Below are 115,343 nucleotides of genomic sequence, written 5' to 3' on the forward strand. Positions count from 1 at the left end.
GAGAAAACGGGCGCTGATCTCCCAGGCCTCCTCCGACGCCGCTGCCTTGGCCACGGTGGTCAGACACTGGGGATCCTCGGACGCGGACAGGGCCTCCAGGAGTTCGGGGTGAGTCGGCCATCCCTCCCATGAGCGCGGACTGGCCGGACCTTGGAGGGGGATCAGCCGTTCCAGGACCGGCTCGTGCACCTCGGCGGACACACAGCGTCGAGCGATCTCACCCAGGACCATCTCCTGCAGGGGAGGGGGGTCATCCGTCAGCAGCCCGTCCAGAGGATCCCGGTCTCCGACTTTCGCCGCCTCGATCGCCTGGTCGATCCGTTGGTCCCAACCGGCCTCCCACGAGGACTGTTCCGCTTCGGCCGATTCGGCCTCCTCCGGGCCGAACTGTTCCAGGCACAGCCTGATCCCGGCTCGGTCGCGGAGCGGCCGGAGCAGTTCGACCATGGCCTGTAGTCCGTCGGCTCCGACGACCTGGTCGAGGATCCGCACCAGGGCTTGTCTTCTCTCCTTCGAGGCCGGGTGGAAACGGAGGAGGATCTCCCGGACGACCCGCTCAGGGCCTTCGGTCTGGTGGAGCAGGGCGAAGGCGGACCGGGTGAGTGCAGGGTGGTCGGCGGTGTCGACCAGTTCCAGCAGAGCGTCGGGGCGGCCGGACAGGGCCGCGTCGGTGGCCAGCCGCTCGGCGGTTGCGAAGTCGCCGCCGCGCGTGCGCAGCCGTGCCCAGTTCTCAAGCGCCCCTTTGGGCTCCGGAAGGGTGGGCGCGAGGATGTGGTTTCGAAGGATTGCGTCCGCGTGCCGTAGGAGCAGGCGTTCCTCGGCCGCTTGCCGGAAACGGTCGAGAAAGAGGACGTTATTTCCTGAGGGCCCGCCCAGCGCCTCCCAGAACGAGGCGGGCGGGCACAGGGGTCGACGTTGCTCGCGCCCGTACTCCTCCAGGTAGTCGGGGAGCAGGTACCGTCTCTGAACCCCGTCCGTTCGGGGGATCAGCGGCCCGGGGGTTCCCGGTCCCCTCCGGGTCAAGTTCTCGGCCACGGCGGTGAACCAGTTGTCGGAGAGCCGTGAACGTTCGGTCGGGGAGAGGTACCCGGGGGCGGCGGCCTGGATGAATTTCGCGGTGAGGGGGTATCCGTAGTAGTCGACCAATCGGGAGGCGTCCATGACGACCTCCAGGACCGCGCGTTCGGCGGGGGTCCCGTGCCGGTAGCGGCGGACGAGATCCAAAGCGCCGGACAGTGCCTGGGTGACCTGCCCCCGGTCGCCTTCCTGCAGGGCCCAGAGCAGGCGCGGGTCGGTACGGGTCAGATGCTCGTTGGCCCTGAGCTCGGTCGGGGTGAAGAAGTCCGTGACGGTGATGTCCCGTGCCCGGTCCAGGAGGAGGCGGCCCTGCCTGCCGGTTGAGGTCCCGTCGAGCAGCTCCCGCCAGTACTCCGGCCACAGTGAACCCAGGACCAGGAAGGGGCCGCGCGAGGCGTCGGAGAGCAGCCCCTGGAGCGCGTCCAGCAGCTCGGGTTCGCGCAGGTACAGCTGGGCCTCGTTGAGCCACACCACGGTATGGGGCGCGACCCTTTTCGCTCGCAGAGCCTCCGCCAGGGCCTCGGGGCGGGTGGGTGACAGCGGGTGCCACAGCCGCCAGTGCGGGGGCAGCTCCGCGTGGACCGCCTCCCAACAGGCGCGGGTCTTGCCCACCGACGAACCGCCCACGAGCAGCACCAGACCGCTGTTGTTTCGGGCATCGCGCACGGCCGCACGCAGCGGGTCGTCGACGTCGGGGCGGTACAGGTAGGGCGGCAGCGGCGGCAGGTCGTCGCCGCCGGTGGGGTCGGCGACCTCGTGCACCTCGAAGGTGTGGGCCTGCGCGGGGGTGAGATCGCCCAGGCGCTCGCCCAGCGGGGACGTGTCCGGGGGAAGCGGGTGGTGATGGTGGTGTTCCACCTTGCCGATGAGGTCACCCTGGACCCGGGCACCGCTCAGGTCGACGTGGTCCCCGCCGTACTCACGGACCACCCGTGTCTCACCGTCCTCACGTCGATGCCCCGAGGGCCACAACCCTTGTCGCTCGGCCACTCTAGGTGTTGCGGCGACATGACCAACGAGCGCGCCCCCTGTTGGGTGACGGACACGGCGGTCCTGCACGGGCTCCAGATCCAGCGCATCTCCAACTGCCGCCGGAGCGTGGAGACCCACGGGAGGGCCCCACGCTCCGTCTTCCACATCTGCGGATCGTGGTTGGTGGACCGGATCGCTGGTTACCGGTGGTGGGACGGACACCCGGATCAGCTGCTGTACACGCGGGCGACGGTCCGTATCGACCAAGAACCCGAGCTGGACAGCTGGAGGAACACGGGTGCGGATCGCGGCTGAGACCCCAGCGCGGCGGGAGGCGCAGCTTCGGTGCACGGGGGCCATTGACACCCGCGCGCAGGATCACGGTGATCGGCGCACCCCTGAGAAGCACAGTGCCCGGGTCGGTGCGACAACCACTTGGCCCCAAGGCGCCTATGTCTCTTCTGGTAGCAAGACCACCAAGGAGATCCCGCTGGGGAGAGGAACGGTCAGAGCGTGGCGAGGAAGTCCAGCAGGGCGGCGTTGACCTCCTTGGGGCGCTCCTGCTGGGTCCAGTGGCCGCAGCCGGGCAGGGTGATGTCGGCGTGCAGCTTCGGAGCGATCAGCGGCAGCATCTCGCGCAGCTCCGGCACGCCCTCCAGGATGGTGACCATGTCCCTGTCGCCTGCCATGTACAGGGCCGGGACCTCGATGCGCAGGCCGTGGAAGGCCGACATCAGGCCCTGGTTGCGGTCGATGTTGCGATACCAGTTGAGCGGTCCGGTGAAGGCGTCCGGGGCCGAGTAGTCCTCGGCGAACACGGCGACGTCCTCGGCGGTCAGCCAGTCCGGCAGCTCCGCCGGTTCGGGCATGCCGTCCAGCAGCGCCTCGCCCTCGCCGACGATCCAGGGGCGGGGCGCGTCCTCGTCCGGGTTGTCGCCGGAGGCGCCGACCAGCAGTCGGCGCACGGTCGCGGCCGGGTCCGCCGCGAGTTCGGCGTCGGCCCTGCCGGGCTCCTGGAAGTAGACCTGGTAGTAGCCCTCCCCGTAGGTGCGCCGGGACGACCCGATCGAGGGCATCCCGGTGGGCGGGAGCGGCGGCACGCTCAGCCCCGCCACGGCGCGCACCAGGTCCGGGCGGAGCAGCGCCGTGGTCCAGGCGACCGGGGCGCCCCAGTCGTGCCCGACCAGCACCGCGTCCTCGGCGCCCAGCGCGCCGATCAGCGCGGTGACGTCCCCGACCAGATGCGGCAGGGTGTACTCCTCGACGCCGGCCGCCCGGTCGCTGCGGGCGTAACCGCGCTGGTCGGGGGCGACCACCCGGTACCCGGCGTCGGCCAGGGCGGTGAACTGGTGCCGCCAGGAGTACCAGCTCTCGGGGAAGCCGTGCAGAAGCAGGACCAGCGGGCCCTCGCCCTGTTCGGCGACGTGCAGACGAAGGCCGTTCACCTCGACGTGGTGGTGCTTGACGTTCAACTCGACTCCTCTCGCCGCCCCGCCGGGCGCCCCGCAGGGGCCGGGCCGAGGGGACGGCCCAGGTGGGTTGGACCGGCGGAGCCAGCGTAGGGGAGCGGGCCCGGCGCGAACAGGGCCCGTGGGCCCGTGGGGCCGGCGCCCGCGGTGGAGAGTCCACCCGGCCAGGGCAGATACATCCGGTTTGACCTGCCAAGGGACACGCGGGCCGAAGGCTGGGCCGGAGCTCCCGCCGGTGTGACACTGAGACCTTCGGGGGTGGGACATGCAGGAGCCGGGAGTGGCGGAAGTGACACCGCTCAGCAGGAGTGAGCTGCTGTTCCAGGAGCTCGTCAGGTCCGTACACGAGAGCGGGCCGATCGAGGTCCTGGAGGCCGCCGGCCGCTACGGCACGGCGATCGGCCTCAGCAAGATCACCGTGCACCTGGTCGACCTGCAACAGCGCCTGCTCGTCCCGCTCACCGGCGGGCCCATCCTCGACGTCGACTCCAGTGTCGCGGGGGAGGCCTACCGCTCCGACACCCTGCGGCTGGCCGAGGGCGGCGCCGACGAGCTCAGCCTCTGGCTGCCGCTCAAGGACGGTGCCGACCGGGTGGGGGTCCTGCACATCCGCACGCCCCGGATCGACGAACCCATACTCCGCCGCTGCCACACACTCGCCTCGCTGCTGGCCCTGGTCGTCACGTCCAAACGCGCCTACAGCGACACCTACGTCCGCCGTACCCGCAGCCGCGACGTGCAGCTCCGCACCGAGATGCTGCGCGCCTTCCTCCCGCCCCGAACCCTGGGGGCCAGGCGCGGGGTCTCCACCGCGGTCCTCGAACCCGCCTACGAACTGGGCGGCGACGCCTTCGACCACTCCATCACCCGCGACACCCTGCACGCCGTCATCCTCGACGCGATGGGGCACGACCTCGCCTCCGGGCTGACCGCGTCGGTGGCCATGGCCGGTGCGCGCAGCGCCCGCCGCAACGGCGCCGACCTGGCCGAACTCACCGACAACGTGGAACACGCCCTGGTCACCTGGCTGCCGGAACGCTTCTGCACGGCGGTCTTCGCCACCCTGGACCTGTCCACCGGGGTGTTCTCCTGGGTCAACTGCGCCCACCCCGCGCCCCTGCTGATCCGCGACAGGCAGCTGGTAGAGGGGGCGATGGACCGCACGCCCGAACTCCCGCTCGGTCTGGACGGGGTCTGCACCGGCGTCTCCCCGCGCACCGTCCACGAGTTCGCCCTCGAACCCGGCGACCAGGTCCTGCTCTACACCGACGGCGTCACCGAGGCGCACGACAGCGACGGGCAGATCTTCGGCCTGGAACGCTTCACCGACTTCGTCATCCGGGCCGCCTCCGCCGACGAACCCGCCCCCGAGACCCTGCGGCGCCTGATCCACGCCATCCACGACCACCAGCGCGGCAGCTTCACCGACGACGCCACCATCATGCTGCTGGAGTGGACCCCCGACCGCGGCGTCCCGCGCCCGCGGGCCGACTGACCGGCCGAATCAGCCGACCGGCTGCCCCCGAACCGGCCGACCGGCCGTCCCGTTCCCCGAAAGGTCACCACAGGCCGAGCACCCGGCTCGGGCCGCCGGAGGCGTCCAGACCGGGCAGCACCCCCACCGTGATCACCGCTCCGCTCGGCGGCAGCTGCTCCAGCCCGGTCAGGGCCTCCAGCCCCCACCGGTCGGCGCGCCCCACCACCTCGTGGGCGGGGAACTCGGTGGAGTTCCCGGGGTCGGTGCTCAGCGTGTCCACGCCCGTTCCGGCGATGCCGCGCCGGGAGACCAGGAACTCGCAGGCCTCGGGGGAGAACCCGGGGAAGTGCCACGAACCGTCCTCGGCCGTGCCCCGGACCCGCTCGTCGCCCTCCGCCCAGCGGGCGCTCCACCCCGAACACATCAGGACCGCCGCCCCTGCCGGGATGCGGCCGTGCGCGCGCTCGAAGGCGCGGACGTCGTCCACGGTCACCATGGTGTCGGGGTCCTGTGCGGCCCGGGCGCGGATGTCGATCACGGCGGCCGGGGCGACGAGTTCGCCCGGGTCGATGTCGGGCACCAGCCGACCGCCGCCGATCACGTGCCCGGGGGCGTCCAGGTGGGTCCCGGTGTGCTCGGACATGCTCCACCGCTGCACGTAGAACCCGAACTCCCCCTCGGGCGCGGGCGGCGCGAGCGTCTCCCGGACGGGCTTGTCCTCGTCCCAGGACGGCATGCCGGGGGAGAGGGTGTGGCTGAGGTCGGCCACCCTGCGGAACCCCCTCGGCCAGGGGCGGTGGGCGGCCGGCGGGGTCGGCGGCCCGGCGGGCGCGGAGCCCTCGGCTCGGGCCCTGACGGTCTCACCGGTTCCGTGCAAGCACATGGCGTCCCCTTCGTCTGGTCTCTCCTGTGGTCCTATGCCTGGCGGGCCGGGCACGTCAACTCCCGCCCCGGCCCCGGCACGCGGCCCTGCCCCGGGCCGCACACGGCGCGCAGGAGGGGACCGAAGCGGATCCGCCACGCGTTTCCCCTGCCGTCACGGGCCCGGGAACGATTGAATGGTGAGCCGACCACGAGCGGAGAAGGAACCCATGCCCGAACCCAGCGCCGACTGGTGGAAGTCCAGCGTCGTCTACCAGGTCTATCCGAGCAGCTTCAACGACAGCGACGGCGACGGCGTCGGCGACCTGCCCGGCGTCATCGAGAAACTGGACTACCTGAAACTGCTCGGTGTGGACGTGGTGTGGCTGTCACCCGTCTACCCCTCGCCGTGGCACGACAACGGCTACGACATCAGCGACTACACCGGCATCGACCCCCGGTTCGGGACCCTGGAGGACTGGGGCCGGCTCCGGGACGGGCTGCACGAGCGCGGTATGCGCCTGGTGATGGACCTGGTCGTCAACCACACCAGTGACCGGCACCCCTGGTTCACCGCCTCCCGGGCGGGCGACGACGACAAACGCGACTTCTACTTCTGGCGTCCGGGCCGGGACGGGGGTCCGCCCAACAACTGGGGCTCGGTCTTCTCCGGTCCCGCCTGGACCTACGACGAGGAGCGCGGCGAGTACTACCTGCACCTGTTCAGCCCCTCCCAGCCGGACCTGAACTGGGAGAACCCGCGGGTGCGCGCGGCCGTGCACGAGGTGGCCCTGTGGTGGCTGGCCCGGGGAGCGGACGGGTTCCGGCTGGACGTCATCAACTTCGTGTCCAAGAACCCCGACCTCCCGGACGGGCCGGTGGCCGGCGACCACGGCGTCTTCGCCGAACACGCCGTCAACGGGCCGCGCCTGCACGAGTTCCTGCACGAGATGCACGAGCGGGCCTTCGCCGGGCGCGACGTGCTCACCGTGGGGGAGATGCCCGGGGTGGGCGTGGAGCAGGCGCGCATCCACACCAACCCGGTCAACCGGGAACTGAACATGGTGTTCCAGTTCGAGCACGTGGACCTGGACCACGGCCCCGGCGGCAAGTTCGACCCCCGCCCGCTGGACCTGGTCCGGTTGAAGGCCTCGCTCAACCGCTGGCAGGTGGGCCTGAACGACCGGGGCTGGAACAGCCTGTACTGGAACAACCACGACCAGCCGCGCGCGGTCTCCCGGTTCGGCGACGACGGCCGGTACCGGGTGGAGTCCGCGACCGCGCTTGCCACCACGCTGCACATGATGCAGGGCACCCCGTACGTCTACCAGGGCGAGGAACTGGGCATGACCAACGCCCACCTGGACGACATCGCCGACTACCGGGACCTGGAGACCCTCAACTACCACCGCACCATGGTGGAGACCGGCAAGGTCGACGCCGACGCCGCCATGGCCGGCATCGCCCGGATGAGCCGGGACAACGCGCGCACCCCGATGCAGTGGGACGCCGGTGAGAACGCCGGGTTCACCACCGGGACGCCGTGGATCGGGGTGAACCCCAACCACACCGGGATCAACGCCGAGGCCGCGATCGCCGACCAGGGGTCGGTCTTCCACCACTACCGGCGCCTGATCGAGCTGCGCAAGGAGCACCCGGTCGTCTCGCACGGCAGCTTCACCCCGCTGCTGGAGGAGGATCCCCTGGTCTACGCCTACACCCGTACGTTCAACGGACAGGTGCTGCTGGTGCTGGCCAACTGGAGCGACCGGACGGCGCGGGTGGACCTGCCCGGGGACGTGGCGGGACCCGAACCCGAACTGCTGCTCGGCAACTACCCCGCGCCCGAACACGCCCTGGCCCCGCTGCGCCCCTGGGAGGCCCGTATCCATCTGGCCCGCTGACCGCGCCGCCCCTCGCGGAACGGGGCCGTGAGTACTGTGTTGGCAGCCGAGCGAGCGGAATTGGGGCTTTCATGAGGATCGTCATCGTCGGAGCCGGTACGGGCGGACTCGCCCTGGCCCGAGGGCTCATCCGGCAGGGGCACGCGGTCGAGGTCCACGAGCGGGCGGCCGACCTCCGTTCCGACGGTGCCGGGCTCGGCCTCCACCCGAACGGCACCGCCGCCCTGAGCGCCCTGGGCGTGGACGCCGGGGAGATCGGACGGCGCCTCGACGGTGTGCGCAACCGCGACCCCTCGGGGCGGGTGCGCCATACGCTCGACACGGACGCGGCCCGCGACCACTACGGCTCCGGGAGCCGGACCGTGCCCAGGAGCGCGCTCCTGGAGCTGCTCGCCGAGGGGCTGCCCGAGGGCACGGTGCGCTTCGGCCGGGCCTGCACCCGGGTACGGGTGAACCCCGACGGCACCGTGAGCGCGCTCTTCGGTGACGGCAGCAGCGCCACGGGTGACGTGGTGGTCGGTGCCGACGGGGCCCGCTCGGCGGCCCGGCGCGACCTGTGGGACCGGGACCCCGCCCGCCCCACCGGGTGGGCGAGCTGGCAGGCGCTCGCCCCGGTGCCCGTGGGCCTGGCGGCGGGCACCGACGCGGCCCTGGTCCAGGGGAGGCAGGGCACGTGCGGGTTGGCCCCGGCCGGGGACGGGCTCGTGTGGTGCTGGTTCGACGTGCGCTGGCGTCCGGGCACCCCCCGCCCCGAGTCCCCGGCGGCCGTGCTGCGCAGGCTGTTCGGCGACTGGACGGACCCGGACGTGCGCACGGTGCTGGAACACGTCCGGGACGAGGACCTCGTGCTGACCGAACACGTCCGCCACCGGGTGCCCAGGGTCTGGGGCAGGGGCGGTGCGACCCTGCTGGGCGACGCCGCGCACGCCTTCCCGGCCTCCGCCGCGCAGGGGGCCGACCAGGCGTTGGAGGACGCGTGGGCGCTGAGCCTGGCGCTCGCGGAGGAGGGGGCCGCCGCCGACCCCGCCGCCGCGCTGCGCCGGTACGAATCGGTCCGCAGGGGGCCCGTCTCCCTGGCGTTACTGGCCTCGGGGGCGGAGGCGGTCCTGCGCCTGTCCGCGCCCCGCGTCCTGGGCCGGGAGCGGGCCGGTGCCATGGCCGCCCGCCGGTACGTCGGCTATCTGGGCGGGGTGAGCAATGTGCTCACCGACCGCCGTCCCTGAACCGCGACGCCGAACCGCGACGCAGGACGGGCGCCCCTCCCACCGGGACGGGCGCCCGTCCTGCGTGCGGGACCGGGCGAGTCGGCGCTCGGGCTTCATATTTTTTGAAATCCCCTCAGGTGAGGTTAGACTAACCTATGTTCCTATTGGGGATTTGCCCAGATATGCCTGGATTTTGTGCTGCCCGTACCCGGGCGCCCCCCTGCAAACGGCCCGCCGAAGACGACGCGGCCGCTCCCCGTGACCAAGAAAGCAGTGAGCATGAACCCCACCCTGCGCCGTGTCGGCGGTATCGGACTCACCGCGGCCCTGGCCCTCGGCCTGGCCGCCTGCGGCAACGGCGACGAGAGCGCCGAGAGCACGGACGGGGGCGCGGCCTCCGCCGGGGACGCCTTCCCCGTCAGCATCGAGAGCGCCCTGGGCACCGCCGAGATCCCCGACCGGCCCGAGCGCGTGGTCACCCTCGGCCAGGGCTCCGCCGAGACCGCCATCGCCCTGGGCACCGTGCCGGTCGGTATCGAGAGCTACGAGTGGGGCAGCGACGACACCGGCTACCTGCCCTGGATCCACGAGGCCGTCACCGAGTCCGGCGAGGAGCTCCCCGAACAGTTCGCCGGCGCCGACGACATCGACTTCGAGGCGATCATCGAGCTCGCCCCCGACGTCATCCTCGCCCCCTGGTCCGGTGTCACACAGGAGCAGTACGACATCCTCAGCGACATCGCCCCCACGGTCGCCTACCCCGACCTGCCCTGGAGCACCGACTGGGACCAGCAGATCGAGATCATCGGCGAGGCGCTCGGCCAGCCCGAGGAGGCCGGGGAACTGGTCACCGAGATCGAGGAGCGCTTCGAGCAGGCCGCCGCCGACCACCCCGACTTCGCCGACCTCACCTTCTCCTACATCTACACCGACGGCCCCGGAACCCTCGGTGTCTTCATGCCCGACGAGCAGCGCGTGGCCATGGTCCGCAGACTGGGCCTGGAGGTGGACCCGGTCGTGGAGACCCTCCCCGAGGCCGAGGGCACCGACTCCGCCGTCATCGGCCTGGAGAACGCCGACAAGCTCGCCGACAGCGACCTCGTCTTCACCTTCTACAGCGACCCCGAGACCCGCGCCGAGATCGAGGGCCAGGACCTGTACGCGGCCATTCCCGCGATCGAGCGGGGCGCCGTGGTCACCAGTGACGACACCTCCTTCGTCACGGCCTCCTCGCTGATCAACCCGCTCACCGTCCCCTGGGTCATCGACCGCTACGTGCCCCTCATCGAAGAGGCCGCCGACCAGCTCGACGACTGACCCACCCCAGGTGAACGTGAAGACGACGACCCCGAAGGCCGGGCCCGCCCGCGCCGTGCTCGTGCTGGGCGCGGGCGCGGCGGCCCTGGCCGGTGCGGTCCTGCTCAGCCTGGTCGCGGGCAGCAAGCCCACGGCCCCCGCCGAGGTGTGGCGGGCCCTGGCCGGCGGCGCCGACCCCTACACCGTCACCGTGGTGCAGAGCCGGATCCCCAGGACCCTCGTCGGGGTGGTCGCCGGGGCCGCCCTCGCGGTGGCCGGGACCCTCATGCAGGGCATCACCCGCAACCCGCTGGCCGACCCCGGGCTGCTCGGCGTGAACGCCGGGGCGGCCGCCGCGGTGGCCACCGCCACCGCCGTGCTCGGCCCCACCTCGGTCGCCGGAACGGTCTGGTGGGCGCTGCCCGGCGCACTCCTGGCGGGACTGGCCGCCCACACCGTGGGCACCAGGGGCGGCGACGGCGGCATGGTGCGCCTGCTCCTGGCCGGGGCGGTGGTCTCGGCCGTCCTGACCGCCTACGTGCAGGCCGTCGCGCTGAGCATGCCCGAGGTCTTCGACAGCTACCGCTACTGGGTGGTGGGCTCCCTCGCCGGACGCGGCACCGACGTGGTGACGGCGGTCCTGCCGGTCCTCGTCCCCGGCCTGCTCATCGCCCTGGCCGTCATGGGCGGCCTCAACGCGCTGGCCCTGGGTGACGAGGCGGCCGTGGCCACCGGCGCCAACGTCACCGTCACCCGTGCCGGCGGGCTGCTCGCCGGGGTCCTGCTGGCCGCCGGGGCCACCGCGGCGGCCGGCCCCATCGCCTTCGTCGGCCTGGCCGTCCCGCACGTGGTGCGTGCCCTGGTGGGGGCGGACTTCCGGCTCCAGGTGCCCTTCGCGCTCCTGGCCGGCCCCACGCTGCTGTTGGCGGCCGACGTCCTCGGCCGCACCGTCGTGCGGCCGATGGAGCTGATGGTCGGCGTGGTCACCGCCTTCGTGGGCGCCCCGGTACTGCTGTACGTACTGCGTAGGACGAAGGGGGCCGCATGAGCCGGACGACCCCGAGGCACCCGTTTCCCGAAGCGGAACCCCCGGATACGGAATCCCCGGACACGAACCCCCCGGGCAGCGGGCCCCTCCCGGCCTCGGACGTCCGCCCCACCGGGCGCGTGCTGCGGATCGGGCGCGTCCTCGCCCTGCCGGTGCACCCGCGCTCGGTCGCGGCGGCACTGCTGGTGCTGGCGGGCCTGGCCGCGGCCGCCGCCGCCACGCTGAGCCTGGGGCGCCTCGGCGTCCCCCTCGCCCAGCTGCCCGCGGTGCTCGGCGGACAGGGCGAGGCCACCCACCTCTTCGTGCTCGAACGCCTGCGCGGCCCCCGGCTGGTCGTGGCGGCGGGCACCGGGGTCGCCCTGGGCCTGGCGGGCGCCCTCTTCCAGTCGGTCACCCGCAACCCCCTGGGCAGCCCCGACGTGATCGGACTCGCCCCGGGCGCCGGGGCGGGGGCCGCCGTGGCCGCCCTGATGCTGCCGGGCGCGGTCCCGGTGCCCGTGGGCGCACTGGCCGGTGCGGTCCTGGCCATCGTCACCGTGTACCTGGTGACCGGCACCGGGCTGCGCGACCCCGGTCGGCTGATCGTCGCCGGGATCGGCGTGGCCGCCATGGCATCGGCCTTCACCCACTTCGTGGTCTCGGTGATGGCCCGTGACCAGGCCAGCGTCCTGTCCGCCTACGTCAACGGCAGCCTGGGCGCGCGCTCCTGGGACCACGCCGCGACGATCTGGCTGGCGGTGGCCCTGACACTGCCGTTCGTGCTGGCCCTGGCCAAGCCGATTACCGTCAACGAGATGGGCGACGAGCTCGCCGACTCCCTGGGCGCCCGCGCCACCGCCACACGCACCGGGGCGGTCGCCCTCTCCGTGGTGCTCTCGGCCGCCGCGGTGAGCGTCGCCGGGCCGATCGCGTTCCTCTCGCTGACCGCACCGCAGATCGCCCGTCGGCTGAGCGCCGCGCCGGGGCCCAACCTGGTCCTGTCCGGGATGGTGGGCGCCCTGCTGCTGGTCTGCGCCGACCTGGCCGTCCAGCACTCGCCCGTCGGGGACGGACTGCCGGTCGGCCTCTTCACCATGGCCCTGGGCGGCGTGTACCTGGGCTACCTGTTGATCCGTGAATGGCGAAAGGGAACTCTTTGAGCGGCGAGGACGCGCGTCAGGAAACCGCACCGGTGCTGTCCGCCCAGGGGCTCACGCTCGGCTACGGGGGCGACCCGGTCGTGCGCGAGTTGGACCTGGGTATCGAGGAGGGCGAGTTCACCGTCATCGTGGGCCCCAACGGCTGCGGAAAGTCCACCCTGCTCAAGGCGTTGGGGCGGGTCAACAGGCCCGAATCCGGCCGGGTGCTCCTGCACGGCCGCGACATGCGCTCCCAACGGCCCAAGGCGGTCGCCCGCCGACTGGCGCTGCTGCCGCAGAGCCCCCTCGCGCCGGAGGGCATCACCGTCCGGGCCCTTGCCGCACGCGGCCGGTTCCCCCACCACACGCTGCTGCGCCAGTGGACCCCGCGGGACGAGACCGCCATCGCCCGCGCCCTGGAGCTCACCGGGCTGTCCGAGCTGGCCGGGGCCCCGGTGGGCTCGCTCTCCGGCGGTCAGCGCCAACGCGCCTGGGTGGCGATGGTCCTGGCCCAGGACAGCCAGACCCTGTTGTTGGACGAACCCACCACCTACCTGGACATCGCCCACCAGTACGACCTGCTGGAGCTGTTCGCCGACCTGCATCGGCGCGGCCGCACGGTCGTCGCGGTCCTGCACGACCTGGCCCAGGCGGCCCGCTTCGCCACCCGCCTGGTGATGATGGACGGGGGAGCGGTGGTCGCCGACGGCGCACCCGCGGACGTCGTGACGGCCGAGCGGGTGGAGGCGGTGTTCGGGCTCGCCTGCGACGTGGTCCCCGACCCCCGGACCGGCACCCCGCTGGTCATCCCGCACGAGCGCGCCCTGCGGGGTGAACGCGCCAGCCGGTGAGTCCTGCGGCCCCGCCCCCGCGGGCGGGGTCAGCGGGGAGCGGGCCCCGGTTCCTCGCGCTCGGGCCGGGCCGTCTTGTACTCCTCCCAGCGCTCCAGGAGGACGTCGTGGTAGCCGTCCAGCCAGGTCATGTAGTCGTACATGTTGCGCAGCCGGGTGCGGGAGGACGCGCCCAGACCGGGGAGGCGCTCCAGGGCGCTGGCGGCGAGATCGCGCTGCTGGCGCAGGTAGGAGCGCTCGTTGCGGAGGAAGCCGCCCCACACGTCCTCGTCCATGCTGATCAGCCGGGAGCGCTGGCCGGGCACCTCGACCAGGGTCACGAAGCCCAGCTCGCGCAGGCGGCGCACCGACTGCGACACCGAGCCCCGGCTGACCCCGGCCCCTTCGGCGACCTCCTCGGCGCTGACCGCGTCCCGGTCGGCCACCAGGAGGTAGCCCACGATGCGCCCCTCGGTCCTGGGACGGCCCTGGGAGTTCCAGTACTCGGAGAAGCGTCCGACGAACTCGTCCCTGAACCGGTCCGCCTCGTCCCCGGGCCCGCGGGCCGGATCCGCCTCCGACGGTCGTTCCTGTCGTGCCCCCTGCGCCATGGGGGCCACGATATCGCCCCGCCCGGGCGCTCCGGTGTCAGTCACGGCGCTGGGTCCCCGGACGGCGCTGGGACTCCAGCAGGCGGGACAGCGCCGACCACACGTCCTCCAGGTCCTGTCCGTTTTCCGACTCGGCCAGCCACAGGGCCGCCTCGTTCATGGCACCGGACAGCAGGCGGGCCAGGGGGGCGACCGGTTGGGGGCGCAGGATCCCCGACTCGGCCAGCTCGGTGAGCGACTCCTCCAGGTGGCGGGCGGAGGAGGACTCGTCGAGTGCGCGCCACTGGTTCCACCCCAGCACGGCGGGGCCGTCCACCAGCATGATCCGGCGTACGTCGGGTGCGGTGCTGGCGGTGAGGAAGGCCCGGCACCCGGCGGTCAGCTGCTCCCACGGGTCGGTCCGGGCCTCGGCGGCCCCGGCCACGGCGGCGCCCACCTCCTGTTGGACCTGTTCCAGGACGGCGCGGAACAGCGCGGGCTTGCCGTCGAAGTGGTGGTAGAGCGCGCCCTTGGTGACCGCCGAGGCGGCCACGATCTCGGCCAGGCCCACCCCGCCGTACCCGTGTTCGGTGAACAGGCGGCGGCTCTGAGCGAGCAGTGTCCGTCTGGTCCGGGCGCGCTGTTCGGCCCGGGCCCCGGTGTCCTTGGGCAACGGTCCTCCTCTTGACATACCGATGGTACGTCAATAGTGTAACTCGACATACTGTTGGTATGTGAAAGGAGATCCATGAGGCTCAAGAGCTTCTACCCCGTCCTGTGCACACCCCGGCTCCAGGAGAGCCACGCCTTCTACAGGGAGTGGTTCGGCTTCGAGGACGCCTTCGTGGCGGACTGGTACGTCAGCCTGCGCCACCCCGGGTCGCCCGGCTACGAGCTCGGCCTGCTGGAGGCGGGGCACCCGACCCTGCCCGAGGGCCACCGGGACGCGGCCCGGGGCGTGCTGCTCAACTTCGAGGTCGCCGACGCGGACGCCGAGTGGGAGCGGCTCGTGGTCCGGGGCGGCCTCGAACCCGTGCTGTCCCTGCGCAGCGAGGACTTCGGCCAGCGGCACTTCATCGTGACCGACCCCGCCGGGATCCTGGTGGACGTCATCACCCCGATCGAGCCCTCCGGCGAGTACGCGGAGCAGTACCTCGACTGACCGCCTCCGGTCCCCGTTCCCGAGGGCCCGTGCCCGCACGCCGGGTACCACCCGGTCGGTATGCTGGCTCGGTCGGTGGCCGAATCACCACCGAGGGAACGGGGGCACGACGTGAGGCGGGACATGGTACGAGGACAGCGGACGGCCGAAACCGGAGCCGAGCGCGGGACCGTGCCCGAACGCCTGCTGGGGGCCGCCACGCGGCTCTTCGCCGAGAAGGGGTTCGAGAGCACGTCGGTACAGGAGGTCGTGGCCGCCGCGGGCGTCACCAAGGGCGCCATGTACCACTACTTCGGTTCCAAGGACGACCTGCTCCACGAGATCTACGCCCGGGTCCTGCGGATGCAGACCGACCACCTCGTCGAGATCTCCTCCCGCGAGGCGCCCGTCGCCGAACGCGTCCACGCGGCCGCCGCCGACGTCATCGTCACCAGCATCGCCAACCTCGACGACACCAAGATCTTCTTCCGGTCCATGCACCAGCTCGCCCCGGAGAAACAGCGCAGCGTCCGCGCCGAGCGCCGCAAGTACCACGAGCTCTTCCGGGCCATGATCGGGCAGGGCCAGAACGAGGGCGTCTTCCGCGACGACGTGCCCGCCGAACTGGTCGTGGACTACTTCTTCGGCTCGGTGCACCACCTGGGCACCTGGTACCGGAGCCAGGGAGAGCTCTCCGGCACCGACGTGGGCCGCCACTTCGCCGACCTGCTCCTGGCGGGCCTGCGCCCCGGGGCCTGACCTCCGGATCCGGCCCCGGGGGAACGGCCCGACCCCCGGCGCAGCCGAAGGGCCGGGGGCGCCGACCACCCCCGGCCCTTCGGAACGCGCCGTTCCCGGCCGTCGACGGCCGCTACGCGTACTTGCGCAGCTCCGCACGGGCCAGCGAGCGCAGATGCACCTCGTCGGGCCCGTCCGCCAGCCGCAGCGAACGGATCCCCGCCTGCCAGGCGGCCAGCGGCAGGTCCTGGCTGACCCCGGCGGCGCCGTGCGCCTGGACGCACTTGTCCAGAATCCACTCCACCGTGCGCGGGGTGGCGATCTTGATCGCCTGGATCTCGCTGTGCGCACCCTTGTTGCCCACGGTGTCCATCAGGTAGGCGGTCTTGAGCACCAGCAGGCGCAGCTGCTCGATCGCGACCCGGGCCTCGGCGATCCACTCACGGACCACCCCCTGCTCGGCCAGGGGCCGCCCGAAGGCCACCCGGTCCAGCACACGCCTGCAGGTCAGCTCCAGGGCCCGCTCTGCGACGCCGATGGAACGCATGCAGTGGTGGATGCGGCCCGGGCCCAGACGGGCCTGCGCGATCGCGAACCCCTCACCCTCACCGCCGATCAGGTTCTGCGCGGGGACGCGCACGTCGTCGAAGAACACCTCGGCGTGGCCGCCGTGGTCGCTGTCGTCGAAACCGAACACGCTCATGCCGCGACCGATCCGCAGACCCGGGGTGTCGCGCGGTACCAGCACCATGCTCTGCTGCCGGTGCCGCTCGGCCTCGGGGTCGGTCTTGCCCATCACGATCAGGATCTCGCAGGCCGGGTTGAGCGCCCCGCTGATGAACCACTTGCTCCCGTTGACCACGTACTCGTCACCGTCCCGGACGATGCGGGTGGTGATGTTGGTGGCGTCGGAGGAGGCGACGTCGGGCTCGGTCATGGCGAAGGCGGAACGGATCCTGCCGTCCAGGAGCGGTTCCAGCCACTGCTTCTTCTGCTCGGGGGTGCCGAACATGGTCAGCACCTCCATGTTCCCGGTGTCGGGGGCGGCGCAGTTCAGGGCCATGGGGGCCAGGCGGGAGCTGCGCCCGGTGATCTCGGCCAGCGGCGCGTACCGGAGGTTGGGGAGTCCGCCGTGCTCGGGGTGCCCGGCCAGGAACAGGTTCCAGAGCCCCTGCTTGCGGGCCTCGGCCTTGAGGTCCTCGACGACCGGGGGGATCGCCCAGGGGTCCGTGCGCTCCTCCAGTTGGGCCTCGAACACGGGTTCCGCGGGGTAGACGTGTTCGTCCATGAAGGTCAGGAGCCGCTGGCGCAGTTCCTCGGTCTCGGCGTCGTAGGCGAAGTCCATCTAGTCCTCCTTGAGCATGGTGTGGGCGCGCTCCACCAGAGGGGCGACGACGTCGCCGATCCCGTCGAAGCCCGCTCCCACGGTGAGTCCCCGGCTGTGCCGGTAGTGGATGCCCTCGGCGATCACCGCGAGCTTGAAGCAACCGAAGGCCACGTACCAGCCGAGCCGGGACACGTCCCGACCGGTCGCGGCCGCGTACATCTGGACCAGTTCGGGGGAGTGGGGGAAACCCTCGGCCGAGGTGGCGGGCAGACCGCCGCCGGTGACCGGCTGCTCCCGGTAGACGAGCATCAGGCCCAGGTCGACGAGGGGGTCGCCGAGCGTGGCCATCTCCCAGTCCAGTACCGCGGTGAGCCGTCCGTCCCCGTCGACCAGCACGTTGTCGAGCCGGTAGTCGCCGTGCACGATCGCGGGCGCGGACTGTTCGGGCAGCGAGGCGGCGAGCCGGTCGCGCAGCTCGTCGATCCCGGGGATGTCCCGGCTGCGGGAGGCCTCCAGCTGCTTGCTCCAGCGCCGCACCTGGCGCTCCAGGAAGCCGGCCGGGCGGCCGAAGTCACCCAGACCCACCTCCTCGGGGTCCACCGCGTGCAGGTCGCCCAGCGTGGTGACCAGCCCGTCGGCGACCCTGCGCACGCCCTCGGCCCCGAGCGGGGCGATCTCGTCGCGGGTGCGGAAGGGGGTGCCCCGCACGTGCTCCATGACGTAGAACGGCGCCCCCAGCACCTCGGTGTCCTCGCACAGCAGGTGGGTGCGCGGCACCGGGACGGCGGTCTCGTGCAGGGCGGTCATGACCCGGTACTCGCGGGGCATGTCGTGCGCGGTGGCCAGTACGTGCCCCAACGGCGGTCGGCGCACCACCCAGGAGCTGGTGCCGTCGGTGACCACGTAGGTCAGGTTGGACTTGCCGCCCGCGATCACCTCCCCGCTGAGCGGACCCGAGACCAGCCCGGGGGCTTCGCCGTCCAGATGGGAGCGGAGCCGGTCCAGGTCCAGGCCGGGAAGTTCGTCGCTCATGCCTGCTCCTCGTCGCTGAACACCTTGGCCTGGAGCCGGCGCATCCCGGCCAGCCAGGCGTCGGTGTCGGTGGCCCTGGCCGCGTAGTAGTCGGCGGCCTGGGGGTGGGGCAGGATGAGGAAGCGCCCGTCGGCCAGCCCCGCCATCACGGCGTCGGCTACCTCCTCGGGGGTGATGGCGTCCCCGGCCAGGATGGCCTGCCCTCCCGAACCCGAGTCGTCGAGCATGTTGGTGCGCACGCCCAGGGGGCACACGCACTGCGTGGTGATGCCGCGGTCCCCGTAGGTGGCCGACATCCACTCGCCGAAGGCCAGCGCCGCGTGTTTGGTCACCGAGTACGGGGCGCTGCCCAGCATGGTGAGCAAACCCGCAGCGGACACGGTGGTGAGCAGGCGGCCGCGGCCGCGCTCCAACCAGCCCGGCAGCAGTTCCCGGGAGGCGCGTACGTGCGCCATCACGTTGACCTGCCAGGACAGGTCCCAGTCGGCCTCCGGTGCCTCGGGGCCGCCGCTGACGGCGACCCCGGCGTTGGCCATGTACAGGTCGATCCCGCCCAGGTGGGCCCCGGCCTCGGCGATCAGGGCGGTGACGCCCTCCTCGCTCGCGGCGTCCCCGGGCACGGCGATCCCGCCGATCTCGCCCGCCACGGCCTCGGCGGCGTTCGCGTCCAGGTCGTTGACCACGACGCGGGCCCCGGCCCCGGCCAGCCGGCGGGCGACCGCCGCGCCGATCCCGTTGCCGCCGCCGGTGACCACGGCTCCGATGTCGTTCAGCTCCATGCCGTTCACACCCCTCCGGTGAGGGTGACGCCGCCGTCCAGCACCAGGGTGCGGCCGGTGACCCACGCGGCGTCCTCGGAGAGCAGGAACGCGACCGCGCCCGCGACGTCCTCGGGCAGGCCCAGGCGGCCCAGCGGGTACTGGGCGGCGACCTTCTCCTCGCGCCCCTCGTACAGGGCCTCGGCGAAGCGGGTCTTGACCACGGCCGGGGCGACGCCGTTCACCCGGATGTCCGGGCCCAGTTCCACCGCGAGCTCCTCGGTGATGTGGCTGAGCATGGCCTTGGTGGCCCCGTAGAAGCCGATACCCGGAGCGGGCTTGGTCCCGGCCACGGAGGAGACGTTGACGATGGCGCCGCCGTGCTCGGCCAGCCAGGCCCTGTGGACCTTCTGCACCCAGGAGATCGCCGAGAGCGCGTTGACCTCGAAGATCTTGCGGGCGGCGTCCAGGTCGAGGTTGACCATGCGGCCGTAGACCGGGTTGATCCCGGTGTTGTTGACGAACAGGTCGACGCTACCGAAGGCCTCCAGGGTGGCGGCGATCGCCGCGTCCTGGTGCTCGGGGTCGTCGGCGCGGCCGGGGACGCCGATGGCGTGCTCGGGGCCGCCGAGGGCCTGGACCGCCTCCTGGAGGGTTTCGGGCTTGCGCGCGGTGATGCACACGCGGGCGCCCTCGGAGACGAGCCGTTGGGCGATGGCCAGGCCGATGCCGCGGCTGGCACCGGTGATGATGGCGGTGCGCCCGCCGAACCGCGAAGTCATGCGTACTCCTTAGACCGACTGGTCGGTATGTCAGGGAGACTCTATGTCCGCGAAGGTGCGTGCCGCAAGGGGTACGCGGGCAGGTCAAGGGCGAGAATGGCTCGGACGCGGGCAAGGGGCGCCCGCACCGGACACACAGGAGGTGCCGCCATGGCCACCGAGGTCACCGACGTTCCCGACAAGCGCCGCTACGAGGTCAGAGCCGACGGCGAGGTCGCCGGATACGCCGAGTACATCCTCACCGACGACCTCATCACCTTCACCCACACCGAGATCGACCCCGCCTTCGAGGGCAGGGGGATGGGCAGCGTCCTGGTCCGCGAGGCGCTCGACGACGTACGCGGCCGCGAGCTGGCCGTGCTCCCGTTGTGCCCCTTCGTCAAGGGGTGGATCGAACGCCACCGCGACTACGCCGACCTGGTGTACCGCTCCCCGGGCGAGTGAGCGCCCCGGGCCCCGACCACCCGTCACCCGTCGCAGGAGGCCGAGAGTGAGCATCGACTACGGGCGCGAGATCAGCTTCGGTGTCTTCCCCTCACCCGAGGCCGCCGCGCTGGAACGCACCCTGGCCGTGGTCGACGCCGCCGAACGCGGCGGACTCGACTTCGCCGGAATCCAGGACCATCCCTACCAGCGGCGGCACCTGGACACCTGGAGCCTGATGGCCGCGGTCCTGGCCCGCACCGAACGGCTGCGGGTCTTCCCCGACGTGGCCAACCTCCCGCTGCGCCCGCCCGCGGTCATGGCCAAGAACGCCGCGAGCCTGGACGTCCTCTCCGGAGGGCGGTTCGAGCTGGGGTTGGGCGCGGGCGGCTTCTGGGAGGCGATCGAGGCCATGGGCGGGCCCCGGCGCAGTCCGCGCGAGGCCGCCGACGCCCTGCTGGAGGCGGTCGAGGTGATCCGCCTGCTGTGGTCGGACCAGCGGTCGGTGCGCTTCGAGGGCGAGCACTACCGCCTGGCCGGGGTCAAGCCCGGACCGCGGCCCGTGCACGACATCGGGATCTGGCTGGGGGTGCTGGGTCCGCGCCTGCTCGGGGAGACGGGCAGGGTGGCCGACGGCTGGGTGCCCTCCTACGCCTTCGCCGGACCCGAGAAGCTGCCCGGGATGCACGAGCGCATCGACGAGGGAGCGGCCCGGGCGGGGCGCGACCCCGCCTCGATCCGCCGGGTGTACAACCTGTGGGGGACCATCGGGGAGACGGGCGCCTCGGACAACCCCCTGGACGGCCCGGTGGGCAAGTGGGTGGAGCAGCTGACGGAGTTCGCGGTGGAGTACGGGATGGACACGTTCGTCCTGGGCCCCGCGCGGGACTCGCCCGGGCAGGTGGAGCTGTTCGCCGCCGAGGTCGCCCCGGCGGTGCGGGAGGCCGTCGGCCGGGCCCGGGGCTGAGGTCCGCGGTGAGAGCGCACGAAGGCCTCCCGGGCGGTGTCGCCGCGCCGTCAGGGGGAACGATCGCTCCCGCGTCCGGTTCCTACGGGGGGAGTGGCCCTGGCTTCCACGAGCGGCAGCAGACAGATCACCTGGGAAGGCTTCTTCAACACCCGTGACCTCGGCGGCCTCCCCACCCGCCACGGCCGGACCACCCGTCCCGGGGCCTTCGTCAGATCCGCTGACCCGCGTTTCGTCACCGCCCAGGGGTGGCGGGCCGCCCGTGCCGCCGGTGTGCGCACCATCGTGGACCTGCGCAACCCGGACGAGATCCGGCCGGCTCCGGGTGAGGGGCTGACGGGCCGGGGAGGATCCGTCCCCTTCCCCGCGACGACGCCCCGGGCGCCCCTCCCCCCGGGGATGACGCGTCTGGAGGTGCCCCTGGACCACGTCGAGGACGTCGAGTTCTGGCGGGAGATCAACCGCGGGCAGCTGAACGGGACCCCGCTCTACTTCCGCCCCTTCCTCGAACGCAAGGCCGAACGGTGCGCCGCGGTGATCACCGCGCTGGCACGGTCCGCGCCCGGCGGCGTCCTGTTCCACTGCGGAGCCGGACGCGACCGCACCGGCCTGGTCGCTCTGCTGCTGCTCGCCCTGGCGGAGGTCGAGGCCGAGGCGATCGCCGAGGACTACGCGCTCTCCACCGCCGCGCTCGGACCCCTGTTCGCCGCGATGGGGCGCAAGGACCAGGGGCCGGCGGTCGAGTCCCTGCTGGCCGACCGCGGACTGACGGTGCGCGGCAGTGTCCTCGACGTCCTCGGGGACCTGGACGCGCGGGACCGCCTCCTGGAGGCGGGGGCCGCCGAGGAGGACCTCGTCCGGGTCCGGGACCGGCTCCTGAGCTGACCGGGCCTGCGGGACCGGCGTGAGCCGGATCCGAGAAATGCCCGATATGTGATCTACGTCGTCAAGGTGACGCTTGTCAGTGTCTGGCGGCAAGCTGAGAGGCCACCGCACCGGCACCGGCAAACGCTCGCCCTCGGAATTGGGAAACCGACAACGGACTTTGCGCGGTCGGCAAGTCCGTGGCTATTGTCGGAGAGTGAACGACGACTTCGAGACCGTGCTGGACGCGGTCGGTCCGAGGCTCCGCGCGCTGCGCCGCCGGAGCGGAAGCACCCTGGCCGGGTTGTCCGAGGCCACCGGTATCGCCGTCAGCACGCTGTCCCGGCTGGAGTCCGGTCAGCGCAAGCCGGGGCTGGAGCTACTCCTACCCTTGGCGAAGGTCTACCAGGTTCCGCTGGACGAACTCGTCGGCGCCCCGGACAGCGGTGATCCGCGGGTGTTCCCCCGGCCGTTCACCCGCAACGGTATGACCGTCGTCCCCCTCACCCGCAAACCGGGCGGGCTGCAGGCCTTCAAGCAGATCCTTCCGCCCGGGCCGGACGAGCCCCTGGCGGAGCCCCGTTCGCACGAGGGCTACCACTGGCTCTACGTGCTCAACGGGCGCCTGCGCCTGATCCTCGGCGACCAGGACTTCGTGCTCGCCGCGGGTGAGGTCGCCGAGTTCGACACCCACCTGCCGCACTGGTTCGGCAACGGAGGCGCACAGCCGGTCGAGTTCCTGAGCCTGCTGGGCCCCCAGGGCGAACGGTTCCACATCAGGGCCCGTTACCGGCCCTCGCCGTAGCCCCGGGGGCGCGCGGACCCCGGCTCTAGGCCGAGGTGTCCAGGGTCAGTTTGCCGACGGTCCCGCGGCCGCGCAGGTCCTCGTGGGCGCGACGGGCCTCGGACAGCGGGTAGCTCTGGCCCAGGACCGGCCGCAGGCGGCCCTCGGCGACCAGGGCGAACATCTCGCGCATCGCACCGCCGACCACGTCACCCGGCAGCAGCCAGGCGTGCGGCAGCCACATGCCGCTCACGGTGGTCGAGAAACGCATCAGGTTCGGCAGCTGCACGGACTTGGGCTGCTCGCGCGAGGCCATCCCGTAGAAGGCCAGTCGGCCGAAGGGCGCCAGCGCGCGCACGCTCTCGTCGGTGACGCGTCCGCCCACCATGTCGAGTACGACGTCCACCCGGCGGCCTTCGTTGGCCTCGATCAGGGCTGCGGTCATGTCGGGGGCGGCGGAGTCCACTACGGCGTCCGCGCCCAGGTCCAGTGCCAGCTTGCGCTTCTCCTCGCTGCTGGCGACCGCGATCACCCGGCCCGCGCCGAAGTGCTTGGCCAGCTGCACGGCGAGCGTGCCCACACCGCCGGCGGCGGCGTGCACCACCACCGACTCACCGGGCTCCATGCGCACGTTCTTGCGCAGCAGTACCCAGGCGGTCGCCCCCTGCACGACCAGGGCCAGCGCGGCCTCGTCGGAGACCCCCTCAGGGATCTCGAAGAGGGTGTTCGGGTCGGCGGAGGCCTTCTCGGCGTAGCCGCCGCCTCCGGTGAGCAGTCCCACGACCCGGCGGCCGTCCGCGGTCCGCCCCGCGATCTCGGCGCCCGGGACCATCGGCAGGGTGGAGGGCGCCAGGTAGGTGTTCTCGGCCTGGTGGGTGTCCGCGTAGTTGACGCCGCTGCGGGCGACGTCGACGAGGATCTCGCCGGGGCCCGGTTCCGGGTCGGGCAGCTCGGTGGGGGTGAGGACCTCGGGTCCGCCGAACTCGGTGATCTGGATGGCACGCATGGTGGGCCCTTCCTACTGGTTGAGCGGCATCAGCAGGCATCATACCGACCAGGTGGTATGCCCTGGGGCGCGGCCTGGTGGTCGGATCGGATCTCGCTCGCACGGCCTGGCCCCTCGCGGCCGCGGGCCCGGCCGTGCGCCGCGGGGCCGCCCGCGGACCCCTCCGCCGCCGCTGCGGCCCACCTGGTGACCGGACCGGGTGCGTTCCCGGGGCGTGGCGAGGTCTTGCGCGACCAAAACTAACGGTGTTAGGTGGGTGTGCTACCGACTCCCAAGGAGGCACACGTGGACGCCGAACACACCGTGACGACCGTGAACGGCCGGGTCCGCGGGGTCCCCTCGCCGCGCTCCCGAGACGGTCGGGTCACGGTCTACCGGGGTATCCCCTACGCCGCCGCCCCCTTCGGCGAGCACCGCTTCGCCGCGCCCGCGCCCGCACCCTCCTGGGAGGGAACGCGCGACTGCGCCGAATTCGGCCCCCCGCCGCCCCAGGGCAACCAAATGATCGGCGCGGCCCACTGGGACCCGGGCACCTCCCTGGACTGCCTCGTCCTCAACGTCTGGACCCCGGCGACGGCAGGGGAGGACGCCCCGGTCCTGGTGTGGATCCACGGCGGCGCCTACATCGTCGGCTCCGGCTCCGAGGCCCTCTACGACGGCACCCGGCTGGCCGAAAGCGGCCTGGTCGTGGTCAGCGTCAACTACCGCCTAGGCTTCGAGGGCTTCGGCCACGTTCCGGGCCGCCCCGACAACCGGGGCCTGCTCGACCAGGCGGCCGCCCTGCGCTGGGTACGCGACAACATCGCCGGGTTCGGCGGGGACCCCGGCAACGTCACCATCGCGGGGGAGTCCGCGGGCGCCGGCTCCGTGGTCTGCCTGATGACCTCGCCCGAGACGCGCGGGCTCTTCCACCGCGTCGTCGCGCACAGCGTCCCCGGCGACATGGTCACCGTCGACGTCGCCCGTTCCGTCTCCGAGGCCGTGGCCAAGGCCGCCGGGGTGCCGCTGGAGGCCGAGGCCCTGGCAGCCCTGGCACCGGAGAAGATCCTGGAGGCCACCGACGAGGTCCTGTCCGGCAGCGGCCAGGAGGGCGAGGGCGTGCGCACCAAGGCGTTCACCTGCTACGCGCCCGTCATCGGCGGCCCCGAACTCCCCGAACCCCCGCTGGAGGCGGTCGCCCGGGGCGCCGTCGCCGAAACGGACCTGCTCGTCGGACACAACACCGAGGAGTACCGGCTCTTCACCGAACTCGGACAACAGGTGCAGATCGACGGTGAGGAGGCCCTCGCGCACACCGCGAGCCGCCTCGGCCTGGGGGAGGGCGCGGTCGAGGCCTACCGGTCCGTGTACCCCGACGCCTCCCTGCGCGACCTCTTCAACGAGATCCGCGGCGACGCCCTGTTCTGCGAGTACTCCGTCCGGCTGGCCGAGGCGCACGCGGCGGGCGGCGGCAGCGCGTACTTCTTCCGGTTCGCCGCCCAGAGCCGCGTGATGGAGGGCCGCCTGGGAGCCTGCCACGCCTTCGACCTGCCCTTCGCGTTCGGCAACCTGGACTGCGACCTGGCGGTGTTCCTCTGCGACGGGGAGCCGGACGCGGGCCTGCGTGCGCTGTCCGAACGCATGGTGGCGGCCTGGAGCGGTTTCGCGGCCACCGGCGACCCGGGGTGGCCCGCGGTCCGTCCCGGCACGACCGTGGTGCGCACCTGGGACACGGAGGACTCGTTGGCGGAGGGTGACGCCTCCCCGGTGCGCGCCCTGTGGGCGGACGTGCCGATCCCCTCCCGTTAGGGCGCGGCCCCCGACGCGGAGGGCGTGCGCGAGGCCTCGCGGCAGCCCCCGTCGCACACCGGCTCCCGACCGGTATCCGGATCGATAGCATGCGGATACGGGGTCGGTTACTGGTGTGACGGGGGTTGTTTCATGGTGGAGGACGTTCCGGAGGCGCTGCTGTCCGCCCGCGACGACGTCGCGCGCTTCCTCATGTCCTACAAGTTCGCCATCGACACGGTGATGGCGAAGGTGAACATCCTCAACGAGGAGTTCCGCTACACCCACGACCACAACCCGATCGAGCATGTCAGCTCCCGGCTCAAGACCCCCGCGAGCATCATGGAGAAGGCGCGCCGGCGCGGGGTGCCCTACGACCTGAACCAGATCCGCGAAGCCATCCTGGACATCGCCGGGATCCGGGTGACGTGCAGTTTCATCTCGGACACCTACGAGATCCGGGACATGCTGGCCGGGCACGAGGACATCACGGTGATGGAGGAGCGCGACTACGTCCGCAACCCCAAACCCAACGGTTACCGCAGCCTGCACCTGCTGGTGGAGACAGCCGTGCGGATGTCCGACCGCACCCTGGACGTGCCGGTGGAGATCCAGATCCGCACCATCGCGATGGACTTCTGGGCCAGCCTGGAACACAAGATCTACTACAAGTACGCCAAGTCCGTACCCCAGGAACTGCTCGACGAGCTCCGCGAGGCGGCCGAGACCGCCAACCGGCTGGACGTGACCATGGAGCGCCTGCACGCCGAGGTCCGGGAGCAGGGGGACCGGGCCGGGACCCCGCTGCCGGGGCCGGAGGAACTGCGCAAGCTGCCGCTGGCCGACGAGCTGCTGGTCGCCCTGGCCGAGCGGGTCAACTCCGAGCGCTCCGACTGATCCCGGGCGCGGCGCCGGGGATCAGTCCGCCTCGGTGCGGGAGGTGACCTCGCGGGAGAGCAGGATCCGTTTCTCCCGGGTGTCGGCGGTGAGCACGGTGAGGAACTGGCTGCCGTTCTGGACGACGTAGGCGTGCACCACCTCGTCGTCCCCGAGTTCGATGCGTTCGGCGGGTACCCACACCTCGTCGACGACGGCCGCCCCGAGGAGGACCGCGGCCAGGGCGAGGATCCCGACCCGGGCGACGAGGCGGTGGAAGAACCGGCGGACGGGGCCGCTGCGCAGGTCGACGAGGACCAGGAACGCGAACCAGGCCAGAGCCGCCGCCAGTGCGGGCCACGCGGAGAAGGAGAGCACGGCGGCCGCGAACACGACCGCGAGGGCCACGACGACCAGCAGGGATCCGGGGGAGCGGTTGCCCTCGCGCAGGTGGCGCAGGTGCCCGGCCGCGGTCAACGGTACGAAGAACGCCATCAGCCACAGGGTGATCCGCTCCGCGCCGAGGAAGGTCCCCACCACGACGGTGACCGCGTCGCCGAAGTCGATCGCGTCGGCCAGCCCGAACGCGGTCCGCCAGTCATAGTGGGTGACGGCCATCAGGCGCAGCAGGACGAACACGAAGGCGGCACCGGCCGCCGTGGTGCCCGCGGACCACAGGTGCGCGTTGCCCCGCTCCGGCCGCGGCTCGGTTCCGGTACTCGCCTCGCTCGTCCCGCCCATGGGCCCTCCGTGTTTCGTGTGGCGGACCGACGACCGTCGGGGCGGCCCCGATCCCGGTGCTCACGCTAGTGACAGGCGGCCTGACATGCGTCGATGCCGCACCGGCGGAAGCGGTACCGACCGGTCGGCGCGCGGGATCGGGTTTCGGTGCGCGCGCACCCGGATAGTCGAGGGTCAGGACCGGGCCCGCCAGGGCCGGGCAGCGCTGCGGAAGGTCGTCACCGGTGGACACCACGATCACCCTGCACGTGGACGGCGAGGAGCGGGTGCTCACCGTCGACACCCGAACCACACTCCTGGACGCGCTACGCGACCGGCTGGGAGTGACCTCGCCGAAGAAGGGCTGCGACCACGGTCAGTGCGGCGCCTGCACCGTCCTGCTGGACGAGCGCCGCGTCCTGTCCTGTCTGAGCCTGGCCGTCGCGCACGACGGCGCCCGGGTGACCACCGCTGCCGGACTGGCCGCCGGGGGCGGGCTCCATCCGGTCGCCCGGGCGGTGCTCGACCACGACGGTCTCCAGTGCGGTTACTGCACGCCCGGCCAGGTCTGCTCGGCCGTGGGGATGCTGGCGGAGGCCGAGGCGGGGTGGCCGAGCCACGCCACCGAGGACCTGACCGCCACCGTCGGACTCGACGACGCCGAGATCCGCGAGCGGATGAGCGGCAACCTCTGCCGCTGCGGAGCCTACGCCAACATCGTCGCCGCGATCCGGGAGGTGTCCGGATGAGACCCTTCGACTACGAGCGCCCCGCCCGCGCCTCCGAAGCCGTCGCAGCGGTGGCCGCCGACCCCGGCGCCCGCTTCCTCGCCGGCGGCACCAACCTCGTCGACCACCTCAAACTGGGGGTGAGCGCCCCCACCGCCCTGGTGGACGTGCGCGACGCCCTCGACGACACCGTCGAGGCGCTGGGCGACGGCGGTGTCAGGATCGGTGCCGGGGTTCCCAACAGCGACCTCGCCGCCCACCCGGAGATCCGGCGGCGCTATCCGGTACTCAGCGCGGCCCTGCTCGCCGGGGCGTCCGGGCAGTTGCGCAACATGGCCACCACCGGCGGCAACCTGTTGCAGCGCACCCGGTGCGTGTACTTCCAGGACGTGACCACGCCCTGCAACAAACGCGAGCCCGGGTCCGGCTGTTCGGCGCTGGAGGGACACGGCCGCGACAACGCCGTCCTGGGCGCCTCGGAGTTCTGCGTGGCCACCCACCCCTCCGACATGGCGGTGGCCCTGTGCGCCCTGCAGGCCCGGGTCAGGGTCCTGGGCCCCGACGGGGAGCGCACCGTCCCCCTCGACCACTTCCACCGGCTGCCCGGCGCGGCCCCGGAGCGGGACACCGTCCTGTCCCACGGCGAGCTCGTCACCGCCGTCGAACTCCCGCCCCTGCCGGAGGCCGCGCGTACCGCCTACCGCAAGGTCCGGGAACGCGCCTCCTACGCCTTCGCACTGGTCTCCGTGGCGGCCGTCGTCCGGGTGCGCGGCGGCCGGTTCGTCGACGCGCACATCGCCTTCGGAGGGTTGGCCCACGTTCCCTGGCGGGCCCGCCGTGCCGAGGAGGCACTGCGCGGCAGGCCCGTGACCGAGGAGGCCTTCCGGGTGGCGGCCGACACCGAACTCGCCGGGGCGCGCCCCGGCCGTGACAACGCCTTCAAGGTGCCGCTGGCCGTGAACACGCTCGCGTCGGTCCTGCGCGAACTCACCGAGGAGGTTCGATGACCGCACCACGGACACCGGCGGTCGGCGCCCCGACGGCCCGGATCGAGGGCCGTGCCAAGGTCACCGGTACCGCACCGTACGCCTACGAGCACCCGGCCGCCGACCCGCTGTACGTGCACCCCGTGCTCTCGACCGTGGCCCGCGGCCGCGCCACCGTCGTGCACACCGCCGAGGCCGAGCTGCTCAAGGGCGTTCACGCCGTTCTGACCAGTGCGAACGCGCCGCGTCTGGCCGACACCGAAGACGCCGAGTTCGCCGTCCTGCAAAGTGACGAGGTGGCCTTCCGGGGCCAGTTCGTGGCCGCGGTCGTGGCGGACAGCCCCGAGACCGCGCGGGAGGCTGCCGCCCTGGTGCGGGTGGAGTACGAGGAACGGCCGCACGAGGTGGCGCTGGACCCCGGCCACCAGGACCTGCACACGCCGCGGGAGAGCGACACGGGGGCGCCTCCCGACACCCGTCAGGGCGAGGTCGAGGCCGAACTGGCGCGTGCGGCGGTCCTGGTCGACGAGGTCTACCGGACGCCCCGGCAGGACAACAACCCCATGGAGCCGCACACCACGGTCGCCCTGTGGGAGACCCTTCCCGACCGGCTCACCCTGCACGACTCCACCCAGGGCGTACACACCGTCCGGGAGACGATGGCCGCCGTGTTCGGCCTGGCCCCCGAGAACGTGCGCGTCACGGCGCCCCACGTCGGGGGCGGGTTCGGCGCCAAGGGCGCGGCCAAGGCGCACAACGTCCTGGCCGGGCTCGCCGCGCGTGCCGTGCCCGGCCGCACCGTCAAGCTCGCGCTCACCCGGCGGCACATGTTCAGCCTGGTCGGCTACCGCTCGCCCACCGTCCAACGGATCCGGCTCGGTGCGGACGCCGAGGGCCGCCTGGGCGCGGTGGTCCACGACTCCACGGGCCTGACCTCGAGGGTCAAGGAGTACGTCGAGCAGAGCGGGCTGTGTTCACGGATGATGTACGCCGCACCCGCCCGTGCGACCACCCACCGGTTGGCGGCCCTGGACGTGCCGATCCCGTTCTGGATGCGCGCGCCGGGCGAGGCGCCCGGCATGTTCGCGCTGGAGACGGCCGTGGACGAGCTCGCCGAGGCGTGCGGGGTGGACCCCGTCGAACTGCGGGTGCGCAACGAGCCCGGGGCCGATCCGGAGACGGGGCTGCCGTGGTCGGGGCGCCGTCTGGTGGAGTGCCTGCGTGAGGGCGCCGAGCGCTTCGGCTGGTACGGGCGGGACCCGTCCCCGGGGCCGCACCGGGACGGGCGGTGGCTGGTCGGCACCGGGGTGGCCTCGGCCGTCTACCCGCGTGCGAACAACCCGGGGTCGGTGGCCGAGATCGAGTACGGGGCCGACGGCCGGTACACGGTCTCCATCGGTGCCGTGGACATCGGTACGGGCGCCCGGACGGCGCTGACCCAGATCTCCGCCGAGGCACTGGACTGCCCCCTCGGGCGGGTGCGGCTGCGGATCGGCGACTCGGACCTGCCCAGGGCCACCGTCGCGGGCGGTTCCTCGGGGACCTCCTCGTGGGGGACGGCCGTCTTCGAGGCGGCCCGCGCCTTCCGCGACGAACACGGGGCCGATCCCGGGCCGGGGGCGCGCACCCGGGCCGAGGCCTCGTACAACCCGGACCTGGAGCGCTACGCGATGTACTCGTTCGGGGCGCACTTCGCCGAGGTGCGGGTGCACGCCGACACGGGGGAGGTCAGGGTGCCCCGGATGCTGGGCGTGTTCTCGGTGGGCAGGGTGATCAACCCGCGCACGGCCCGGTCGCAACTGGTGGGCGGCATGGTCATGGGGCTGTCGGCGGCCCTGCACGAACACAGCGTGGTGGACCCGCGCCACGGCCATGTCGTCAACGGCGACCTGGCCGGATACCACGTGGCGACCAACGCCGACGTGGGCGACGTGCAGGCCCACTGGTTGGACGAGACCGACCCGCACCTGAATCCGATGGGCGCGGCGGGCGTCGGTGAGATCGGCATCGTGGGGATGCCCGCCGCCATCGGCAACGCCGCCCGCCACGCGACGGGTCTGCGGGTACGCGAGCTCCCGCTGACCCCGGACCGCTTCCTGCACTGACCTGCGGACACCGGCTCAGCGGCCACCACCGCAAGGCACGACCACCGACACCACTGCCGCAACGGCGACCGGGGCACGCGATCCCGCGCCCGGGGCGTCGCACAGGAGGGAACATGAACGGAGCGACCTCGCGGGCGCCCGCGGCCGACCGGAGGGCGCCACGACCCGGCGGGGCCGACGACGCCCACCACGCATGGGTCGCCGGCGAACTCACCCGGGCCGTCGGCGCCGGGGAACTCGACCTTCCGTTCCCGGGCGGAGGCGACACCCGGAACCGCTGGCGGGCGCTGCGGGACCTGGCCGAACGCGACCTCTCCCTGGCGCGGTTGGCGGAGGGCCACACCGACGCCGCCGCGATCCTGGCCGAACTCGGGGCGAGGCAGCCCGAACCCGGACAGGTGTGGGGGGTGTGGGCGGCGCACCCTCCCGGTGCCGTGCTGACCGCGGTGCCCGCGGACGGCGGATGGCGCCTGCACGGCACCAAACCCTTCTGCTCCGGGGCGCACACGTGCACCCGCGCGCTGGTCAGCGCCGAGGTCGACGGCGGCGAACGACGGCTGTTCGCGGTGGACACCGGCGGCACCGAACCGGTCGAGGGGACGTGGGCCTGCGCGGGTATGGCCGCCAGCGACACCCTGACCGTCGCCTTCGACGGCGTCCCCGCCGAGCCGGTGGGCCCCGCGGGCGCCTACGTCCGGCGGCCCGGCTTCCACCACGGCGGCGCGGGGGTGGCCGCCTGCTGGTTCGGCGGCGCACTGGCCCTGGCGGCGCCGCTGGCGGCCCGCGCCGCCCGGGACTCCGCCGACGTGCACACCCGCACCGCGTACGGGGCAGTGGACCGTGACCTGCACGCCGCGGGCGCGGTACTGGAGCTGGCGGCGGACGGGGTCGACGCCGACCCGCGGGACACCGGGGGAGGGGCCGCACTACGGGCCCGACGGGTGCGCGCTGTGGTCGCCCGCGTCTGCGGCGACGTCCTGCGCCGGGCCGGTGAGGCGCTGGGGGCGGGACCGCTCGCCACCGACGCCCGGCACGCCCGATCCGCGGCCGACCTAGCGGTCTACCTGCGCCAACACCACGCTGATCGCGACCTGGCCGTCCTGGGCGGTCAGGCCGCGGGAGAGGAGGGGGACACACATGGGCTCCGAAGGTGACACACCCGCACGGGTGCACCCGATCGACGCCGAGGGCACGCCCGAGCGCCGATGGCGGGAGTGGGACGACCTGGAACGGCTGCCGCGCCTGGACCTGGGCGGAACCGCGCACGCGGTGGTCGTCGCGCCCCACCCCGACGACGAGACCCTGGGGTTCGGGGGAGGCCTCGCACTGCTGGCCGACCAGGGCACCGCAGTCACCGTCGTGGCGGTGACCGACGGGGAGGGGTCCCACCCGGGCAGCAACGTCCTGACCAGGGCCGGACTGGTCGCCGCGCGGGCGGTCGAACGCGGGCGCGCGCTCTCCTCCCTCGGTGCGCGCGGCGTCGAACTCCTCCGGCTGGGCCTTGCGGACGGGGACGTCGCCTCGCGCGAGGACGAGCTCACCGAACGCCTCGCCGCCGTGTGCGCCGACGCCGACCTGTGCGTGGCGCCCTGGGAGGGCGACCTGCACCCCGACCACGAGGCCACAGGTCGCGCCGCCCGCGCAGCCGTCCGGGACCAGGGCGCCCGACTGCTCTCCTACCCGGTGTGGATGTGGCACTGGGCGAGTCCGGGGGACGAGGCGGTGCCCTGGTCCCGGGCGTACCGGATCGACCTCACACCGGATGTCCAGGACCGCAAACAGGGGGCGGTCGGCGCCTTCACGACCCAGACCGCCCCGGTCGGAGCGCTGCCCGAGGACCGCGCCGTCCTGACCCCGGACATGCTCGCCCACTTCTCGCGCGACTACGAGGTGGTCTTCCGATGAGCGTCGAAGGCGCCTACTTCGAGGCCGTGTACGCGGACTCCGAGGACCCGTGGGGGTTTCGCACCCGGTGGTACGAGCGGCGCAAACGGTCACTGACGCTGGCCTGCCTGCCCAGGGAGAGGTACGTGCGCGCCTTCGAACCGGGGAGTTCGATCGGTGTCCTGACCCGCGGCCTGGCCGACCGGTGCGACTCGCTCCTGGCCTGGGAGGGGGCGCCGGAAGCGGTCGCCCGGGCCCGTGCGGACCTGGCCGACGCCCCCCACGTCGAGGTGGCGCGGGCCAGGGTCCCCGAGCGGTGGCCGCGGGGCGCGTTCGACCTCGTGGTCCTCTCGGAACTGCTCTACTACTTCGACGACGGTGACCTGGGCGTGCTGTTGGACCGCACCGTGGACTCGCTCGCCGGCGGGGGGACACTCGTCGTCGTGCACTGGCGCCATCCGGTCGCCGACCACGTCCGCTCCGGGGACGAGGTGCACCGGGCGGTCGCCGCCCGGGCCGGGCTGGCCCGGACGGCGCGCCACGAGGAGCGGGACTTCCTACTGGAGGTGTACGAGGCCGCCGGCGGGGGCGCGCCGCTTTCGGTGGCCGAACGGGAGGGGCTGGTGTGACCGGCGCCGTCGTCGTGGTGGTCCCGGCACACGAGGAGGCCGCGTCGATCGTGCCGTGCCTGCGCGCCGTGCACGCCTCGCTGCGCCTGTGCGGTGTGGCCCCGGAGCGTCGCCACTCGGTGGTGGTCGCGGACGACTGCACCGACGCGACCGCCGCCCTGGCCCGGCGGGAGGGCGCCCACGTCGTCGAGGTCGCCCACCGCAACGTGGGAGCGGCCCGGCGTGCGGGCGCGACCCGGGGGTTGGAACTGGTCCGGCCCCGGGCGATGGAGGACGTGTGGCTGGCCACCACCGACGCCGACACCCTGGTCCCCGTGCACTGGCTGCCCGCACAGCTGGCCCTGGCCCGCACCGCGGACGCGGTGGTCGGGACCGTGGAGGTGCGGGACTGGTCCGAGCGCCCGCCCTGGCTGGCCGAACACTTCGCCCGGACCTATCCGATAGCGCGTGCGGACGGGCACCCCCACGTGCACGGGGCCAACCTCGGGGTGCGCGCCTCGGCCTACCTCGCCTGCGGCGGGTTCCCCGAGCTGGCCCGCGCGGAGGACCACGCCCTGGTGGCCGCGTTGACCGCCGGGGGCCACCGGGTGAGCCGCCCCCGCGACCTGCGGGTGGTGACCTCCGCCCGCAGGGCCTCCCGGGCCGTCGGAGGGTTCGGGGACTGCCTGAGCAGGATCGGCGGTCCCGACCCCCTCCGTTCCGGGGCCGTGGCGAAGAGGGGGGACCCGGCCCAGGGCTGAACCGGTCACGGGCCTTCCGGAACCGGGCCTTCCGGAACCGGGCGGGGCCGGGTCTTCCGGGAGGGAGACGGAGGGGTGTGGTCCCTCCGCCTCCTCGTCCGCCGCCCGGTCAGCCCTTGGTCAGGCCGGCGCGGCGCAGCGCGTCGGCCATGGCGCCCGAGGCCGCCGGGGCGCTGTCGCGGCCCCCGCGGCCGCCGTTGCCGCGGCCACCGTTGTTCTGGCGGCCGTTGCCGCCGCCGCGGCGCTGCTCACCGCCCCTGCCGCCGTTGGCCCGGCGACCGTTGTCGCCCTGTCCGCCGCGGCCGCCGCGCTCACCCCGGCCGCCTCCCTGACCACCGGAGGCCGGGGCCTCGTCGTCCAGGCGCATGGTCAGCGAGATGCGCTTGCGCGGGATGTCCACGTCCTGGACCTTGACCCTGACGATGTCGCCCGGCTTGACGATCTCGCGCGGGTCCTCCACGAACCTGTGCGAAAGGGCCGACACGTGCACCAGGCCGTCCTGGTGCACACCCACGTCCACGAAGGCGCCGAAGGCGGCCACGTTGGTGACCACGCCCTCCAGGACCATGCCCTGCTCCAGGTCGTCCAGCTTCTCCACACCCTCCTTGAAGGTGGCGGTGGTGAAGGCGGGGCGCGGGTCGCGTCCGGGCTTGTCCAGCTCGCTGAGGATGTCGGTGACGGTCGGCAGCCCGAACTTGTCGTCGACGAACTCCTCCGGGCGGACGGCGGACAGCGCCTTGCTGTTGCCGATCAGCGACGGCAGGTCGCTGCCGGTCCGGTCCAGGATGCGCCGGACCACGGGGTAGGCCTCGGGGTGCACCGCGGAGGCGTCCAGCGGGTCGTCACCGCCCGGCACCCGCAGGAAGCCCGCGCACTGCTCGAAGGCCTTGGGGCCCAGCCGCGGCACCGAACGCAGGGCCTCACGGGTCCGGAAGGGGCCGTTGGCGTCGCGGTGCGAGACGATGTTGCGGGCCAGGGTGGAGGTCACACCCGAGACCCGGGTCAGCAGCGGCACGGAGGCGGTGTTGACGTCCACGCCCACACCGTTCACACAGTCCTCGACCACCGCGTCCAGGGAACGGGACAGCTTCGCCTCGGCCAGGTCGTGCTGGTACTGGCCCACGCCGATGGACTTGGGGTCGATCTTGACCAGTTCCGCGAGGGGGTCCTGCAGGCGCCGGGCGATGGAGGCGGCCCCGCGCAGGGACACGTCCAGGTCCGGCAGCTCCTCGGTGGCGTAGGCCGACGCCGAGTACACCGACGCGCCCGCCTCCGAAACCATCACCTTGGTGAGCCCGAGTTCGGGGTGGCGTTTGATCAGGTCGCCCGCGAGCTTGTCCGTCTCCCGGGAGGCGGTGCCGTTGCCGATGGCGACCAGTTCCACACCGTGGGCGGCGCACAGCTTGGCGAGGCGGTCGATCGACCCGTCCCAGTCGCGGCGCGGGGCGTGCGGGAAGACGGTGTCGGTGGCCACGACCTTGCCGGTCGGGTCGGTGACGGCGACCTTCACCCCGGTCCGCAGCCCCGGGTCCAGGCCCAGCGTGGCGCGGCTGCCCGCGGGGGCGGCCAGCAGCAGGTCGCGCAGGTTGGCGGCGAAGACGTTGACGCCGTCGTCCTCGGCCTGCTGCCACAGGCGCATCCGCACGTCGATGTCGAGCCGGACCAGGATGCGGGTGCGCCAGGCCCAGCGCACGGTGTCCTGGAGCCAGCGGTCGGCGGGGCGGCCCCGGTCCACGATCCCGAAGTGGGCGGCGATGGCGTTCTCGTAGCTGCTGCGCGGCACGGTGCCGTCGGGGCCCGCCTCGGGGGCCTCCTCCGGCTCCAGGGAGAGGGTGAGGACCTCCTCCTTCTCGCCGCGGTACATGGCCAGCACGCGGTGCGAGGGGAGCGCGGTCAGGGGTTCGGAGAAGTCGAAGTAGTCGGCGAACTTGGCTCCGGGCTCCTCCTTGCCCTCGCGGACCGCCGAACCCAGGCGCCCCTTCTTCCACAGGCGTTCGCGCAGGTGACCGGTGAGGTCGGCGTCCTCGGCGAAGCGCTCCACGAGGATCGCACGGGCGCCGTCCAGGGCGGCCTTGGCGTCAGCCACGCCGCTGTCGGCGTCGACGTAGGAGGCGGCGAGCGCCTGCGGGTCCTGGTCCGGGTCCCCGAACAGGGCCTCGGCGAGCGGTTCGAGGCCGGCCTCGCGGGCGGTCTGCGCCTTGGTACGGCGTTTGGGCTTGTAGGGGAGGTAGATGTCCTCCAGGCGGGCCTTGGAGTCGGCCGCGTTGATGCGGGCCTCCAACGCCTCGTCCAACTTGCCCTGGGAACGGATCGACTCCAGGATCGCGCTCCGGCGTTCGGCCAGTTCACGCAGGTAGCGCAGGCGTTCCTCGAGGGCGCGCAGCTGGACGTCGTCCAGCGCCCCGGTCGCCTCCTTGCGGTACCGGGCGATGAAGGGCACGGTCGACCCGGCGTCGAGCATGTCGACGGCGGAGCTGACCTGGTGCGCGCCGACGCCGAGCTCCTCGGCGATGCGCTGGTCGATCGTGGGTGTCACCATGTTTTTTGGGCGTGCAGGCCCGGTCCCTCAGAACCGGGAGGAAACGCCCTCCTCCTTCTTCCAGGTGTAGGCATAGCCGTCCGCCCGCTGGAGCAGACGCACGTGCTTGTGGTTGATCCCGGCCTGACATCCATGACCGGTGGTGATATCAAAGCTCCCCCTGGCCCGCACGAGGACACGCCCGGTGTGGGTGTCCGCACGTTTCCCAGAAGGCACGACGGCGCGGACATTCTCGCGGTGCGCGCGGGCGTTGTCACTCCGGCGCGTCGCCGTCCGCACTCCCAGGTTCCCGCACGGCGGTGCGTGCTCGGACCCGGGGCGCTCGGGGCGGGCCGGTGGGGCAGGGGCCGGAGCCGGGCGGGTCCGCTCAGTTGGTGCCGTCGAGGTAGTCGGGGGCGTAGTACTCGTCGACGGGCACGGGACCGCGGTAGCCCTGGCACATGCACTGGCGGTAGGTGGAGGTGGCCTGCCCGGTCCAGCGGCCGGGGATGACGACCTGGGTCTGGCAGCGTTTGGTCTCCTGGTCGTGGAAGACCAGGTTGTGGCCGCAACCGCAGATCGGCTGGGGCGTCTGCTGGCCCCGGGAGAGGACCCTGCGGCCGTCCTGGTGCTGCTGGAGTTCCTGCCTGGCCCGGCGGTTGGCCGTGTGACGGCCGGCCAGGAACCCGCCGATCGCGATCGCCACCCCGATGACCATGGAGAACGGCTCCATGCGGTAACACCCTCCTTTGCTCCGGGTCCGGCCCCGCGTCGGCCCCCGTTCATTGTCACCCATGGGACGGCTCTTCGGGGAGGGAGGTTCCCGGCGCTCCGGTACGCGGCGCCGGAAGTTTCACAAAGAAAACTCTGCAAAGTTATCTTTGCAAAGAAACCTTTGTAGTATGGTGCGAGTATGAGCGACGAAGAGGACACGACGGAGCCCGACCCCGGCCCCATGGAGGTCGGCGCCGACGCCCTGCGCGGACTGGCCCACCCCCTGCGCGCCCGGATCCTGGACGAACTCTCCGTCCACGGGCCCGCCACCGCGACCATCCTCGGCAAGCGGCTCGGCGAGAGCAGCGGATCCACCAGCTACCACCTGCGCCAGCTCGCCCGGTACGGCTTCGTCGAGGTCGAACCGGGGCCGGGCCAACGCGACCGCTGGTGGCGGCTCCGCCCCGGCGGCTGGCGGATGCGGGGGACCGAACTCCTGCGCAGCCCCGCCACCCGGGAGGCCGCCGGGATCGTCCTGGACCGCTACTACGGCGGGCGCCGCGAACGGCTCCGTCAGTGGCACGCCCTCAGCGGCGAACGGCCCGACGAGCCGGAGGTGCGCCGCTGGATCCAGGCGGCACAGGACTCGGTCGCGCACGTGCGGATGAACCCGGAGGAGACCGAGGAGTTCGCCAGGGACCTCCAGGCCTTCGTCCGGGAGAGGTCGCTCCCCTTCCAGGGGCGCACGGCCCGGAGCCACCCCGACACCGAGTCCGTCGAGCTCCAGACCGACCTGTTCCCCAACCTCCTCGAACCGGAGGAGGCTCCCGTCGTCCCGGACGCGCCCGCGGTCGGCGACGACGGCGCCCCCGACGACCAGTAGCCACCTGAGCCCCCGCCCTCTTCAGGAGACCACTGTGCCCACAGCACCCGCCGACACCACCGAGGCCACACCCCCGAACACCCCGCCCCCGGACACCCGGCCCCCCACCGCCGGGACCGCCCCCCGGGACCGACGCCTCAGCGGCACCTTCCACCGCTTCTGGGGTGCCGGGGTCCTCACCAACCTGGGCGACGGCATGATCCTCGTGGCCCTGCCGCTGATCGCCACCACCCTCACCCAGGACCCCCTCCTGGTCTCCGGGCTGACCGCCACCCGCTTCCTGCCCTGGCTGCTGCTGGCCCCCCTGTCCGGGCTGCTCATCGACCGGGTGAACCGGATGCGTGCCATGGCGGTGGCCAACGGGGCCGCGGCCCTGACCATGCTCGCCCTGGCGGGAGCGATGTTCACCGGCCACCTCTCCATCTGGCTGCTGTACGCGGCCATGTTCGTGGTCATCGCCTGTGAGACCGTCTCCGACCCGGCCAGTCGCATCGCCGTCGTCGAGCTGGTCCCCGCCCGGTTGCTGGACCGGGCCAACAGCCGGCTGGAGGGCGGACGCCTGGTCGCCCAGGACTGCCTGGGCCGCCCGGTCGCCGGTTTCCTGTTCGCCGTCGGCGCCGTCGCGCCCCTGCTGGGGATCGCCGGGGCCTACGCGCTGTGCGCCGTGCTGCTGTGCGCCATCCCGCTGGTGTGGCGCAGGCACACCCCGCTGTCGGGCCCCGACGGAGCCGATGGAAGCGCCGGGGCCGACACGAGCGCCGGGGCCGACGGAAGCGAGGGCCGGGGTCGGCAGAGCTTCCTCCGCTCGCTCGGTGAGGGGTTCCGGATGGTCTTCACCGACCGCATCCTGCGCGGCAACATGCTCTGCAACGCCGGACTGATGATCGGCATGAACATGACCGCGTCCCTGCTGGGCCTCTACGCCCAGAACGCCCTGGGGGTCCCGATCACCCTCTTCGGGCTCTTCCTGCTCTCCAGCGCGGTCGGCGGCGTCCTCGGCTCCCTCGTGGCCGCCCGCATCCTGCGACGGGTCGGCCGTCGCACGGTCGTGGCCAGGGGTTACGCCGGAGCGGGGCTGTGCCTGATCACGGCGGGCCTCGCCACGGAACCCCGCCTCGCCTTCCTCGCCCTGGCCGGGGTCGGTTTCTGCGTGGTCGTGTCCAACGTCGCCGCCGGACTCTACTTCCAGACGGTGGTCCCGAACGCGGTCCGGGGCCGGATCGCCGGGGCCAGCAAGACGATCGGCTGGGGGATGGCCCCGGTCGGCGCTCTGCTCGGCGGCCTGCTCGGCCGGGCCGACCTGGCCCTGCCCTACCTCGTGGGCGGTGTCGTGATCCTCCTGGCCACCTTCCTGGCGCGGAGGATCATCGCCGAGACCGCACGGCTGGCCGACGAGGCCGCCGCCCGGCTCACCACGGAGGCGGCCGGGCGGTGACCGCCCGCACCGGAAAGCGGGGCGGGGCCGGGCGTCAGGCCTGGGCGCGCAGCTTCTTGAGGGTGGTCACGTCCTCGGCGTGCGGGCCCTCCGGGCCCGGGGTCTCCAGGGTGATGGGGATCCCGGCGGTCACCGGGTGCCGGAACAGCTCCGCGAAGGGCTCGGCGCCGATGTGGCCTCTGCCGATGTTCTCGTGCCGGTCCTTGTTGCTGCCACACGGCGCCTTGGAGTCGTTGCCGTGAATCAGCCCGAGCCGGGCGGCTCCCACCACCTCGCCGAAGCGGTCCAGGGCCTCGCGCATGCCCCCGACGGTGGAGATGTCGTGCCCGGCCGCGAACAGGTGCGCGGTGTCCAGGCACACGCCCACGTTCGGGTGCCAGTCCAGGGCCTCGAAGTAGGGGACGAGGTCGTCGACGGTGGCGCACAGGACCTGCCCCTGACCGGCCATCGGTTCCAACAGCACCGGGGGGACGTCCTCGCCGAGCCCCTCCAGGAGCGGGAGCAGCCGGGAGCGGACGCGCTCCAGGCCGGCCCCACGACCACCGGAGACGGCCGAACCGGTGTGCATGACCACGCCCAGGGCGCCGATCTGCGCGCCGCGGCGCAGGGCGTGCTCCAGGGAGGCCAGCGACTTGGCGGCGGTCTCCTCGTTGGGAGTGCCGGGGTTGATCAGGTAGGGGGAGTGCACGAACTTCGGCAGGTCGGTGCGCTCACGCATCATCGCGTCCTGCTCCGGGTCACCGTCGTTGGTGGCCCACCCGCGGGGGTTGGACACGAACACCTGGACCGTCTCGGCGCCGATCCTCTCCGCGTAGGCCAGCCCTTTGGTAGCCATGCCGCCCGCCACGGGTACGTGTGCTCCGACCGGGGTCCGCTCGGCCGGGGGCCGGGGCCGTTGTTGCTCAGTGTTGTTCATAGCCAACCAACTCTAGGCGCGGGTCCGGGGTGGGTCGGGCGTGCCCCACGGGTTGAACGGCCTCCCGCCCGGACGGGGCGCCGCTCAGCTGCGGTCGCGGAGCTCGCTGAGCAGGCCGGGCAGCTCCCACAGCACGGTGACGTGCCCGTGGCCGGGCAGCACGCGCAGCTCCGCCCCGGGTACGAGGCCGGCGGTGTGCCGGGAGTGCGCGATGGGGACGACGGTGTCCTGTTCGCCGTGCACGACCAGGAACGGAGCCTCGGCGTCCGCCGGGTCGAAGGCCCAGGGGCGGCCCTGCACCCATGAGTCCTGTGTGTAGCCGCCCACCCCCTGGGCGAAGGCGTCCTTGGCCGCCGCGGCCAGGTGCGGGACGTGCCGTTCGGCGAACAGTTCGCGGTCGGGCCCGGGCCACTCGGAGGGGCGGTCTCCGAGGTTGCGCTCACCCCACTCCAGGGCGGCCTGTTCGTCGGGCAGGCGCATCATGGCCTTCTCGTCCTCGACGTAGTCCTCCCAGGCCGGTTCCCACGAGAAGTCGGTGACCCCGCCCAGGACGGCCGTACCGCGCACCCGTCCGGGCAGCAGCGCGGCGGTGACCACCCCGTAGGGACCACCGGAGGAGTGCGCCGCCACCAGGAAGCGGTCCAGGCCGAGGGCGTCGGCGAGTCCGGCCGTGCCCTCGGCCCAGCCGGTGAGGGTGCGTCCGGGCGCGGGGGAGGAGCCCCCGTACCCGGGACGGTCCGGGGAGATCACCCGTAGCCCCGCCGCCGCGAAGTCCCCGTCCTGGTCGCCCAGGTTCTTACGGCTCATCGGCGCGCCGTGGAAGAACAGGACGGGGGTGCCGTCCGGGTCGCCGATGTCGGTGTAGGCGACCTCGCGTCCGTCGAGGACGACCTTCGTGTCCAGCATGTCCCGCACCCCCGCCTTCGTGGTCGATGTCTGAACGCTAGGCGGCGTCCGGGCCGCGGGCAACCGGATTTCGGGAAGCGGAAGCGGTGGCTCCGGTGCGGAACCCGGGCGGGGCGGCGGCTCAGTCCGCGGGCGGGATCGGACGGTTCGAGTGGATCCGACGGTGCGGGTCCATCCGGTCCCGGATCCGCGACAGACGCCGCAGGACCGCGGGCTCGTACATGGCACCCACCTCGTCCTCGCCCACCGGGCCGAAACTCAGGTTGGCCGAACGTCCCAGCGTGTGCTCGGTAAAGAGCCCCGAGACCCCGGCGCGCAGCTCGGCCATGGCCGCGGTGTCGACGCCCTCGGGGCCGGCGAAGGTGAGGGTGCTCAGCGCGTGGGCGGCGCCCCGGTGGCCGACCGCGTCGGGGACCCGGGGCGGCCGGGCCATGGCCCCTCCCAGGTGGCGCAGCCAGACCACGCCCATGAAGGGGCGTTCGGCGGCGACCAGCGCCTGGAGCGCGGTCAGGGCCTCGGGCTCCGGGGAGTCCACCAGGATCCCCTCGCCGCGGAACCCGGCCCGGTCGTCGTGCTCGTCGAACACGGACCCGGACTCGGTGTAGGGGAGTTCGCGCAGGGTGTCCAGGAGCACCGGGGCGACCGAACGCAGCGGTTCCACCAGGGCGGGGCCCCGCTCCGCAGGGCCGGACCAGGCCAGGGAGACCTGGACGACCAGCCGCCCGCGCATGGGTTCGGGGACCCCCTCCATGTCCGGGTAGACCAGTGCCGACACCCCGGAGGTCAGCTCCTCGGGGCTCCCCTCCGTCCGCCGCCGCCAGTCCTCCAGGGCCCGCGGGGCGCGGGTCGCGTCCAGGTACAGGCTGCCGCCGTACAGGCGCGCCACCGGGAACAGGTCGAGCTCCACCCCGGTGACCAGCCCGAAGGAGCCTCCTCCGCCGCGCAGGGCCCAGAACAGGTCCGGGTCGGTGCCCTCGTCCACCCGCAGGTGCTCTCCCCCGGCGGTGACCAGGTCCAGGTTCCGTACGTGGTCGGCGGCGTACCCGTACCGGCGGCCCAGCAGGCTCAGCCCTCCGCCGAGGGTGTACGAGACCGCCCCCACCCCGGTAGCGCTGCCCGAGAGCGGGGCGAGCCCGTGTGGCGCGGCGGCGTCGACCACGTCCTGCCAGGTGGCCCCGGCCCCGATGCGGGCCGTGCGCTGCTCGGGGTCGATCCGCACCCCCGACAGTCGTCGGGTGTCCACCAGGACACCTCCGCGCATCCCGCTCCCGTGGCCGTGCCCGGTGCGCTGCGCGGCCACGGGCAGGCCCAGGTCGGCGGCGACCGCCACCGCGGCGCGCACGTCCCCGGCGGTGGCGGCCTCCACCACCGCGTCGGGTGCGTGCCGCTCCAGCTGCTGCATCCCCGAACGGCCCCTCTCGTGGCCCCCGCTCCCGGGTGCGTGCACCGGCCCGGACACCCCGGCTCGCAGTGCGTTCAGTACCTCGGTCGTCCTCGTGGTTTCAGTGCTTTCACGTTCGGTCTCACTCATGCGGCCACCGTAGGAAGCAATGCGGTCACATCACGGCCGCGATGACTGGCAGCATGGAATCCATGGATCGGGAGAGCGCGGGGTCGGTACGGGGCACCCTTCCGCAGCGGCTGCTGCGCCTGCTGTCCCTGCTCCAGGTCCGCCGGGAGTGGAGCGGGGCCGAACTCACCGAACGGCTCGGGGTCCGCACTCGACGCCCCCGCCGAGGTCACCGACCGGCTGAGCGGGGCGGCCGGCCTTCTGGACCGGTGAGGAACCGCCGACACCGGCGTTTTCACGCTCGGGCGGGCAGACCGTTAGTCTCGTGCCCGTGAGCACCTCGACCGCGCAGCCAGTCACCCTGTCCGACGTCACCGCCGCCTTCGAGGAGGTCTATCCGCCGCAGTGGGCGGCCTCCTGGGACGCCGTCGGTCTGGTCTGCGGTGACCCCGCGCAGCCGGTGGGCAGGATCCTGTTCGCGGTCGACCCGGTGGACGCGGTGGTCGACGAGGCCGTGACCTGGGGCGCCGACCTCATCGTCACGCACCATCCGCTGATGCTGCGCGGGGTCACCAGCGTGGCGGCCGACACCCCCAAGGGCCGGATCGTGCACCGCCTGATCCGTTCCGGAGTGGCCCTGTACACCGCGCACACCAACGCCGACACCGCCTCACCCGGGGTGTCCGACGCCCTGGCCCGCGCGGTCGGGGTCACCGGGCGGCTGCGCCCGTTGGAGCCCGACACCACCGACCCGGAGGGGCGGCGCGGGATCGGCCGGATCGGTGAGCTCGACCAGCCGCTCGTCCTGCGCGACTTCGCCGAGCAGGTCGCCCGCGGGCTGCCCGCCACCGCGGGCGGTGTCCGCGTGGCTGGCGACCTCGACCGCCTCGTCAGTACCGTCGCGGTCTCCGGGGGAGCGGGCGACTCCCTGCTCGGCGCGGCCCGCGCCGCCGGGGTCGACGCCTACGTCACCTCCGACCTGCGCCACCACCCGGCGTCGGAGTTCGTCGAACGGCCTGGCGGCCCCGCGCTGATCGACACCGCCCACTTCGCCAGCGAGTGGCCCTGGCTGGCCGACGGCGCCGAGCACCTGAGTGACGCGCTCGGGCGCGCGGGCGGCCAGAATGGGGCTAACGTGGAGTTCCGAGTGTCGACCACCGTGACGGACGCCTGGTCACGGACCTTCCAGCACGTGTAGAGCGTGTGCGGGACCCGTTCCAAGAGATCCACCCAGAAGACCACAACTGCACAGGGCGCGGGCGGCCTCCCCGGCCTCCCAACCGCGATTCCCAGGAGACTCCAAGTGAAAGCCGAACCCGCCGCTCAGGCCAGACTTCTCGACCTCCAGGAGCTCGACTCCCAGCTCCACCGTCTGGACCACCGTCTCCGGAGCCTGCCCGAGATCGCCGAGGCGGCCGAGCTCAAGGAGCGCGCCGACGCCCTCGACGCCGAACTGATCACCGCGCAGACCAGGGTCTCCGACGTCGCACGCCATCAGCGCAAGGCCGAGAGCGACGTCGACCAGGTGCGCACCCGTGCCGAGCGTGACGCCAAGCGCCTGGAGTCGGGGCAGATCACCAACTCCAAGGACCTGCAGAACCTGCAGTCGGAGATCGAGTCCCTGGGCCGCCGCCAGTCCGAGCTGGAGGAGGTCGTCCTGGAGGTCATGGAGCAGGCCGAGGCGCTCAACGCCGAGGTCAGCCGCCTGGCCGAGGAGCGCGAGGCCGCGGTGGCCAAGTTCACCGAGGTCACCGCCCGCCGGGACACCGCGGCCGCCGAGATCCAGTGGGACCGCACCCGCCTCACCCAGGACCGTCAGCGGGTCGCCGAGGACGTCCCCGCCGACCTGCTGGGGCTGTACGACAAGCTGCGCGCCCAGTACGACGGCGTGGCGGCCGCTCCGCTGCGCTACGGCCGCTGCAACGGCTGCAAGCTGGCACTGAGCACCGTGGAGCTCAACGAGATCCGCGCGACCCCCGCCGACGAGGTCGTGCGCTGCGAGGACTGCCGCCGCATCCTGGTGCGCACCGAGGAGTCGGGGCTGGGCACCCCCGCCGCCGAATGAGCGGGGGGTGGGGCGGGCCGGACACCGAACCGACCCGCCTTGTCCTGCTCAGGCACGGCCAGACCCCGCTGTCCGTGGAACGCCGCTTCGCCGGACGCGGTGACATCCCCCTCACCGACGAGGGCCACGCCCAGGCCGAGGCGGCCGCCCGCCGCCTGTCCGGGTGGGGGATCGAGGCCGTGGTCTCCTCCCCGCTGCTGCGTACCCGGCAGACCGCGGGGTACGCGGCGGACCTGCTGGGCCTCGCGGTGGAGGTGGACGAGGGGTTCGTGGAGACCGATTTCGGGGCCTGGGAGGGGCTGACCTTCGGCGAGGCCCGGGAACGGGACCCCGAGCACGTCAGCCGGTGGCTGGCCGACCCCGAAACGGGGCCGCCCGGCGGTGAGAGCTTCGCCGAGGTGTCCCGTCGGGTCGGCGGGGCCCGTGACGCCCTGTTGGAACGCCACCGGGGCCGCCGGGTCCTGGTGGTCAGTCACGTCACCCCGATCAAGGTGGCCGTGCAGCAGGCGATGCTCGCCCCGGTCGGAGCGCTGTACCGGATGCACCTGGACACCGCGTGCCTGACCGAGGTGGACTGTTACGCGGACGGACCCCAGGTGGTGCGTTCCCTCAACGACACCGCGCATCTGGATCGGCGGACCTCCCGGGGAGCGGTAGGCTAGGGACAGAGGGGGAGTCGGCCAGACGGTCGCGGCCCCGCGCCCAGCGCGGGTTCGAGGAAAGTCCGGACTCCACAGGGCAGGGTGGTCGGTAACACCGACCCGGGGTGACCCGCGGGACAGTGCCACAGAAAACAGACCGCCACCGCTTGCGGTGGTAAGGGTGAAACGGTGGTGTAAGAGACCACCAGCGGCCGGAGCGATCCGGTCGGCTAGGTAAACCCCACCCGGAGCAAGGTCAAAAAGGGAGCCTTCGGGTTCCCGCGCGGATGTTCGAGGGCGGCCCGCCCGAGTCCGCGGGTAGACCGCACCGAGGTCGTCGGCAACGGCGGCCCCAGATGGATGACCGTCCGGTCTTCGGACCGACAGAATCCGGCTTACCGGCCGACTCCCTCCTCTCTTCCGCCCCTGCTGTCAGCTTTCGTGCCTGGTGGCCGAGCGCGGCGGGGCGGGCCCCGGCAGTGCCGATAGGACGACCGTGGCACTGCGCCAGGACGAGCGCACTCCGGCTCCAAAGCTCCGCGCACCCCTGACCCCTCACGGGGGCCGGATGTCCGAGGTGTGGCCTACGCTTCCTCCATGGGCTTGTCCGACATCACCCGAACCGCTGTCCTGCAGGCGATCCAGGAGTGCGACACGCTGGGGAGAACTGACTTCCTCCAGCGCTACGGCTTCAAGGAGGCCAGGTCGTACCTGTTGGAGTACGAGGGAAGAACCTACGACTCCAAGGCCGTCGTCGGAGTCGCCCACAAGTTCGTCTCGGGCCGTGCTCTGGAGTCCTCCGAGTTCTCCGGAGGGGAACAGCATGTGGGGCGTCTCCTGCGTGACCTGGATTTCCAGGTCCGATTCCTGCGTGATCCCGCCTGGGAACAGGACGAGATCATCCTCGCCTGTGCCCTGGTGGTGGACAACGGCTGGAAGGAGCTCCGCTCGGGGGACACGGGAGTGACCGAGCTGTCAGCTCTGCTGCGACGACTCCCGCTGCACCCCGTGAGCGCCAGGTCCGACGCGTTCCGGAGCCCCCACAGCGTCTCGCGCAAGACCACCGACCTGGCCACCAGCCGCCCCGGCTACACGGGTGCGGCGACCAAGGGCGGCAAGCTGGACAAGGAGATCGTTCGTGCTTTCTGGGAGGAGCCGGAAAGAATGACGGCTGTTGCTGCGCGCATACGCGCGCTGTCCGGGGAGTTCGAGGGCCAGTTGCCGGTGGACGACTCGGTAGAGGGCGAGGAGTTCAGCGCGGCGGAGGGCCGTCTCCTCCTCCGCGCCCACCGGAGCCGTGAGCGCGATCCGAAGCTCCGTCGGGCCAGGATCGACCAGGTACGAAAAAAGGGTCTGCCGGTCGCCTGTGAGGTGTGTGAGTTCGACTTCGGAAGGTTCTACGGGGAGCGGGGACAGGGGTATATCGAGTGCCACCACGTCGTCCCCCTGCACCACATCGGAGAGAGCCGGACCCGCCTGGAGGACCTGGCGCTGCTGTGCTCCAACTGCCATCGAATGATCCATCGCAGTAAGGACTGGATCACCCCCGAGGAGCTGAGGGCGGTAGTGGGTCGGCAGCAGAGGTGAGGAACGGCGGTGCCGGAGGGGTTTCGGCGGTCCGCGGATACACGGTTACAGCCTGCCGGTGATGGCTACATCCCCTGTGGCACCGGTAGATTGGGCCTGCGCTCCGTACCCCGGTTGCCTCCCGGAGCGCGAACGCCCGCGGGCCGACGTTTCCGGGGTCGGTGGTCCGGCGGGCATCCGCGTTCACGGGAATGGGTGACTCTTGTTCGACTCCACCGGCTTCTGGGTGGTCCTCTTCGGTCTGCCGATCCTGGCGATCGTGGCGATCATCCTGCTCGCCGCCTACCAGGCCTCAGGTGTTCAGCAGGACGGGCGTGACGACGCGCCCGAGGACGACGGCTGATCCCCCGCCGTGCCCTCCCTGGGGTACGGCACCGGTTCGGGCACGTCCTGGACGCCCTGTACGGGGGAGAACTCCCCGGTCTCGGCGTCCAGCAGGTGCACCTTGGCGGTCTCCAGGTCGTAGTACATCCCGGACAGGGTCAGCTCACCCGACTCCACCCGTTCGCGGACGACCGGGTACCCCATGAGGTTGCCGAGCTGCTCCACCACGTTGGCCTGGGCCAGACGGCGCAGAGCCTCCGGGGCCGGAAGGCCCGCCAGAGCCCCTGTGTCCGCCCCGGCCCGCCGCAGGCTCCCCTCGCCGTTGGCCAGCCAGCGGCGCAGGTGCGCCGTCTCCGCCTCCTCCGGGCCCTGGTGGGTCTTCTCCGACAGGGCCCGCATGGCACCGCAGTGGGAGTGCCCGCAGACCACGATCGAGGGCACCCGCAGAACGTTCACCGCGTACTCCACCGCCGCCCCGGCGGAGCCGTCGGCGCTGCCGTGCGGCGGCACCAGGTTGCCCACGTTGCGCAGGGTGAACAGGTCGCCCGGCCCGCTCGCGGTGATCAGGTTCGGTACCACCCGTGAGTCCGCGCAGGTGACGAACAGGGCGGTCGGGCTCTGGCCGTGTGCGAGGCGGCTCATCACCGAACGCATCCGGTCCGCGGTCCCGGCGTGGTACTCGCGGGCCCCGGCGGTGAGCAGCCCCAGCGGGTTCACCTCCGGAGCGGTCCCCGACTCGCGGCGCATCTCCCACGGCGCCCACCAGCGGCCCTTGGGGATGGTCTTGGCGGCCGGCGCCGACCTGGTGGAGCTGCGCGCGTACCACTTCTCGTGGACCTCGTCGATGTCGACGCTGCCGCCGGCGCGCTCGTGGTCCACCCGCCAGGCGTGGATGGCCTCGAAGGCGGCGTGGTCCATGAAGTCCACGTGCAGGTCCAGGTCGACCGCGGCGCCCTGGGGGACGGTCCGCAGCACGTGCGCGAGCCGGGGCACGCCCAGGAAGGTCAGCGAACCGTGCACGGTGACGTGCACGCGGTCGGCGCGTTCCTCGGTGACCACGGTGAGCCTGGTCAGCCGGCGCAGGGAGACGACCATGGCCAGGGCGAACCCGAGGAACACCCCCTCCAGCAGCCCGATGAGCACCACGCCGGCCAGGGTCACCAGGTAGACGCTGGCCTCGTGGTGCCGACGGAGGTCGCGCAGGCGGGCGACGGAGACCATCTGCACCCCGCTGAACACCAGGAGCGCGGCCAGGGCCGCCATCGGGATCATTTCGACCACGTGCGCGAACAGGACGACGAACAGCAGGATCCAGATCCCGTGCAGCACCGTGGAGAGCGGGCTGTGGCCGCCCGCGCGCACGTTGGCGGTGCTGCGTACGATCGCCCCGGCGATGGGGAGGCCGCCCAGGGCGCCGCTGACGGTGTTGGCCGCGCCCTGGCCGATCAGTTCGCGGTTGAGCATGACCCGGCGGCCGCTGTGCAGGCGGTCCACCGCGATCGCGGCCAGCAGCGACTCGACGCTGGCGACCATGGCCACGGCGGCCACGGCCAGGGCGATGCCGTGCCACTGGCCGGACTCGGGCAGCATGGGCCCGTTCCAGGCGTCGGAGATCGAGGCGGGCAGGGCGACGGTCTCGACCTCCCAGCGTCCCAGGGTGGCGATGACCGTGGCGGTGCCCACCGCGACCAGGGCGGTGGGCACCATCCCGGGCCGGATCCGGCCGATGGCGGGCAGGCGGTTCCAGCCGAACAGGATCGCGATGGTGATGACACCGACCGCCACCGCGGCGGTGTGGTTGTGCGCGATCTGCTCGGGCAGGTCCGTGATGTTGGCCAGAGCGGAGCTCTGCGGTGCCCCGCCCAGGACCACGTGCAGTTGGGCGAGGGCGATGGTGACGCCGACACCGGCGAGCATGCCGTGGACGACGGCGGGGGATATGGCCAGGGCGGCCCGCGCGATGCGGAAGACGCCCAGGGTGAGTTGGACCAGTCCGGCCAGCAGGGTGATCAGGCAGGTGACCCGCCACCCGTAGGTCATGATCAGGTCGGCGACGATGATGGTCAGACCGGCGGCGGGTCCGCTGACCTGCACCATCGATCCGCCGATCAGCCCGACGACGATGCCGCCGACGACGGCGGCGATGATCCCGGCGATCAGGGGAGCGCCGGAGGCTACGGCGATCCCCAGGGACAGGGGGACGGCGACCAGGAAGACCACGAGGGAGGCACCGACGTCGGCGGCGACCCCCTTGCGATCCGTGTGGGTCCCGGGCAACGGGGAGGAGGTGGCCTCCGGCTGCTCGGGTGGTGCTCCCTGGGCGTCGTTGCGCATGGTTGCTCCGTTCGGGTTGGACCAGGCAGGTGTATGCGTGGGCGCACGGGGACGGGCGGTGTCCGGGACGGGGCGCGGCTGGACGCGTGACGACAGCGGAACCGCGAAGGGTGCTTTGTCAATCACTGATTGTAGTCAATATGGGTGACCCTGTGTTACGAACTGTTGTGGTTTCGGTAACCATTTTCCCGGCTTCACACGTTCGCGGGGCAGAACGGGACATAACAAAGCCGAGGCTGCGGGGGTCTCCCGCAGCCTCGGCGGTGTGAAGCGGTGGGTGCCGGGCCCCAAAGCGCTCGGCGCGGTCGTCACTCCGGGTGGTGTGTCCGGAACGGGGCGCGGTCCCGTTCCGACCCCGAGGGGCGGACCGGGGCGCGGTTCCTAGCGGAAGCGCCCGTCCTCGTAGCCGCCCTCGTAGTAGTCACGGCCGGGCGCGGGCCGACCGTAGGGGCCGTTCCCGTGCCGCTGGCCGGGCCCGTTCGGGCCCTCGGCCTCCTCGCCGCGCGGCTGCCAGCCCTCCAGGGGCGGGTAACCGTAGTCGGACTCGGGGGGTTGTGGGGCGAAGCCGCCACTCAGGACATCGGAGTAGCCGTCCCCGGGGGGCGTCCCCCGACCGCCGGGGTTCATCGGGTGGCCGTAGGGGTCGCTCTGCTGTGTGTGGCCCGGGTAGGCGGTCGGGAGGTCCCCGCTGAACTGGCCGGACTGGTAACCGCCGGTCGGGTGCCCCGGCGCACCGGGGTACCCGGGGACGCCCTGGCCGGGACCGTTCTGGCTGAGGGGTCCGGGGCCGTGGCCGAACGGGGAGGAGGGGTCGGGGGCCCGGCCCCCGCCCGGCGTCGTCGGGCGGCTCGCCGCACCGAAGGCGCCGGTGTCGTCCTGGGCTCCCCACAACTGGTCGTTGCCCTGGTCACTGGGGACGCCGCCCGGGACGTTCGGACCGGAGGGACCGGACAGGTAGTCCGGTCGGGTGTGGGTGCCGCTGTCGTAGGGATTGCGTTGGTGGGTGCCGGTGTCGTAGGCGGGTCGGGCGAAGGGGTCGGTGTCGTAGGTGGGTCGGGTGTGCTGGCCGGTGTCGTACTCGGGGCGGGAGGGGGTGTGCGGGGGGCCGCTCGGGTAGTCCGGTCGGGTGTGGGTGCCGCTGTCGTAGGGGCTGCGTTGGTGGGTGCCGGTGTCGTAGGCGGGTCGGGCGAAGGGGTCGGTGTCGTAGGTGGGTCGGGTGTGCTGGCCGGTGTCGTACTCGGGGCGGGAGGGGGTGTGCGGGGGGCCGCTCGGGTAGTCCGGTCGGGTGTGGGTGCCGCTGTCGTAGGGGCTGCGTTGGTGGGTGCCGGTGTCGTAGGCGGGTCGGGCGAAGGGGTCCGTGCCGTAGGCCGGTTCCGGCCGGAAGGAACCCGCCGGGTACCCGCCGGTCCGAGAGGCGGCGTCCCCGGGAAGGGGGTGCCCGGGCGTGTTCGGGCCACCCATCGGCTGACCCGTGGAGGGTCGGGCGCCCGTGCCGGGGAAGGACGGGGCGCCGCTGCCCGTGTCCGGCCCGCTGCCGTAGCCGCCCGTCGAGGACAGGTCCGGGCGCTGGTGGGCGCCGGTGTCCATGCTGGACCAGATCGGGGAGCCCAGTTCTCTCTCACCCGAGGTTCCCGGACGGAAACCCGGGTCCAGCGGATCGGCGGGAACGGAGCGCTCCGTACCGCTCAGGGACGGGTAGTCGGAACGGTTCATCGACCCGCTCTCGTAGGGCGAGTGTCCACTGCCGCCCGTGCCGCCCGAGGAGGAACCCTCCAGGGGGGGCGGGGCGAGCGGATCACGCCGCTCAGTGGGCCTGAGGGGCTCGCGGCCCTCGAACGGGTCACCCGTCGAAGGCGGCCGGGGCGTCCAGGAGCCCGGTCCCAGGGGGTCGTCGTCAGAGGCGGCCCGGGGCGCCGCGGGCTGGACCGGCGGGAGTCCCTGCGTGGGCGGCAGGCCCTGGCCGGACGACAGCGCCGACTGCCCCGGGCCCGCGTCGGCCGGACGCGCTCCGGTGTCCCCGGCCCGGGGGGCCGGTTCCGGGGGCCACTGCTCCGCATGGCGGGGAGCGGGCTCGGGCTGGGCGGGGGTACCGCCCTGGCCCAGACTGGCCAGCATCGCCAGGTCGGCCGTGGAACCCGCGCCCGTCCCGGGGGCTCCGGAGGCGCCTGACGCGGACGGCAGGGCGTCGGGCCCGCTGGGCGGCCCCTGCTCGAAGGGTTCCCGCCCCGCGGTCTCTTCGCGGTCGTCGTAACCGTCGTCGTACTCCTCGTCCGCGTAGCCGTCCCCGGCGTCACCGCGGCGTCCCGCCCCGGGCCGGTCGGGGGCCTCGTCGCTCAGGCTGGACCAGAAGTCGTTGTCGGAGAGCTCCTCGGGGCCGTCCTCCCAGTCGACCCCGCGCTGACGCCTGCCCCTGGGGCGTCGCTCAGTCCTGCCCCCGCCCTGACGCGACCTGCGGGAACGGCCTCGCGGGGCCGCCTCCTCGTCCTCGGGTCCCTCTCCCCGGTCGGGCCGGTCGTCCGGACCGCTGTCCTCGACGTCGTCGTACTCGTACTCGTCTTCGTAGTCGTCCTCCCGCGAGCCGAGGCTGAGCGCGCGCATACCCAACAGCAGGAGCACGAGCACGGCGAGCACGACGATGACGGCGATGATGATGATGACGGTGACGGTCATGATGTACGCACTACCTTGGGGAGGTCGGCCGCGCCCGGGGAGCGCCGGGGACCGGCCGGGCAGGGGCCGGTCGGGAAGAGGCGGCGGCCCGGTCCCGCGTGACCCCGTTGCGCTGAGCCCGTGTGCCTGGCAGGGTGCGGCCGCCGGTGTTCCGACGCGGTCTCAGGTCAGGGTGCCGCGGAGCGGGTGGACGGGAATCGGTCATCTGAAAAGGGGCGAGGGGCACAGCCCTACTGTATGTGCTGTCGTGCGCTGTGTGCAGAGGGCGATACGAGCTTCCTCGGTTAATCCCCGAGCCCTCCGTCAGGAGCGGCACCGCAGGGGCCCGGACCGACGGAAACGCTCGGTAGGGCCCGTTTCACCGTTGGTGGGGCGGGGTAGCCGGGGCGCTCGCGTACGGGGGCGAACGGCGTCGGCAGGTCCCGAAAGGCGGTCCGCGCCGCCCCGGGAACCGGCGGGGGAGGAGGACGCCGCCCCCGGAGGCGTCCGTCCGCAGGACCGCAGTCTCAGTCGCCGGTGGCGGCCTCGCTGTTGGTGACCAGCTTCCCCCGGGCCACGGCCTGCTCCGCGATGGCCTCCAGGGTCAGGTCCAGAGCCGCCCCCTCGGGCAGGTCCAGGGTCCCCTCCAGCGCGTAGACGGTGAAACGGTACTCGTGCACGTCCCCCTCCTCCGGGCACGGCGCCCCGTAGGCGGTGTCTCCGGCGGTGTTCTGACCCAACTTCGCGTCGGCCGGAACGGTGTTCTGCCGCAGTTCGACCAGTTGCGGGTCCAGGTCGTAGACCAGCCAGAACACGACGGCGTCGCGCGGATCGTCCACCACCAGCGCGATCGAGCCGACATCGTCGGGCAACCCCGACCAGCTCAGCGGCGGCGAGACCGGGTCGCCCTCGGCGTCGCAGGTGTACGCCACCGGCAACGGTTCCCCCTCCTGCATCATCGGGCTGCTCACGTTGATGTCGGTCGGCATCTCACCGCGCAGGTCCGAGGACAGCACTCCGCAGCCGGTCGAGGCGAGCAGGGCGGCCCCCGCCGCCACGGCTCCCACCCGGGCACCGGGGGACGTTCGGGCTGCGCCGCGCGCGGCGGTGGTCCGGGTGGAAGGCAAGACCGGGAACAAAATGGGGCTCCTGCTGGACTTTCGGGCCAAAAGGCGAGACTCGCTGTGGACCGGACCCGGTACCGGGGCGGCCCCGGAGCGGTCACGGTGGAACCGCGTGCACGGGAACCACCACGGGTCCCGGAAAACGGTCCTGAGCGAACCCTACTGCGATCGGCCCCGGCCCCGGGATTCCGGGAGTTCGGCGTGCCCGCGCCGTTCCGGTGCGGGCACGGCGCCGACGGGCGCCCGCCGCCCCGATCGGTGATCATGGGTCGGTGCGGTTCTCCATTCTGGGCCCCCTCCAGGTGCACGACGCCTCGGGGCACCCCATCACCATCGGCGGCGCGCGCCTGCGCGCCCTCCTGATCCTGCTCCTGCTCCGCCCCGGCCAACAGGTGGCCAACGAACAGCTCACCGACGCGATCTGGGGGGAGGACGTCCCCGCGGCCGCGGGCAACGCCCTCCAGGCCCTCGCCTCCCGACTGCGCCGCGCCCTGGGCGAGCGGACCCGCCTGCACGGCGACGCCTCCGGCTACCGGTTGGACGTCGTGCCCGGGCAGGTCGACCTGCACGAGTTCGAGGACCTGGCCAGACGCGGAGGGGACCGGCTCCAGGTCGGCCGCCCCCGGGAGGCCGAACGCGTCCTGTCCGCCGCGGCCTCCCTGTGGCGCGGCCCGGCCCTGCCCGACCTCACCGCCAGGGGAGTCGCCGACGACATCGCGCTGCGACTGTCCGAGACCCATCGCACGGTGCTGGAGGACCACCTGTGCGCCCGCATCGAACTGGGCCGCTTCGCACAGGCCCTGCCCGAGGCGGAGGCCCTGGCCGCACGCGAACCGCAGCGCGAGCGCCCCGTCGAACTGCTCATGCGCGCCCTGGCGGGCAACGGTCGCACCGCCGACGCCCTCGCCGCCTACGAGGAGTTCCGCAAGCGGCTGGCCGAGGAGACCGGCTTGGACCCCTCCGCCCGCCTGCGCGAAACCCACCTGCGCCTGCTCCGCGGGGAGCTCGCCGCCACGGCGCCCGGACCGCGCGGAGCTCCGGACCCGCCCGAAGTGGTCCGGTTGCCCCGGCACCTGACCAGTTTCGTCCCCCGTGAGGCCGAGGTGTCCGCCGCGGTCGCCCGCCTGTCCTGCGCGCGCATGGCCACGCTCACCGGCCCCGGCGGCTCGGGCAAGACCCGTCTCGCCGTCGAGACCGCCGCGACCCTGGTCGAACGCACCCCCGAACTGGTCTCCGGCGGGGTCTGGTTCGTGGAGCTCGCCCCCGTACGACAGGGGGACGACCTGCCCGACGCGATCGCGACCGCACTGGAACTGCGCGGGCACACGGTGCTCCAGGCACGTACCGGCACGGCGCCCCAGCCCTCCCTGGAAAGGGTCCTCGCCTTCCTGGGCGAGCGTGCGGGCCTGGTCGTGCTGGACAACTGCGAGCACCTGGTGGCCGACACCGCCCGCATCGTGCAGACCCTGCTGTCGCGCTGCCCGAACCTGCGCGTACTCGCCACGTCGCGGGAGCCGCTGGGGGTGGACGGGGAGAGCCTCCTACCGGTGCCCTCCCTTGCCCTGCCCCCCGAGGACGCCGACGTCGAGGAGGCCCGTACCTACACCTCCGTGGTGCTGTTCACCGAGCGCGCCGAGGCGGTGCGGCCCGGGTTCACGGTCGGCCCCGACAACGTCGCCCACGTCGTCCGGATCATGCGGGAGCTGGACGGCATGCCGCTGGCCCTGGAACTCGCCGCGGCCAGACTCAGGGCGATGTCGCCCGCCCAGCTCGCCGCCCGCCTCTGTGACAGGTTCCGCCTGCTCACCGGTGGAAACCGCTCGGCACTGCCCCGACACCGCACCCTGCGCGCCGTGGTCGACTGGAGCTGGGAACTGCTCGACGAACCCGAACGCCTCCTGCTGGGCCGTCTGGCGGTCTTCCCCGGCGGGGCCGACCTGGACGCGGTCGAGCGGGTCGGTTCCGACCCCGAGGGCGCGCCGGGGACCGTCGCCGGGCACGACGTGTGGGCCGTCCTGTTCGCTCTCGTGGACAAGTCCCTCCTGATCGCGGAGACCTCCGAACGCGAGGACGCCCCTCCCCGCTACCGGCAGTTGGAGACGGTCCGCGCCTACGCGGCCGAGCGCCTGGTGCGGAGCGGGGAGCAGGAACGGGTCCGGGACACCCAGGCCCGGTACGCGCGTGACCTGTGGAGGCGGGCCGACCCCGAACTGCGCGGACACGACCAGGGAAGGTGGATCGACCGGCTCGGCCGGGAGGCCGACAACTGCGCGGCCGCCTTCCAGTGGGCGCTGGAGCGCCGGGACGCCGCCCTGGCCCTGGACCTGGTCGAGTACTCCCAGTGGTACTGGACCCTGGTCGGGGGCTGGCGGCAGGTCCACCGCTGGTCGGAGCAGGCGCTGGAGCTGGTCGGGGACCGGCCGCCCGCGGGGCGCGAGGTGGCCTACGCCAGCTGCCTGTTCCACACGTCCGGTGAGACGGGGTTGGGCCGCACGGTCGTCCTGGCACGGATCGCCCGGGTGGAGGAGGTACTCCGGAGCGTGGGGCGTCGGGTGGAGGACCACCCACTGCTCATCCTCTGCCTGGTCTACCACGCGCTGTCGGACGGCCGGCCGGACAGCCCGGCCCGCGCACGCCTGGAGGAGGCCCTGGAAGGGCAGCCGGACGCCTGGGCCAGAGCGGCCACGTATCTGATGCTCTCGCTGCTGGACGCGGTCTTCGGGCAGGCGGAGCGCTCCCTGGAACGCGCCTCGACCGCGCTGGAGGCCATGCGCGGGCTCGGGGACGTGTGGGGCCAGTGCCACGCGCTCATCCAACTGGTGGACATCGCCCGCTTCACCGACCTCGAACGGTGTCGCTTCCTGCTCGCCGAGGGCGTCGATCTGGCCCGGGAGCGCGGGCTGGAGGGGATGGCGGCCGTCTTCCGGACCCGGAGGGCCCAGATCCTCGTCGACCTGGGCGACCTGGAGGGCGCCGAGCAGGACCTGAAGCAGCTCGCGGGGACCTCGGCGGAGGGCGAGCAGCTGGTGGTGCTCAGCCAGACCCGGGTCCAGTGGCTGCGCGCCGCGGGCCGTACCGACCAGGCCCGGAGGCTGATGGACCGGACCGAGCCGACCGTCGCCGGTCTGGGCGGTTTCGCACCGGCCTACCTCGAACCCGCCTGGCGGCTCCTGGCCGCGGACCTGGCCTGGGACGAGGGCGACACCGGCCGGGCCTGGCGGGAGGCGGGCCGGGCCTGGTGGCTGTCCCGGCACGGGTTGGGGACGGTCAGCGCCGACGTCCTGGACGCCTTCGCGGGCATGGTGGCCGAGCAGGACCCGGAGTGGGCCGCCCTCCTGCTCGGTTACGCCACCGCCCTGCGCGGTGTCGCGGACTCGGCCTCGCCGAGGGGGCTAAGGGTCCGTGAGCTCCTGGTGGAGCGGTTGGGCGAGGCCGGACTCCGGCAGCGGTCGGCCCGGGGCGAGGGCGCCGGGGCGGAGGCGATCCGCGCCCGGGTGGCGCGGTGGCTGGCCCCGATCGTGCCGGACGACGTCGACCTGGGCGACTGGGCGCGCTGAGCCCGCGGGGCGGCGCCGCGGAGCGCGGTGCCGCCCCGCGGCGGTGCGTCAGGTGCGTCGGCGGTAGGCCCACACGGCCAGCGGGAAGAAGACCGCGGTGATCAGGACGGTCCAGACCAGGGTCCAGGCCAGGGGACCGGCGACGTCGCCGCCGAGCATCAGCCCGCGCATGGCGTCCACGACGTGGGTGACGGGGTTGTTCGCGGCGATCGGAGCCAGCCAGCCCGGCATGTCGTCCGGCGAGACGAAGGTCGAGCTGCCGAAGGTCAGCGGGAACAGCAGGATCATCGCGAACGACTGCACGGCCATGGGTGTGCGGACGATCATGCCCACGAAGGCCGACATCCAGCACAGCGCGAACGCGAACAGCAGCACCAGCGCACTGGCGGCGACCACACCGGTCACCCCGCCCTCGGGGCGGAAACCGATGGCCAGTCCCACGAGCATCACCATGACCACGGTGATCGCGTAGCGCACCAGGTCGCCCAGGACCGCACCGATCAGCGGGGCCGAACGAGCGATGGGCAGGGACCGGAACCGGTCGAAGATCCCCTTCTCCACGTCCTGACTCAGGCTGAAACCGGTGCCCATCGTGGCGAAGATGACCGACTGCGCGATGATGCCGGGCATCAGGAAGTCGCGGTAGGCCTGCCAGTCGCCCATCATCGCCTGTCCGAAGACGAACACGAACAGGGTCACGAACATGACCGGCTGCAGCATGAGCCCGAAGACCTCTTCGGGGTTGGCCTTGATCTTCAGGATGCTGCGCCAGGTGAGCTGGAGCCCGTTCTGGACGGTGGTCAGCGGGGAGATGTTCGGCGGCGCCACCGGGGCGCCTCCCGACACCGTTCGCGTCGGGGTCGTCACGGTGCTCATGCGGGGGTCCCTTCGGTCGCGGGTGTGCCCGTGGTCTCGTCTTCGGCGGTGTGCCCGGTGAGGGCGAGGAAGACCTCGTCCAGGCTCGGCCTGCGCAGGGAGAGCTCGGCGACGGACACTCCCTGCTCGTCCAGGCGGCGCACCGTCTCGGGCAGGACGCCGGAGTCGGCGACCGGGACGCTGAGGAGCATTCCGTCCGTGGTCGCCGGGGTGCTGGTGACGGCCTCCACGATCCGGGTGGCCAGCGGCAGCTGCGCGGGGTCGACGGTGCGCAGCTGCAGCACCTGGTCGCCCGCCTGGTTCTTCAGCTCCTCGGGGGTGCCCCGGCTGATCACCCGGCCGTGGTCCAGGACCATGATGTCGTCGGCGAGCTGGTCGGCCTCCTCCAGGTACTGGGTGGTGAGCAGCACGGTCACGCCGTCGTCCACGAGTCCGCGCACGACCTCCCACAGGCCGATCCGGCTGTGCGGGTCCAGGCCGGTGGTCGGTTCGTCCAGGTACAGCAGGGTGGGCCGTCCCACCAGGCTCGCCGCCAGGTCCAGCCGCCGGCGCATCCCGCCGGAGTAGGTCTTGGCGGGGCGGTCGGCGGCGTCGGCGAGCCCGAAGCGCGCCAGGAGCTCCCCGGCCCTGGACCGGGCGTCGGCGCGGCCGAACCCGAGCAGGCGGGCGATGAGCACCAGGTTCTGGGTGCCGGTCAGTTCGGCGTCCACGGCCGCGTACTGCCCGGTCAGGCCGATCTGGCGGCGTACCTCGTGTGGTTCGCGGACCACGTCGAAGCCGCCGACGGTGGCGTGCCCGGCGTCGGGCCTGAGCAGGGTGGAGAGGATGCGCACGGTCGTGGTCTTCCCGGACCCGTTGGGCCCCAGGACGCCCAGCACGGCCCCCGACTCGGCCGTCAGGTCCACACCGTCCAGGGCGGTCTTGCCCTTGAAGTGTTTGACCAGCCCTTCCGCGCGGATGGCGTCAGTCATTGGTCCTCCGTTTCAACGTCTGTCCCCAAGTGTGCCGACCTGCACTGACAGAACGCTGACAGTCTGACTCGCCCCGCTCTGACACCATCGGCGTACGTCCCGTCCGGGACACCACGGCCTAGACTCGTGCAGGTGATGAACACCCCGCCGCATGACGCCATTCCCCCGGGGGGAGAGCCCCCGCAGCCACCCGAACGGACCGTCGGCGCACGACTGCGCCCGCCCTCGCGGCGGGTGAGCGGACGCGCGATCGGGGTGTGGACGCTGCGGCTGCTCTTCGGGGCGGTCCTCAACCTGGTCGTGTTGAGCCTTCTCGCCTGGGGCGCGAGCTCGGCGCCCTGGGCCTGGATCCCCGGGCGGGTGGCGGAGAACGCCTGGATGCTGCCGGTGGCCTACTCGGTGTACGCGCTGGCCAAGATCGCGATCGTGCCCTCCTGGCGGTACCGGGTGCACCGGTGGGAGGTCGGCGCGGACGTCATCTACACCCGGGCCGGGTGGATCAGCCGCACCTGGCAGCTGGTTCCGGTCAACCGGCTCCAGACCGTGGACCACACCCAGGGCTGGCTGGAGCGGGTCTTCGACGTGGCCACGCTCCAGGTCCAGACCGCCTCCTACGCCGGTTCCTCGACCATCGAGGGCCTGGACTCCGACGAGGCGCGCCGGCTCAGCGAGGAGCTCGCCGTGCGTGCCGGAACCCTGCGGGACGACGCGACCTGATGGACCGACGGCACGAACCCGAACCGAACCCCCACGGCGCCGAACCCACCGACCCCGCGACGGGCGGCTGGGTCGCGCCGGGCAGTACACCTTCCGGAACCGCGCGTGAACCGGAGCGGGGCGCGGCGGACGCCACCGAACCCGGTTCCGCACACCCGGCCCCTGCCGGCGGCGCGTCCGCCGCCGACGCGCCCTCCGCCACCGAACAGCCCCGTTCCTGGTGGGGGGAGGCGCCCGGGGGCGGGCCGCCCGCCGACCTCGGCGCGCGCAGTGCCCGCCAGCTCAGCCCGCGCAGCATGGTCGTCGGTCCGATCAACCAGCTCAGGAACCTTCTCCTGCCCGTCCTGGCCGGCCTGGTGGTCGGTGGGTTCAACCCCTGGCTGCTGGCGGCCACGGGGGCCGGCGTCGTCGCACTCCTGATCGGCGGGTTCGTCACCTGGCGGACGTTCCGCTACGAGGTGGAGGAGGACCGGATCGAGATCCGCAGGGGGCTCATCCGGCGTTCCCGGCGCACGATCCCGCTGGAACGCGTCCGCGGGGTGGACGTCACCAGCACCCTCCTGCACCGGATGCTCGGTGTCGCGGTGGTCCGGATCGAGGCGGCGGCCGGGTCGGCCGGGGCCACCGAGGACGGCAAACTCGACGCGGTCTCCGCCGCCGAGGCCGAGCGGTTGCGCCGGGTACTGCTGCACCGTAGGGCCGTGCTCACCGGACGGGACGCGGCGGCGGGGCAGGGCCAACGGTCCGGGGAGTCGGCGCACGGCTCCGAGGCCGGTCGGCACGCCTCCGGAGCGCAGGACCCGCCGAGCGCGGACGGGGCAGCCGATGACACCGGCGACGCCGATGACGCCGTCACCCACTTCACGATGCCCCGGAGCTGGTACCTGTACGGGTTGCTCAGCCTGGGCTACCTGCTGACCCCGTTCGTCGTCCTGGCGACCCTGCTCGGCACGGTCCAGCAGTCTGCCGGGGAGGTGGCCACCGATTTCTTCGTCGACTGGGTGACCAGTACCGACCGCGCCTTCCTGGTCGTGTTCGGGACGGCGTCCGTGGGTGTGCTGGTGGCGCTGATGCCGGTGTTCGCGGTGGTCTCCTACTCCCTGACCCACTGGGGGTTCTCACTCAGGGACCGGGACGGCTCCCTGGTCGCCGAGCGCGGCCTGTTCACCCGGCGCAGCGTCACCCTGGAGAAGCGGCGCATCCGCGGGTACGAACTGCTGGACAACCCCCTCGAACGCACCCGCGGGGCGGTGGGTCTGCGCGCCATCGTCACCGGCCTGGGCGACACCGCCACCCGCGCGGTGCTGTTGCCGGTCGGCCCGAGGCCCCGGGTGGAGGAGGTCGTGGGCGGGGCCCTGGCCCTGTTCCGGGGGTCGCTGATCCGGCACCCCCGGGCGGCGTTGTACCGGCGGCTGATCCGTGCGGTGTTGCCCTTCGCCGCGGTGGCGGCCGTGGCCCTGGCCCTGGGCGCCGTGTGGCCGGCGGTGGCCGCCGGGTTCCTGGCTCTGCTGGGGGTGCCCCTCGCGGTCGACCGCTACCGTTCGCTGGGGCACGGCTACGACGGTGAACGGGTGAGTGTGCGCTCGGGGTCGCTGTCCCGTTCCCAGGCCACGGTGGAGCGGTCCGCGGTGATCGGGTGGACCTGGACCCAGACCCTCTTCCAGCGCCGGTCCCGCCTGGCGGACCTCCAGGTCACCGTGGGTGCGGGTGCGGGCGGTTACACCGCACAGGACGCCTCCCTTGCGGAGTCCGTGGACTTCGCCGCCCGGGTCACCCCCGAGATGGTGCGGCCCTTCCTGGCCGCGGACGGGGACGAGGAGGGCTGGGCGGACGATCTGCGGGGGACGGGCTGACACGGCCTGGGGCACCGGGGGTGCCCCCGGCAGGCGGTGCCGGGACGGGGAGGAGGGCGGCCGCTCTCGTGCGACCGCCCTCCCACGGGGTGTGCCGGTGCGTCCCCGGCACCTTTGTTCCGTTCGGGGTGCCCCTGTGCTGTTCCGGGAGCCCTGCGCCGTTCGGTCAGTCGTTCTTCTTCGAACCGAACATGATCTCGTCCCAGGAGGGCACCGAGGCCCGGCGCCCCCGCCCCTTGCGCTTGGCGGGACCAGCGGCGGTGGAGCCGTTGGCCGCGGCCGGGACGGCCGCCGCGGGCGGCTGCTCCCCGGCGGCGCGGCGCGGAGTTCCGGCGTCGTTGAGGTCGATGGTGGCGCGGCGGCGGCGCGGCCGCTGCTGTGCGGGCTCCTCGGCCGCCGGGCCCTCCTCCGGGTCGGTCCGTGGCGCGGCCGCCGGTGCGGGCGGGGCGTCCGACCACTCCGGTGCGCTGTCAGGCCCGGTCCGCTGCCGGGGTTCGGCGTGCTCGGGGGCCCGGCGGGCGGCGGGCCCGCTCTCCTCCAGCCCGTACCCGCGGGGTTCGGGGCGAGCGGGCGGGGCCTCGGCCGGTTCGGTGAACTGCCGGTGGACCGGCTCGGGCCGGGGCGCGGCGGGCCGGTGCGTCTGCGGCAGGGGCGCCGCGGGCGGCGCCTCGTCCGGACGTTCCGCGAACCGTTCGCTGGGGCGCTCCAGGGGACGTCGGGGTGCGGGTTCCTGGGGTTGCGGCGCCTGGCGGTGGCGCTCCTCCCGGAGCGGGACACCGAACTGGTCGGTCTCGGGGCGCCGTGCCACGGGGTGCAGCGGGTCGTCCAACGGCGTGTCCTGCGCGGGCGACAGGCGGCGCGGGGCGACGTGGTCGTGACGTCGCTCGGCGGCGGACTGTGCGTCCAGGCGGGGCAGGTCGGTGGCGGCCTCGTTGCGGCGCGGGGCGAAGGGTGTGACGTTCGTGCCGGGGGAGGGCGGCGCGTCCAGGGGCTCGTTGGATGAGAACCGGTCGGCCTCCTCGTCGGCGGGGACGACGCTGTTGTGTCTGGGCTCGTACAGCCAGTGGGCGACGCGCTCGTCGCCGCCGTGCAGGAAGACGAGCTTGAGCTGCCAGGAACGGTCCTCCCGCTTCCACGAGTCCCACACCGCGTCACCGGTCTCCAGCTGGTGGGCGCCGATTCTTCTGGTGACCACCTCCTCCAGGGAGGGGCCCGGTGCGGCGTCACCGTGTGAACGCACGGTGGCGCGCTGGGCCTGCTGCGCGATGTACTCGCGCTCCTGGAGGACGGGGCCCTCGAACCAGCGCACCCGTTCGATGGGTATCCCGGAGATCTCGGAGATGGCCTCCGCGGTCTCGCCGGACCGGATGCGGGCCTGGATTTCCTTGGGGCGCAACGGATTCTCCACTTCGATCTCGTACTGGCCGAGCCGGGAGAACTGGCCGCGTACTGCGGCACGGAGGCGGTCGTCGACGGGCAGCATGAAGCGGGTTCCACGGCCGGTGCTGGCCAGCACCAGGTAGGTGCCGTCCTCACTCACGGCCACGAGGCGAAGCTCGTGCATCGCCCTCCCTTTCGTGTCCCGTCGAGAGCCGGTCCGGCGGACCGTCCCCCGCGTTCTCCAAGTCTGGTCGGCCGACAACTGTTCGGCCAGTACCGCGCCCGGCATGTCCGAACTGTGCCCGCCTCCCGGCCCGTGGTGGGCACCACGGTGGGAGCTGCCCCGAGGTTCCGGGGCCCTCACGGTCGCTTCCGGTGCCAATCTTGACACGCTGAACCTTCCGCGACCGGGAGCGATCGTGGGGGAATGTCGCGGATCCCGCGCGAAGGCTCCGCGGTGATGGTATCCCGCGCTTCCCGAATCACCCCAGGGCTGTGGAAAACTCTGATCTCGGACCAGGTCCGAACATGAGGCGTCCTGGTGTTCGCAAATCGACACGCCGATGGATGTCAGACAGTGATCCTTCTAATCTCATGTCGTTATCAGCGATGAGTCCCCGTTATGGTGAAGTTTCAACTCATGGGCGGTTTGTGATGTCTGGGGCCTAAGGGGTCATATGCCCCACCACACGCCCATCCCAGGACCAAGTGCCCCGCCGCGCCCGAACGCGGCCGACGAAGGGGGGACGGCGCTATGCCAAGATCCGAGCACGGGGACGGACCCGAGGCGGGCGAGGAGGGACCGGAGGAGAGCGCGGGCAGGAGGAAGCGCATCGACCTGAGCGTGGCGCAGGTCGCCGGTGCCGGTGTCGCGACCCTGACCGCGGCCACCGCGGCCTCCTACCTCAACGTCTACGGCACCGTCATCGGTACCGCCGTCATGGCCGTACTCAGCACCAGCGCGGCGCCGGTGATCCAGCACTGGATCACCCGCAGCAGCGAGCAGGCGAGGGAACTGGCGGAGAAGAAGGCCGCCAGGAACACCGGCGCGCGCTCCCCCGTCCGGCCCGGGGCCGCGGACCCGGAGTTCGACACCAACGCGATCCCCGCCGCGGACGCCGGCCTCCACGGGCCGCTCGGGGACCCGGACGCGGCCCGGACGACGGTCATGCCGGTCCTGGGACGGGACCTGCCGGGCCAGACCGTCGCGCACGGTTTCGGCAACCCCGAGGCCCCCGCCGTCGTGGGCGGCCCGGCGGCCCCCGACGCTACCGAGCTCATGCCCGCCGCCCACGACAGGTACACCGACGACCCGGACGGCCCCGGGGAGGGACCGGGCGGGAAGCGCCCCAAGCGCGGCTGGCGTACCGCGGCCGTCTCGGCCGCTGCGGTGTTCGTCCTGGTCATGCTGGTGATCCTGGCCTTCGAGCTGTTCACCGGCCGCTCCCTGACCGCGTGGACCCAGGGACAGGACGAACCCACCTCGCCCTCCCTGCTCGGCGGCAGCTCCGTCACGGCGCAGGTCGAGGAGGAAACCCCCGAGGACACCGGGGACGAACGGCCCTCCACTGAGGACGGCGCCGGAACGGAGGAGCCGGAGACCGGGGCGCCGACCGAACCCGAACCCGAACCCACCCCGTCCCCGTCGGAGGCCGGGCCGGACACCCCCGAGGGCACGACCGACCCCGTCGACCCGCCGGTGGACGAGGGCACCCCGGAGGAACCGGGGGACGCGGAGGTTCCCGGCCCCGGGACGGGGGAGGCGCCCGAGGGCGGTGCGCAGCCCGAGCCCGTTCCGGAGGCACCCGCGGAGTGAGCCCGGCACGGCGGTCCTCCGCCCGCGGTGCGGTGCCCGGCCGCCCGGGTCCGCACCGCGGGCCCTCCCGGAGGGCCCGGCCGAACGCCCCTCAGCCGAACACCCGGTCCAGGTAGGCGTTGCCGAAGCGGCGGTGCGGGTCCACCCGGTCCCGCACCGCCAGGGCATCGCCCAGACGCGGGTAGACGCTCTCCAGGTAGGCGCGGTCGCGGGTGTGCATCTTGCCCCAGTGCGGGCGTCCGCCCACGGAGGTGAAGACCGCCTCCAGGTCGGCGAAGTAGGACTCGTAGGGCGTCCCCTTGTACATGTGCACCGCCACGTAGGCGGTCTCCCGCTCGTGGGCGGTGGACAGCCAGGCGTCGTCGGCCGGGGCGAACCGCACCTCCACGGGGAAGCTCACCCGGTGGTCGCCGCGGTTCACGATCTCCCGGGCCTGGCGCAGGACGTCCGCCACGTGCTCGGCCGGGATCGCGTACTCCATCTCCACGAACCGCACGTCGCGCACCGACGCGAACACCTTGTGCGAGACGTCGGTGTAGGACCGGGCGGACAGCGCCCGGGAACTGATCTGGTTCACAGCCGGGACCACCGAGGGGAAGCGGCGGCACACCCGGTTGATCCGGTCGAAGATCGTGTTGGACAGGAAGTCGTCGTCCAGCCAGGACCGGAAGTTCGACAGCGGCTCGGCCGGGCCCGGGGAGACGTTGTTGCGCTTGGTGTTGGTGCTCTCGGTGTGCGGGAACCAGAAGAACTCGAAGTGGTCGTTCTCCGCGCGCAGTTCGGGGAGGCGCTCCAGGACCTCGTCCAGGGGCATGGGCTCCTCCCGGGCGTGCAGGAGGAACGCCGGGCGGACCGCCATCGTCAGCGCCGTCACCACGCCGAAGGCGCCCAGGCCCACCCGGGCCGCGTGGAACAGGTCCGGGTCCCGGTCGGCCGAGCACTCGACCACGGACCCGTCGGCGAGCACCATCTCCATGCCCACGACCTGGCTCGCCAGGCCCCCCGCGTCCCGACCGGTGCCGTGGGTGCCGGTCTGTACCGCGCCGGACACGGTCTGCACCGCGATGTCGCCCATGTTGGCCAGCGCGACGCCGTGCGAGGCCAGCACGTCGTTGAAGTCGCACAGGGGCAGACCCGCCTCGACCGTGGCGGTGCCCGCGCCGGGGTCGATCGAGCGCACACGGGTCAGGGAGGTGGGAGCCAGGAGCAGGCCGTCGGTGACGGCCACGTCCGTGAAGGAGTGGCCGGAGCCGACCATGCGTACGCGCAGGTCCTCGGCGGCGGCTGAGGAGACCGCGGAGGCGACCTCCCCGGTGCTGTTGGGGGTCGCCGTACGGCGGGGGCGGGCCTGGTGGGTGTCGGCCCAGGTGTGCCACAACACATCAGTCATGCGGTGACATTACCGATCAGTCACTTGTGTGACCAGAGGAAGAGTGTCCCTGGTCACGGAAGACGTGAAAGTTCCACGACAAGGGGCGGGGCGGATCATGCCGGTCCCGGAGAGCTGGTTTCATGAGTTCCATGAGGCCTTACGACGCGTTTTTGCTGATCTCCTTCGGTGGCCCGGAGGGCGAGGACGAGGTCATCCCGTTCCTGGAGAACGTCACCCGCGGGCGCAACATCCCCCGCGAAAGGTTGGCGGAGGTCGGTGAGCACTACTTCCTCTTCGGTGGAGTGAGCCCGATCAACCAGCAGTGCCGGGACCTGCTCGCCGCGGTCACCGCCGACTTCGACGCCAACGGCGTCGACCTTCCGGTCTACTGGGGCAACCGGTTCTGGGAACCGATGCTCACCGACACCCTCGCGAGGATGAGGCAGGACGGGGTCCGCCGAGTGCTGGCGCTGCCCACCTCCGCCTACTGCAACTGGTCCAGCCGGACCGCCTACCGCGAGGACATCGAGCGCGCCCGTGCCGCGCTGGGCGAGGACGCTCCCGAGGTCGACCTGATCCGCCCCTTCTACGACCACCCCGGGTTCGTCGGGCCCCTGGCGGAGCACGCCCAGGCCTGTCTGGACAGGCTCCCCGAGGAGCAGCGCGAGGGCGTGCGCCTGCTGTTCTCCGCGCACTCCATCCCCACCGCCATGGCCGAGGCCAGCGGCGGTCCGGACCAGGACCTGGGCCCCGAGGGCGCCTACGGGGCCCAGCTCGCGGAGGTGGCCCGCCTGGTGGTCGGGCGCCTCGACCGGGAGTACCCCTACGAGCTCGTCTACCAGAGCCGCAGCGGGCCGCCGAGCCAGCCCTGGCTGGAGCCCGACGTCAACGACCGGATGGAGGAGCTCGCCGGGGAGGGCGTCCCCGCCGTGGTGGTCGTTCCGCACGGGTTCGTCTCCGACCACATGGAGGTCAAGTTCGACCTCGACGTGGAGGCCCGCGAGACCGCCGAGAAGCTCGGTATCGGCTACGAGCGCGCGCTCAGCCCGGGCACGCACCCCGCGTTCGTGTCCATGGTGACCGAACTGGTGCACGAGTACACCGGCCGCGCCGCGGAGCAGCGGCTCACCTCCCTGCCGCGCTGCGCCGGGGGGAGCGGTCAGTGCTGCAAGCAGCGCTGACCGGGCCGAACCGCACTGGCGGGACGCTCTCGTGTCCCACCGGTGCGGGCCCCGTGCGCGGTCGCCGGGGCTGACGGCGGGCCGGGCCCCGCTCCCCGGGGGAGGCCGGTCGGGACACGCTCTTCGGTGCAAGACTTGTCAACGTTGTTGACGCCCCCTGAGGTGCGAGAAATACAGCGGTGACCCGGGTCACCGCGGCCGATAGGGTCGGGTCAGACCACAAGTCGACGGTTTCAGGAGATTTTGTCTTGGTTCGTTCCTGGTATGAACTGCCGGAGTACGTCCGCCTGCGCCGCGTGAACGGGCTGCGCCTGTCCCCGGACGGCACCCGCCTCGTCGCGCCCGTGAGCGACATCGCCCCCGACTCCAAGTCCTTCCGCAGCGCCCTGTGGGAGATCGACACCGCCACCGAATCCGAGGGCGGGCGCGCTCCCCGGCGGCTGACCCGCTCCACCAAGGGCGAGTCCGGCGCCGAGTTCCTCCCCGACGGCTCGGTGCTCTTCAGCACCGGACGCGTCGATCCCGAGGCCAAGGCCGAGGACAAGCCCAAGGCCGCGCTGTGGCTGCTGCCCGCGGACGGCGGCGAGGCCCGCCAGGTCGCCTCCCGCCCCGGGGGCATCGGCGCCTTCGCCGTCGCCCGTGACTCCGGACTGGTCGCCTTCACCGGGAGGGTGCACCCCGGTGCCGAGGACGCCGAGGCCGACACGGAGGCCAGAAAGGCCCGTGAGGAGGCCGGGGTCACCGCGATCCTGCACGAGGCCCTGCCCGTGCGCTCCTGGGACAGCGACATCGGCCCGGACCACCCGCGGATCTTCACGGCCGCCCCGCCCGAGGACGAGGACGCCCGCCTCGGCGAGCCCAAGGACCTCACCGGTGACGCGGGCCTGTCCCTTCTCGGCGCCTCCCCGGAACTGACCCCCGACGGGTCCGCCCTGCTCACCACCTGGTCGGTGCCCACCTCCCGCGGCGCCCGCCGGGACGAGGTCGTCGCCGTGGACACGGCCACCGGCGAGCGCCGCACCATCGCCGGCGGGCCCGACGCCCGGTTCGACTTCGGCAACCCCCTGGTCTCCCCGGACGGCACCAGGGCCCTGGTCTTCGCCGATGACGAGGGCAGCTACGACGGAGAGCCCCGCAACGCCACGCTGTGGCTCACCGACCTCGCCACCGGCCAGGGCCGCGACCTGCTCCCCGACCACGAACTCTGGCCCCGCGGTTACGCCTGGTCGGCCGACTCCGGCACGGTCTTCCTCGTCGCCGACGAGAACGGCCGACGCCCGGTCTTTCGCCTGGACCTGGCCACCGGCTCCCTCACCCGGGTCACCGGGGACCACGGTGCCTACAGCGAGCTGAACCCGTCTCCCGACGGCCGCCACGTCTACGCTCTGCGCGACGCCTGGGACGCCCCGCCCGCACCCGTGCGCCTGGCCGCCGACGCCACCGACGGCCAGCCCGAGTACCTGCGCACCCCCGGCTCCGAGCTGACCATGCCGGGCACCCTCACCGAGATCGAGACCACCGCCGACGACGGCACCCGGATCCGGTCCTGGCTGGTGCTGCCCGAGGAGGCCTCCGCCGCCTCGCCCGCACCGCTCATGCTCTGGGTCCACGGAGGCCCCTACATGAGCTTCAACGGGTGGTCCTGGCGCTGGAACCCGTGGCTGCTGGCCGCGCGCGGCTACGCCGTCCTGCTTCCGGACCCCGCCCTGTCCACCGGTTACGGCCAGGACATGCTCCGCCGCGCCTGGGGCCGGTGGGGCCCGCGCACGCACGCCGACGTCATGGCGATCACCGACGCCGCCGAGGCCCGCGAGGACATCGACGCCGAGCGCACCGCGATGATGGGCGGCTCCTTCGGCGGCTACATGGCCAACTGGATCGCCGGGCACACCGACCGGTTCAAGGCGATCATCTCGCACGCCTCCCTCTGGCAGCTGGACGGGTTCAGCGGGACCACCGACTACCCGCCGGTGTGGGAGAGCGAGTTCGGCACCCCGCTGGCCCAGCCGGAGCGCTACCAGCTGAACTCGCCGCACCTGCACGCCGACAGGATCCGTACCCCGATGCTGGTCATCCACGGCGACAAGGACTACCGGGTGCCGATCGGGGAGGGCCTGCGCCTGTGGCGCGACCTCCTCCTGCATGAGGTCGACGCCAAGTTCCTGTACTTCCCGGACGAGAACCACTGGATCCTGACGCCCGGCAACGCACAGGTCTGGTACGAGACGGTCTTCGCCTTCCTGGACCACCACGTCCACGGCAAGGAGTGGACCAGGCCCGAGCTGCTCTAGGGTCCCGCACCTGAGGAGGGGCCCGGCACGCGCGGTGCCGGGCCCCTCCTCCGGCGCGTTCGCCCTGCTTCCGTGGGCGAGGGCGGGCTCCACGTAGAGTTCGGTGGCGGAATCATCCGGACACACCCGTCCGGAGGGCCACGACCAGGAGGGCAACAGTGACCACCATCCAGTCCCCACACGACCCGGAGAAGCTGCGGGACCTCGCCGTCGCCGTGGCGGCGGAGGCCGGTGAACTCGCGGCCAAGGGGCAGGAGGGCATCACCGTCCTGGACACCAAGTCCAGCCCCACCGACGTCGTCACCGAGATGGACCGGGCCACCGAGGACCTGATCCGGGAGCGTCTGCTCGCGGCCCGCCCCCACGACGCGATCCTCGGTGAGGAGGGCGGCGGGGTCGAGGGCACCAGCGGGGTGCGCTGGATCGTCGACCCCATCGACGGCACCGTCAACTACCTGTACGGGAGCCCCGACTGGGGCGTGGCCATCGGTGCGGAGGTCGACGGGGCGGTCGTGGCCGCAGCGGTCCGCCTGCCCGCCCACGGGCAGATGTTCGACGCGGTCCTGGGCGGCGGGTCCCGGCTCGACGGCCGGACCCTGCGCGCACCGGACCGGGTCCCACTGGACCGGGCCCTGGTCGCCACCGGCTTCGGCTACCTGCCCGAACGCCGGCTCCAGCAGGCCAGGGTCCTCACCGGGGTGGTCCAGCACATCCGTGACATCCGCCGGGGCGGCTCGGCCGCGGTCGACATCACCGGGATGGCCACCGGGCGCTACAACGCCTACTACGAGCGCGGACTCCACATCTGGGACTGGGCCGCGCCGGGGCTGGTGGCCAGTGAGGCCGGTGTCCGGGTGGGCGGCCCCCGCGGGGGCCCGCCCAGCAACGACCTGGTGATCGCAGCCCGGCCCGGCCTCTACGAGGAGCTCGACGCACTCCTGGCACCGCTCGGAGCCGACACCGACGGCTGATCGGGGTCCGCACGCGCGGCCCCGGATACACGAAACCCCGGGCACACACGGTGCCCGGGGCGGGGGAGGGGCGGGGTCGGACACCCGGAGGTTGTCTGCCCGCCCCGATGCTGTTGCTGTGCGTCCCCGACCCCTCGGGGGCGGGAACCGCGTCGGCCGCTCCGGTCAGGAGTGGGCGTCGACGCCGTTGCGAGCCGCGATGCGGTAGAGATCCTCGAGCTCCGACGCATGGGTGTCGGCAAGGAAGTCGTCCCCGGCGGCCTGCGCCGACTGGAGTGACCGGTAGGTCTCGTTGATACGGACCTTGATCTCCGCCATGAACTCGCCCATTGCACCTCTTCCAGGGGTAGGCACCGGGACACGGTCAGTGCCCCGGTGTGCATCCTTGTGCGCACGCCTGCGCGTGGGCACGAACCGAAGTCGTCACGACCCTGTGACATGCATGCTCGTCGCGGTCCGGGACGGTACCCCGGTTTCCACGCGTGCGTCTCCTACCTCTACCGCACTGTGATCCGCGTCAAACCCCCGCCCCCCGCGCGTGATCCTTCCGTGACGGTAAGCGGGCGCGACGGCCTCTTCCGTAGGATGGAAAAGGGCCCGTCGGCGGGGGTGGCGCCCCGCCGGGGGGGCCGTCGCCGCCGGTGCCCCCGGGGCGGTTTCGGCAAGCGGCGGAAAAAGTGTCCCAAGACACATTTGCCGAACGGGGCTTCTGCTTACTCGTTCCTTATTCTTGATGTGTCAGATTTGAGATGTGCGGGGTTGAGCCGTCGCCGACGGTTGGGGGATTCGTCGGCGACGGCCGCCCCGCGCTCAGGGGAGCTGTGAAGCTCCCGGCCCAGCGCCCGTGCCACACGGGGCGAGGAGAGCGGGACTCCCCCCGGAGTCCCCGGCGGGTTTACCGTCTCCTTACCTCCACTGTGAAAGAACGGTTGACGCGGCCGGGACCAAGAACGCCGCTGCCGGTGTGTTGGGGGATGCGCCGGCAGCGGCCCCCTTTTTGTTTCCAGACACCGATGCTCTAGAAGGACAACGTTGCGCGTACTCGTGGTCGAAGACGAACGGGTCCTGGCCGACGCGGTGGCGGTCGGACTGCGACGGGAGTCCATGGCGGTGGACGTCGTCTACGACGGGGACACCGCCCTGGAGCACACCGCGGTCAACGACTACGACGTCGTCGTCCTCGACCGCGACCTCCCCGGGGTCCACGGCGACGACGTCGCCCGCTCCCTGGTCAACGAGAGCTACAACGGCCGCATCCTGATGCTCACCGCCTCCGACGGGGTCCAGGACAAGGTTGAGGGCCTCACCATCGGAGCCGACGACTACCTGGCCAAACCCTTCGCCTTCGCCGAACTCATCGCCCGTGTGTACGCCCTGGGCCGCCGTTCGGCGCCCCCGCTGCCACCGGTGCTGGAGCGGGGCGGCATCACCCTGGACCCGGCCAACCACCTGGTGCACCGCGACGGCCGCGAGATCTCGCTGACCCCCAAGGAGTTCGCCGTCCTCCAGGTGCTCATGCGCGCCCGGGGGACGGTGGTCAGCGCCGAGGGTCTCCTGGAGAAGGCCTGGGACGAGAACGCCGACCCCTTCACCAACGTCGTCAGGGTCACCGTCATGACCCTGCGCAAGAAGCTCGGTGACCCGCCGGTCATCCAGACCGTTCCGGGGGCGGGGTACCGCTTGTGAGACCGGGGGAGCGCCCAGAACCAGGGCAGGTGGAGCCCACGCGTCCCGGGGACACCGGGACCTGGCGCAGCCTGAACTCCGTCGCCCCCGACGGGGACGGGGCCGAACGCTCCTCCGCCCACGCCACGGTCCACCGCCTCACCGACAACCTCAGCCTGCGCGCCCGCCTCACCCTCATCTACGGGATGCTGTTCTTCGCGGCGGGCTCCCTGCTGGTGCTGGTCAACTACCTGGTCATCGCGGTCCTGCTCAACGCGCTCCTGGCCGAGGAGAGCCCGGCGGAGCTGATCGAGAACAGCCACCACATCGAGCAGGTCCTCACCCACGTCACCCGGTTCTCCCTGCTCGCCCTGTTCCTCGTGGGCCTGCTCGCCGTGGGCCTGGGGTACGCCGTGGCGGGTCGCGCCCTGTCGCCCCTGCAGAAGATCACCCGGATCGCCAGGAGGCTCTCCGAACGGTCCCTGCACGAACGCATCGCCCTGTCCGGTCCGGACGACGAGATCCGCGAGCTCGCCGACACCTTCGACGGCATGCTCGAACGCCTGGACCGGGCCTTCGACGGGCAGCGGCGCTTCGTCGCCAACGCCTCCCACGAGCTGCGTACGCCGCTGGCGATCAACCGCACCCTCCTGGAGGTGGCCCTGAGCGCCCCGGACGTCTCACCGGACCTCAAGACCGTCGGGCAGACCCTGCTGGAGACCAACGCCCGCCACGAACGCCTCATCGACGGCCTGCTCTTCCTCGCCAAGAGCGACCGGGAACTGGAGGCCAAGGCCAGGGTCGACCTGGGCGAGGTCGCCGGGACCGTGCTCAGCCAGCTCGCCGGGGACATCGAGGAGTCGGGGCTGTCGCTGCGCCGGGACCTGAGGCCCGGGCCGGTGACCGGCGACCCGGTCCTGCTGGAGCGCCTCGTCGCCAACCTCGTCGAGAACGCCCTCAAGTACAACGTCGAGGAGGGCGAGATCACCGTACGCAGCGGCATGTACGAGGGCATGCCCGCGGTCCAGGTGGAGAACTCGGGCAAGGTCATCCCGGCCTACGAGATCGAGGGGCTCTTCGAGCCGTTCCGCCGCGGTTCCGGAGACCGGGTGGGTTCGGGCCGCAGCTCGGGCCTGGGCCTGTCCATCGTGCGCTCGGTGGTCCGCGCGCACCGGGGCGTGGTGACCGCCTGGCCCCGTGCCGGCGGCGGCCTGGTCGTCACCGTCTGCCTGCCCGTGCCCTCGGGGCAGCGGGGCGGGGACGCCGAACGCCGTTGACGGCCCAAGCTGCGCAAGGCCGCGCTTCGTGGTATCTATACGTGTCCGAAGACACGCCCACCCCTGTCACGAGCGCAGACCCGGGGTGGGTATGCTTCCCCGGGCGTGGACACGGAGGGAATCCCTCCTGACGTGGGCATGTCTTGATTTTCGCCCGTACCCGGGGGAGTTTTCCACGCTTGCCCGGTATGTGGGAGCAAATGTGTTTTCAGGTCTACGAGGCACCCGGCGTCGGGTAGTACGGCAGGGAACGATCCGCAGCGGCCGCTGAACCTTGGCCGCCTCCGGTCAAAATCCCGTCAAGATGCTGCTGACCTGTGAACAGTGACCCGGGAGGGGGCACAGTTCATCGACACCGGGAAACTCGTCGGCCGAACCGGGCACAACGAAGGTCTCTCAAGCGTTACACCCGCGCGACGAGGCACTAAACGAGGGGGATGGAGTTAGCAGAGATGGCGACCGACTACGACAGCCCGCGCAAAACTGACGAGGACATCAACGAGGACAGCCTCCAGGAGCTGCAGGCGCGGCGCGTGGACAAGGGCACCGGCACCATCGACGTCGACCCCGACGAGGTGGCCGAGGGCATGGAACTGCCCGGTGCCGACCTGTCCGGCGAGGAGCTCGCGGTCCGCGTGCTTCCCCGCCAGGCCGACGAGTTCACCTGCTCGCGCTGCTTCCTGGTACACCACCGCAGTCAGCTCGCCGAACAGCGCGCCGGTCAGCTGGTCTGCAAGGAGTGCGCCTAGAACCGACGACGACGGGTCCCGACACCGCCCTCCCCACGGTCCTGAGGACACCGGGGTGCCGGACAGGACCTGTTTCACCGTCGGTCATGACCGGTGGGCAGCCGAGCCGCGATCCGATGCGTCCCCACGGGGGCGCATCGCGCGCCCTCCCCCAGGCGGGGTACGGCCGGTCAGCGGGAACGCGACGGTGGACGGCCGACCGCACCCGGGGCGGGACCCCTGTGCGGTGAGCCGCCCACCGTCGTCGTGACACGTCCGTCCCGGGGGCGGTTCAGGCCTCCAGGTCGCGACTGCCGGAGCCGACCACCCGCTTGCGGGCGGCGCGCACGGCCAGCACACGGGCCACCTCGACGCCCACACCGGCGACCACGGCCCAGCTCAGGGCGCGCCCCAGGCTGACGTCGGGGGACTCCAGGTCCGTCGGCGGCTCCTCACCGGTCGCGCGCGTCCAGGCGAAGGTCAGGGCCTTGCGCGTGACGAACTCCGCTGCGAAACCCGCGACGAGTCCGAGGACGACCGGTACGACCTCACCGTCCTTCTTAGCCATGTGAATCGTTCACCGTTCCCTTGTGCGTACGATGGTGCGCGCGAGGGCGCACCGTCTGCGTGAGAATCCTTTCACGCCGACCGGGCCCGCGCATCGGAGGCCGCGGTCGGGGCGTCTGTCCACCGCCCCGGGGAAGCCGGAAAGCGGGAGCGACCAGGGTCTCGGGAGCATTAGCATTGCCCCATGACCAACCGCTCTCATTCCTTCCGTATGCCCGACAAGCCTTCGCTGGACGGTATCGAGGCGAAGTGGGTCGACGTATGGGATGAGTCCGGCGTCTACCACTTCGACCGGACCCGCAGCCGCGAGGACGTCTACTCGATCGACACCCCGCCGCCCACGGTCTCGGGTTCGCTGCACATCGGCCACGTGTTCTCCTACACGCACACCGACACCGTCGCGCGCTTCCAGCGGATGAACGGCAAGGCCGTCTTCTACCCCATGGGCTGGGACGACAACGGCCTGCCCACCGAGCGCCGCGTCCAGAACTACTACGGTGTCCGCTGCGACCCCTCGGTCCCCTACGACCCGGACTTCCAGCCGCCGGAGAAGCCCGACCCCAAGCGGCAGATCCCCATCTCCCGGCGCAACTTCATCGAGTTGTGCGACATCCTCACGGTCGAGGACGAGAAGGTCTTCGAGTCCATCTGGCGCCGTCTGGGGCTGAGCGTGGACTGGCGGCACACCTACGCCACCATCGACGACAACTCCCGCGCCGCCGCCCAGCGCGCCTTCCTGCGCAACCTGGCCCGGGGCGAGGCCTACATGTCGGAGGCGCCCACCCTGTGGGACGTCACCTTCCGCACCGCCGTCGCACAGGCCGAACTGGAGGACCGCGAGCGCCCCAGCGCCTACCACAAGGTCGCCTTCCACAAGGGCGACGGCACCCCGGTCCACATCGAGACCACCCGCCCCGAGCTGCTGGCCGCCTGCGTCGCCCTGGTCGCCCACCCCGACGACGAGCGTTACCAGGACCTGTTCGGCACCACCGTGACCACCCCGGTCTTCGGCGTCGAGGTCCCCGTCAGGGCGCACCGCCTCGCCGACCCCGAGAAGGGGTCCGGCATCGCGATGATCTGCACCTTCGGCGACACCACCGACGTCACCTGGTGGCGTGAGCTCCAGCTGGAGACCCGTCCCGTCGTCGGCTGGGACGGCCGCATCATCGCCGACCCGCCCAAGGGCGTGGAGTCCGACGCCGCCCGTGAGGCCTACGCCAGGCTGGCCGGGGCCACCGTCCACACCGCGCGTGAGCGCACCGTCGAACTCCTCCGGGAGAGCGGCGACCTCGTCGGCGACCCCAAGCCCATCACCCACCCGGTGAAGTTCTACGAGAAGGGCGACAAGCCCCTCGAGATCGTCACCACCCGCCAGTGGTACATCCGCAACGGCGGCCGGGACGAGGACGTCCGGGCCCAGCTCATCCAGCGCGGCCGTGAGCTCACCTGGTACCCCGAGCACATGCGCCAGCGCTACGAGAACTGGGTCGAGGGCCTCAACGGTGACTGGCTGATCAGCCGCCAGCGCTTCTTCGGCGTCCCGTTCCCGGTCTGGTATCCGCTGGACGCGGACGGCAACCCCGACTACGACCGGCCGCTGCTGCCCACCGAGGACCAGCTGCCCATCGACCCCAGCTCCCAGGCGCCCGCCGGATACACCGAGGACCAGCGCGGCCAGGCCGGCGGCTTCATGGGTGACCCCGACGTCATGGACACCTGGGCGACCTCCTCGCTGTCCCCCCAGATCGCCTCCGGGTGGGAACGGGACCAGGACCTGTTCGATCGGGTCTTCCCGATGGACTTCCGCCCGCAGGGCCAGGACATCATCCGCACCTGGCTGTTCTCCACCGTGGTCCGCGCCCACTTCGAGAACGACAGCCTGCCCTGGAGCACCACGGGCATCTCCGGCTGGATCCTGGACCCGGACCGCAAGAAGATGTCCAAGTCCAAGGGCAACGTCGTCACCCCGGTCGCGCTGCTGGAGAAGTACAGCTCCGACGCGGTCCGGTACTGGGCGGCCAGCGGCCGCCTGGGCACCGACACCGCCATGGACGAGGGCCAGATGAAGGTCGGCCGACGGCTGTCCATCAAGATCCTCAACGCCAGCAAGTTCGTCATGTCCGTGGCCGGCGAGAACGCCACCACCGACGCAGCCCGGGTCACCGAGCCCCTGGACCGGGCGATGCTGGCCGCGCTGGCCGACGTGGTCGAGGAGGCCACCGCGGCGTTCGCCGCCTACGACCACACCCGGGCGCTGGAGCGCACCGAGCGCTTCTTCTGGGACTTCTGCGACGACTACCTGGAACTCGTCAAGACCCGCGCCTACGACACCGGGTCCGCCGAGGGCGCCTCCGCCCGTACCGCGCTGCTCATCGCCCTGGGGGCCCTGCACAAGCTGTTCGCCCCCTTCGTCCCCTTCGTCACCGACGAGGTCTGGAGCTGGTGGCAGGACGGTTCGGTGCACGCCCAGAGCTGGCCCGACGCCGCCGAGTACCGTGCCGCCGCCTCCGGCGGGGACCCGGCCGTCCTGGCCGCGACCGCGGAGGTCCTGCGCGCGGTCCGCAAGGCCAAGTCCGAGGCCAAGCTGTCCATGCGCGCCGAGGTCGACAACGTCAGGGTCCGAGGCAAGCAGGCCGGGTCCGCCCGTGCCGCCGCCACCGACATCGCCGCGGCCGGCCGCGCCGCCGGGATCGATTTCGAGACCACCGACGACAGTGACCTCACCGTCGAGGTGACGCTGCCGGAGCCGACCGAGGCGAGCGAGTAGCGGCACGCGGCGGCGCCTTCCGGCACCGACACCCGCGGGGCGGGTCCGGGTTCCTTCCGGGCCCGCCCCGTCGTCGCACCCGGGCAGCGTCCGGAGAGCGATAGGCTCGGCGGATGTGAGTACCTCATCCCTGGAAGGCGGGCGGGTGCCGATCACGGTCCGTCGCCTGGACCCCGGCCTGCCCCTCCCCGAGTACGCCCACCCCGGTGACGCGGGTGCGGACCTGTACGCCGCCACCGACGTCGACCTCGACCCCGGAGAAAGGGCCACCGTCCCCACCGGCCTGGCCATCGCCCTGCCCGAGGGCTACGCGGCCTTCGTGCACCCCCGGTCCGGGCTCGCCGCCCGGTGCGGTGTCACGGTCGTCAACGCCCCGGGGACCGTGGACGCCGGATACCGGGGCGAGATCAGGGTGACCCTGCTCAACACCGACACCGATACCCCGGTCAAGCTCGCGCGGGGCGACCGGATCGCCCAGATGGTGATCCAGCGCGTGGAGCGGGCGGAGTTCGTCGAGGCGGACACCCTCCCCGACTCGGCGCGCGGTGCGGGCGGTTTCGGTTCGACCGGGGGCCACGCCGCGCAGCGGTGAACGTTCCCCGACTCCCCGGTGTGATCCCGGGACCTACGGAAGAAGCGGAGAGGTGGAGGCGTGTTCGGACGCCGTCGCAAGAAGCGGGACGAAGAGACAGAGAGAACCGGGCGGACGGAGGCCCGGCCGAAGCGGCAGGGCGCCGCCGGCGCGGTCTCGTTCGACAACGAGGTCGAGCCGGAGCGTGCTGCGGGAGAGCCCGTCAAGGGCGCGGACCAGTACCGGCGGACCGGGCCGTGGGACTCCACCGAGGACGCCCCCGAGGCCAACCGGATGGACCTGGGCAGCATGCTGCTGCCGATGGAACAGGGCACCGAGATCCAGGTGAACGTCGCCCAGGACAAGCAGAACAAGCAGAAGATCATCGGGGTCACCCTGGTGCGCGGCAAGACCGCGCTGCAGGTGCAGCCCTTCGCGGCCCCCAAGTCCTCCGGGCTCTGGGAGGAGATGCGCGAGGAACTGCGCGAGCAGGTGACCAAACAGGGCGGCAAGGTCGAGGACCACGACGGGACCTTCGGCCCCGAGCTCCAGGCGCTCATCCCCATCAAGGGGAAGAAGACCGAGGACGGCAAACAGCTGGGCCAGCGCGTGCGCTTCATCGGGGTGGACGGCCCCCGGTGGGTGCTGCGCGGGGTGATCCGCGGCGAGGGCGCGAGCAAGCCCGAAATGATGTCCGAGGTCGAGCAGCTCTTCGCCAACATCGTCGTGGTGCGCGGTGAGCAGCCGGTGCCGCCCAGCGAGCTGCTGCAGATCACGGTGCCGAAGAAGATCCAGGAGCAGATGGCGGCGGCCGCCAGACAGCGCGCCGCCCAGCAGGCGGCCCAGAGCGGAAACGCGGGCAGCTCGCCCAACGGTTCCGCCGGCGGTCCCGCCGACGGTTCCTGAGCGGGAGCCCGGAGGAAACCGGTGGTTTCCGCGGGAGCGGCCTGTGTACAACCGTGTCCGGGGGTGCGCCGTTCCGTAGTGTGTGTTTCATGGCACAGACGACGCAGAACAGCGCACCCCGGCCGCTTCCCGAGGACTGGGACCGGGCCCTGGCCGTGGTGGCCCACCCCGACGACCTGGAGTTCGGCGCCTCCTCGGCGATCCACCGGTGGACGGCCCAGGGCAAGGACGTGGTCGAGCTCCTGGTCACCAAGGGCGAGGCCGGGATCGACACCCTGGACCCCGGGGCCTGCGGGCCCCTAAGGATGGCCGAACAGCGCGCCTCGGCCGCTGCGGTCGGTGCGGCCGAGGTGGAGTTCCTGGACTTCCCCGACGGCACCGTGGAGTACGGTCTGCCGCTGCGCAGGGCACTGGCCGGGGCGATCCGGCGGCACAGACCCGACGTGGTCCTCTCCATCAACTTCCGTGAGTTCTTCGGTGGCGGCAGCGGGTTCAACCACGCCGACCACCGGGTCCTGGGCCCCGCCCTGCTGGACTCGGTCCGCGACGCCGCCAACCGGTGGGTGTTCACCGAACAGCTGGTCGAGGGCGCGGAGCCCTGGCCGGGGGTGCGCTTCGTGGCCTTCGCCGCGGCCCCCGACCCCACCCACTTCGTGGAACTGGGGGAGCAGGACCTCGAGGCGGGCATCGCCTCCCTGGACGCGCACGAGGTGTACCTGGCCAACCTGGACGGTTTCGACCAGAAGACCTTTCTACGGGAGAATGCCCTGCGTTCGGGGGAGTGGGCGGGCGTACCGTTGGCCACCTCCTTCGAGGTCTTCGACACCTGAGCTCCGGCTTCCGGAGCCCGAGCCCCCGCGGGAGGGAGCGCCATGGGCGCGAGGAGGAGCAGGGCAGGCCGGGTCCTGCTGTGGACACTGGCCGCGGTGACGGCGCTGCTGCTCGTCGCCGGGGCGGCCTTCGCCGTCTGGGCGCTGAACCCGTACCAGGCGGAGCCGGAGCCGCTGGCCCGTGCCGAGGCCGACCCGGCGGTCCTGGTGGAGCACCGCGAGGACGCCCTGCTGATCGCTCCCGCCGAGGACCCGTCGGGGACCGGGGTGGTCTTCTACTCCGGGGCACGGGTGGAGGCCGACGCCTACGCGGCCGTCTGGGCACCGGTGGTCGCCGAGACGGGGCTCACGGTGGTCCTGCCCGACCTGCGCCTGAACCTGGCCCTGCTCGACTCCGCCCGGGCCGAGAGCGCCGTGGCCGAGGCCCCCGACGTGGAGACCTGGTACCTGGGCGGGCACTCCATGGGCGGGGCCTTCGCCGCGCAGCACCTGGGCACCGGGGACGGAGCCACCGACTGGGAGGGGCTGGTGCTGTGGGCCTCCTACGCGGTGGCCGCCGCCGACCTCGCCGACCGTGAGGACCTGCGGGTGCTCTCGGTGGCGGGGGGACGTGACGGTGTGCTCACCTCGGAGAAGATCGCCGAACAGAGACCCAACCTGCCCGAGGGCGCCGTCATGGAGGTGATCGAGGGCATGAACCACGCCCAGTTCGGCGCCTACGGGCACCAGGCCGGGGACGGAGAACCGGAACTGACCGACGAACAGGCGCACCGGGCCCTGGCCGAGGTCACCGGCGCCTTCCTCGTCCCTTCCTGACCGGGCTCCCGCTGACCGGTCGGGAACGCGCGGGCCGGTTCAGGGGCTGGGGGCCCGGGCCGGTCCGGGGTCCACCGGGTCGGTGACCCGTCCGGTGAACAGGACGGTCCCCCGGCGGCGCAGCACGAACCGGAAGGGCTGGTCCACCAGGAACTCCTTGGGCCTGGGCGGGACCGCGGCCGACATCACCATGACGGCGGCGGTGGCGGCGGCGCCCTCCGCCCCCTTCTCGTCCACGCGCAGCACGGCCTGGTGCACGATGGCGTCCACCCTGAGCGTCTCGCTGCTGATCCCACCGAAGTCGGCGTCGTCGGTGGCCAGGGTGCGCACCCGGGCGGGGGTGGCGGCCAGGGGACCGAGTAGCGCCGTCTCGCTCTGGACGGCGAAGCGCGGCAGTGCCAGGCTCACCTGTTCGTTCCGACTCGCCCGGTACAGCCCCAGCAGGGTCCCGGGGTCCAACGGTGGAGCCTGAGCCCGCTGTTTCCCCGGCGCGGCGGGGACGATCACGTCCAGCGCCAGCCCCTGGGCGCCCTCCAGGGTCACCATGCGCAGGCCCGCGTGTTCGGCCAGGTCCATGCGGCCGGTGCGCCGCATGGTGGGGACCCGGCGGGTGCCCCCCGGAGCGTGGAAGGCGCGTTCGCGGGTCTGGGACACCTCGAAGGGCTCGCTCCACATCAGCTTCACCCACAGGGCGTTGACCAGGAGCATGCGAAGGCCGGGGTGGACGGTGCCGGGTGAGAGCAGTTCGGGGACGAGGCCCCGGGTGACCTCCTCGACCCGGCCGTTGATCCTGCCGCGTACGCCCTCGCTGTCGCCCCGGAAGTCGACCCGGTCCACCTCTGCGTCGGGCCGGGACCGCACCCGGTCCTCGAAGTCCGGGCGCAGCGGCAGGTCCGCGGGCACGTACAACCCGTTGAGAGAGGCCATGTCCAGCCCGGCGGGCCCCTCGACCGCCTCGTTCAGGGCGGCCAGGTGCTCCCCGGGGCCACCGTGCACCGGTGCGAACAGGTCCACCAGTTCCTGCCGGGTCCGGCCCCCGGCCCCCGCGGCCAGCAGGCCGAGCACGGACCCGACGGAGTAGGGCGACCACACGTGAGAGGCATCCCCGAGAGCCAACTCCCGGTCCAGGGCGAGGGCGAAGCGGGTGTGCTCTTCCTGCGGTTCGTCCCGTGCGGTGGTGTCCAACGGTGGCTCCTGGCGAAAGGGGTCGGAGCCGCCAGCGTACGGAACCGGGCCGGGGCCGCGCCAGCGCCGGGCCGCCGCAGCCCGCCGAACCGGTTCTGGTGCGGGTCGAAGTCTTCCTCCTCGCGATGCGGACTCCCGTCGAAAGCCGGTTCGAAATGACCGGAGGTTCTTCCGGTGCGGCCGACTTCCCGTATGTTCGGTGCGTATTCTTGTTCCCACCCCGGCGATCCGTTCAAACATGCAATGGGTGAGATGTTCGTGAACCCTGGGATGGGCCCGTGTTTCGCAAGGTCTGCGGGCCCGATTGGTCACCATGCTTTCCGTTGCCCTTTTATTCGGATGTAGCAATCTGGAAGATGAAGCCCGAGGGGGGCGGTGTGAGCATGGAGCGGTGCTCGGAGTGCCTGCCCTATAGGGCTTCTGGGTCTGGGTGAGGAGAGAGCTGCTGTTGACGCAGAGCGATGACGGGAGATCGTTTGGAACAGAGTTCCCCAGTGTGCCCTCACTGTCCCGGGGGTTTTCTTTTTCCCTTGTCGCTCTTGTTGTTTTGTTTCCCGTGCTGTGCTGAAATCTCTATTTCTGTATCTCAACATGGATCCCCGGATCCGGCGAGGAGACAACAGTGGAAGAATCTGTCCGCAGGGCTGCGGGAATCATCCGGAGTCGTTATTCAGATCCTATAACCCTGAACGAGATCGCTGCGGAGGTATTCGTCAGTCCGTTTCACTTCTCCCGGATATTCTCGCGGGCCATCGGGCTGACCCCGGGACGCTATCTCACGGCGGTCCGTCTTTTCGCCGCCAAACGTCTGCTTCTCACGACCGACCTGACGGTCTCCGACATCGTGTGCAGCGTCGGATACAACAGCGTGGGCACCTTCACGAGCAGGTTCACCCGGGTGGTGGGCATGTCGCCGACCCAGTACCGGGACCCCGTCGTCTCCAGGCTGCTCATCGCTGCCTCCTCCGACTTCTCCCGGATGCCGGAGCCGGAGGAACTGGCGGCGGAGGCGGGCAGGAGCCCGAGCCCCCCGGATCGGTACGCGACCACCGTCCGGGGGACGATCGAGGTCCCCCGCGCGGCGGGCACGGTGGACGCGATGGTCGGAGTGTTCTCCGGGGCGGCCCCGCAGAGACCGCCCGTGGCCTTCCAGGTCCTCCCCGCGCGGGGCAGGACGGAGTTCGAGGTCCGGGGGGTCCCCGGCGGTTCCCACCACGTCTTCGCCGTGGCGGCCCCCCAGGTCAGAGGGGTGGACACACCCGTGCTGACCGCGGCCACCCGAAGACACGTCAGTACCGGCCCCGGGCTCAACACCTACGTGGGCCTGTCCCTGCAACCCCCCGAGGAGGCGGATCCGCCGGTGGCCGTGACCCTCGCTGACACGTCGAGGCTGGCCGGGGCCAGGGAGCTGCGCCAGACGGTGTGAGAGGGCTCCGGAACCCGGCCCCTCTCGGCAATCCCGGAGTAGATCCCCGCTCCGGGCGCGGAGAGCATGGGTGCCAGAACACGGACATCACTCGGGAGAGCGGGAGGACGGCGTGTCCAGTGCGATGGGTTCGCTTCGGCGCCGGATCATGACCCCGAAAGCGACCGAGGTGAAACTCGGTGTCAGGGGCTTCCACGACCAGGGGCCCCGGGCGCGCGAGGTTCTGGAGACGGTGGGCACCTCCTTCCTCACCGGGCTCGGGGACGCCGTGGAGACGGCCTCACCGGAGCGCACGGACCACGGTCTGCGGGTGCTCGACCGCCGCTACCGGGGCTTCGCCTACGAGGGCGCCGCGATGGGCTTCGCCCTCCTGGACGGGTTTCTCCCGGGCAAGGGGAGAACGCGGCGCTTCCTCGACGGGGCGGGCTCGGACCACGTCTACATGGCCTACATCGGCATCGGCTGGGCGATGGCCCGACTGCCGCGGCCGCTGTGGCCGGACACCCGCTCCCTGGACCCGGTCCTGCGATGGCTGGTGCACGACGGCTACGGCTTCCACCAGGCCTACTTCCACACCGAGAAGTACGTTCACCGGGGGCTGCGCGATCACCGTGCGGCCGACAGGACGGCCGACGGCGCCTACGCGCTCCGTGTCTTCGACCAGGGCGTGGGCAGGGCGCTGTGGTTCGCGGCCGGAGCGGATCCCGACACGGCGGTCTCCCTGGTCGAGGCCCTCCCGCCGGGGCGCAGGGCCGACCTCTACGCGGGGATCGGACTCGCCGCCACCTACGCCGGGGGCGTGGACGAGGCCGGGCTGGTGCGGCTCCGGGAGGGTGCCGGTGCGCACCGGTGGGACCTGGCCCAGGGGAGCGCCTTCGCCGCGGAGTCGCGGGTGCGCGCCGACCTGGTCGTTGAGCACAACGAGACCGCGACGGGTGTGCTCTGCGGAACGGACACCGGTGAGGCCGCCCGCCTGTGCCGCGAGCTGCGTCCCGGAGCCGGGGCCCGGGGGACCGGTTCCGGCCGGCCGCGGTACGAATTGTGGCGGGTGCTGTTGGCCGGGGAGTTCGCCCGGCGGGACGGAGTGGGGCGGTGACCCCGGAAGGGGCCCCTGCCCGTATTGGCCGAAGGAACGCGCTCCAAGACGAGTCGCTCCGTGCCCGAGTTTCGTTTCCGGTGTTTCTTCGCCTTCGGTGTTATTCGGAGTACGTGCTGGTAGCTGGGGCTTCCGTGTGCCGCGGGAATCCTCTGTCGAGCTTTTCGGCAGAGGGCAAGAATGAATATGGAAATGCCGTGCCGGTCTCCTGGACGCTGGACAGCGTTGCGAACCCTGATGGCATCGCTACCGTTTTCTAGGAGCCTTTATGCGGCTGATGTACCGTTTGGCGACGCTGGCGCTCGCCCTGGCGTTGGTGGGCGCGCTGGGCGCCCTGACCGTTCGCCCCTCCACGAGTGACACCGTAAGACAGGAGCGGGCGGCCCCCTTCGCCTTCGAGTCCCTCGCGCTCAACTCGGCGCCCGAGGACGCGCGGACCGAACGCGCGACCGCGCCGGGGCTGGCGCACCACGTGGGCTGGATATCCGCGGTCGGGGCGGCCGGAAGCCTCCTGGACCTGCGCGGTCTGGACAGATCCGCGGACGTGTGTCTGGTCGACCCCAGGGACGACGGCGTGACCCTGCGCAACGCGCCCGGGAGCGGTGCCGACGACTACCCCGTGGTGACGCTGACACCACGGGGCCTGCCCTACGACCACACGATGGCGCCGATGGGGTGTGTGCCCGCCGACCTGGACCAGGACGGCGACCTGGACCTCCTCGTCTACTACTGGGGGCGCTCACCGGTCCTGTTCCTGAACACGGCCGGGCCCGGGGCGGTGCCCGAGGCGGCCAACTTCACCGCGCACGAGATGGTCCAGCCGATGCAGGTGTGGAACACGACCGCGCTCAACGTCGCCGACCTCGACGGTGACGGCGGACTCGACGTCTTCGTCGGCAACTACTTCCCCGACGGCGCCCGTGTGCTCGACCCCGAGGCCGAGGCCGACAGCCGGATGGAGATGCAGCAGAGCATGGGGCTGGCCACCAACGCCGGGCGCAACCGCGTCCTGCTGACCGAGCCCACCGGGGAGAGGGACACACCCCCGGTGTTCACCGACGCCGGTACGGCGCTCCCCGAACACGCGACCACCGCCTGGACCCTGGCCATCGGTTTCCAGGACCTCAGCGGGAACGGCGTCCCCGACGTCTACCTCGCCAATGACTTCGGCAACGACAACCTGCTCGTCAACCACTCCACACCCGGGAACCTCCGGCTGGAGTCGGTGAAGGGCGACCGGGACATGACCACCCCGAAGTCCCAGGTCCTGGGGAACGGCTCCTTCAAGGGCATGGGCGTCACGTTCACCTACGACGACGGCGCGGAGCTTCCCACGATCGTGGTCAGCAACATCACCAGCCCCTATGCGCTCCACGAGAGCAACTTCGCCTTCGTGCCGGACGGGGAGGGGGCCGAGCTTCTCGACGGAACGGTCCCCTACACCGAGAGCAGTGAGGAACTGGGGATAGCGCGCAGCGGCTGGGCCTGGGACGTCAAGTCGGGGGACTTCGACAACGACGGGACCGACGAGCTCATCCAGGCCACAGGTTTCCTCCAGGGTGAGAGGAACCGCTGGCCGGAGCTCCAGGAGATCGCCATGGGCAACGACCAGCTCCTCAAGTACCCGCAGGCCTGGCCGAACTTCTCCGAGGGGGACGACCTGTCCGGGCACGAGGCCAACCCCTTCTGGGCCCGGGGCGAGGACGGCCGCTACACCGACCTCGGTGAGCCCCTGGGCATCGCCGAACACGACGTCACCCGCTCCTTCGCCCTCGGTGACGTCAACGGTGACGGTCTGCTGGACGTGGTGGTCGCCAACCAGTGGCAGGACTCCCGGCTCCTGTTGAACCGGGCCCCGGACCCCGCGCCCGCCGCCGTCCTGCGCCTGATGCGTCCGGGGGCCGTCGACGGGGCCTGGGCCCCGGCGATCGGCGCGACGGTCCATGCGGGCGGCTCCGGCCATCCGGAGCAGCGCCACCAGCTCTACCCGGCCAACGGGCACGTGGGGGTCTCCGACTCCATCGTCCACCTGGCGGCCCCCGGGGGGCCCCTGCCGGTCACCGTCTCCTGGCGGGACGCCGACGGTACCGCGCACACCGCGGACCTGGAGGTGCGGCCGGGGAACCACACGATCCTGCTCGACGACGACGGAACGGCGGTTGCCCGATGACCGTGACCAGATCCCTCACCGGTGAGGCCGGCGACACCGGCACAGGTGCAGCCCCCCTCGGCACCGGTGCGGCCGACGGCAACCAGCCCGGGGGCACCGGGCAGTCGGCCGCGCCCGCCCGGGACCGCCGGGTCATGGCCCTTCGCATGTTCGCGACCTCGATCACCGTGTTCACCGTCCTGGGGCACCTGCTCCTGGGCTTCGAACAGTCGCCCGTCACCCCGGTGGCGGCCGTCCTGTTCGGATACGCGCTCGACCTGGCACTGGAGACGCTGGACGCCCGGGCCTCCGGCAGGGAGGCCGGGTACGCGGGCGGTGTCGGCAGGATGGTCGACCACCTGCTCCCCACACACATCGCCGGCCTGGCCTGTGCCCTGCTCCTGTGGGGGAACTCCTCCGTCTGGCCCTACCTGTTCGCGGTGTCCATCGCGGTGAGCAGCAAGTACCTGTTCCGCATCCCGGTCAAGGGGCGCAGGAAGCACTTCCTCAACCCGTCCAACTTCGGGATCGCGGTGACGCTGCTGCTCTTCCCGTGGGTGGGCATCGCCCCGCCCTACCACTTCACGAACAACACGGCCGGGACCCTGGACTGGCTGATCCCGTTGGGCATCCTCATGGCCGGGACCATGCTCAACGTCAACCTGACCAAGCGCTGGCCGCTGATCCTCGGCTGGGCGGGCGGCTTCGCCCTCCAGGCCGTGCTCAGGTGGCTGTTCCTGGACCACATGCTCCTGGCGGCACTGCTGCCGATGACCGGCGTCGCCTTCGTCCTCTTCACCAACTACATGATCACCGACCCCGGCACGACGCCCTCCAGGCCCCGCAACCAGGTGGTCTTCGGGCTGACCACGGCGGCGGTGTACGGCCTCCTGGTCGTCAACCAGGTCGTGTTCGGCCTGTTCTTCGCCCTCATCATCACCTGCCTCCTGAGGGGGCTCGTCCTGCTCTGTGCCCCCCTGTTCGCCAGGGCCCCGGGGACCGCGGCCCCCGGCACGGAGGCAGCCCCCGCCCCCACGTCGGAACGGAGCAGCGCACAGTGAGCACCGGAACCGGGCCCCGCACCGGGAACACCAGCGCCATCGGCCCCCGCAACCCCGTGTTGCGCGCCCTCAACACCGACGGGCACCGGTGGTGCCTGCGGATCTACCTGTTCGTCGTCATCGCGCACTGGGCCGAACACATCGCCCAGGCCGTCCAGATCTACGTTCTCGACTGGCCGGTCTCCGAGGCCCTGGGCGTCCTCGGCATCCCCTTCCCCTGGCTGGTCACCTCCGAGTGGATGCACTACGGCTACGCGTTCGTCATGCTCGTCGGGCTGCTGCTGCTCCTGCCCGGGTTCCACGGAAGGAGCAGGGCGTGGTGGGTCGCCGCCCTGCTGGTCCAGGTCTGGCACCACTTCGAGCACCTGCTCCTGCTGGTCCAGGCGCTCAACGGGGTCAACATCGGCGGTGGCGAAGCGCCCACCAGCCTCATCCAGCTGCTGATCCCGCGGGTGGAACTGCACCTGCTCTACAACACCGTCGTCTTCGTTCCGATGGTCGTGGCGATGTACCTGCACACACGGCCGGAAAGCGCCCGGACCGAGGCGCCGGGCTGCTCGTGCGCCGAGGAGCCGGAAGGGGTGGCCGGATGAGTTACGGTCGGCGCCGCGACCCGGTGTTCACCGTGGTGTTGCTGCTGGTGGCCGCCCTCACCGTCTATCTGGGGGCCGCGAACGCCGACCGGAGCCTGCGCGCGGCGCGTGCGGAGGGGACCCCCGGGACCTTCACCGGCACCCGGTTGGACTGCGTCCAGCATCCGGGGCACGAGTCCTGCACCTGCTACGGCACATACACGCCCGACACCGGCGGCCCCGCACGCGGCGACGTCTACCTCTACGGGCAGGACCGCGAGTCCTGCCCGTTGGAGGAGGGCGTTCCCTCCGTGGACGTGGGAGCGGACACCCGGGTCTACGGGCCGGAGGGCTCCAACGAGTGGATCATGACCGCCGGGATGATCCTGGTCGGCCTGGGCATGGGGGGCTACGCGCTCCGCCCGCGCCGCCGGGGCGGCGCCCCGGCGGCCGAGCCGCCTGAGCCGCCCGAACCGTCCGAACCGTCCGGGTGAGGTGCCCCTTCCGGGGCGGCGGACGCGCCTGCCGTCCGGCGGTGACGGGACGGCAGGGAAAAAGAAGACTGTTTTATCCCAGTATCCCATGCTTGGTAATGATTGATGGTTTTAGATCAATTAAGTGTGGGGTGGGTCTTGGAAGCCGTTCGTATCGCTGTTGTCGGCATGGGCCTGTGTTATCCGGACGCGAGCACTCCTTCTGATCTGTGGGATAATGTTCTCGCCGGGCGCAGAGCCTTTCGTCAGATCCCCTCGGAAAGGATGGACCTGGCCGACTACTGGTCCGAGGACCCGGCCGCGGAGGACCGTTTCTACGCGCGCAAGGCCGCGGTTCTGCGCGGTTTCTCCTTCGACCGGGTCCGTTACCGTGTGTCAGGGTCCTCGTTCCGCTCGACGGACATGACCCACTGGCTCGCCCTGGAGACGGTGGACCGCGCGCTCCGGGACGCGGGGTACCCCTCCGGGGAGGGGCTGCCGCGCCGCACCACGGGCGTGGTCATCGGCAACAGCCTCACCGGGGAGTTCTCCCGGGCGAACACCCTGCGGCTGCGCTGGCCCTACGTGCGCAGGACCGTGTCGGCGGCCCTGCTCGGCCACGGCTGGGGCGAGGAGGAGGTCGACGGCTTCCTGACCGAGCTCGAGAAGTCCTACAAGGAACCGTTCCCGCGCGTCGACGAGGACACCCTGGCCGGCGGACTCTCCAACACCATCGCCGGAAGGGTGTGCAACCACTTCGACCTCGCGGGCGGCGGCTACACGGTGGACGGCGCCTGCTCCTCCTCGCTGCTGTCGGTCGCCACCGCGGCCACCGCCCTGGCCCAGGGGGACCTCGACGCCGCGATCGCCGGAGGCGTGGACCTGTCCATCGACCCCTTCGAGATGGTCGGCTTCGCCAGGAACGGAGCCCTGGCCACCGGTGAGATGAGGGTCTACGACAAGGGCTCCAACGGGTTCTGGCCGGGGGAGGGCGCGGGAGCGGTGGTCCTGCTCCGCGAGGAGGACGCGATCGCCCAGGGACGGCGCCCCTACGCCCTGATCACCGGCTGGGGGGTCTCCTCCGACGGCCGGGGCGGCATCACCCGGCCGGAGGAGGAGGGGCACCGCCTGGCCCTGGAACGCGCCTACGCGCGAGCCGGATACGGGATCGGCACGGTCGACTACTTCGAGGGGCACGGCACCGGTACGGCGCTGGGCGACGCCACCGAACTCCTCGCCCTCTCCGGGGCCCGCGGCGCCGCGGACCCCGGCGCCCCACCGGCGGCACTGGGCTCGCTCAAGGCCAACATCGGCCACACCAAGGCGGCCGCCGGAGTGGCCGGCCTGATCAAGGCGGTCCTGTCGGTGCACCACCGGGTCATCCCGCCGGGGACCGGGCACCACGACCCCCACCCGGTGCTGGAGGAGTCGTCGGCACTGCGCGTACCCGACCGCGCCCTGCCCTGGCCGCAGGGGCGGCCGGTACGCGCCGGGGTCTCGGCCATGGGCTTCGGCGGCATCAACACCCACGTCACCGTCGAGGCCGCCGCGGACCGGCCGGGTACCGGCCTCACCTCCCGCGCACGGGCCCTGGTGGCCGGGCGCCAGGACGTCGAACTGCTCGTCGTGGACGGTGCCGACCCCGACGAGGTGCGCCAGCACCTGGCGGACCTCGTCGAGGTCCTGCCGCTGCTGTCCTACGCCGAACTCACCGACCTGGCGGCCTCACTCGCGGACCGGACCGGAGGCCGTCCGGCACGCGCCGCGGTGGTCGCCGCCTCGCCCGAGGCCGCGCACCGGGGCGCGCGCACCCTGCTGGAACGCCTGGACGCGGGGGAGACCGAGATCATCGCCCCCGAGTCGGGCCTGTTCCTGGCGCACCGCGGCACCGCGCCGTCCATCCGCTACCTCTTCCCCGGCCAGGGGTCGGGCACCGGCGGGGGCGGCGCGTTCCGCAGGCGCTTCACCGCGGCGGACCGGATCCTCGCCGCGGCCGACCTGCCCGAGGACGGGGACCAGGTGGCCACCGAGGTGGCCCAGCCCCGCATCGTCTCCGGTTCCCTCGCCGCACTGAGCGTGCTGGCGGACCTCGGGATCCGAGCTGACGGAGCCACCGGCCACAGCCTCGGGGAACTGACGACCCTGCACTGGGCGGGAGCCCTGAGCGCGGACAGGACCCTGGAACTCGCCGCGGCCCGGGGACGGGCCATGGCGCGGTCGGGACGCCCGGACGGGGCCATGGCCGGACTGGCCTGCGCCCCCGAGATGGCCGCGGCCCTGCTGGAGGAAGAACCGGAACTGGTCGTCGCCGGATACAACGGCCCCCGGCAGACGGTGGTCTCCGGTCCCGCCGCCGCCGTGGACAGGGTCGGGGACCGTGCCCGCGCCGCCGGGATCGGCACCACCAGACTGCCCGTCTCCCACGCCTTCCACTCACCGCTGGTGGCCGACGCGGCCGAGGAACTGGGCCGCGAACTCGACAGGACCGCCTTCGGGCCCCCGGTCCCGGGCGCCGTCTCCACGGTGACCGGTCAGGAACTCGGACCCGACACCGATCTCCGTGCGCTGCTCCGGGACCAGGTCGTCCTGCCGGTCCGCTTCCAGGAGGCGCTCTCGCGCCTGTCCGGCGACGCGGACCTGTTGGTTGAGGTGGGGCCCGGACAGGTGCTGGCGGGACTGGCGGCGGGGACCGCTCCCGCCGTTCCCGTGGTCGCCGTCGACACCGACGCCCCCTCCCTGGAACCCTTCCTGCGCACGGTCGCCGCCGCCTACGCCCTGGGAGCCCCGGTGGACGTACGGGGGCTCTTCACCGGTCGGCTGCTCCGCCGCCCGCCGCAGGACTTCGCCTTCCTGGCCAGCCCCTGCGAAGCGGCGCCCGAAACCGTCCTGGGGCGCACCGAGCCCGCCGCCAACGCACCCGTGGGCGACACCGGCACGGTGGACGGCGACGGGGCCGACACCCTGGAGCTGCTGCGCGCACGGATGGCCGCGCGGGTCGAACTCCCCCCGTCCACGGTCGGCGCGGACACCCGGCCGCTCGACGACCTCCACCTGAGTTCCATCACCGTCGGCCAACTGGTCAACGAGGTCACCCGCCACCTCGGCCTGCCGCCGCTGGAGGCCGTCAGCGGATACGCCACCTCCACCCTGGGCGAGCTGGCCGAGATGATCGACCGGCTCGCCAGCACCCCCGCGGACGCCACCGAACCCCCCGAGCCGCCGGGGGTCGCCCCCTGGGTGCGCGCCTTCGAGGTCGCCCACGTCGCCGCGGCGCCGCCCCCCGAGCCCTCGCCCCCGGACGACGCGGCGGGGCAGTGGCGGGTCTACGCCCCGCCCGGCCACCCCCTGGCCGAGCCCCTGCGCAGGTCCCTGTCCGCCCTCGGCTCCGGAATCCTGCTCTGCCTTCCGGCCAGGGGCGGTCCCGGGCTCGTCGGAACCTTCCTCGACGCGGCCCGCGCCGCCGTGGCGGCCGGAGGCAGAACACGGTTCGTGGTGGTCCAGGGCCGCCGCGGTGCCGCCGGGGTGGCCCGGACCCTGCACCAGGAGGTCCCCGGCGCGGTCACCACCGTGGTCACACTGAGCGATCCCGAGCCCCTCTCCGCGGCCGACCTCGCGGAAACGGTGCGCCTCGTGGTCGCCGAGACCGCCGCCACGACGGCGTTCACCGAGGTACGGTACGACGCCGACCGCAGGCGCAGCGTGCCCGTCCTGCGCGTACTCCCGCCCAACCCCGTACCCGGGGAGGCGCCCCTGGGCGCCGGGGACGTCGTCCTGGTGACCGGCGGGGGCAAGGGGATCACCGCGGAGTGCGCCCTGTCCCTGGCCGGGGAGTACGGGGCCGCGCTCGCCCTGCTGGGCCGCGCCCCGCAGGAGGACGCCGAACTCGCCGCCAACCTGGAGCGGATGTCCGCGGCCGGGGTCCGGTTCGCCTACGCCCGTGCCGACGTGACCCGGCCGGACGAGGTCCGTGCGGCGGTCGACGGCCTCCAGGAACGGTTGGGCGCGATCACCGCCGTGTTCCACGGGGCCGGCCGCAACGAACCGCAGGCCCTGCACGGCCTCTCCGAAACCGTGTTCCGGGACGCCCTGGCCCCCAAGCCCGAAGGGCTGGAGACGGTCCTCGGCGCGGTGGACCCCGAGCGGCTCCGCCTGCTGGTCGGCTTCGGCAGCATCATCGGGCGCGCGGGGATGCGGGGCGAGGCCCACTACTCGACGGCCAACGACTGGCTCACGGAGGCGGTCGTGGAGTACGGCGAGGCGCACCCGCGCACCCGTGTCCTGGCCCTGGAGTGGTCGGTGTGGTCCGGGGCCGGCATGGGGGAGCGGATGGGCGTCGTCGAGACGCTGATGCGCGACGGTGTCACCCCGATCTCGGTGGAGGAGGGGACCGGGATCCTGCACCGGGTCCTCACCGACCGGAGCGCGGGACCCGTCCTGGTGGTCGGCGGCAGGACCGGAGCCCTGCCCACCCTCTCCGCGGAGCGGACCGAGATCCCCCTCGGGCGGTTCACCGAGCGGGTGCTCGTCCACTACCCCGGGGTGGAGCTCGTCACCGAAGCCGTGCTCTCCCCGTCCGACGACCCCTACCTGGACGACCACCGGCTCGACGGCGACCTGCTCTTCCCCGCCGTCATCGGGATGGAGGCGATGGCGCAGGTCGCCGCCGCGGTGAGCGGGCACACCGGGACCCCCGTACTGGAGTCGGTGCGGTTCCCGCGCCCGGTGGCCGTCCGTCCCGGCGGCACGACCACGGTTCGGGTGGCCGCACTCGTGCGGGACGCGCAGAGCGTGGAGGTCGTCATCCGCAGCGAGGAGACGGGTTACGGCGCGGACCACTTCAGCGCGCGCCTGCGCTGGCCGGGCGAGGAGGCCCGGCCCGGACCGTCCGGGGAGACCGCGCCGGAGCCCGCCCTCCTGCCGCGGGTGCCGGTCGAGCCCTCCGAGCTCTACGGTGACCTGCTCTTCCAGGGGAAGAGGTTCCAGCGTCTGCTCTCCTACCACCGGGTCGGCGCCCGCCACGCGGTCGCGGACCTGTCCGCCGAGGCCCGGGACGACTGGTTCGGGACCTTCATGCCCCAGGACCGGTCCCTCGCCGACCCCGGGGCACGCGACGCCGCCATGCACGCCCTCCAGGTCTGCGTCCCCGACGGGATCCTGCTGCCCGAGAGCGTGGACCGCATCGTCCCGGCTCCGCGCCGGGAGGGCGGCGCCCGCCTGTCGCTCAGCGCTGAGGAACGCTTCCAGGACGGTGACTCCCACGTCTACGACCTGGAACTGCGCGACCTCTCCGGGATGGTCGTCGAACGCTGGGAGGGGCTGCGGCTGCGCGTGGTCCGCGCGACCGGCGGAGCCGGCCCGTGGATCCCCCCGCTGCTGGGACCGCACCTGGAACGCTGCCTTGAACACGTGCTCGGAGGGACCAGAACGGTGGTCGTGGACCCCGACCCCCCGGGGGCGGGCACGGGGGTCCGGGACCGCAGGGACCGCACCGCGCTCGCCGTCGGCCGCGCGCTGAACCGCCCGGTCCGGGTGCGCTACCGGCCGGACGGCCGTCCCGAGGTGGACGGCGCGCGGGTCTCGGCCTCGCACGGCGCCGGGATGACGCTGGCCGTGGTCGGGCCGGAGCGCCTGGCCTGTGACGTGGAGGCCGTGGTGCGGCGCTCCGAAGCGGACTGGGCCGGCCTGCTCGGGACGGACCTCCTGCCGCTGCGGGACCTGGTGGCGGCCGAGACGGGGGAGGCCCCCGAGACGGCGGCCACCCGGGTGTGGAGCGCCCTGGAATGCCTGCGCAAGGCCGGCGATCCGGGCCGCTCCCTGCTCCTGGGCACGGTCGGCGAGCACGGGTGGACCGTGTTCACCTGCGCGGACGCCCGGATCGCCACCTGGACGACGACTCTGCACGGGGACCCCTCACCGGTGGTCTTCGCGGTCCTGCACGGAGAGGAGGGGTGATGGCGGACTACTACGAGCTCCGGCACACGGTCGGTTTCGAGGAGACGAACCTCGTGGGCAACGTCTACTACGTCAACTACCTGAGTTGGCAGGGGCGCTGCCGGGAGATGTTCCTGCGGGACCGGGCCCCGGGCGTCCTGGCACAGGTGCGGGACGACCTCAAGCTCTTCACGCTCCGGGTGGACTGCGAGTTCCTCGCCGAGATCACCGCCTTCGACGAGATCTCCGTCCGGATGCGCCTGGAGGAGCTGACCCGCACCCAGGTGCAGTTCGCCTTCGACTACGTCCGCCTCGGTACGGACGGGGAGGGGCCGCTCGTGGCGCGGGGACGCCAGCGTGTCGCCTGCATGCGCGGGCCGAACAACGCGACCGTTCCCGCCGCCGTCCCCCGGGAGCTGCGCGAGGCCCTCGCCCCTTACGCGCTCCCCGAGGTGCGGGGGGCTGTGGTGTGACGATGGTGGACCTTCGCCGGGTCATGTCCGCGTTCGCCACCGGGGTCACCGTGCTCACGGTGGGCGGCGACCGCCCCAACGGCATGACGGCCAACGCCTTCTCCTCGGTTTCCCTCAACCCGCCGCTGGTGCTGTGCTGTGTCTCCCGCACGGCCCGCATGCACGGGACGCTCTCCGGCGGGGGCCGCTTCGCGGTGTCGGTCCTGGCAGCGGACCAGGAGGAGGCCGCACGCCGGTTCGCCGACCCGCGGCGTCCGCACGGCTGGGGCCAGTTCGCCCGCCTGGGATGGCGTCACGGGCCGTGCACGGGTGCGCCGCTGATCACCGGGGCCCTGGCCTGGCTGGAGTGCGAGGTCGTCCGGGAGGTGGCGGCCGGCGACCACTCCGTCTTCCTCGCGGCCGTGCTCGACGCGGACGCGGGCGCGGACCGGTCGGCCCTGCTGTTCCACGACAGCGCCTTCCACGGTTTGCGCCCGGTACCGGCCGCCGGCACCGCGGACTGACGCCGGCGCCCGGGTGCTCCCGGGGCGGTCCGCGTTCCCGCGTCCACCGGACGGTTGGCGGCGATTTCCCACAGAAAGCGAGAATTTTTTCGAAATTCCGGGGAACGGAGGGGAGGATCGCCGGAGGAGCGGATTCCGTTCCCACGCCGCCGTTCCCCGGAAATCACGTCCGTACTCGGGCAGTAAGCACTTCTTCTCCTTCCCCGGGTCGCCGTTCTCCGGCCCGGGTGCGTTCCGGTCAGGGAAGCGTGGAAGCACCGCGGAACCCGCGCCTCAGGCGCCGGTGCTGATCCGTACGAGCTGTCCGGGCCTTCGGCGACCAGGTTCCAGGAGCGGGTGGTGACGTAGAAGTCCCCGTCGGGCGGACGGCTCCAGCTCCTGCGCGGCCGTCTCCAGGACGACGAACCGACCCTGGCGGTCCCGGTCTTCTGCTCTGCACTGAACTCGCTCACGCAGTGGGCGCAGTCGGGGCCCTCCACGACAGTGCCCGGCACGGCCTCGACCGTGCCGCCGTCCACCTCGTGGCCCGAGACGAGGGCGAGCATCCCCACGTGGCCGTCCTCGGACACGTGTGGGACGGTCTTGCCCCCGCGTCGTCGACGACGGTCCCGAGGGGCCCACAGCGAGGCCACCGCAGGGGCCCACGTCCGCGCCGAGGGCGGGACCCGTCACCGAGACCTCGGTGCCGACCGGGGCAGGCCCACCGCGATACGAGTGGAGGCGTCCGCGACCGGTGTGTGGGAGAAGAAGGAGGAAGAGGCGGGCCGGGATCAGCCCCGCGCGGCCCTGGTGTACTCGGGAAGCAGCTCCGAGTAGCGCGCGTCGGAGTCGACCAGCGGTGGACGGCCGCTGAGGTGGGCGTCGAGCGAGTCGCTGTACATGTGCCAGCCGGCGGCGTAGTCGACGGGGTCGACCAGTCCCCGGTGTTCGAGGGTGAACTCGGTGTGGCCCTCGCCGACGGGGGACAGGTCCAGACGCACCCTGGAGTCGTTCTCGCCGGTGTAGCGCCAGGTGAGCTCCATCTGGTGCGGCGGATTCCAGGAGAGCACCTGGCAGGTGATGGTGTCGCCGTGTTGTCCGCGTCCCCCCAGAACGAAACGTTTGTCGGGCCCGGGTTCGCCGCTCACCGGGGGGCTGAACCACAGTGCGAGCAGTTCATTGCGGGTCCACGCGTCCCACACCCGTTCCGGAGGCGCGGGCAACCGCCGGACCAGGCGCATCGAGGTCAGGTCCCGGGCCACTGTCGAGTAGAGCTTCTGATCGGTCATCGCTTGCCTCCGGGGCGGCCCCTGTTCCGGGGAGGGATCGTGCCGTGTTCGCTCGTTGGCGTGATAACTATAATTATCCATATCAAGAGTGTTCAACGCTGTGTGCTGACCGTGTACCGGTCGGCTTGGCCCCGCCTTGATCAGGCCGAGCATGCGGCTGCACCGCCGGACGGCCTCCGCCGGACCCTCCACGCGCATGTCGCCCGTGGCCAGGGCCTCGAACGGGGTCAGCATCCCGGTCCCCACGCGCACGAAGGTCTCCGCCGAGCTGTGGATCGTCAGGTCGGAGGGGGGCATGGGGTCGCGGACGAACTCCGCCTGGCCCCGGCCCACCCGGGCCCCGAACACCTCGTCGTCGATCCGGAACTCGTACTGTTCGCTGACCTGAGGGACCATCTCCGGGATGGTCATCGCCTGGATCGCGAGGAAGCCCCAGCCGGCCCGGACCGCACCGCTGCCCGCTTCCTTTCTCTTGCCGATCTGGCCCAACCCCCACCGGGCCAGGGCGAGGACGGGCTCGCGCAGGCCGAGCCCCTCCTCGGTGAGCCGGTAGACCTTCCCGCGCGAGTCTCCGGGGGCGGGAGAGACACCGACCAGTTCGTGGGCCCTCATCGTTCGCAGCCGCTCCGACAGCAGGTTCGGCGCCAGTCCCGGCAGATCGTGCAGGAGTTCGTTGAAGCGGGCGGGGCCGATGAGGAGTTGGCGCACGATGAGCAGGGTCCAGCGCTCACCCACGATGTCCAGGCCGGCGGCCAGTCCGCAGAGCTGGCCGTAGTCACGTTTGTTGGTCATGGTGACTCTCGCTGAATGGTGAACATACTTGCAGGATGATATCTATTATTATAGCTTTCTCGTTCGCAAGGCGTTCGATGCCTCCGCCTGGCACGGAGCGGTCGGCGGGGCCGTGTTCGAGTTCGTCGGACCCGAAGCGAAGTACGGCTGTGGTGCGATACCGGACGCGGTCGAGGTCCGACCCGACGAGTCGCTCTACGTCGAGCTCAACTACTTACACGACCGTGCCCGCTTCGACAGGGCCATGCCCCTGGTCGGCGCCGACCCCGAGCTGGAAAGGCCCTACGACTCCCTGGCCGCCATGACCTGCGTCCGACGCATCCTCCGGGGCGGGTGCGCCTCGCTCTACCACGTGATGAACGTTCCGCCACCACCTCGCCGCGTCCCGCCCCGCATGCAAGCCTCGGAGTCGCAAGGAGCCCGACCATGCAGAACGCGCCTGACCGGACCACCCGACCGCCCTCCAGCACCCGAGCCCTGACCTGGGTCTCCGGAGGCCAGTTCCTCGCCTTCGGTCTCGCGATCGGTGTCATGACCGTGATGTGGGCGGAGGTGATCATCGCCCTTGACCTGACCGAGGGCGTGTTCGGCACGGTGCACCTCCTGCTGCCCATCACCGCGCTGGTGACGCTCCTGGGTACCAGGTACCTCTACCGCCGCTACGGCAACCGCGATCTCGCGGTCTGGGGACAGCTGTCGATGATCGGCATGCTCGTGGTCCTGGCCTGGAGCGACAGCACTCTCGGCCTGCTGTTGGCCTTCGCGCTGGCCGGCGCCGCCAGCGCGCTGATCGACACATCCACCAACAGCGTCTTCATGGACCTGGGGAACAGCACCGGCCGCGACGTCATGAACGTGATGTACGCGGTCAACAGCGGCGGGACTGTCATCAGCACCCTGGGTTGCGGTCTCCTCCTCAGCCTGGGCATGGACTACCGCTGGGTCCTGCTCGTCAGTGCCGCGGTGATGCTTCCGTTCCTCATCGCCACCTTCCTCGTCCGCTACCCCGCACCAGCGGACGCGGACGACCCGGAGGGCGAGGAGGTCGATCTCGGGGTGCGCGCCCTGATGGCCGACAGCCGTCTGTTCCGGGTGGTGTTCGCCCTGACGGCCCTCGGCATCGCGGTGGAGAGCATCGTCCAGGTGTGGGTGGTGATCTACGTCGACCAGTTGATGAGTGTTCCGATCGTGGTCGGCGCCGCCGCGTTCGCGATGTTCAGCTTCACCATGCTCGTCGGCCGCCTGGGCAACGCCTGGCTTCTGGCCAGGGCGGGTGTACGCATATCCTTCCTGATCTCCGGGGCGGGCATGGCGCTCGCCGGCGCGGTGCTGATGCTGGGCGCCGGGGTGTGGGCGTCGGTCCTGGCCTTCACCCTGGCCGGGCTGGCCAACGCCGGGATACAGCCGACCGGGATCAGCGCCGCCTCGCGCATCGCACCGGCTCGTACCGGAGCGGTCGCCGGGGCCATCATGATGCCCGCCTACGGCGCCTTCATCCTGTCGCCCACCGTCTACGGATGGCTGGCCGAGTGGACCTCCCTCGACTTCGCCATGGTCCTGGTGCTGGTCTGCGGTGCGCTCACCGTCGTACTGGCCTTCGACCGCTCCATCGCCGGTGTCGACCGTGAACTCCGTTCCCTCACCGAGGCGGAGAGCGAAGCCGGAGCACACTGACCGGCGGCACCGCTCCACTCCCGGTCGCGTCGGGCCCCGTGCCTGGCACGACCGCCGTGTCATCGGGGCCGCCGCACCGTCCATCCCTCCGGCAGGTTGTGGGTGCCGGGCGCTCCGGTCCCGTGGTCACCGGACACGCGCACCGTCTCCAGCCCCGCGTCAGTGACCGCCTCCTCCAGTTCGTGCCGTGAGAACCAGCGCCGCCGGTGGGTTTCGTCCGTGCGGGCTTAGTGGCCGTCCCCATCCCGGACGATCCCGGTGACCTGGTGGTCGGAGCAGGGGTGCCCTCGAGCTGAGGCGTGTCCCAGAGGCAGGCGAAGCCTCCAAGGCGCTCGCTGGTGCGGTCGAGCTCCGCCGTCTCCTGGAAGGTTCCACGGGTACCCAGGTCGGGCACGGACGCCCCTCCGGGGCGGAGCAGCCCGTGTACCCGGGCGAGCAGCGACTCCGGCCGACCCGGTGCCGTGAAGTAGTCGATCCCGTCAAGGCAGCAGGGGAACGGTCTGGTCGAAGCCGCCGGTCCCCTCGACCCGCGCCCAGGTGTGGACCCTCGACCAGGCCTGGCCCGTGGCGTCCGTGCGCGGGACGCGGGTCCAGCCGGCGACCTCGGGGACATCGTCCCGGTGTGCCCCCAACACGACCGCCTCGTTGTCCTCGGCCCTCAGGGCGAGCCACAGGGCGCCCTGACGGGCCGCGGAGCCGTTCTCCCGGTTGGGGAACCATGCGGTGGTCGGCAGGGCCCGGACCGAGTTCCGGTCGGCCAGCTTCCACAGGGCGTGCTCGCGCTCCAGGGCGGCCCTCCGGGCGGACGCCGCCCCCGAGGGGTGGAAAGGGGCGGGAGCGCGGCCCCGTGTCACCGAGGGAAGTCGGTGAAACACCGGGCGTGCCCGACCGTGACTCACGTAGAGTGGTGGATCATGGGCGGCGGCCCTCGGGCCCCACAGCGATAACCGGACCGGGAGCGGGATGACTGAGCAGCAGCGGGCCTCCGACGAGGCGGCCCAGGCCGAGGACCGAACGGGCGAGCCCGTCGTCACCGAGGGAACGGTCGAGGCCCTGGTCCGGACCAAGCTCGCCGAGTCCCTGGGCGGCAAGCGCGGCATGGTAGAGGCGGCCGTTCCGACGCTCACCTTCACGCTCTCCTACATCCTCAGCTCCGAACTGCGGACGTCGATCCTGCTCGGTGTGGGAGCCGCCCTGCTCCTGGGCGTCATCCGGCTGGTGCAGCGCTCCTCGGTGCAGTACGTGCTCACCAGCCTCTTCGGTATCGGTATCGCCGCCGTCTTCGCGATGCGCAGCGGCAACGCCGAGGACGCCTTCCTGCCCGGCATCATCTACAACGCGGTCTACGCGGTGGTGCTGAGCATCTCGGTGCTGGTGCGCTGGCCCGCCATCGGCCTGATGATCGGCCCGTTCATCGGACACAGGGAGGACTTCACCTCCTGGCGCGGCAACCCCGCAGTGGTCAGGCTGGCCTCCCGGCTGACCTGGCTGCTGGTGTTGCCGTGCGTCATCCGGGTCCTGGTCCAGTACCCGCTCTGGCTCGCCGCGACCAACGACTGGGCCGACACCTTCGCCCTGCTGGGCCTGTCCAAGGTCGCCATGGGGTGGCCGCTCCAGGTGGCCGCCTTCGCGGGCATGGTGTGGGTGCTGGCCCGCGGCCGCACCCCGCTGGAGCGGCAGCAGGACACCGAAGAGCCCCGGACCGGGCCCGCAGAGCAGGCCGGGGACCGCTGAGTACTCAGCTCCCGGCGTCCGCTCCGGGCCCGTCCACCGGCCCCAACAGCTCCTCCAGGGGGCCCAACGCGTCCGGTTCGGCCAGGAACACCACGGTGTTGCCCACCGACAGGGTCCGCCCGGGGTCCGGTGGGCGCACACCGCCCGGGCCGACCACCGCGACCAGCGCCACCCCCTCCGGCAGGGCACCCGTCAGATCGCTCTCCGAGCCGCCCACGAACGGGCTCTGCGCGTGCAGGACCGACTCGGCGATCTCCGCGCCCGGCAGCGGGGGCAGAGCGCCCTCCTCCGGGTAGTCCTCCTCCGCGGGGACGCCTTCGACCAGGTCCGCGATCAGCCGGGGCGGGGAGACCGCCAGATCCACCCCCCAGGAGTCGTTGAACAGCCACTCGTTGTCCGGGTCGTTGATCCGGGCGATAACCCGGTCCACACCGAACTCGGTCTTGGCGAGCAGGGACACGACCAGGTTCACCTTGTCGTCGCTGCTGGCCGCGACGACCACGTCGAAGTCGCCCAACCGGGCGTCCTCCAGGGTGGCCAGCTCACAGGCGTCCGCGAGCAGCCACTCCACCTGGGGCAGGTCGTCGACGCCGATCGCCCGGGTGTCCCGGTCGATCAGCAGGACCTCGTGCCCGCTGCCCGCCAGCTCCGTGGCGATGGAGCGGCCCACGCTGCCGGCACCCGCGATCGCGATCCGCATCTCACCCACGCCCCGTCTCGGCCTCGTGCCGTCCGCCCAGCCGTTCGACCAGGCCCTCCATCTCCCGGCTGTGCGCCACCACGTGCAGCACGTCTCCCCGGGCGAGTCTCTCCTGGGGCCGGGCCAGCGTGATGCGGCCCTCCCGGACCAGATACACCACCCGCAGCGATGAGTCCTCCTCCAGGGCGGTGACGGTCTCACCCGCCCAGCGCTCCGGCAGGGTGAGTTCGTTCATGCTCAGGCTGCCCGAGGCGTCCTGCCATTCGGGTGCCGCGGCGAGCCGGTCGTCACCGGGCACGACCCGGCGCAGGATCGCGTCGGCGGTCCAGCGCACGGTCGCCACCGTGGGGATGCCCAGGCGCTGGTAGACCTCCGCGCGGCGGGGGTCGTAGATCCGCGCCACCACGTTCTGGACGCCGAACGCCTCCCGGGCCACCCTGGCCGAGATGATGTTCGAGTTGTCGCCGTTGCTGACGGCGGCGAAGGCCGCGGCCCGGTCGATACCGGCGCTGAGCAGCACCTCGCGGTCGTGTCCGACACCGCGTACGGAGTGTTTGGCCACGGCGGTACGGAGCCTGCGGAACGCCTCGGGGTCCTGGTCGATCACCGCCACGGAGTGACCCAGGTCCACCAACGTGTGCGCCAGGGTGGAACCCACCCGGCCGCACCCCATGATCACGATGTGCACCTCGACCGCGCTCCCGTCGACCTCGCCGTCCGACCCGGGGCACGGAGTAGTCGAACATGCCCCGACAGCTACACCTTGGCACACATCGCCCGCGCACGTGCGCCCGCCCCGGCTCCGCGGTGTTCGGACCAGCACGTGTGGTGCTCCGGGGCCGGTAGATTGGGGCTGGTTGGTGGCTGTGCGCGCAGGGTCACCCTTCACACGACCCGACCAGCGAAGGACGCCGCCATGAGCCTTGTGGGCAACGAATTCGAACTGACCGTGGACGACGTCGCACACGGTGGGTGGTGTGTGGGCCGCCACGGCGACCAGGTCGTCTTCGTCCGCCACACGCTGCCCGGCGAGCGGGTCCGGGTGCGCGTCACCGAACAGACCACCCGGTTCCTGCGCGGGGAGGCCGTCGAGGTCCTCACCGCCTCACCGGACCGGGTCGAGGCGCCCTGCGTGTTCTCCGGCCCCGGGATGTGCGGCGGCTGCGACTGGCAGCACGCCTCCCTGGAGTCGCAGCGCCGGATGAAGGGCCGAGTCGTCACCGACCAGCTCAGCCGCATCGCCGGAATCGACCGGGAGGTCGAGGTGGAGGAGCTGCCCGGCACCCCTGACGGTCTGGGCTGGCGCACCCGGGTGCGTTTCGCCGTGGACGAGGACGGCAACGCCGGTCTGCGCCGCCACCGCTCCCACGACATCGAACCGGTCGACCGCTGCCTGATCGCACACCCCGGCGTCACCGAACTCGGCGTGACCGAGGTCAAGTGGGAGGGCGTCAAGGACGTCGAGGCCGTGGCCTCCGCCACCCGTGCCGACCGCGCGGTCGTGGTCACCCCCACCACCGCCAAGCTCGGGCCCCTGCCCGAGCTCAAGGCCTCCAGCGCGGTGCTGCGCCGCTTCAAGGGCGGACGGGTGCAGTCGGTGCGCGGCCGCAAGGGCGTGCGCGAGGACGTGTCCGGCCGCGAGTACCGCGTCGGCGCGGGCGGCTTCTGGCAGGTCCACCCGGCGGCGCCGGAGACCCTGAGCGCGGCCGTCCTGGCGGGCTTGGAGCCCAAGCCCGGCGAGACCGCCCTGGACCTGTACTGCGGAGCGGGCCTGTTCACCGGTGCGCTCGCCGAGGCCGTGGGCGCCGAGGGGCGCGTGATGGGCGTCGAGAACGGTGAGCACGCGGTCCGGGACGCCCAGTACAACCTGAAGGACCTGCCGCAGGTCCGGGTCGAGCGCGCCGACGTGGTCAAGCAGATGCGTGAGTGGGCCGACGTGCGCGCCGACATCGTGGCACTCGACCCGCCGCGTGCGGGCGTCGGTGTCGAGGTCGTCCGCAAGATCGCGGGCATGAAGCCACGCCGGATCGCCTACGTCTCCTGCGACCCCGCGACCCTGGCCCGCGACCTCGCCGAGTTCGGCCGCTCCGGCTACCGGCTGGTGGACCTGCGCGCCTTCGACGCCTTCCCGATGACCCACCACATCGAGTGCCTGGCCGTCCTCGAACCGGTCAAGCTGGCCCGCCGCCACCGCGAGGCCGCCGAGACCGAGTAGGCCCCGCGTCCCAGCACGACGAGAACGCCCGGAAGCGTACGCTCCCGGGCGTTCTCCGCGTCCGTGGCGCCGCCACGCGGCCGGGGGCCGTGCCCCGTGCGGTCAGCCCCTGCGGCGGGGGAGCGGGACCCTCAGGACGGCGAGGCCCAGGGCGAGCACGACCAGACCTGACCAGGAGACCAGCGGTAGCCGTTCGCCGACCAGGGCCACGCCCAGCAGGGCGGCCACGGCCGGTTCGGCCAGGCTGAGGGTGGTCGCCGTCGCGGCCGACGTGTGCCGCAGGCCGCGACCGAACAGCCAGTAGGCCAGGAACACGGTGAACAGGGCCAGGTGCAGGGTGACCAGTGCCCCGTTGACCGTGGCCAGCCAGGCGGTGCCCGCGGCCAGCACGACGGGGAGCACGAGGAGGCCGCCGCCGGCGAACATGGTGCCCATCACCGCCCCGGAGGTGTGGCCGCGCCGGATCAGCTTCTCGGCGATGACCGCGTACAGGGAGTAGGAGAACCCGGCGGCCAGGGCCAGGAGCACGCCCAGGACGTTCACCGCGCTCTCGGTGCCGGTGAACCCCGGGCCCAGGACGAGTACGGCACAGCCCAGTACGGCCGCGGCGGTCGCCACCAGCCACCGCGCGGTGGGCCGGGCCCGGTCCGCGCCCCAGGCCAGCAGGCCGGAGAACACGGGCGCGCTGCCCAGGGTGATGACGGTACCGACGGCCACCCCCGCGTTGGCGACCGCGGGGTAGAACGCCAGCGGGTACCCGGACACCGCCGCCGCTCCCAGCAGGAGCATCCGGCGGGTGCCGCGGTCGGAGCGGGCCACCAGCGCGGTGGACCCCTTGCCGAACAGGAACAGCAGGACCCCGCCGAGGACGAGTCCCGCCGAGCCGATCGCGGCGGGGTGCGCCTCGCCGGGGGCGAAGGAGCTGGCGGTTCCGGTGGTGCCCCACAGGACGGCGGCACCGAGGACCGGCAGCGGCCCGGTGCCCAGGCGGGCGAGGCGGGAACGGGCGGACGGCCGGTCCGCGGCAGTGGAGGTGGTGTGCTCTGGCACGTGCTTGCTCTCGTCTCCGTGCGTCGGGAACTGGTCCGAGGGCGGGCGCACGAACGACCCGGCCCGGGCGCGCGCAGGCGGGGCCGCGGGTTCTCCGGTGGTTCAGCCGGTGCGCCCGATCAGGCGCACAGCGGCGGAAGGACCTTGTGCCAGTGGTAGTTCACGCCTCCACGGTAACGCGAGGCGACCGGACGCGGAGCCGGGGCGGCTCAGGCGCAGGCGGGGAAGGGGAACTCCGCCCAGCGCAGCACCTCCTCCTCGGACCAGACGCTCGTTTGCCAGTCCGCTTCGGGGAACTCGGCGGACCCCGGCTCGGGCAGGCCCAGCAGTTCGGTGAGCTCCTCCGGTCCGGTGCCCGGATCGGCCAGGGTGTCCCAGTGCTCCTCCAGGACCGCGGCGACGCGCTCCCGGGGCAGTTCCATGAGCGCATGGGCCAGGGCGAAACCGTCCGGGTCGGAGTCGAACCGGGTCAGCAGGCTGTCCGCCACGCTGACCCGCTTCCGCCGGGAGAGCTCCTCGTCCGCGGAGGCCAACCAGGCGCCCACCGCCATCCTGGCCTGACCGGCCGCGGAGCACGGCTCCTCGCGGTCCTTGGGCAGACCGACGAGCAGCACGGCGGCGTCGACGGACACGTCCTCGCGGGAGAACTCCATCTCCGTGTCCCAGTACTCGGTCACGATGACCGAGTGCTCCGGCGGGTCGGAGTACAGGGAGCTGCGGATGTTGTTCCCGGCCTGCCACACCGTGAGCACGCGTGGGCGTACGCGCTCGGGCGCCGCCGCGACGACGGGCTCCAGGGCGGCGTGCCAGTGCTCCACCCACGACTCGTAGCCGGGTAGGGGGCAGTACGCCACCCCGTCCCGGGTCCGGCACGGGGCGGTCTCCGTACCGTGCAGCTGGTCGACCGAGAACTCGGTGTCGAAGGGGAAGGCCCGGTTCGCCTGCGCTCCGGTCACCGCGACCACCACCGCCAGCAGCGCGCTCACGGCCGCCGTGACGGGCCGTACGCCCCTGCCGTCGTCCCTCCGGGCCATGGCGACCGTCAGGAGGAGGACCGCCAACAGGACGTTGAGCAACAGGTACAGCGCCGCCAGAGCGGTCACCCCGGGGGCGGAGACCGGCAGGGGCTCCACCACGGAGCGCGCGGCCGTCTCCACCCGGTTGACGATCACGTCCGCCCTCCTGCCCATGGTCGTGGACGTGTAGACCAGATAGGCCGGGATCAGCAGAACGAACGTGACCAGGGGCGCGAAGGAGCGCGTCCAGACCACGGCGGCCAGCGCGGCCAGGGGGCCGAACCAGCTCGTCACGATCACACCGGGGACGACGTACGGGCTCAGCACCCCGGCTATCGGCACCGGGACGCGTACCAGGTACCCGGCTATCTGGACCGCCGTGCACACCGAGGCCAGTGCCACCGCGGCCAGGGCCAACGACAACAGGCGGGTACGCGGGGACAGGGGCAGCGCCAACCCCGCCGAGTGGCGTACCTCGCGGATCGCGGGGAAGCTCGTGACCACGAACATGGCCACGGCCACGCACATCGCCTGGTACACGCAGTACCGGTGGAAGCCGCTCGCCGTCGGCAGGGTCAGCATCTGTCTCGTCAGTACCGGGGCGAACAGGACCAGGGGCATGGCGAGGAAGAAGACCGGGCTCGTCACCAGGTGCCGGAGGTTGAACAGGGTCAACCGCCCGAACGTGGAGCCCGTGCTCACCGGGTCTCCCTCCCCGCGCCGGTGAACAGCAGGTAGGCGTCCTCCAACGACGGCTCCACCGGGACCCCGGCGGTGGAGTCCGGGTTCTCCGCGCCCTCCGGTACGAGCACCCGGTAGCGGCCGTCCGCCAACCTCCAGGAGGTCACGCCCTCGGCGGGACGCGAGCCCTGTTCCCAGACCCGCCCCCTGGCCCGGCTGAGCAGCTCGTCCGGGGTTCCGTCGAAGATCACCCGGCCCGCGTCCAGGCACAGGACCCGGCGGCACAGGGCCGCCACGTCCTCGATCTGGTGTGTGGACAGCACCACCGTGCTGCGCGCGGCCAGCTCGGAGACCAGGTCGCGGAACCGGATGCGCTGCTCGGGGTCGAGGCCGATGGTGGGTTCGTCGAGCAGGAGGAGGTCGGGGTCGCCGAGGAGGGCGGAGGCCAGGCCCAGGCGCTGGCGCATCCCCCCGGACAGGCGGCGGACCCTGCTGTGCCTGCGGGCGTACAGGTCGACCCTGCGCATGGCGCGCCGCACCTCGTCGTGGCGCTCCCGGCGACCGCCCAGCTCCTTGAGGACCGCGACGTAGTCCAGCAGCCCGAACACGGTGAAGTGCGGGTAGAAGGAGGGCGACTGCGGCAGGTAGCCCATGCGTCGGCGGATCTCGGTGCGGTCGGCCGCCTGTTCGGGGTCGCGGCCCAGCACACGCACCTCGCCCCCGGTGGCTTCCAGGTCGGTGGCCAGGCAGCGCAGCAGCGTGGTCTTGCCCGCGCCGTTGCGGCCCAGCAGCCCGGTCACCCCCGGCCCCAGGTCGAGGTTGATCCCGGCCAGGGCCCGGCGGGTCCCGTAGCTGCGGACCAGTCCGCGCACACTCACCCCGGCCGTCGTCGTGTCCACCGTCATGCGGTCCTCATCCGGAGCAGGATCGCGCCCGCCAGCAGGGTGAGCGCCACAGCCCAGCCCGACTGGGCTGCGGGGGAGAAGAGCAGCAGCGGGTCGAGTTCCTCGGCGGCGCCGAGGAACCCCACGGTGAGCAGCCATCCGGCTCCCAGGAGGCCGCCCGCCAGGCTCAGGGGCATCCACCGGCTCAGCGACAGGCAGCCGGCGACCATGGCCAGTGCGGGGAGCAGCCAGAAGACCGCCTCCCACAGGGTCGAGGTCGAGGGCATCAGGGCCGCCGCGGCGGTGCACAGGGTCAGCGCCGGCACCAGCACGGCGCTGGTCCGCAGGAAGAGGAGGCGGTAGCCGGCCAACGGGGTCACCGAGGTCAGGCTGTGGGCCGGATCCACCCACCGGCCGTAGGCGAGGGCCACGCCGAGCAGGGGGACGACCGGTGCGGTGAAGGAGAACAGCAGTGAGCCGCGGGGCAGCTCGTAGGCGACGGTCAGGGCGGTGGCGAGTACGAGCACGGTGGCGGTCAGCCAGGCGCGGTAGAGCTGGGGGGTGGCCGCCAGCAGCTTGGCGGTGTTCTCGCGCAGGCCGAGGACGGACAGCAGGCGTTCGAGGGGGCCGCGGCGGGGCCGGTCGACGATGTCGCGCAGGCTCGCCCAGCTCCGCTCCAGCCAGGCTTCGTCCACGGGCAGCAGTTCGCGGCAGTGGGCACAGTTCATCAGGTGGGCCTCCGCGGACATGGCGGTGACGTCGTCGGCGGTGTGGGCCGCGTACTGGTGGAGTTGGTCGTGGGTCAGGTGCCAGCTCATGTGGTCAGTGCCTCCCGTAGCCGCGCCTTGGCGCGCATGACCCGTGTCTTCACGGTTCCTTCCGGTATTCGGAGGATCTCCGCCGCCTCCCGCACGGTCAGGCCGTCGAGCACGGTGGCCTGGATCGCCGAGCGCAGTTCGGGGGAGAGCTCGTGCAGGGCGGCGCCCAGCGGCCCGTGCTCGATGTTGAGCAGCACGGTGTCCTCGGCGGACGCGTCGCCGATGGTCTCGTACGGTTCGGGGGCACTGTCGGCGATCCACCGGTTGGCGCGTTTGCGCAGCTGTGAGATGAGCTGGCGGATCGCGATGGTCCACAGCCAGGCCCCGGCGTCGTCGTCGCCCGGGCGCGGGGTGAAGGAACCGGCGTTGCGCCATACCGCCAGGAAGGTCTCCTGGAGGGCGGCGTCGAGTTGGTCGGGGTCGGAACAGCGGTAGCGCAGACGCGTACGCAGCCAGGGGGCGTGCCTCCGGTGCAGGATCTCCAGGGCGTCGGTCTCCCCGGCCGCCACGGCTGACAGCAGCACCGGGTCGGTGCTGTCGGGTCCGTAGGAGGGGGTACGGCGTCGTGCGCGGCGGAGAAACTTCACGTGGGGTGCTATCGCGGCTCGGGGGCGGAACGGTTCAGCCGCGGGGAGGCCGGGGGTGCGACGTCCTGACCACGGCTTTTCCACGCTACCCGCGCGGCGGTTTCTGAATGGTCGGCACCGTGGGAGAAAATGGGGTGTATGCGCCTGAGGATCTTCCTTGAACCCCAGCAGGGGGCCACCTACGAGGACCAGCTCGCTGTTGCCAGGGCCGCCGAGGACCTGGGTTTCGATGCCCTGTTCCGCTCGGACCACTATCTCGCCATGGGCGACCACGTCAGCGGCCTCCCCGGCCCCACCGACGCCTGGATCACCCTCGCCGGCCTGGCCAGGGACACCTCCCGGATCCGCCTCGGCACGCTGATGACGGCGGCGACCTTCCGCCACCCCGGGCCGTTGGCCGTCTCCGTCGCCCAGGTCGACCGGATGAGCGGCGGCCGGGTCGAGTTCGGTTTCGGCGCCGGCTGGTTCGAGCAGGAACACGCGGTCTACGGGATCCCCTTCCCGGACTCCGGTAGGGAGCGTTTCGACCGCTACGAGGAACAACTCGACATCATCACGGGATTGTGGGCCACCCCGGCGGGGGACACCTTCCGTTACGAGGGCAGGCACTACCGGTTGGCGGAGGGCCCGGCCCTGCCCAAACCGGAGCAGGGGCCGCACCCGCCGGTGCTGATCGGCGGTACCGGACCCAGGCGTACCCCGCGGCTGGCGGCCAGGTTCGCCGACGAATACAACGTGCCGTTCTCCTCCCTGGAGGAGACCGAAGCGGCCTTCGGCCGCACGGCCGACGCGGTGCGCGCCTCCGGCCGCGGCGCGCCGATGGTGTACTCGGCGGCCCAGGTCCTGTGCGCAGGAAGGGACGAGGCCGAGGTGGCCAAGCGGGCCGCCCGGATCGGTCGGGAGGTGTCGGAGCTGCGTCAGAACGGTCTCGCCGGGAGCCCCGACGAGATCGTGGACAGGGTCGGCCGGTTCGGGGAGGCGGGTGCTGAGAGGATGTACCTGCAGGTCCTGGACATGTCCGACCTGGACCAGCTGGAGCTGGTCGCTTCGCTGGTGGTTCCGCAGCTCGACTGAACCGGGCCCGGACCGGAGGGTGCCCGCAGGCGCCGGGGAGCCACCCGATAACTTGATATCGAGATACAAGTTAGATACCTTGACGTCAAGATAAAAGTGGGGCTTCCCCCCGGCCCGCCCCCGGTTCGGGCGTGTGAGGTCGACCGCTTTTCGACGTCGGACCCAGAACCCGTGGGCGTCCGCGGCCAGTGGGTCGCGCAACCCGTGACGATGTGGCGTCGTCGCAGGTGAAAGCGGCCTTGAAGGTTCACTGAGGCGGCGGGGGCCCGCACGTGTGCCCCCCGCGACCCGGCGAACCGGTTAGGGCGGCCTCAGTAGGTCCCGCATCCACCCCATGGGGCAGGATGCTGGGGACAAAGTGGCGATATCAGGAGGCAGACACCGTGTCCGCGAACAGCTTCGGCGCCCGTGACACGTTGCGCGTTGGCGACGAGTCGTATGAGATCTTCCGGTTGGACGCCGTCAAGGGCTACAACCGTCTTCCCTACAGCCTGAAGGTGCTGCTGGAGAACCTCCTGCGCACCGAGGACGGCAAGAACGTCACCGCCGAGCACATCACGGCCCTGGGCAACTGGGACGCCAAGGCGCAGCCCAACCAGGAGATCCAGTTCACCCCCGCGCGGGTGATCATGCAGGACTTCACCGGCGTCCCGTGCGTCGTCGACCTCGCCACCATGCGCGAGGCCGTCCGCGACATGGGCGGCGACCCGGACCAGATCAACCCGCTCGCCCCCGCCGAGCTGGTGATCGACCACTCCGTCGTCGTCGACCTCTTCGGGAGCCCCGACGCCTTCGAGCGCAACGTCGAGATCGAGTACGAGCGCAACTACGAGCGCTACAAGTTCCTGCGCTGGGGCCAGACCGCCTTCGACGAGTTCAAGGTCGTCCCGCCCGGCACCGGCATCGTGCACCAGGCCAACATCGAGCACCTCGCGCGGGTCACGATGGACCGCAAGGGCCAGGCCTACCCCGACACCTGTGTCGGCACGGACTCGCACACCACCATGCAGAACGGCCTGGGCATCCTGGGCTGGGGCGTCGGCGGCATCGAGGCCGAGGCGGCCATGCTCGGCCAGCCGATCTCCATGCTCATCCCGCGCGTGGTCGGCTTCAAGCTCACCGGTCAGCTCAAGCCCGGCACCACCGCGACCGACCTCGTGCTCACCATCACCGAGAAGCTGCGCAAGCACGGTGTGGTCGGCAAGTTCGTCGAGTTCTACGGCGAGGGCGTCTCCTCGGTGCCGCTGGCCAACCGCGCCACCATCGGCAACATGAGCCCGGAGTTCGGCTCCACCGCCGCGATCTTCCCGGTCGACGACGAGACCATCCGGTACATGCGTCTGACCGGCCGCTCCGAGCAGCAGGTCGCGCTGACCGAGGCCTACGCCAAGGCCAACGGCTTCTGGCACGACCCGGCCGTCGAGCCCGAGTTCTCCGAGTACCTGGAGCTCGACCTCGCCGAGGTCGTCCCGTCCATCGCCGGCCCCAAGCGCCCGCAGGACCGCATCGCGCTGTCCGAGGCCAAGACGACCTGGCGCCACGACGTCAGCAACTACGTCGACGACGAGGTGGACGAGGCGGGCGACGAGTCCTTCCCGGCCTCCGACGCCCCGGCCCAGTCCGCGAACGGCGCGCGCCCGCACAAGTCGGTCCAGGTCACCATGGCCGACGGCACCGAGACCGAGATCGACCACGGCGCCGTCGTGATCGCCGCGATCACCTCGTGCACCAACACCTCGAACCCCTCGGTCATGCTGGGCGCCGCCCTGCTGGCCAAGAAGGCGGTCGACAAGGGCCTGTCCCGCAAGCCGTGGGTCAAGACCTCCATGGCCCCGGGCTCCAAGGTCGTCACCGACTACTACGAGCGTTCCGGCCTGACCCCGTACCTGGACAAGCTGGGCTTCAACCTGGTCGGCTACGGCTGCACCACCTGCATCGGCAACTCGGGCCCGCTGCCCGAGGAGATCTCGAAGGCGGTCCAGGACAACGACCTCGCGGTCTCCGCGGTCCTGTCCGGCAACCGCAACTTCGAGGGCCGGATCAACCCGGACGTGAAGATGAACTACCTGGCCTCGCCGCCGCTGGTGGTCGCCTACGCGCTGGCCGGGTCGATGGACGTCGACATCACCACCGAGCCCCTGGGCGTCGGCAACGACGGCAAGCCCGTCTACCTGGCCGACATCTGGCCCACCGCCGAGGAGATCCAGGAGGTCATGGACTCCGCGATCGCCTCCGACATGTACGAGTCCGCGTACTCGGACGTGTTCGCCGGTGACGACCGCTGGCGCGAGCTGCCCACGCCGACCGGCAACACCTTCGAGTGGGAGGGCGAGTCGACCTACGTCCGCAAGCCCCCGTACTTCGACGGCATGGGCCAGAACCCGGACCCGGTCACCGACATCTCCGGTGCCCGCGTCCTGGCCAAGCTGGGCGACTCGGTCACCACCGACCACATCTCCCCGGCCAGCGCCATCAAGCCGGGCACCCCGGCGGCCGACTACCTCAAGGCCAACGGCGTGGAGCGGCGCGACTTCAACTCCTACGGTTCCCGTCGCGGCAACCACGAGGTGATGATCCGCGGTACGTTCGCCAACATCCGCCTGCGCAACCAGATCGCGCCGGGCACCGAGGGCGGCTACACCCGCGACTTCACCCAGCCGGACGCGCCGGTGTCGTTCATCTACGACGCCGCGCAGAACTACGCCGAGCAGGGCACTCCGCTGGTCGTCCTGGGCGGCAAGGAGTACGGCTCCGGTTCCTCGCGTGACTGGGCGGCCAAGGGCACCCGCCTGCTGGGCGTGCGCGCGGTCATCACCGAGTCCTACGAGCGCATCCACCGCTCCAACCTGATCGGCATGGGCGTCCTCCCGCTGCAGTTCCCGGAGGGCCAGTCCGCCGACTCGCTCGGCCTGACCGGCGAGGAGACCTTCTCCATCACCGGTGTGACCGAGCTCAACGAGGGCCGCATCCCCGCCACGGTGAAGGTCACCACCGACACCGGTGTCGAGTTCGACGCCGTGGTGCGGATCGACACCCCGGGTGAGGCCGACTACTACCGCAACGGCGGCATCCTGCAGTTCGTCCTGCGCCAGCTGCTCGCCAAGCAGTAGTCACAAGCTCCGCTCCGCACCCAACAGGTGCGCCGCGCGGTTCACGGGCCGCCACCGTCCACCCGACGGTGGCGGCCCTTCTCGTGCGCCGGGTGCGTGTAGACATCACGGCCGCTCAACCGCCTCGTTGCGCTTTGAACAAGGCGGGGCGGCGCACAGGTTTCGGTGCCTTTTCGGCGCTGTGTTCGTGAACGTGCTCCGTTTCCCCCGTGTCCCCCTCCTGGTACTGGCGGCCCTGGCCTGGGCCTTCCTCGCCGTACCGTGGACGGCACGCGACCCCCTCCTGCTGGCGGCGACGGGGTTCGGCACCCTCCGGAGCGACCTCGTGGAGCGGGTGCTGCGCGGGGAGCACCGCGGCTGATCCGAGCTGACCAGGTGTGGAGCCGGTACCTGAGGGAACTCCCCAGGTTCTGGGTTGGCCGAAAGCTCCGGATATGCTCGTGCGCATGCCCCTGACCCCCGACCCCTGCCCCTCCCTGTGGTTGGCTGAACTGCGCCGACGTGCCCTGACGCTGGGTGCCGCGGCCCTCTTCGCCGTGTTCGCGACCCCGTTCGCGGCAGCACCGGCCGCGTGGGCGGAGCCCGGAGCCGAGGCGATCGAGGCCTACGAGGGTTCCCTGACCCCGGCCGAGTACTACGCGGAGGAGCTCGCCGAGCGCCCCGAGGGCGCGGCCGTGGTCGTCGACGAGGTCATGGCCGGTCAGTACGACGTGGCCGAGCTGGAAGAGGAGCTGCACGAACTCTTCTCGGCCCTCGACGTCCCCTACCACGTGATCGTCAGCCCCTTCCCCGACAACAAGGAGGAGTGGGGGACCGACTCCGTCCTGACCCCGGTCATCGACCGGCTCGGGCAGGACGGCCTGTACGTGCACCTGCGCCCCGGCACGTACACGCAGGAGGCGCAGGTCCGCGGTTACGACCTGCCCGTGGACGACAGCGTGCGCGCGCTGTACGACGATCCCAGGATCGAGCACCGCACCCCCGTCGACGCGGTCGCCGCCGTCATCGTCGAACGTCTCCAGGGCGCCGCGCCCGTGGCGGATCCGGACGGCTCGGGTGCGGAGGGCTCGGAGGCCGAACCGGGGTCGCTCACCGCCCTCTGGGAGGGATTCCTCGACGAGACCGACCCCGCCAGCTCCATGGGCGCGGAGAACCTCGGCACCCTGTCCGGGCTGGCCGGGGGGTTCCTGGTCGCCTCGGCCGGGTTCTTGATCTGGTGGCGGCTCCACGAGGACCGCGCCGCCCCTTTCGAGGTGCCCGTGGTGATCGTCACGGGCCTGGTCCTGGCTGGGCTGAGCATCGCCGGGCCCTACGCCCTCACGGTGAACGCGACGGAGGACGACGGCGCCGAGCTCGTGCGAGATCCCGCCGAGGCCCGCTTCGAACCGCCCTATGTCACCGGTACCGACCGGGTCGAGCGCCTGGTCGCCGAGACGGAGTCCGCCCCCCTGTACGTCGGCCCCCTGGTCCCGATGGACCGGACCGGGCTCGCGGCCACCGCCGAACGGCTGGAGGAGTCGGAGCTCCCGGTCCGCGCCGTGGTCGTGGCCATGGACGAGAACGACGAGTCCGCGGGTGTGCCCGAGGTCCTGGCCTACGCCCTGTCCGAGCTCACCGAGGGGGAGGCCCTCTACCTGGTCGCCACCGCCGGAACCGGGGGGCAGGTCGAGGTCGCCGCCGGGTCCACCGGTCTGGGCATCGACCCCTTCGCCCTGAGCATGGTGGCCTGGGAGATCTCCGAGGCCACCCCCGCCGAGGCCATCGAAGCGGCACTGCCCGCGCTCGCGGAGGTGCCCACCGACCCCGGTCGGCCCGACGCCGAACCGCCGTTCACGGACGACTACGTGCACGACCCAGGCTCGCCGACGGAACGGTTCTTCGGTGACGGCTTCCTCCCCTGCCTCCTGGCGGTGGGACCGCTGCTCTCCGGAATCCTCTTCGGAGCCGCCCTCATCGTGGTCTCCGTCGTGCGTGCGGTGCGCAAGAGCACGGGCGGCCCACGGACACGGATGAGCACACGCACCCTGCGCAGGCTCGCCCTGGCCGAGA

At 72.2% G+C, this 115,343-nt stretch carries 97 protein-coding genes, 1 other RNA gene and 1 pseudogene (2 of these 99 only partly in view); 64 read left to right on the forward strand and 35 right to left on the reverse strand.

What is annotated here, in order from left to right; translation table 11 throughout:
- On the reverse strand, nt 1-2,007 hold the start of the coding sequence (locus tag AC0VYD_RS10085; RefSeq protein WP_475479613.1) for a hypothetical protein. The gene continues 2,325 nt to the left of window position 1, outside the view; the window shows 2,007 of its 4,332 coding nt (coding positions 1-2,007); its start codon is at nt 2,005-2,007; its stop codon lies off the left edge, out of view.
- 78 nt (nt 2,008-2,085) lie between these two features.
- Here AC0VYD_RS10085 and AC0VYD_RS10090 point away from each other — a divergent pair, with 78 nt between their 5' ends.
- Nucleotides 2,086-2,364, forward strand: coding sequence for a hypothetical protein (locus tag AC0VYD_RS10090; protein ID WP_475479614.1), 279 nt, complete (start codon nt 2,086-2,088; stop codon nt 2,362-2,364).
- Between the two features lie 191 nt (nt 2,365-2,555).
- On the opposite strand, the gene AC0VYD_RS10095 is transcribed toward AC0VYD_RS10090, so the two are convergent.
- Complete coding sequence (locus AC0VYD_RS10095; RefSeq protein ID WP_475479615.1) at nt 2,556-3,521, reverse strand: alpha/beta fold hydrolase; 966 nt, start codon at nt 3,519-3,521, stop codon at nt 2,556-2,558.
- Between the two features lie 262 nt (nt 3,522-3,783).
- Between AC0VYD_RS10095 and AC0VYD_RS10100 the strand changes: the two genes are divergently transcribed.
- Nucleotides 3,784-5,013 carry a PP2C family protein-serine/threonine phosphatase gene (locus tag AC0VYD_RS10100; protein ID WP_475479616.1) on the forward strand — a complete coding sequence of 410 codons (1,230 nt, stop codon included), beginning with the start codon at nt 3,784-3,786 and terminating at the stop codon, nt 5,011-5,013.
- A gap of 64 nt (nt 5,014-5,077) precedes the next feature.
- Here the strand turns inward: AC0VYD_RS10100 and AC0VYD_RS10105 are convergent, their stop codons facing one another.
- Complete coding sequence (locus AC0VYD_RS10105) at nt 5,078-5,878, reverse strand: cyclase family protein (RefSeq protein WP_475479617.1); 801 nt, start codon at nt 5,876-5,878, stop codon at nt 5,078-5,080.
- Between the two features lie 208 nt (nt 5,879-6,086).
- On the opposite strand from AC0VYD_RS10105, the gene AC0VYD_RS10110 reads away from it, so the two are divergent.
- The 6 genes from AC0VYD_RS10110 (at nt 6,087) to AC0VYD_RS10135 (ending at nt 13,278) form a co-directional block, all read left to right on the forward strand.
- Nucleotides 6,087-7,760 carry a glycoside hydrolase family 13 protein gene (locus AC0VYD_RS10110; protein ID WP_475479618.1) on the forward strand — a complete coding sequence of 558 codons (1,674 nt, stop codon included), beginning with the start codon at nt 6,087-6,089 and terminating at the stop codon, nt 7,758-7,760.
- A 71-nt stretch (nt 7,761-7,831) separates the two neighbouring features.
- A complete protein-coding gene (locus AC0VYD_RS10115) occupies nt 7,832-8,983 on the forward strand; it encodes an FAD-dependent monooxygenase (RefSeq protein WP_475479619.1) in 1,152 nt (383 codons plus the stop codon).
- Nucleotides 8,984-9,244: 261 nt separating this feature from the next.
- Nucleotides 9,245-10,282, forward strand: a complete 1,038-nt coding sequence (locus tag AC0VYD_RS10120; protein WP_475479620.1) for an iron-siderophore ABC transporter substrate-binding protein — start codon at nt 9,245-9,247, stop codon at nt 10,280-10,282.
- A 10-nt stretch (nt 10,283-10,292) separates the two neighbouring features.
- A complete protein-coding gene (locus AC0VYD_RS10125) occupies nt 10,293-11,309 on the forward strand; it encodes a FecCD family ABC transporter permease (RefSeq protein WP_475479621.1) in 1,017 nt (338 codons plus the stop codon).
- Nucleotides 11,306-12,448 carry a FecCD family ABC transporter permease gene (locus tag AC0VYD_RS10130; RefSeq protein ID WP_475479622.1) on the forward strand — a complete coding sequence of 381 codons (1,143 nt, stop codon included), beginning with the start codon at nt 11,306-11,308 and terminating at the stop codon, nt 12,446-12,448. Before AC0VYD_RS10125 ends, AC0VYD_RS10130 begins: the two co-directional genes overlap by 4 nt.
- Nucleotides 12,445-13,278: an ABC transporter ATP-binding protein gene (locus AC0VYD_RS10135; RefSeq protein ID WP_475479623.1), complete on the forward strand. Its 834-nt coding sequence runs from the start codon at nt 12,445-12,447 to the stop codon at nt 13,276-13,278. Before AC0VYD_RS10130 ends, AC0VYD_RS10135 begins: the two co-directional genes overlap by 4 nt.
- 29 nt (nt 13,279-13,307) lie before the next feature.
- Here AC0VYD_RS10135 and AC0VYD_RS10140 read toward each other — a convergent pair whose 3' ends face one another.
- Both AC0VYD_RS10140 and AC0VYD_RS10145 read right to left on the reverse strand, forming a co-directional pair.
- Nucleotides 13,308-13,868 carry a GbsR/MarR family transcriptional regulator gene (locus tag AC0VYD_RS10140; RefSeq protein ID WP_475480234.1) on the reverse strand — a complete coding sequence of 187 codons (561 nt, stop codon included), beginning with the start codon at nt 13,866-13,868 and terminating at the stop codon, nt 13,308-13,310.
- A gap of 37 nt (nt 13,869-13,905) precedes the next feature.
- The gene (locus AC0VYD_RS10145; protein ID WP_475479624.1) at nt 13,906-14,520 is read right to left on the reverse strand and encodes a TetR/AcrR family transcriptional regulator; all 615 of its coding nucleotides are present in this window, start codon (nt 14,518-14,520) and stop codon (nt 13,906-13,908) included.
- Nucleotides 14,521-14,595: 75 nt separating this feature from the next.
- Here AC0VYD_RS10145 and AC0VYD_RS10150 point away from each other — a divergent pair, with 75 nt between their 5' ends.
- Together AC0VYD_RS10150 and AC0VYD_RS10155 are read left to right on the forward strand one after the other, a co-directional pair.
- Complete coding sequence (locus AC0VYD_RS10150; protein WP_475479625.1) at nt 14,596-15,009, forward strand: VOC family protein; 414 nt, start codon at nt 14,596-14,598, stop codon at nt 15,007-15,009.
- 123 nt (nt 15,010-15,132) lie between these two features.
- On the forward strand, nt 15,133-15,747 hold the full coding sequence (locus AC0VYD_RS10155) for a TetR/AcrR family transcriptional regulator (RefSeq protein WP_475479626.1): 615 nt from the start codon (nt 15,133-15,135) through the stop codon (nt 15,745-15,747).
- A 112-nt stretch (nt 15,748-15,859) separates the two neighbouring features.
- Here AC0VYD_RS10155 and AC0VYD_RS10160 read toward each other — a convergent pair whose 3' ends face one another.
- The 4 genes from AC0VYD_RS10160 to AC0VYD_RS10175 are packed head-to-tail and all read right to left on the reverse strand — an operon-like array spanning nt 15,860 to nt 19,625.
- Nucleotides 15,860-17,071 (reverse strand): acyl-CoA dehydrogenase family protein, encoded by a 1,212-nt coding sequence (locus AC0VYD_RS10160; protein ID WP_475479627.1) that lies wholly within the window; start codon nt 17,069-17,071, stop codon nt 15,860-15,862.
- Nucleotides 17,072-18,085: a phosphotransferase family protein gene (locus AC0VYD_RS10165; RefSeq protein WP_475479628.1), complete on the reverse strand. Its 1,014-nt coding sequence runs from the start codon at nt 18,083-18,085 to the stop codon at nt 17,072-17,074. It abuts the gene before it with no gap.
- Complete coding sequence (locus tag AC0VYD_RS10170; protein ID WP_475479629.1) at nt 18,082-18,864, reverse strand: SDR family oxidoreductase; 783 nt, start codon at nt 18,862-18,864, stop codon at nt 18,082-18,084. The genes AC0VYD_RS10165 and AC0VYD_RS10170 overlap by 4 nt, the downstream gene beginning before the upstream one ends.
- 5 nt (nt 18,865-18,869) lie before the next feature.
- On the reverse strand, nt 18,870-19,625 hold the full coding sequence (locus tag AC0VYD_RS10175) for an SDR family oxidoreductase (protein WP_475479630.1): 756 nt from the start codon (nt 19,623-19,625) through the stop codon (nt 18,870-18,872).
- Between the two features lie 150 nt (nt 19,626-19,775).
- On the opposite strand from AC0VYD_RS10175, the gene AC0VYD_RS10180 reads away from it, so the two are divergent.
- From AC0VYD_RS10180 to AC0VYD_RS10195, 4 genes are all read left to right on the forward strand, one after another.
- Nucleotides 19,776-20,069, forward strand: a complete 294-nt coding sequence (locus AC0VYD_RS10180; RefSeq protein ID WP_475479631.1) for a GNAT family N-acetyltransferase — start codon at nt 19,776-19,778, stop codon at nt 20,067-20,069.
- Nucleotides 20,070-20,115: 46 nt separating this feature from the next.
- Nucleotides 20,116-21,015: an LLM class flavin-dependent oxidoreductase gene (locus AC0VYD_RS10185; RefSeq protein WP_475479632.1), complete on the forward strand. Its 900-nt coding sequence runs from the start codon at nt 20,116-20,118 to the stop codon at nt 21,013-21,015.
- A 93-nt stretch (nt 21,016-21,108) separates the two neighbouring features.
- The gene (locus tag AC0VYD_RS10190) at nt 21,109-21,900 is read left to right on the forward strand and encodes a tyrosine-protein phosphatase (RefSeq protein WP_475479633.1); all 792 of its coding nucleotides are present in this window, start codon (nt 21,109-21,111) and stop codon (nt 21,898-21,900) included.
- Between the two features lie 196 nt (nt 21,901-22,096).
- On the forward strand, nt 22,097-22,684 hold the full coding sequence (locus AC0VYD_RS10195; protein WP_191271259.1) for a helix-turn-helix domain-containing protein: 588 nt from the start codon (nt 22,097-22,099) through the stop codon (nt 22,682-22,684).
- A 25-nt stretch (nt 22,685-22,709) separates the two neighbouring features.
- Here AC0VYD_RS10195 and AC0VYD_RS10200 read toward each other — a convergent pair whose 3' ends face one another.
- On the reverse strand, nt 22,710-23,669 hold the full coding sequence (locus AC0VYD_RS10200; RefSeq protein WP_475479634.1) for a quinone oxidoreductase family protein: 960 nt from the start codon (nt 23,667-23,669) through the stop codon (nt 22,710-22,712).
- Nucleotides 23,670-23,954: 285 nt separating this feature from the next.
- Between AC0VYD_RS10200 and AC0VYD_RS10205 the strand changes: the two genes are divergently transcribed.
- A complete protein-coding gene (locus AC0VYD_RS10205; protein ID WP_475479635.1) occupies nt 23,955-25,457 on the forward strand; it encodes a carboxylesterase/lipase family protein in 1,503 nt (500 codons plus the stop codon).
- A gap of 132 nt (nt 25,458-25,589) precedes the next feature.
- Nucleotides 25,590-26,333 (forward strand): GTP pyrophosphokinase, encoded by a 744-nt coding sequence (locus tag AC0VYD_RS10210; RefSeq protein ID WP_452543757.1) that lies wholly within the window; start codon nt 25,590-25,592, stop codon nt 26,331-26,333.
- A gap of 21 nt (nt 26,334-26,354) precedes the next feature.
- On the opposite strand, the gene AC0VYD_RS10215 is transcribed toward AC0VYD_RS10210, so the two are convergent.
- Nucleotides 26,355-27,053 (reverse strand): hypothetical protein, encoded by a 699-nt coding sequence (locus AC0VYD_RS10215; RefSeq protein ID WP_475479636.1) that lies wholly within the window; start codon nt 27,051-27,053, stop codon nt 26,355-26,357.
- Between the two features lie 224 nt (nt 27,054-27,277).
- On the opposite strand from AC0VYD_RS10215, the gene AC0VYD_RS10220 reads away from it, so the two are divergent.
- The 7 genes from AC0VYD_RS10220 to AC0VYD_RS10250 all read left to right on the forward strand — a co-directional run bounded on the left by AC0VYD_RS10220 (nt 27,278) and on the right by AC0VYD_RS10250 (nt 34,104).
- Nucleotides 27,278-27,781: a 2Fe-2S iron-sulfur cluster-binding protein gene (locus tag AC0VYD_RS10220; RefSeq protein ID WP_475479637.1), complete on the forward strand. Its 504-nt coding sequence runs from the start codon at nt 27,278-27,280 to the stop codon at nt 27,779-27,781.
- On the forward strand, nt 27,778-28,767 hold the full coding sequence (locus tag AC0VYD_RS10225; protein WP_475479638.1) for an FAD binding domain-containing protein: 990 nt from the start codon (nt 27,778-27,780) through the stop codon (nt 28,765-28,767). The genes AC0VYD_RS10220 and AC0VYD_RS10225 overlap by 4 nt, the downstream gene beginning before the upstream one ends.
- A complete protein-coding gene (locus AC0VYD_RS10230) occupies nt 28,764-30,851 on the forward strand; it encodes a xanthine dehydrogenase family protein molybdopterin-binding subunit (protein WP_475479639.1) in 2,088 nt (695 codons plus the stop codon). The genes AC0VYD_RS10225 and AC0VYD_RS10230 overlap by 4 nt, the downstream gene beginning before the upstream one ends.
- A 113-nt stretch (nt 30,852-30,964) precedes the next feature.
- The gene (locus AC0VYD_RS10235; protein ID WP_475479640.1) at nt 30,965-32,005 is read left to right on the forward strand and encodes an acyl-CoA dehydrogenase family protein; all 1,041 of its coding nucleotides are present in this window, start codon (nt 30,965-30,967) and stop codon (nt 32,003-32,005) included.
- Nucleotides 31,989-32,756, forward strand: coding sequence for a PIG-L deacetylase family protein (locus AC0VYD_RS10240; RefSeq protein WP_475479641.1), 768 nt, complete (start codon nt 31,989-31,991; stop codon nt 32,754-32,756). Before AC0VYD_RS10235 ends, AC0VYD_RS10240 begins: the two co-directional genes overlap by 17 nt.
- Complete coding sequence (locus AC0VYD_RS10245) at nt 32,753-33,364, forward strand: SAM-dependent methyltransferase (RefSeq protein ID WP_475479642.1); 612 nt, start codon at nt 32,753-32,755, stop codon at nt 33,362-33,364. Before AC0VYD_RS10240 ends, AC0VYD_RS10245 begins: the two co-directional genes overlap by 4 nt.
- Nucleotides 33,361-34,104 carry a glycosyltransferase family 2 protein gene (locus AC0VYD_RS10250; RefSeq protein ID WP_475479643.1) on the forward strand — a complete coding sequence of 248 codons (744 nt, stop codon included), beginning with the start codon at nt 33,361-33,363 and terminating at the stop codon, nt 34,102-34,104. Before AC0VYD_RS10245 ends, AC0VYD_RS10250 begins: the two co-directional genes overlap by 4 nt.
- Before the next feature lie 109 nt (nt 34,105-34,213).
- Here AC0VYD_RS10250 and AC0VYD_RS10255 read toward each other — a convergent pair whose 3' ends face one another.
- Together AC0VYD_RS10255 and AC0VYD_RS10260 are read right to left on the reverse strand one after the other, a co-directional pair.
- Nucleotides 34,214-36,640, reverse strand: a complete 2,427-nt coding sequence (locus AC0VYD_RS10255) for a Tex family protein (RefSeq protein WP_475480235.1) — start codon at nt 36,638-36,640, stop codon at nt 34,214-34,216.
- Nucleotides 36,641-37,010: 370 nt separating this feature from the next.
- Entirely contained in the window at nt 37,011-37,355 is a 345-nt protein-coding gene (locus AC0VYD_RS10260; RefSeq protein WP_475479644.1) for a hypothetical protein, read from the reverse strand.
- Between the two features lie 180 nt (nt 37,356-37,535).
- On the opposite strand from AC0VYD_RS10260, the gene AC0VYD_RS10265 reads away from it, so the two are divergent.
- Together AC0VYD_RS10265 and AC0VYD_RS10270 are read left to right on the forward strand one after the other, a co-directional pair.
- The gene (locus AC0VYD_RS10265; RefSeq protein WP_475479645.1) at nt 37,536-38,219 is read left to right on the forward strand and encodes a helix-turn-helix domain-containing protein; all 684 of its coding nucleotides are present in this window, start codon (nt 37,536-37,538) and stop codon (nt 38,217-38,219) included.
- A gap of 34 nt (nt 38,220-38,253) precedes the next feature.
- Nucleotides 38,254-39,654, forward strand: coding sequence for an MFS transporter (locus AC0VYD_RS10270; protein ID WP_475479646.1), 1,401 nt, complete (start codon nt 38,254-38,256; stop codon nt 39,652-39,654).
- A gap of 34 nt (nt 39,655-39,688) precedes the next feature.
- Here AC0VYD_RS10270 and AC0VYD_RS10275 read toward each other — a convergent pair whose 3' ends face one another.
- The 3 genes from AC0VYD_RS10275 to AC0VYD_RS10285 all read right to left on the reverse strand — a co-directional run bounded on the left by AC0VYD_RS10275 (nt 39,689) and on the right by AC0VYD_RS10285 (nt 43,007).
- A complete protein-coding gene (locus tag AC0VYD_RS10275; protein ID WP_475479647.1) occupies nt 39,689-40,570 on the reverse strand; it encodes a deoxyribonuclease IV in 882 nt (293 codons plus the stop codon).
- Between the two features lie 84 nt (nt 40,571-40,654).
- Nucleotides 40,655-41,476 carry an alpha/beta fold hydrolase gene (locus tag AC0VYD_RS10280; RefSeq protein ID WP_475479648.1) on the reverse strand — a complete coding sequence of 274 codons (822 nt, stop codon included), beginning with the start codon at nt 41,474-41,476 and terminating at the stop codon, nt 40,655-40,657.
- Nucleotides 41,477-41,597: 121 nt separating this feature from the next.
- On the reverse strand, nt 41,598-43,007 hold the full coding sequence (locus AC0VYD_RS10285) for an FAD-binding oxidoreductase (protein ID WP_475479649.1): 1,410 nt from the start codon (nt 43,005-43,007) through the stop codon (nt 41,598-41,600).
- Between the two features lie 62 nt (nt 43,008-43,069).
- On the opposite strand from AC0VYD_RS10285, the pseudogene AC0VYD_RS10290 reads away from it, so the two are divergent.
- From AC0VYD_RS10290 to AC0VYD_RS10320, 7 genes and pseudogenes are all read left to right on the forward strand, one after another.
- Nucleotides 43,070-43,213 (forward strand): annotated as a pseudogene (locus AC0VYD_RS10290) (DNA-binding transcriptional regulator); the annotation flags it as partial.
- Nucleotides 43,214-43,311: 98 nt separating this feature from the next.
- Nucleotides 43,312-44,184: a Nif3-like dinuclear metal center hexameric protein gene (locus tag AC0VYD_RS10295; protein ID WP_475479650.1), complete on the forward strand. Its 873-nt coding sequence runs from the start codon at nt 43,312-43,314 to the stop codon at nt 44,182-44,184.
- 105 nt (nt 44,185-44,289) lie between these two features.
- Nucleotides 44,290-45,051 carry a zinc ribbon domain-containing protein gene (locus AC0VYD_RS10300; RefSeq protein WP_475479651.1) on the forward strand — a complete coding sequence of 254 codons (762 nt, stop codon included), beginning with the start codon at nt 44,290-44,292 and terminating at the stop codon, nt 45,049-45,051.
- Nucleotides 45,048-45,713: a histidine phosphatase family protein gene (locus AC0VYD_RS10305; RefSeq protein WP_475479652.1), complete on the forward strand. Its 666-nt coding sequence runs from the start codon at nt 45,048-45,050 to the stop codon at nt 45,711-45,713. Before AC0VYD_RS10300 ends, AC0VYD_RS10305 begins: the two co-directional genes overlap by 4 nt.
- 10 nt (nt 45,714-45,723) lie before the next feature.
- Nucleotides 45,724-46,106: RNase P RNA component class A (rnpB, locus tag AC0VYD_RS10310), an RNA gene on the forward strand.
- A gap of 165 nt (nt 46,107-46,271) precedes the next feature.
- Nucleotides 46,272-47,279, forward strand: a complete 1,008-nt coding sequence (locus tag AC0VYD_RS10315; RefSeq protein WP_475479653.1) for an HNH endonuclease — start codon at nt 46,272-46,274, stop codon at nt 47,277-47,279.
- 202 nt (nt 47,280-47,481) lie between these two features.
- Nucleotides 47,482-47,622, forward strand: coding sequence for a hypothetical protein (locus AC0VYD_RS10320; RefSeq protein ID WP_191271220.1), 141 nt, complete (start codon nt 47,482-47,484; stop codon nt 47,620-47,622).
- Here AC0VYD_RS10320 and AC0VYD_RS10325 read toward each other — a convergent pair.
- The 3 genes from AC0VYD_RS10325 to AC0VYD_RS10335 all read right to left on the reverse strand — a co-directional run bounded on the left by AC0VYD_RS10325 (nt 47,580) and on the right by AC0VYD_RS10335 (nt 53,725).
- Entirely contained in the window at nt 47,580-49,937 is a 2,358-nt protein-coding gene (locus AC0VYD_RS10325) for a SulP family inorganic anion transporter (protein ID WP_475479654.1), read from the reverse strand. The two genes, AC0VYD_RS10320 and AC0VYD_RS10325, sit on opposite strands and share 43 nt — an antisense overlap.
- A gap of 381 nt (nt 49,938-50,318) precedes the next feature.
- Entirely contained in the window at nt 50,319-52,607 is a 2,289-nt protein-coding gene (locus tag AC0VYD_RS10330) for a hypothetical protein (RefSeq protein WP_475479655.1), read from the reverse strand.
- A 506-nt stretch (nt 52,608-53,113) separates the two neighbouring features.
- Nucleotides 53,114-53,725, reverse strand: a complete 612-nt coding sequence (locus tag AC0VYD_RS10335) for a YbhB/YbcL family Raf kinase inhibitor-like protein (protein ID WP_475479656.1) — start codon at nt 53,723-53,725, stop codon at nt 53,114-53,116.
- 257 nt (nt 53,726-53,982) lie between these two features.
- Between AC0VYD_RS10335 and AC0VYD_RS10340 the strand changes: the two genes are divergently transcribed.
- Nucleotides 53,983-57,267 carry an ATP-binding protein gene (locus tag AC0VYD_RS10340; RefSeq protein ID WP_475479657.1) on the forward strand — a complete coding sequence of 1,095 codons (3,285 nt, stop codon included), beginning with the start codon at nt 53,983-53,985 and terminating at the stop codon, nt 57,265-57,267.
- Between the two features lie 48 nt (nt 57,268-57,315).
- Here AC0VYD_RS10340 and AC0VYD_RS10345 read toward each other — a convergent pair whose 3' ends face one another.
- The gene (locus AC0VYD_RS10345) at nt 57,316-58,143 is read right to left on the reverse strand and encodes an ABC transporter permease (RefSeq protein ID WP_475479658.1); all 828 of its coding nucleotides are present in this window, start codon (nt 58,141-58,143) and stop codon (nt 57,316-57,318) included.
- Nucleotides 58,140-59,114, reverse strand: coding sequence for an ATP-binding cassette domain-containing protein (locus AC0VYD_RS10350; RefSeq protein ID WP_475479659.1), 975 nt, complete (start codon nt 59,112-59,114; stop codon nt 58,140-58,142). The genes AC0VYD_RS10345 and AC0VYD_RS10350 overlap by 4 nt, the downstream gene beginning before the upstream one ends.
- A 135-nt stretch (nt 59,115-59,249) precedes the next feature.
- Between AC0VYD_RS10350 and AC0VYD_RS10355 the strand changes: the two genes are divergently transcribed.
- Both AC0VYD_RS10355 and AC0VYD_RS10360 read left to right on the forward strand, forming a co-directional pair.
- On the forward strand, nt 59,250-59,831 hold the full coding sequence (locus tag AC0VYD_RS10355) for a PH domain-containing protein (protein ID WP_475479660.1): 582 nt from the start codon (nt 59,250-59,252) through the stop codon (nt 59,829-59,831).
- Nucleotides 59,831-61,684 carry a PH domain-containing protein gene (locus tag AC0VYD_RS10360; RefSeq protein ID WP_475479661.1) on the forward strand — a complete coding sequence of 618 codons (1,854 nt, stop codon included), beginning with the start codon at nt 59,831-59,833 and terminating at the stop codon, nt 61,682-61,684. The genes AC0VYD_RS10355 and AC0VYD_RS10360 overlap by 1 nt, the downstream gene beginning before the upstream one ends.
- A gap of 166 nt (nt 61,685-61,850) precedes the next feature.
- Here the strand turns inward: AC0VYD_RS10360 and sepH are convergent, their stop codons facing one another.
- Entirely contained in the window at nt 61,851-63,248 is a 1,398-nt protein-coding gene (sepH, locus tag AC0VYD_RS10365; RefSeq protein WP_475479662.1) for a septation protein SepH, read from the reverse strand.
- A 570-nt stretch (nt 63,249-63,818) separates the two neighbouring features.
- On the opposite strand from sepH, the gene AC0VYD_RS10370 reads away from it, so the two are divergent.
- Complete coding sequence (locus tag AC0VYD_RS10370) at nt 63,819-64,880, forward strand: hypothetical protein (protein WP_475479663.1); 1,062 nt, start codon at nt 63,819-63,821, stop codon at nt 64,878-64,880.
- A gap of 91 nt (nt 64,881-64,971) precedes the next feature.
- Here the strand turns inward: AC0VYD_RS10370 and AC0VYD_RS10375 are convergent, their stop codons facing one another.
- Nucleotides 64,972-66,270, reverse strand: a complete 1,299-nt coding sequence (locus AC0VYD_RS10375; protein ID WP_475479664.1) for a D-arabinono-1,4-lactone oxidase — start codon at nt 66,268-66,270, stop codon at nt 64,972-64,974.
- Nucleotides 66,271-66,401: 131 nt separating this feature from the next.
- On the opposite strand from AC0VYD_RS10375, the gene AC0VYD_RS10380 reads away from it, so the two are divergent.
- From AC0VYD_RS10380 to AC0VYD_RS10390, 3 genes are all read left to right on the forward strand, one after another.
- Nucleotides 66,402-67,433 carry a ferrochelatase gene (locus AC0VYD_RS10380; protein ID WP_475480236.1) on the forward strand — a complete coding sequence of 344 codons (1,032 nt, stop codon included), beginning with the start codon at nt 66,402-66,404 and terminating at the stop codon, nt 67,431-67,433.
- Nucleotides 67,434-67,681: 248 nt separating this feature from the next.
- Complete coding sequence (locus AC0VYD_RS10385; RefSeq protein ID WP_475479665.1) at nt 67,682-69,724, forward strand: S9 family peptidase; 2,043 nt, start codon at nt 67,682-67,684, stop codon at nt 69,722-69,724.
- A 158-nt stretch (nt 69,725-69,882) separates the two neighbouring features.
- Nucleotides 69,883-70,695, forward strand: a complete 813-nt coding sequence (locus tag AC0VYD_RS10390; protein WP_475479666.1) for an inositol monophosphatase family protein — start codon at nt 69,883-69,885, stop codon at nt 70,693-70,695.
- A gap of 165 nt (nt 70,696-70,860) precedes the next feature.
- Here the strand turns inward: AC0VYD_RS10390 and AC0VYD_RS10395 are convergent, their stop codons facing one another.
- Nucleotides 70,861-71,025, reverse strand: coding sequence for a hypothetical protein (locus AC0VYD_RS10395; RefSeq protein WP_191271198.1), 165 nt, complete (start codon nt 71,023-71,025; stop codon nt 70,861-70,863).
- A gap of 702 nt (nt 71,026-71,727) precedes the next feature.
- Between AC0VYD_RS10395 and AC0VYD_RS10400 the strand changes: the two genes are divergently transcribed.
- The 3 genes from AC0VYD_RS10400 (at nt 71,728) to AC0VYD_RS10410 (ending at nt 74,386) form a co-directional block, all read left to right on the forward strand.
- Complete coding sequence (locus AC0VYD_RS10400) at nt 71,728-72,381, forward strand: response regulator (RefSeq protein WP_473040348.1); 654 nt, start codon at nt 71,728-71,730, stop codon at nt 72,379-72,381.
- Nucleotides 72,378-73,637, forward strand: coding sequence for a sensor histidine kinase (locus AC0VYD_RS10405; RefSeq protein ID WP_475479667.1), 1,260 nt, complete (start codon nt 72,378-72,380; stop codon nt 73,635-73,637). Before AC0VYD_RS10400 ends, AC0VYD_RS10405 begins: the two co-directional genes overlap by 4 nt.
- 452 nt (nt 73,638-74,089) lie before the next feature.
- Entirely contained in the window at nt 74,090-74,386 is a 297-nt protein-coding gene (locus AC0VYD_RS10410) for a DUF4193 domain-containing protein (protein ID WP_013153901.1), read from the forward strand.
- 271 nt (nt 74,387-74,657) lie between these two features.
- Here AC0VYD_RS10410 and AC0VYD_RS10415 read toward each other — a convergent pair whose 3' ends face one another.
- Entirely contained in the window at nt 74,658-74,933 is a 276-nt protein-coding gene (locus AC0VYD_RS10415; protein ID WP_475479668.1) for a DUF4235 domain-containing protein, read from the reverse strand.
- Nucleotides 74,934-75,116: 183 nt separating this feature from the next.
- Between AC0VYD_RS10415 and valS the strand changes: the two genes are divergently transcribed.
- The 5 genes from valS to AC0VYD_RS10440 all read left to right on the forward strand — a co-directional run bounded on the left by valS (nt 75,117) and on the right by AC0VYD_RS10440 (nt 80,822).
- Nucleotides 75,117-77,699 carry a valine--tRNA ligase gene (gene valS, locus AC0VYD_RS10420; protein WP_475479669.1) on the forward strand — a complete coding sequence of 861 codons (2,583 nt, stop codon included), beginning with the start codon at nt 75,117-75,119 and terminating at the stop codon, nt 77,697-77,699.
- Nucleotides 77,700-77,814: 115 nt separating this feature from the next.
- Entirely contained in the window at nt 77,815-78,291 is a 477-nt protein-coding gene (gene dut, locus AC0VYD_RS10425; protein WP_475479670.1) for a dUTP diphosphatase, read from the forward strand.
- Nucleotides 78,292-78,351: 60 nt separating this feature from the next.
- The gene (locus tag AC0VYD_RS10430) at nt 78,352-79,176 is read left to right on the forward strand and encodes a DUF3710 domain-containing protein (protein ID WP_475479671.1); all 825 of its coding nucleotides are present in this window, start codon (nt 78,352-78,354) and stop codon (nt 79,174-79,176) included.
- Between the two features lie 89 nt (nt 79,177-79,265).
- Nucleotides 79,266-80,006 (forward strand): PIG-L deacetylase family protein, encoded by a 741-nt coding sequence (locus AC0VYD_RS10435; protein WP_475479672.1) that lies wholly within the window; start codon nt 79,266-79,268, stop codon nt 80,004-80,006.
- Between the two features lie 42 nt (nt 80,007-80,048).
- Nucleotides 80,049-80,822, forward strand: a complete 774-nt coding sequence (locus tag AC0VYD_RS10440; RefSeq protein WP_475479673.1) for an alpha/beta hydrolase — start codon at nt 80,049-80,051, stop codon at nt 80,820-80,822.
- 39 nt (nt 80,823-80,861) lie between these two features.
- Here the strand turns inward: AC0VYD_RS10440 and AC0VYD_RS10445 are convergent, their stop codons facing one another.
- Nucleotides 80,862-82,007: a serpin family protein gene (locus AC0VYD_RS10445; protein WP_475479674.1), complete on the reverse strand. Its 1,146-nt coding sequence runs from the start codon at nt 82,005-82,007 to the stop codon at nt 80,862-80,864.
- 622 nt (nt 82,008-82,629) lie between these two features.
- On the opposite strand from AC0VYD_RS10445, the gene AC0VYD_RS10450 reads away from it, so the two are divergent.
- The 9 genes from AC0VYD_RS10450 to AC0VYD_RS10490 all read left to right on the forward strand — a co-directional run bounded on the left by AC0VYD_RS10450 (nt 82,630) and on the right by AC0VYD_RS10490 (nt 95,691).
- Nucleotides 82,630-83,433: a helix-turn-helix transcriptional regulator gene (locus AC0VYD_RS10450; RefSeq protein WP_475479675.1), complete on the forward strand. Its 804-nt coding sequence runs from the start codon at nt 82,630-82,632 to the stop codon at nt 83,431-83,433.
- Between the two features lie 112 nt (nt 83,434-83,545).
- Nucleotides 83,546-84,529: a DUF1702 family protein gene (locus tag AC0VYD_RS10455; protein ID WP_475479676.1), complete on the forward strand. Its 984-nt coding sequence runs from the start codon at nt 83,546-83,548 to the stop codon at nt 84,527-84,529.
- 268 nt (nt 84,530-84,797) lie between these two features.
- Nucleotides 84,798-86,699: a hypothetical protein gene (locus AC0VYD_RS10460; protein ID WP_475479677.1), complete on the forward strand. Its 1,902-nt coding sequence runs from the start codon at nt 84,798-84,800 to the stop codon at nt 86,697-86,699.
- Nucleotides 86,696-87,739, forward strand: a complete 1,044-nt coding sequence (locus AC0VYD_RS10465) for an enediyne biosynthesis protein UnbU (RefSeq protein WP_475479678.1) — start codon at nt 86,696-86,698, stop codon at nt 87,737-87,739. Before AC0VYD_RS10460 ends, AC0VYD_RS10465 begins: the two co-directional genes overlap by 4 nt.
- The gene (locus AC0VYD_RS10470; RefSeq protein WP_475479679.1) at nt 87,736-88,332 is read left to right on the forward strand and encodes a hypothetical protein; all 597 of its coding nucleotides are present in this window, start codon (nt 87,736-87,738) and stop codon (nt 88,330-88,332) included. Before AC0VYD_RS10465 ends, AC0VYD_RS10470 begins: the two co-directional genes overlap by 4 nt.
- The gene (locus AC0VYD_RS10475; protein WP_475479680.1) at nt 88,329-88,805 is read left to right on the forward strand and encodes a hypothetical protein; all 477 of its coding nucleotides are present in this window, start codon (nt 88,329-88,331) and stop codon (nt 88,803-88,805) included. The genes AC0VYD_RS10470 and AC0VYD_RS10475 overlap by 4 nt, the downstream gene beginning before the upstream one ends.
- 105 nt (nt 88,806-88,910) lie before the next feature.
- Entirely contained in the window at nt 88,911-94,736 is a 5,826-nt protein-coding gene (locus tag AC0VYD_RS10480; RefSeq protein ID WP_475479681.1) for a type I polyketide synthase, read from the forward strand.
- The gene (locus AC0VYD_RS10485) at nt 94,736-95,188 is read left to right on the forward strand and encodes an acyl-CoA thioesterase (RefSeq protein ID WP_475479682.1); all 453 of its coding nucleotides are present in this window, start codon (nt 94,736-94,738) and stop codon (nt 95,186-95,188) included. Before AC0VYD_RS10480 ends, AC0VYD_RS10485 begins: the two co-directional genes overlap by 1 nt.
- Nucleotides 95,189-95,190: 2 nt before the next feature.
- On the forward strand, nt 95,191-95,691 hold the full coding sequence (locus AC0VYD_RS10490) for a flavin reductase family protein (protein ID WP_475479683.1): 501 nt from the start codon (nt 95,191-95,193) through the stop codon (nt 95,689-95,691).
- 770 nt (nt 95,692-96,461) lie between these two features.
- On the opposite strand, the gene AC0VYD_RS10495 is transcribed toward AC0VYD_RS10490, so the two are convergent.
- Nucleotides 96,462-97,751 carry an SRPBCC domain-containing protein gene (locus AC0VYD_RS10495; protein ID WP_475479684.1) on the reverse strand — a complete coding sequence of 430 codons (1,290 nt, stop codon included), beginning with the start codon at nt 97,749-97,751 and terminating at the stop codon, nt 96,462-96,464.
- Between the two features lie 28 nt (nt 97,752-97,779).
- Between AC0VYD_RS10495 and AC0VYD_RS10500 the strand changes: the two genes are divergently transcribed.
- Nucleotides 97,780-98,232 (forward strand): DUF1428 domain-containing protein, encoded by a 453-nt coding sequence (locus tag AC0VYD_RS10500; RefSeq protein WP_475479685.1) that lies wholly within the window; start codon nt 97,780-97,782, stop codon nt 98,230-98,232.
- A complete protein-coding gene (locus AC0VYD_RS10505) occupies nt 98,178-99,425 on the forward strand; it encodes an MFS transporter (RefSeq protein WP_475479686.1) in 1,248 nt (415 codons plus the stop codon). The genes AC0VYD_RS10500 and AC0VYD_RS10505 overlap by 55 nt, the downstream gene beginning before the upstream one ends.
- 479 nt (nt 99,426-99,904) lie before the next feature.
- Here the strand turns inward: AC0VYD_RS10505 and AC0VYD_RS10510 are convergent, their stop codons facing one another.
- Nucleotides 99,905-100,279, reverse strand: a complete 375-nt coding sequence (locus AC0VYD_RS10510) for a hypothetical protein (RefSeq protein ID WP_475479687.1) — start codon at nt 100,277-100,279, stop codon at nt 99,905-99,907.
- A 109-nt stretch (nt 100,280-100,388) separates the two neighbouring features.
- Between AC0VYD_RS10510 and AC0VYD_RS10515 the strand changes: the two genes are divergently transcribed.
- A complete protein-coding gene (locus tag AC0VYD_RS10515) occupies nt 100,389-101,159 on the forward strand; it encodes a DUF3159 domain-containing protein (protein WP_475479688.1) in 771 nt (256 codons plus the stop codon).
- Nucleotides 101,160-101,163: 4 nt separating this feature from the next.
- Here the strand turns inward: AC0VYD_RS10515 and AC0VYD_RS10520 are convergent, their stop codons facing one another.
- The gene (locus tag AC0VYD_RS10520; protein WP_475479689.1) at nt 101,164-101,868 is read right to left on the reverse strand and encodes a potassium channel family protein; all 705 of its coding nucleotides are present in this window, start codon (nt 101,866-101,868) and stop codon (nt 101,164-101,166) included.
- Nucleotides 101,861-102,547: a potassium channel family protein gene (locus AC0VYD_RS10525; RefSeq protein ID WP_475479690.1), complete on the reverse strand. Its 687-nt coding sequence runs from the start codon at nt 102,545-102,547 to the stop codon at nt 101,861-101,863. The genes AC0VYD_RS10520 and AC0VYD_RS10525 overlap by 8 nt, the downstream gene beginning before the upstream one ends.
- A 228-nt stretch (nt 102,548-102,775) precedes the next feature.
- Here AC0VYD_RS10525 and AC0VYD_RS10530 point away from each other — a divergent pair, with 228 nt between their 5' ends.
- Nucleotides 102,776-104,074, forward strand: a complete 1,299-nt coding sequence (locus AC0VYD_RS10530) for a class I SAM-dependent RNA methyltransferase (RefSeq protein WP_475479691.1) — start codon at nt 102,776-102,778, stop codon at nt 104,072-104,074.
- A 102-nt stretch (nt 104,075-104,176) separates the two neighbouring features.
- Here AC0VYD_RS10530 and AC0VYD_RS10535 read toward each other — a convergent pair whose 3' ends face one another.
- The 5 genes from AC0VYD_RS10535 to AC0VYD_RS10555 form a co-directional block, all read right to left on the reverse strand.
- On the reverse strand, nt 104,177-105,124 hold the full coding sequence (locus AC0VYD_RS10535) for a DMT family transporter (RefSeq protein ID WP_475479692.1): 948 nt from the start codon (nt 105,122-105,124) through the stop codon (nt 104,177-104,179).
- A gap of 209 nt (nt 105,125-105,333) precedes the next feature.
- Nucleotides 105,334-106,842, reverse strand: a complete 1,509-nt coding sequence (locus AC0VYD_RS10540; RefSeq protein ID WP_475479693.1) for a hypothetical protein — start codon at nt 106,840-106,842, stop codon at nt 105,334-105,336.
- Entirely contained in the window at nt 106,839-107,726 is an 888-nt protein-coding gene (locus tag AC0VYD_RS10545; protein ID WP_475479694.1) for an ATP-binding cassette domain-containing protein, read from the reverse strand. Before AC0VYD_RS10545 ends, AC0VYD_RS10540 begins: the two co-directional genes overlap by 4 nt.
- Complete coding sequence (locus tag AC0VYD_RS10550; protein WP_475479695.1) at nt 107,723-108,523, reverse strand: zf-HC2 domain-containing protein; 801 nt, start codon at nt 108,521-108,523, stop codon at nt 107,723-107,725. Before AC0VYD_RS10550 ends, AC0VYD_RS10545 begins: the two co-directional genes overlap by 4 nt.
- On the reverse strand, nt 108,520-109,110 hold the full coding sequence (locus AC0VYD_RS10555) for an RNA polymerase sigma factor (RefSeq protein WP_475479696.1): 591 nt from the start codon (nt 109,108-109,110) through the stop codon (nt 108,520-108,522). Before AC0VYD_RS10555 ends, AC0VYD_RS10550 begins: the two co-directional genes overlap by 4 nt.
- Nucleotides 109,111-109,248: 138 nt before the next feature.
- On the opposite strand from AC0VYD_RS10555, the gene AC0VYD_RS10560 reads away from it, so the two are divergent.
- From AC0VYD_RS10560 to AC0VYD_RS10575, 4 genes are all read left to right on the forward strand, one after another.
- Nucleotides 109,249-110,184, forward strand: coding sequence for an LLM class F420-dependent oxidoreductase (locus AC0VYD_RS10560; RefSeq protein WP_475479697.1), 936 nt, complete (start codon nt 109,249-109,251; stop codon nt 110,182-110,184).
- A gap of 383 nt (nt 110,185-110,567) precedes the next feature.
- Nucleotides 110,568-113,294 (forward strand): aconitate hydratase AcnA, encoded by a 2,727-nt coding sequence (gene acnA / locus AC0VYD_RS10565; RefSeq protein WP_475479698.1) that lies wholly within the window; start codon nt 110,568-110,570, stop codon nt 113,292-113,294.
- A gap of 187 nt (nt 113,295-113,481) precedes the next feature.
- On the forward strand, nt 113,482-113,655 hold the full coding sequence (locus AC0VYD_RS10570; protein ID WP_475479699.1) for a hypothetical protein: 174 nt from the start codon (nt 113,482-113,484) through the stop codon (nt 113,653-113,655).
- A gap of 73 nt (nt 113,656-113,728) precedes the next feature.
- Nucleotides 113,729-115,343, forward strand: partial view of a hypothetical protein gene (locus AC0VYD_RS10575; protein WP_475479700.1) — the 5' portion only. Its footprint extends 443 nt past the window's final position; 1,615 of the gene's 2,058 nt are visible here — the first part of the coding sequence; the start codon lies at nt 113,729-113,731; the stop codon falls past the right edge of the window.

Source organism: Nocardiopsis sp. iso_40 (assembly GCF_056173285.1).

Coding starts and splice junctions, on each gene's coding strand:
- AC0VYD_RS10265 (WP_475479645.1), top strand. CDS start 37,536: ATGAGCGACGAAGAGGACACGACGGAGCCCGACCCCGGCCCCATGGAG.
- AC0VYD_RS10275 (WP_475479647.1), bottom strand. CDS start 40,570: ATGAACAACACTGAGCAACAACGGCCCCGGCCCCCGGCCGAGCGGACC.
- AC0VYD_RS10180 (WP_475479631.1), top strand. CDS start 19,776: ATGGCCACCGAGGTCACCGACGTTCCCGACAAGCGCCGCTACGAGGTC.
- AC0VYD_RS10395 (WP_191271198.1), bottom strand. CDS start 71,025: ATGGGCGAGTTCATGGCGGAGATCAAGGTCCGTATCAACGAGACCTAC.
- AC0VYD_RS10330 (WP_475479655.1), bottom strand. CDS start 52,607: ATGACCGTCACCGTCATCATCATCATCGCCGTCATCGTCGTGCTCGCC.
- AC0VYD_RS10245 (WP_475479642.1), top strand. CDS start 32,753: ATGAGCGTCGAAGGCGCCTACTTCGAGGCCGTGTACGCGGACTCCGAG.
- AC0VYD_RS10150 (WP_475479625.1), top strand. CDS start 14,596: ATGAGGCTCAAGAGCTTCTACCCCGTCCTGTGCACACCCCGGCTCCAG.
- AC0VYD_RS10240 (WP_475479641.1), top strand. CDS start 31,989: ATGGGCTCCGAAGGTGACACACCCGCACGGGTGCACCCGATCGACGCC.
- AC0VYD_RS10115 (WP_475479619.1), top strand. CDS start 7,832: ATGAGGATCGTCATCGTCGGAGCCGGTACGGGCGGACTCGCCCTGGCC.
- AC0VYD_RS10285 (WP_475479649.1), bottom strand. CDS start 43,007: ATGAGTGAGACCGAACGTGAAAGCACTGAAACCACGAGGACGACCGAG.
- AC0VYD_RS10155 (WP_475479626.1), top strand. CDS start 15,133: ATGGTACGAGGACAGCGGACGGCCGAAACCGGAGCCGAGCGCGGGACC.
- AC0VYD_RS10485 (WP_475479682.1), top strand. CDS start 94,736: ATGGCGGACTACTACGAGCTCCGGCACACGGTCGGTTTCGAGGAGACG.
- AC0VYD_RS10505 (WP_475479686.1), top strand. CDS start 98,178: ATGCAGAACGCGCCTGACCGGACCACCCGACCGCCCTCCAGCACCCGA.
- AC0VYD_RS10345 (WP_475479658.1), bottom strand. CDS start 58,143: ATGAGCACCGTGACGACCCCGACGCGAACGGTGTCGGGAGGCGCCCCG.
- AC0VYD_RS10325 (WP_475479654.1), bottom strand. CDS start 49,937: ATGCGCAACGACGCCCAGGGAGCACCACCCGAGCAGCCGGAGGCCACC.
- AC0VYD_RS10110 (WP_475479618.1), top strand. CDS start 6,087: ATGCCCGAACCCAGCGCCGACTGGTGGAAGTCCAGCGTCGTCTACCAG.
- AC0VYD_RS10480 (WP_475479681.1), top strand. CDS start 88,911: ATGGTTTTAGATCAATTAAGTGTGGGGTGGGTCTTGGAAGCCGTTCGT.
- AC0VYD_RS10495 (WP_475479684.1), bottom strand. CDS start 97,751: ATGACCAACAAACGTGACTACGGCCAGCTCTGCGGACTGGCCGCCGGC.
- AC0VYD_RS10360 (WP_475479661.1), top strand. CDS start 59,831: ATGGACCGACGGCACGAACCCGAACCGAACCCCCACGGCGCCGAACCC.
- AC0VYD_RS10235 (WP_475479640.1), top strand. CDS start 30,965: ATGAACGGAGCGACCTCGCGGGCGCCCGCGGCCGACCGGAGGGCGCCA.
- AC0VYD_RS10370 (WP_475479663.1), top strand. CDS start 63,819: ATGCCAAGATCCGAGCACGGGGACGGACCCGAGGCGGGCGAGGAGGGA.
- AC0VYD_RS10105 (WP_475479617.1), bottom strand. CDS start 5,878: ATGTGCTTGCACGGAACCGGTGAGACCGTCAGGGCCCGAGCCGAGGGC.
- AC0VYD_RS10210 (WP_452543757.1), top strand. CDS start 25,590: ATGGTGGAGGACGTTCCGGAGGCGCTGCTGTCCGCCCGCGACGACGTC.
- AC0VYD_RS10515 (WP_475479688.1), top strand. CDS start 100,389: ATGACTGAGCAGCAGCGGGCCTCCGACGAGGCGGCCCAGGCCGAGGAC.
- AC0VYD_RS10550 (WP_475479695.1), bottom strand. CDS start 108,523: ATGAGCTGGCACCTGACCCACGACCAACTCCACCAGTACGCGGCCCAC.
- AC0VYD_RS10440 (WP_475479673.1), top strand. CDS start 80,049: ATGGGCGCGAGGAGGAGCAGGGCAGGCCGGGTCCTGCTGTGGACACTG.
- AC0VYD_RS10415 (WP_475479668.1), bottom strand. CDS start 74,933: ATGGCTAAGAAGGACGGTGAGGTCGTACCGGTCGTCCTCGGACTCGTC.
- AC0VYD_RS10120 (WP_475479620.1), top strand. CDS start 9,245: ATGAACCCCACCCTGCGCCGTGTCGGCGGTATCGGACTCACCGCGGCC.
- AC0VYD_RS10305 (WP_475479652.1), top strand. CDS start 45,048: ATGAGCGGGGGGTGGGGCGGGCCGGACACCGAACCGACCCGCCTTGTC.
- AC0VYD_RS10160 (WP_475479627.1), bottom strand. CDS start 17,071: ATGGACTTCGCCTACGACGCCGAGACCGAGGAACTGCGCCAGCGGCTC.
- AC0VYD_RS10355 (WP_475479660.1), top strand. CDS start 59,250: ATGAACACCCCGCCGCATGACGCCATTCCCCCGGGGGGAGAGCCCCCG.
- AC0VYD_RS10130 (WP_475479622.1), top strand. CDS start 11,306: ATGAGCCGGACGACCCCGAGGCACCCGTTTCCCGAAGCGGAACCCCCG.
- AC0VYD_RS10090 (WP_475479614.1), top strand. CDS start 2,086: ATGACCAACGAGCGCGCCCCCTGTTGGGTGACGGACACGGCGGTCCTG.
- AC0VYD_RS10280 (WP_475479648.1), bottom strand. CDS start 41,476: ATGCTGGACACGAAGGTCGTCCTCGACGGACGCGAGGTCGCCTACACC.
- AC0VYD_RS10410 (WP_013153901.1), top strand. CDS start 74,090: ATGGCGACCGACTACGACAGCCCGCGCAAAACTGACGAGGACATCAAC.
- AC0VYD_RS10165 (WP_475479628.1), bottom strand. CDS start 18,085: ATGAGCGACGAACTTCCCGGCCTGGACCTGGACCGGCTCCGCTCCCAT.
- sepH (WP_475479662.1), bottom strand. CDS start 63,248: ATGCACGAGCTTCGCCTCGTGGCCGTGAGTGAGGACGGCACCTACCTG.
- AC0VYD_RS10140 (WP_475480234.1), bottom strand. CDS start 13,868: ATGGCGCAGGGGGCACGACAGGAACGACCGTCGGAGGCGGATCCGGCC.
- AC0VYD_RS10100 (WP_475479616.1), top strand. CDS start 3,784: ATGCAGGAGCCGGGAGTGGCGGAAGTGACACCGCTCAGCAGGAGTGAG.
- AC0VYD_RS10230 (WP_475479639.1), top strand. CDS start 28,764: ATGACCGCACCACGGACACCGGCGGTCGGCGCCCCGACGGCCCGGATC.
- AC0VYD_RS10545 (WP_475479694.1), bottom strand. CDS start 107,726: ATGACGGTGGACACGACGACGGCCGGGGTGAGTGTGCGCGGACTGGTC.
- AC0VYD_RS10375 (WP_475479664.1), bottom strand. CDS start 66,270: ATGACTGATGTGTTGTGGCACACCTGGGCCGACACCCACCAGGCCCGC.
- AC0VYD_RS10170 (WP_475479629.1), bottom strand. CDS start 18,864: ATGGAGCTGAACGACATCGGAGCCGTGGTCACCGGCGGCGGCAACGGG.
- AC0VYD_RS10225 (WP_475479638.1), top strand. CDS start 27,778: ATGAGACCCTTCGACTACGAGCGCCCCGCCCGCGCCTCCGAAGCCGTC.
- AC0VYD_RS10490 (WP_475479683.1), top strand. CDS start 95,191: ATGGTGGACCTTCGCCGGGTCATGTCCGCGTTCGCCACCGGGGTCACC.
- AC0VYD_RS10435 (WP_475479672.1), top strand. CDS start 79,266: ATGGCACAGACGACGCAGAACAGCGCACCCCGGCCGCTTCCCGAGGAC.
- AC0VYD_RS10200 (WP_475479634.1), bottom strand. CDS start 23,669: ATGCGTGCCATCCAGATCACCGAGTTCGGCGGACCCGAGGTCCTCACC.
- AC0VYD_RS10460 (WP_475479677.1), top strand. CDS start 84,798: ATGCGGCTGATGTACCGTTTGGCGACGCTGGCGCTCGCCCTGGCGTTG.
- AC0VYD_RS10380 (WP_475480236.1), top strand. CDS start 66,402: ATGAGGCCTTACGACGCGTTTTTGCTGATCTCCTTCGGTGGCCCGGAG.
- AC0VYD_RS10465 (WP_475479678.1), top strand. CDS start 86,696: ATGACCGTGACCAGATCCCTCACCGGTGAGGCCGGCGACACCGGCACA.
- AC0VYD_RS10215 (WP_475479636.1), bottom strand. CDS start 27,053: ATGGGCGGGACGAGCGAGGCGAGTACCGGAACCGAGCCGCGGCCGGAG.
- AC0VYD_RS10260 (WP_475479644.1), bottom strand. CDS start 37,355: ATGGAGCCGTTCTCCATGGTCATCGGGGTGGCGATCGCGATCGGCGGG.
- AC0VYD_RS10350 (WP_475479659.1), bottom strand. CDS start 59,114: ATGACTGACGCCATCCGCGCGGAAGGGCTGGTCAAACACTTCAAGGGC.
- AC0VYD_RS10530 (WP_475479691.1), top strand. CDS start 102,776: ATGAGCCTTGTGGGCAACGAATTCGAACTGACCGTGGACGACGTCGCA.
- AC0VYD_RS10175 (WP_475479630.1), bottom strand. CDS start 19,625: ATGACTTCGCGGTTCGGCGGGCGCACCGCCATCATCACCGGTGCCAGC.
- AC0VYD_RS10560 (WP_475479697.1), top strand. CDS start 109,249: ATGCGCCTGAGGATCTTCCTTGAACCCCAGCAGGGGGCCACCTACGAG.
- valS (WP_475479669.1), top strand. CDS start 75,117: ATGACCAACCGCTCTCATTCCTTCCGTATGCCCGACAAGCCTTCGCTG.
- AC0VYD_RS10475 (WP_475479680.1), top strand. CDS start 88,329: ATGAGTTACGGTCGGCGCCGCGACCCGGTGTTCACCGTGGTGTTGCTG.